The sequence below is a fragment of the Paenibacillus sp. J2L1-98 genome, assembly GCF_056269405.1.
Window position 1 is genome coordinate 57,672 of record NZ_JBWDNW010000006.1, and the last position, 115,343, is coordinate 173,014.

91 protein-coding genes and 2 pseudogenes (2 of these 93 cut by a window edge) are annotated in these 115,343 nt (G+C 47.8%); 76 read left to right on the forward strand and 17 right to left on the reverse strand.

Going from position 1 to position 115,343, the window contains the following annotated elements:
• From AC0YNZ_RS13810 to AC0YNZ_RS13835, 6 genes are all read left to right on the forward strand, one after another.
• Positions 1–662, forward strand: partial view of an ABC transporter ATP-binding protein gene (locus AC0YNZ_RS13810; RefSeq protein WP_475827149.1) — the 3' portion only. It extends 1,048 nt beyond the left edge of the window; only the last 662 of its 1,710 coding nucleotides appear in the window; its start codon lies off the left edge, out of view; it ends in the stop codon at positions 660–662.
• A gap of 658 nt (positions 663–1,320) precedes the next feature.
• The gene (locus AC0YNZ_RS13815) at positions 1,321–2,064 is read left to right on the forward strand and encodes an ABC transporter ATP-binding protein (RefSeq protein ID WP_475827150.1); all 744 of its coding nucleotides are present in this window, start codon (positions 1,321–1,323) and stop codon (positions 2,062–2,064) included.
• Positions 2,061–2,822, forward strand: a complete 762-nt coding sequence (locus tag AC0YNZ_RS13820; RefSeq protein ID WP_475827151.1) for an ABC transporter permease — start codon at positions 2,061–2,063, stop codon at positions 2,820–2,822. Before AC0YNZ_RS13815 ends, AC0YNZ_RS13820 begins: the two co-directional genes overlap by 4 nt.
• 8 nt (positions 2,823–2,830) lie before the next feature.
• A complete protein-coding gene (locus AC0YNZ_RS13825; RefSeq protein ID WP_475827152.1) occupies positions 2,831–3,673 on the forward strand; it encodes an MBL fold metallo-hydrolase in 843 nt (280 codons plus the stop codon).
• A 192-nt stretch (positions 3,674–3,865) separates the two neighbouring features.
• Complete coding sequence (locus AC0YNZ_RS13830) at positions 3,866–4,333, forward strand: divergent PAP2 family protein (RefSeq protein ID WP_475827153.1); 468 nt, start codon at positions 3,866–3,868, stop codon at positions 4,331–4,333.
• A 220-nt stretch (positions 4,334–4,553) separates the two neighbouring features.
• Positions 4,554–5,327: an alpha/beta hydrolase gene (locus AC0YNZ_RS13835; protein ID WP_475827350.1), complete on the forward strand. Its 774-nt coding sequence runs from the start codon at positions 4,554–4,556 to the stop codon at positions 5,325–5,327.
• Positions 5,328–5,340: 13 nt separating this feature from the next.
• On the opposite strand, the gene AC0YNZ_RS13840 is transcribed toward AC0YNZ_RS13835, so the two are convergent.
• From AC0YNZ_RS13840 to nirB, 4 genes are all read right to left on the reverse strand, one after another.
• Entirely contained in the window at positions 5,341–6,294 is a 954-nt protein-coding gene (locus AC0YNZ_RS13840) for a TRM11 family SAM-dependent methyltransferase (RefSeq protein WP_475827351.1), read from the reverse strand.
• A gap of 317 nt (positions 6,295–6,611) precedes the next feature.
• A complete protein-coding gene (gene cobA / locus AC0YNZ_RS13845) occupies positions 6,612–7,376 on the reverse strand; it encodes a uroporphyrinogen-III C-methyltransferase (RefSeq protein WP_475827352.1) in 765 nt (254 codons plus the stop codon).
• A 72-nt stretch (positions 7,377–7,448) separates the two neighbouring features.
• Complete coding sequence (gene nirD, locus AC0YNZ_RS13850; protein WP_475827154.1) at positions 7,449–7,766, reverse strand: nitrite reductase small subunit NirD; 318 nt, start codon at positions 7,764–7,766, stop codon at positions 7,449–7,451.
• Positions 7,767–7,823: 57 nt separating this feature from the next.
• Entirely contained in the window at positions 7,824–10,265 is a 2,442-nt protein-coding gene (nirB, locus tag AC0YNZ_RS13855) for a nitrite reductase large subunit NirB (protein WP_475827155.1), read from the reverse strand.
• A 423-nt stretch (positions 10,266–10,688) separates the two neighbouring features.
• Between nirB and AC0YNZ_RS13860 the strand changes: the two genes are divergently transcribed.
• Together AC0YNZ_RS13860 and AC0YNZ_RS13865 are read left to right on the forward strand one after the other, a co-directional pair.
• Entirely contained in the window at positions 10,689–11,306 is a 618-nt protein-coding gene (locus AC0YNZ_RS13860; protein ID WP_475827156.1) for an ANTAR domain-containing response regulator, read from the forward strand.
• Between the two features lie 16 nt (positions 11,307–11,322).
• Complete coding sequence (locus AC0YNZ_RS13865) at positions 11,323–12,369, forward strand: anthranilate phosphoribosyltransferase (RefSeq protein WP_475827353.1); 1,047 nt, start codon at positions 11,323–11,325, stop codon at positions 12,367–12,369.
• A gap of 67 nt (positions 12,370–12,436) precedes the next feature.
• Here AC0YNZ_RS13865 and AC0YNZ_RS13870 read toward each other — a convergent pair whose 3' ends face one another.
• Positions 12,437–13,510, reverse strand: coding sequence for a glycosyltransferase family 2 protein (locus tag AC0YNZ_RS13870; protein ID WP_475827157.1), 1,074 nt, complete (start codon positions 13,508–13,510; stop codon positions 12,437–12,439).
• Between the two features lie 311 nt (positions 13,511–13,821).
• Between AC0YNZ_RS13870 and AC0YNZ_RS13875 the strand changes: the two genes are divergently transcribed.
• From AC0YNZ_RS13875 to AC0YNZ_RS13890, 4 genes are all read left to right on the forward strand, one after another.
• Positions 13,822–15,564, forward strand: coding sequence for an ABC transporter ATP-binding protein (locus AC0YNZ_RS13875; RefSeq protein WP_475827158.1), 1,743 nt, complete (start codon positions 13,822–13,824; stop codon positions 15,562–15,564).
• A gap of 12 nt (positions 15,565–15,576) precedes the next feature.
• A complete protein-coding gene (locus tag AC0YNZ_RS13880) occupies positions 15,577–17,349 on the forward strand; it encodes an ABC transporter ATP-binding protein (protein WP_475827159.1) in 1,773 nt (590 codons plus the stop codon).
• Between the two features lie 153 nt (positions 17,350–17,502).
• Positions 17,503–17,781, forward strand: a complete 279-nt coding sequence (locus AC0YNZ_RS13885; RefSeq protein WP_475827160.1) for a hypothetical protein — start codon at positions 17,503–17,505, stop codon at positions 17,779–17,781.
• Positions 17,782–18,299: 518 nt separating this feature from the next.
• On the forward strand, positions 18,300–19,166 hold the full coding sequence (locus AC0YNZ_RS13890; RefSeq protein ID WP_475827161.1) for a YitT family protein: 867 nt from the start codon (positions 18,300–18,302) through the stop codon (positions 19,164–19,166).
• Positions 19,167–19,265: 99 nt separating this feature from the next.
• Here the strand turns inward: AC0YNZ_RS13890 and AC0YNZ_RS13895 are convergent, their stop codons facing one another.
• The 3 genes from AC0YNZ_RS13895 to AC0YNZ_RS13905 are packed head-to-tail and all read right to left on the reverse strand — an operon-like array spanning position 19,266 to position 21,467.
• Positions 19,266–20,468 carry an SLC45 family MFS transporter gene (locus AC0YNZ_RS13895; protein ID WP_475827162.1) on the reverse strand — a complete coding sequence of 401 codons (1,203 nt, stop codon included), beginning with the start codon at positions 20,466–20,468 and terminating at the stop codon, positions 19,266–19,268.
• Positions 20,465–21,211: a glycerophosphodiester phosphodiesterase gene (locus AC0YNZ_RS13900; protein WP_475827354.1), complete on the reverse strand. Its 747-nt coding sequence runs from the start codon at positions 21,209–21,211 to the stop codon at positions 20,465–20,467. Before AC0YNZ_RS13900 ends, AC0YNZ_RS13895 begins: the two co-directional genes overlap by 4 nt.
• Entirely contained in the window at positions 21,195–21,467 is a 273-nt protein-coding gene (locus AC0YNZ_RS13905) for a hypothetical protein (RefSeq protein ID WP_475827163.1), read from the reverse strand. The genes AC0YNZ_RS13900 and AC0YNZ_RS13905 overlap by 17 nt, the downstream gene beginning before the upstream one ends.
• 172 nt (positions 21,468–21,639) lie before the next feature.
• Between AC0YNZ_RS13905 and AC0YNZ_RS13910 the strand changes: the two genes are divergently transcribed.
• From AC0YNZ_RS13910 to AC0YNZ_RS13975, 14 genes and pseudogenes are all read left to right on the forward strand, one after another.
• The gene (locus AC0YNZ_RS13910; RefSeq protein ID WP_475827164.1) at positions 21,640–21,993 is read left to right on the forward strand and encodes a metal-sensitive transcriptional regulator; all 354 of its coding nucleotides are present in this window, start codon (positions 21,640–21,642) and stop codon (positions 21,991–21,993) included.
• A 19-nt stretch (positions 21,994–22,012) separates the two neighbouring features.
• Positions 22,013–22,213 carry a copper ion binding protein gene (locus AC0YNZ_RS13915; RefSeq protein WP_056635073.1) on the forward strand — a complete coding sequence of 67 codons (201 nt, stop codon included), beginning with the start codon at positions 22,013–22,015 and terminating at the stop codon, positions 22,211–22,213.
• A 99-nt stretch (positions 22,214–22,312) separates the two neighbouring features.
• Positions 22,313–24,520: pseudogene (locus tag AC0YNZ_RS13920) on the forward strand (heavy metal translocating P-type ATPase); the annotation flags it as partial.
• Between the two features lie 6 nt (positions 24,521–24,526).
• Positions 24,527–25,483, forward strand: coding sequence for a hypothetical protein (locus tag AC0YNZ_RS13925; protein ID WP_475827165.1), 957 nt, complete (start codon positions 24,527–24,529; stop codon positions 25,481–25,483).
• A 649-nt stretch (positions 25,484–26,132) separates the two neighbouring features.
• Positions 26,133–27,554, forward strand: coding sequence for an ABC transporter substrate-binding protein (locus AC0YNZ_RS13930; protein WP_475827166.1), 1,422 nt, complete (start codon positions 26,133–26,135; stop codon positions 27,552–27,554).
• A 172-nt stretch (positions 27,555–27,726) separates the two neighbouring features.
• Positions 27,727–30,726, forward strand: coding sequence for an extracellular solute-binding protein (locus tag AC0YNZ_RS13935; RefSeq protein WP_475827167.1), 3,000 nt, complete (start codon positions 27,727–27,729; stop codon positions 30,724–30,726).
• A gap of 2 nt (positions 30,727–30,728) precedes the next feature.
• Complete coding sequence (locus tag AC0YNZ_RS13940; RefSeq protein ID WP_475827355.1) at positions 30,729–31,688, forward strand: carbohydrate ABC transporter permease; 960 nt, start codon at positions 30,729–30,731, stop codon at positions 31,686–31,688.
• A 6-nt stretch (positions 31,689–31,694) separates the two neighbouring features.
• Positions 31,695–32,555 (forward strand): carbohydrate ABC transporter permease, encoded by an 861-nt coding sequence (locus AC0YNZ_RS13945; protein ID WP_056635090.1) that lies wholly within the window; start codon positions 31,695–31,697, stop codon positions 32,553–32,555.
• A 13-nt stretch (positions 32,556–32,568) separates the two neighbouring features.
• Entirely contained in the window at positions 32,569–34,068 is a 1,500-nt protein-coding gene (locus AC0YNZ_RS13950; RefSeq protein ID WP_475827168.1) for a hypothetical protein, read from the forward strand.
• On the forward strand, positions 34,052–34,669 hold the full coding sequence (locus AC0YNZ_RS13955) for a YIP1 family protein (protein WP_110771024.1): 618 nt from the start codon (positions 34,052–34,054) through the stop codon (positions 34,667–34,669). Before AC0YNZ_RS13950 ends, AC0YNZ_RS13955 begins: the two co-directional genes overlap by 17 nt.
• 9 nt (positions 34,670–34,678) lie before the next feature.
• Positions 34,679–37,042, forward strand: a complete 2,364-nt coding sequence (locus AC0YNZ_RS13960) for a DUF5696 domain-containing protein (RefSeq protein WP_475827169.1) — start codon at positions 34,679–34,681, stop codon at positions 37,040–37,042.
• A gap of 2 nt (positions 37,043–37,044) precedes the next feature.
• A complete protein-coding gene (locus tag AC0YNZ_RS13965) occupies positions 37,045–37,923 on the forward strand; it encodes a carbohydrate ABC transporter permease (protein WP_181426116.1) in 879 nt (292 codons plus the stop codon).
• A gap of 5 nt (positions 37,924–37,928) precedes the next feature.
• Positions 37,929–38,909, forward strand: coding sequence for a carbohydrate ABC transporter permease (locus AC0YNZ_RS13970; RefSeq protein WP_475827170.1), 981 nt, complete (start codon positions 37,929–37,931; stop codon positions 38,907–38,909).
• A gap of 156 nt (positions 38,910–39,065) precedes the next feature.
• Positions 39,066–39,239: a hypothetical protein gene (locus tag AC0YNZ_RS13975; RefSeq protein ID WP_475827171.1), complete on the forward strand. Its 174-nt coding sequence runs from the start codon at positions 39,066–39,068 to the stop codon at positions 39,237–39,239.
• A gap of 39 nt (positions 39,240–39,278) precedes the next feature.
• Here the strand turns inward: AC0YNZ_RS13975 and AC0YNZ_RS13980 are convergent, their stop codons facing one another.
• The gene (locus tag AC0YNZ_RS13980; RefSeq protein ID WP_475827172.1) at positions 39,279–40,193 is read right to left on the reverse strand and encodes an ArsR/SmtB family transcription factor; all 915 of its coding nucleotides are present in this window, start codon (positions 40,191–40,193) and stop codon (positions 39,279–39,281) included.
• 254 nt (positions 40,194–40,447) lie between these two features.
• Between AC0YNZ_RS13980 and AC0YNZ_RS13985 the strand changes: the two genes are divergently transcribed.
• Positions 40,448–41,419, forward strand: coding sequence for a glycoside hydrolase family 43 protein (locus AC0YNZ_RS13985; RefSeq protein WP_475827173.1), 972 nt, complete (start codon positions 40,448–40,450; stop codon positions 41,417–41,419).
• 528 nt (positions 41,420–41,947) lie between these two features.
• On the opposite strand, the gene AC0YNZ_RS13990 is transcribed toward AC0YNZ_RS13985, so the two are convergent.
• Complete coding sequence (locus AC0YNZ_RS13990) at positions 41,948–43,276, reverse strand: FAD-dependent oxidoreductase (RefSeq protein ID WP_475827356.1); 1,329 nt, start codon at positions 43,274–43,276, stop codon at positions 41,948–41,950.
• A gap of 349 nt (positions 43,277–43,625) precedes the next feature.
• On the opposite strand from AC0YNZ_RS13990, the gene AC0YNZ_RS13995 reads away from it, so the two are divergent.
• From AC0YNZ_RS13995 to AC0YNZ_RS14005, 3 genes are all read left to right on the forward strand, one after another.
• Complete coding sequence (locus AC0YNZ_RS13995; protein WP_475827174.1) at positions 43,626–44,378, forward strand: SDR family NAD(P)-dependent oxidoreductase; 753 nt, start codon at positions 43,626–43,628, stop codon at positions 44,376–44,378.
• 65 nt (positions 44,379–44,443) lie between these two features.
• The gene (locus AC0YNZ_RS14000; protein WP_475827175.1) at positions 44,444–45,184 is read left to right on the forward strand and encodes a GTP cyclohydrolase II; all 741 of its coding nucleotides are present in this window, start codon (positions 44,444–44,446) and stop codon (positions 45,182–45,184) included.
• 442 nt (positions 45,185–45,626) lie between these two features.
• Complete coding sequence (locus AC0YNZ_RS14005) at positions 45,627–46,472, forward strand: DUF421 domain-containing protein (protein WP_475827176.1); 846 nt, start codon at positions 45,627–45,629, stop codon at positions 46,470–46,472.
• A 25-nt stretch (positions 46,473–46,497) separates the two neighbouring features.
• Here the strand turns inward: AC0YNZ_RS14005 and AC0YNZ_RS14010 are convergent, their stop codons facing one another.
• Positions 46,498–46,830, reverse strand: coding sequence for a winged helix-turn-helix transcriptional regulator (locus tag AC0YNZ_RS14010; RefSeq protein ID WP_110771033.1), 333 nt, complete (start codon positions 46,828–46,830; stop codon positions 46,498–46,500).
• A 156-nt stretch (positions 46,831–46,986) separates the two neighbouring features.
• On the opposite strand from AC0YNZ_RS14010, the gene AC0YNZ_RS14015 reads away from it, so the two are divergent.
• A complete protein-coding gene (locus AC0YNZ_RS14015; protein WP_475827177.1) occupies positions 46,987–47,961 on the forward strand; it encodes an aldo/keto reductase family protein in 975 nt (324 codons plus the stop codon).
• Between the two features lie 76 nt (positions 47,962–48,037).
• Here the strand turns inward: AC0YNZ_RS14015 and AC0YNZ_RS14020 are convergent, their stop codons facing one another.
• Complete coding sequence (locus AC0YNZ_RS14020) at positions 48,038–48,766, reverse strand: hypothetical protein (protein WP_475827178.1); 729 nt, start codon at positions 48,764–48,766, stop codon at positions 48,038–48,040.
• Between the two features lie 369 nt (positions 48,767–49,135).
• On the opposite strand from AC0YNZ_RS14020, the gene coxB reads away from it, so the two are divergent.
• From coxB to AC0YNZ_RS14075, 11 genes are all read left to right on the forward strand, one after another.
• On the forward strand, positions 49,136–50,185 hold the full coding sequence (gene coxB, locus AC0YNZ_RS14025; RefSeq protein ID WP_475827179.1) for a cytochrome c oxidase subunit II: 1,050 nt from the start codon (positions 49,136–49,138) through the stop codon (positions 50,183–50,185).
• Between the two features lie 74 nt (positions 50,186–50,259).
• On the forward strand, positions 50,260–52,107 hold the full coding sequence (gene ctaD, locus AC0YNZ_RS14030) for a cytochrome c oxidase subunit I (RefSeq protein ID WP_475827357.1): 1,848 nt from the start codon (positions 50,260–50,262) through the stop codon (positions 52,105–52,107).
• Positions 52,104–52,721 carry a cytochrome (ubi)quinol oxidase subunit III gene (locus tag AC0YNZ_RS14035; protein ID WP_110771037.1) on the forward strand — a complete coding sequence of 206 codons (618 nt, stop codon included), beginning with the start codon at positions 52,104–52,106 and terminating at the stop codon, positions 52,719–52,721. Before ctaD ends, AC0YNZ_RS14035 begins: the two co-directional genes overlap by 4 nt.
• A 3-nt stretch (positions 52,722–52,724) precedes the next feature.
• Positions 52,725–53,042, forward strand: coding sequence for a cytochrome C oxidase subunit IV family protein (locus AC0YNZ_RS14040; protein WP_110771038.1), 318 nt, complete (start codon positions 52,725–52,727; stop codon positions 53,040–53,042).
• 94 nt (positions 53,043–53,136) lie between these two features.
• Positions 53,137–54,033: a cytochrome c oxidase assembly factor CtaG gene (gene ctaG, locus AC0YNZ_RS14045; protein ID WP_475827180.1), complete on the forward strand. Its 897-nt coding sequence runs from the start codon at positions 53,137–53,139 to the stop codon at positions 54,031–54,033.
• Positions 54,034–54,086: 53 nt separating this feature from the next.
• Positions 54,087–54,530: a DUF420 domain-containing protein gene (locus AC0YNZ_RS14050; RefSeq protein WP_475827358.1), complete on the forward strand. Its 444-nt coding sequence runs from the start codon at positions 54,087–54,089 to the stop codon at positions 54,528–54,530.
• A gap of 222 nt (positions 54,531–54,752) precedes the next feature.
• Positions 54,753–55,478, forward strand: coding sequence for a hypothetical protein (locus tag AC0YNZ_RS14055; RefSeq protein WP_475827181.1), 726 nt, complete (start codon positions 54,753–54,755; stop codon positions 55,476–55,478).
• A gap of 29 nt (positions 55,479–55,507) precedes the next feature.
• The gene (locus AC0YNZ_RS14060; RefSeq protein WP_475827182.1) at positions 55,508–55,894 is read left to right on the forward strand and encodes a GntR family transcriptional regulator; all 387 of its coding nucleotides are present in this window, start codon (positions 55,508–55,510) and stop codon (positions 55,892–55,894) included.
• 12 nt (positions 55,895–55,906) lie between these two features.
• Entirely contained in the window at positions 55,907–56,824 is a 918-nt protein-coding gene (locus AC0YNZ_RS14065) for an ABC transporter ATP-binding protein (RefSeq protein ID WP_475827183.1), read from the forward strand.
• Positions 56,825–56,842: 18 nt separating this feature from the next.
• Positions 56,843–57,748, forward strand: a complete 906-nt coding sequence (locus AC0YNZ_RS14070; RefSeq protein WP_475827184.1) for an ABC transporter ATP-binding protein — start codon at positions 56,843–56,845, stop codon at positions 57,746–57,748.
• Positions 57,741–59,048: an ABC transporter permease gene (locus AC0YNZ_RS14075; protein WP_475827185.1), complete on the forward strand. Its 1,308-nt coding sequence runs from the start codon at positions 57,741–57,743 to the stop codon at positions 59,046–59,048. The genes AC0YNZ_RS14070 and AC0YNZ_RS14075 overlap by 8 nt, the downstream gene beginning before the upstream one ends.
• A gap of 609 nt (positions 59,049–59,657) precedes the next feature.
• On the opposite strand, the pseudogene AC0YNZ_RS14080 reads toward AC0YNZ_RS14075, so the two are convergent.
• Positions 59,658–59,999, reverse strand: a pseudogene (locus AC0YNZ_RS14080) (AraC family transcriptional regulator); the annotation flags it as partial.
• A 254-nt stretch (positions 60,000–60,253) separates the two neighbouring features.
• Here AC0YNZ_RS14080 and AC0YNZ_RS14085 point away from each other — a divergent pair.
• The 15 genes from AC0YNZ_RS14085 (at position 60,254) to garD (ending at position 80,699) form a co-directional block, all read left to right on the forward strand.
• Positions 60,254–61,105, forward strand: coding sequence for an aldo/keto reductase (locus tag AC0YNZ_RS14085; RefSeq protein WP_475827186.1), 852 nt, complete (start codon positions 60,254–60,256; stop codon positions 61,103–61,105).
• A gap of 262 nt (positions 61,106–61,367) precedes the next feature.
• Positions 61,368–62,564 (forward strand): sugar efflux transporter, encoded by a 1,197-nt coding sequence (locus AC0YNZ_RS14090; RefSeq protein WP_475827187.1) that lies wholly within the window; start codon positions 61,368–61,370, stop codon positions 62,562–62,564.
• A gap of 371 nt (positions 62,565–62,935) precedes the next feature.
• Complete coding sequence (locus AC0YNZ_RS14095) at positions 62,936–64,636, forward strand: sensor histidine kinase (protein ID WP_475827188.1); 1,701 nt, start codon at positions 62,936–62,938, stop codon at positions 64,634–64,636.
• The gene (locus tag AC0YNZ_RS14100) at positions 64,636–66,042 is read left to right on the forward strand and encodes a response regulator transcription factor (RefSeq protein ID WP_475827189.1); all 1,407 of its coding nucleotides are present in this window, start codon (positions 64,636–64,638) and stop codon (positions 66,040–66,042) included. The genes AC0YNZ_RS14095 and AC0YNZ_RS14100 overlap by 1 nt, the downstream gene beginning before the upstream one ends.
• A 206-nt stretch (positions 66,043–66,248) precedes the next feature.
• The gene (locus AC0YNZ_RS14105) at positions 66,249–67,898 is read left to right on the forward strand and encodes an extracellular solute-binding protein (RefSeq protein WP_475827190.1); all 1,650 of its coding nucleotides are present in this window, start codon (positions 66,249–66,251) and stop codon (positions 67,896–67,898) included.
• 304 nt (positions 67,899–68,202) lie between these two features.
• A complete protein-coding gene (locus AC0YNZ_RS14110) occupies positions 68,203–69,093 on the forward strand; it encodes an ABC transporter permease (RefSeq protein WP_475827191.1) in 891 nt (296 codons plus the stop codon).
• A gap of 15 nt (positions 69,094–69,108) precedes the next feature.
• Complete coding sequence (locus AC0YNZ_RS14115; RefSeq protein ID WP_475827192.1) at positions 69,109–69,999, forward strand: carbohydrate ABC transporter permease; 891 nt, start codon at positions 69,109–69,111, stop codon at positions 69,997–69,999.
• Between the two features lie 277 nt (positions 70,000–70,276).
• Complete coding sequence (locus AC0YNZ_RS14120) at positions 70,277–71,239, forward strand: ABC transporter permease (protein ID WP_475827193.1); 963 nt, start codon at positions 70,277–70,279, stop codon at positions 71,237–71,239.
• Between the two features lie 20 nt (positions 71,240–71,259).
• On the forward strand, positions 71,260–72,141 hold the full coding sequence (locus AC0YNZ_RS14125; protein ID WP_475827194.1) for a carbohydrate ABC transporter permease: 882 nt from the start codon (positions 71,260–71,262) through the stop codon (positions 72,139–72,141).
• A 52-nt stretch (positions 72,142–72,193) separates the two neighbouring features.
• Complete coding sequence (locus AC0YNZ_RS14130; RefSeq protein WP_475827195.1) at positions 72,194–73,708, forward strand: extracellular solute-binding protein; 1,515 nt, start codon at positions 72,194–72,196, stop codon at positions 73,706–73,708.
• A gap of 100 nt (positions 73,709–73,808) precedes the next feature.
• Positions 73,809–76,058, forward strand: a complete 2,250-nt coding sequence (locus AC0YNZ_RS14135; RefSeq protein ID WP_475827196.1) for a helix-turn-helix domain-containing protein — start codon at positions 73,809–73,811, stop codon at positions 76,056–76,058.
• Positions 76,059–76,102: 44 nt separating this feature from the next.
• The gene (locus AC0YNZ_RS14140) at positions 76,103–77,215 is read left to right on the forward strand and encodes a glycoside hydrolase family 88/105 protein (RefSeq protein ID WP_475827197.1); all 1,113 of its coding nucleotides are present in this window, start codon (positions 76,103–76,105) and stop codon (positions 77,213–77,215) included.
• Positions 77,216–77,267: 52 nt separating this feature from the next.
• Positions 77,268–78,158, forward strand: a complete 891-nt coding sequence (dapA, locus tag AC0YNZ_RS14145) for a 4-hydroxy-tetrahydrodipicolinate synthase (RefSeq protein ID WP_475827198.1) — start codon at positions 77,268–77,270, stop codon at positions 78,156–78,158.
• A gap of 49 nt (positions 78,159–78,207) precedes the next feature.
• A complete protein-coding gene (gene garR, locus AC0YNZ_RS14150; RefSeq protein ID WP_475827359.1) occupies positions 78,208–79,095 on the forward strand; it encodes a 2-hydroxy-3-oxopropionate reductase in 888 nt (295 codons plus the stop codon).
• A 65-nt stretch (positions 79,096–79,160) separates the two neighbouring features.
• A complete protein-coding gene (gene garD / locus AC0YNZ_RS14155; protein WP_475827199.1) occupies positions 79,161–80,699 on the forward strand; it encodes a galactarate dehydratase in 1,539 nt (512 codons plus the stop codon).
• Positions 80,700–80,910: 211 nt separating this feature from the next.
• Here the strand turns inward: garD and AC0YNZ_RS14160 are convergent, their stop codons facing one another.
• The gene (locus AC0YNZ_RS14160) at positions 80,911–82,365 is read right to left on the reverse strand and encodes a GMC oxidoreductase (protein WP_475827200.1); all 1,455 of its coding nucleotides are present in this window, start codon (positions 82,363–82,365) and stop codon (positions 80,911–80,913) included.
• A 342-nt stretch (positions 82,366–82,707) separates the two neighbouring features.
• On the opposite strand from AC0YNZ_RS14160, the gene AC0YNZ_RS14165 reads away from it, so the two are divergent.
• From AC0YNZ_RS14165 to AC0YNZ_RS14205, 9 genes are all read left to right on the forward strand, one after another.
• Entirely contained in the window at positions 82,708–84,303 is a 1,596-nt protein-coding gene (locus tag AC0YNZ_RS14165) for a spore germination protein (RefSeq protein WP_475827201.1), read from the forward strand.
• Between the two features lie 51 nt (positions 84,304–84,354).
• Positions 84,355–85,566, forward strand: coding sequence for a Ger(x)C family spore germination protein (locus AC0YNZ_RS14170; protein WP_475827202.1), 1,212 nt, complete (start codon positions 84,355–84,357; stop codon positions 85,564–85,566).
• Positions 85,567–85,581: 15 nt separating this feature from the next.
• Entirely contained in the window at positions 85,582–86,667 is a 1,086-nt protein-coding gene (locus AC0YNZ_RS14175; RefSeq protein WP_475827203.1) for a GerAB/ArcD/ProY family transporter, read from the forward strand.
• A gap of 112 nt (positions 86,668–86,779) precedes the next feature.
• Positions 86,780–88,588, forward strand: coding sequence for a sensor histidine kinase (locus AC0YNZ_RS14180; RefSeq protein WP_475827204.1), 1,809 nt, complete (start codon positions 86,780–86,782; stop codon positions 88,586–88,588).
• Between the two features lie 176 nt (positions 88,589–88,764).
• Positions 88,765–90,060 (forward strand): ABC transporter substrate-binding protein, encoded by a 1,296-nt coding sequence (locus AC0YNZ_RS14185; protein WP_475827205.1) that lies wholly within the window; start codon positions 88,765–88,767, stop codon positions 90,058–90,060.
• A gap of 102 nt (positions 90,061–90,162) precedes the next feature.
• Positions 90,163–91,083, forward strand: a complete 921-nt coding sequence (locus AC0YNZ_RS14190; protein ID WP_475827206.1) for a carbohydrate ABC transporter permease — start codon at positions 90,163–90,165, stop codon at positions 91,081–91,083.
• 17 nt (positions 91,084–91,100) lie between these two features.
• A complete protein-coding gene (locus tag AC0YNZ_RS14195) occupies positions 91,101–91,931 on the forward strand; it encodes a carbohydrate ABC transporter permease (protein WP_475827207.1) in 831 nt (276 codons plus the stop codon).
• 53 nt (positions 91,932–91,984) lie between these two features.
• Positions 91,985–93,448 carry a glycoside hydrolase family 32 protein gene (locus tag AC0YNZ_RS14200; RefSeq protein ID WP_475827208.1) on the forward strand — a complete coding sequence of 488 codons (1,464 nt, stop codon included), beginning with the start codon at positions 91,985–91,987 and terminating at the stop codon, positions 93,446–93,448.
• Between the two features lie 12 nt (positions 93,449–93,460).
• A complete protein-coding gene (locus AC0YNZ_RS14205) occupies positions 93,461–95,068 on the forward strand; it encodes a response regulator (protein WP_475827209.1) in 1,608 nt (535 codons plus the stop codon).
• A gap of 61 nt (positions 95,069–95,129) precedes the next feature.
• Here the strand turns inward: AC0YNZ_RS14205 and AC0YNZ_RS14210 are convergent, their stop codons facing one another.
• Positions 95,130–95,690, reverse strand: coding sequence for a helix-turn-helix domain-containing protein (locus tag AC0YNZ_RS14210; protein ID WP_475827210.1), 561 nt, complete (start codon positions 95,688–95,690; stop codon positions 95,130–95,132).
• A gap of 182 nt (positions 95,691–95,872) precedes the next feature.
• On the opposite strand from AC0YNZ_RS14210, the gene AC0YNZ_RS14215 reads away from it, so the two are divergent.
• From AC0YNZ_RS14215 to AC0YNZ_RS14230, 4 genes are all read left to right on the forward strand, one after another.
• Positions 95,873–96,868: a Gfo/Idh/MocA family protein gene (locus tag AC0YNZ_RS14215; RefSeq protein ID WP_475827211.1), complete on the forward strand. Its 996-nt coding sequence runs from the start codon at positions 95,873–95,875 to the stop codon at positions 96,866–96,868.
• Between the two features lie 89 nt (positions 96,869–96,957).
• Positions 96,958–97,626 carry a sugar phosphate isomerase/epimerase family protein gene (locus AC0YNZ_RS14220; RefSeq protein ID WP_475827212.1) on the forward strand — a complete coding sequence of 223 codons (669 nt, stop codon included), beginning with the start codon at positions 96,958–96,960 and terminating at the stop codon, positions 97,624–97,626.
• Between the two features lie 13 nt (positions 97,627–97,639).
• Complete coding sequence (locus tag AC0YNZ_RS14225; protein ID WP_475827213.1) at positions 97,640–98,002, forward strand: cupin domain-containing protein; 363 nt, start codon at positions 97,640–97,642, stop codon at positions 98,000–98,002.
• Between the two features lie 222 nt (positions 98,003–98,224).
• The gene (locus tag AC0YNZ_RS14230) at positions 98,225–103,348 is read left to right on the forward strand and encodes an OmpL47-type beta-barrel domain-containing protein (protein WP_475827214.1); all 5,124 of its coding nucleotides are present in this window, start codon (positions 98,225–98,227) and stop codon (positions 103,346–103,348) included.
• 199 nt (positions 103,349–103,547) lie between these two features.
• Here the strand turns inward: AC0YNZ_RS14230 and AC0YNZ_RS14235 are convergent, their stop codons facing one another.
• Positions 103,548–104,942, reverse strand: coding sequence for a GMC oxidoreductase (locus AC0YNZ_RS14235; RefSeq protein ID WP_475827215.1), 1,395 nt, complete (start codon positions 104,940–104,942; stop codon positions 103,548–103,550).
• Positions 104,943–105,435: 493 nt separating this feature from the next.
• Between AC0YNZ_RS14235 and AC0YNZ_RS14240 the strand changes: the two genes are divergently transcribed.
• The 5 genes from AC0YNZ_RS14240 (at position 105,436) to AC0YNZ_RS14260 (ending at position 113,615) form a co-directional block, all read left to right on the forward strand.
• Positions 105,436–106,305 carry a sugar phosphate isomerase/epimerase family protein gene (locus AC0YNZ_RS14240; RefSeq protein WP_475827216.1) on the forward strand — a complete coding sequence of 290 codons (870 nt, stop codon included), beginning with the start codon at positions 105,436–105,438 and terminating at the stop codon, positions 106,303–106,305.
• 22 nt (positions 106,306–106,327) lie between these two features.
• Positions 106,328–107,428, forward strand: a complete 1,101-nt coding sequence (locus tag AC0YNZ_RS14245; RefSeq protein ID WP_475827217.1) for a Gfo/Idh/MocA family protein — start codon at positions 106,328–106,330, stop codon at positions 107,426–107,428.
• A 514-nt stretch (positions 107,429–107,942) separates the two neighbouring features.
• A complete protein-coding gene (locus tag AC0YNZ_RS14250; RefSeq protein ID WP_475827218.1) occupies positions 107,943–110,213 on the forward strand; it encodes a glycoside hydrolase family 3 protein in 2,271 nt (756 codons plus the stop codon).
• A 91-nt stretch (positions 110,214–110,304) separates the two neighbouring features.
• Positions 110,305–112,050 carry a sensor histidine kinase gene (locus tag AC0YNZ_RS14255; RefSeq protein ID WP_475827219.1) on the forward strand — a complete coding sequence of 582 codons (1,746 nt, stop codon included), beginning with the start codon at positions 110,305–110,307 and terminating at the stop codon, positions 112,048–112,050.
• A 5-nt stretch (positions 112,051–112,055) separates the two neighbouring features.
• A complete protein-coding gene (locus AC0YNZ_RS14260; RefSeq protein ID WP_475827220.1) occupies positions 112,056–113,615 on the forward strand; it encodes a response regulator transcription factor in 1,560 nt (519 codons plus the stop codon).
• A 71-nt stretch (positions 113,616–113,686) separates the two neighbouring features.
• Here the strand turns inward: AC0YNZ_RS14260 and AC0YNZ_RS14265 are convergent, their stop codons facing one another.
• Entirely contained in the window at positions 113,687–114,478 is a 792-nt protein-coding gene (locus AC0YNZ_RS14265; RefSeq protein ID WP_475827221.1) for a DUF2935 domain-containing protein, read from the reverse strand.
• A gap of 314 nt (positions 114,479–114,792) precedes the next feature.
• Between AC0YNZ_RS14265 and AC0YNZ_RS14270 the strand changes: the two genes are divergently transcribed.
• Positions 114,793–115,343, forward strand: the 5' portion of a protein-coding gene (locus tag AC0YNZ_RS14270) for an ABC transporter permease (RefSeq protein ID WP_475827360.1). The gene runs 385 nt beyond the window's last position; 551 of the gene's 936 nt are visible here — the first part of the coding sequence; its start codon is at positions 114,793–114,795; the stop codon falls past the right edge of the window.

Below are 115,343 nucleotides of genomic sequence, written 5' to 3' on the forward strand. Positions count from 1 at the left end.
GCGGCTTTACGGCAGACCTGCCGATTGGCCGGAAGATTGCATTCGTAGGGACGAGCGGCGGCGGCAAGTCGACAATCGCCCAACTGCTGGTCCGTTTCTATGATACGACGCTCGGGACGATTAAGCTGAACGGCATTCATGCGCAGGAGTATAACCGCGAGCAGTGGGCGAATAGGGTATCGATCGTTTTTCAAGATCCTTATATGTTCTCGGATACGATACGCGAAAATTTAATGCTCGGCAGAGACGGCGTAACGGAAGCCGGCATCGAGGAAGCTTGCCGCATTGCGCAAATCCATGATTTTATCGTGGCGCTGCCGGAGGGATACGATACGAATATCGGTGAGAGAGGGATTAAGCTGTCCGGCGGACAACGCCAGCGCATTGCAATCGCGCGGGCGATCGTCAGCGACCCGGAAATTTTGGTGCTGGATGAAGCGACGTCAGCGCTTGATCTGGAGACGGAGCGCCAGCTGCTGGCCGCGCTGGAGGCAAGAAGGGAAGGGCAGACGACGATTATGATCGCGCATCGCCTTTCCGCGATCGAGAATGCCGACATGATATTCGTTATGGACCAGGGAGCATTAGCGGAAACCGGCACGCATGAAGAGCTGCTTGCCGGCGGCAAGGTGTATCAGCAGCTGCTAATGGCGCAGCATTAGGGGTTATTATGTATTACCTTTGGATAGCGGTTCGTTGTCGGTGAGGCGAGCGCTGTCTCAACAGTAGGCATGCTCACTTCTGATACCGCTTGCTTAAAAGAAATAAAAGAGTAGGACGGTGCAGGGGATTGTAACTGCTGCGTCCTATTTCTGTTTTGCCGCCTCCCTCCAAGTTTTTTTAGAAAGCCCCGAAACAGAAAACGTCGAGGGCTTCGATTTTGGAACAGATTCCGATGGAATGGTTCCCGGATGGTGAATTGGTGGTGTGGGGGTCTGCAATAGGTATCGTTTCTAGACTTATTTCCGTGAATAGAGCAAGTTTGATGAGAATAGGTCTAGATTCTAGTTCTATTTTCGATGGAATGGTGCCCGGATGGTCAATTGGTGGTGGGAGGGTCTGCAGTAGGTATAGTTTCTAGACTTATTTCCGTGAATAGAGCAAGTTTGATGAGAATAGGTCTAGATTCTAGATCTATTTTCGACGGAATGGTGCCCGGATGGTCAATTGGCGGGGGAAGCACTGGTAGACTACCTAACGATTGGCCTCAAATGAGCTAAGTATGCCGACCAGTAACGGATCAGGAAATCAACGAGAATTCCTGTTTCGTTCGGAAGCAATAGAGCTATAATGTAAAGAAAGCAGAAGGGAGGCTAATTCTTGAAACCTATATTACAGCTGCAGCATTTGCGGAAAAATCGCAATGACTTAGAAAGCGGACCTCTGTTCGCGAATGTATCGGCAGATATTGCAGAACCGGCGATTATTGCCCTGCTCGGCGTCTCCGGTCAAGGGAAAAGCACGCTGCTCCGTATGCTTGCCGCTTTGGATAACATAGATGAGGGAGTTGTCCGATTACATAACGTTTCACTGCGCGAGACGGACCCGAGGACATGGCGAATGAAGGTTTGCTATGTCGCGCAGCAATCGGTCATGCTGCATGGCAGCATCGAACAAAATTTGAAGACGGTCAGCCAGCTGCACCGGATTCCGTACGACGTTAAGCTCGTACAGCATTTGCTGCCGCGGCTGGGACTGGATCATCTGGACGTGAACAAAAACGCAGATCAGTTATCCGGAGGGGAAAAGCAGCGGGTATCGCTGCTTCGTTCGTTGCTGCTGCACCCCGAGGTGCTTCTGCTCGATGAAATTACGGCCTCGCTCGACCGGGGCAGCAAGGAAAGGGTTGAACAAGTGCTTGAGGAATGGCATCATCAAGAAGGAACGACGATGATTTGGGTCACGCATGATATCGAACAGGCGCGGCAAATGAGTAAGACGGTATGGTTTATGGGCGAGGGGACATTGCTGGAAAACAGCGCAACCGCTTCTTTTTTTGAACAGCCGGCAACCGAGCTTGCAAGAAACTACATTCAAGCGCCCGTGCAAAAGGAGCAGACATGAGCATCTTAGCGCTTAGCTTTACGCTTTTATTCGTGATGATTACGATGCTCGTATCCGTCTGGCAAAAGCTGGGGCTGGAGCGGGATATTGCGATAGGAACGGTGCGCTCTGCGCTGCAGCTGCTGCTCGTCGGCTATGTGCTGCAGTTTATTTTCAACACGAGCAATCCGCTGTTTATTTCGCTGATTCTTGTGCTGATGATTACAGTCGCATCCTATAATGCGGGAAAGAGAGGCGAAGGGCTCCGCGGCATCTTCTGGAAAATCGCGGTGGCCATTACATCAACGGAGCTGCTCATGATGGGTCTGCTGCTCGGTTTTCGTATTATTGAAGCTACGCCCCAGTATATTATCCCGATAAGCGGCATGACGATCGGTAACGCGATGGTCGTATCGGGCTTGCTTCTGAATCAAATGAGAAGAGAGGTTGGAGCCGCGCGGGGCGAGATCGAGACGCTGCTTTCACTCGGGGCGACGGCTAGACAAGCGATTCAAGACGTCATGAAGCGGTCGGTTAAAGCGAGTATGATTCCGACGATTGACGGTATGAAGACGGTGGGACTCGTTCAGCTTCCGGGCATGATGACGGGGATGATTATCGCCGGCGCCAATCCGATTGAAGCGGTGCGGTATCAAATTTTAATTGTGTTTGCATTCGCAAGCTCGGCAGCCGTTACGAGCATTATTTTAAGCCTATTAAGCTATAGACAGTGGTTTACGAAAGATTTGCGCATTCAAAATATCGAGCAAAAAGGGTGATCGGACTCGTGAGAGTATACAAGAGCGGGACAGCATTAGTAAAGCAAATTGCCGGGACGGAGCTGCCTGAGCAGGCATTGGCGCTTTGGGCACTCGGGCAGGAGGGGTTTCTCGTCAAATGGAAAAGGAAAACGGTGCTGTTCGATCCTTACTTGACGAACTGGGTTTATGAGCTGTGCGGCCCGCCATGGTCGCGGGCGTTCGAAACGCCGCTTGCGCCGTCGGACTGTTTGGATATTGATTATGTCATATGCTCGCATCATCATGAGGACCATATGGACAAGCTGACGCTGCAGGTTATCGGACAATCCGCCAAAACGCGCTTTGTCGTGCCGAGAGCCCATCTGCCTTTAATGAAGGAATGGGGCTTCCGCGATGAACAGCTTATTGGCATCTCCCACGGGCAGACGCTCGAGTTGGAAAACGGCTTAAGGCTCGAGGCTTTTGCCGCCAAACATGAGCAATTTGAACAGGATGAAGCGGGCGAGCATAAGTTTTTGGGGTACGTGGCTAATTTCGAAGGCATTCATCTCTATCATGCCGGAGATACGGTAGGATTTCCGGAGCTGGTCACTTGGCTGCAAAGCAGGCAGATCGATATTGCTATGCTGCCTATTAACGGACGGGATTTCGTTCGCAACGAGCAGGGCATCGTAGGCAACTGTAACTATCGCGAAGCGGTCGAAATCGCGGTGCAAATGAATACCGATCTGTTGATTCCGATGCATTACGGTCTATTTCCGCATAACGATGAGAACCCGGCTTATTTTGTCGACTACATACAGCGCTATTACCCGGCACAGAAGTTCCATATGTTCGCCCCTGGCGAGCGGTTTATTTATATGAAATAAACGCAATCCGATAGGCAGGCTCTATCTCAGCTTAAATACGGCAACGCCGGCGACCATGATGCCGACGCCAATCAGCTTGTTGGCCGATATCCTTAACTGCAGGCTATATTTTTTCTCCAGCGGGGTATCCACATGAATTTGCTGACCGCAGGGCAAAATGAGAAAAGAGTGATGACTGGAGGTTGAACTGCTGTGGCAAACAGAGGACTCGTGACGGCAATTACAGCTGTTGGAGCGGCGCAGCTGCTTAAGATGCCATTGTATTATGCGAAAACGGGGGAGTGGGATGTTCGTAAAATGGCCGGATCAGGCGGCATGCCAAGCGCTCATTCGAGCGGAGTTACGGCGCTTGCTGTTTATACGGCTACTAAATACGGTGTAAAGACGCCGGAATTTGCGATTTCTGCCATGCTTGGCATCATTGTGATGTATGATGCGATGAATATTCGCAGGCATACGGGTGAAATTGCAATGCAGGTGAACGATTTGGATGAAGATGTCGAGAGATTAGCCGGCGATCAACCAGGCATTTATCATAAACGCCAGCGTCATAGGCTTAGGGAAAGCTTAGGCCATCAACCGCATGAGGTTGCGGCGGGCTCTCTGCTCGGGGCTGTGTTTGGGTTTATTGGAGCGATAACCGCATGCCGCAATAAGTGAAGCAGCAGCGAATAAATGTTTGAAAACAGGTTTAAGCGCTCTAAGGCTTAAGCCTTTTTTTATATAGAAACATGCGGCCTTAGGAGATTATGCTTTCCATCGTTTAATGAATAGATTTCAGATAGCGGGGGCATTTCGTTAGCTATATAATGGGGAAAGATGACATTTTATATGCACTAATATTAGGGGGAATTCAGGAGTGACGGAACAATTATTGTGGATGCATGGAGCGCCTTATGCGGCGGGGAATGAGGATGAGGATTGTCCAGCCATTACCCCTTATCTTGTGGAAGGCGACGATCGTCCCGCGGTTATTGTATGTCCGGGCGGAGCATACGGCGCCAGAGCCTATCATGAAGGCGAGCCGATAGCCCAGTGGCTGAATGGATTAGGAATTTCTGCTTTCGTTCTACGCTACCGGGTGGCGCCTTATACATACCCATGTGCGCTGCTGGACGTACAGCGGGCCATTCGTACCGTAAGATATAAGGCGGGACATTTCCGCATCAATCCAAATAAGATAGGCGTTCTTGGCTTTTCTGCCGGCGGCCATTTAGCTTCGAATGCAGGTACGAGCTACGACAAAGGAAATGAGGCTGCCGAGGATATTATTGAACGGGAATCCTGCCGTCCGGATCTGCTCGTATTATGTTATCCCGTCATTACGCTTAAAGAACCATTCACGCATGCCGGCTCAAGAATGAACTTGATAGGCAAGGATGCAGAGCTTGAAAAGGCAGAGCAATTAAGCAGCGAAGCGAATGTAACCGAGGATACGCCGCCGACTTTCTTATGGCATACGTCGGATGATGCGGCCGTTCCCGTTGAGAACAGCCTGATGTTCGCCGCTGCGCTAAGCAAGCACAATGTGCTTTATGATCTTCACGTGTACGCGAAGGGCCGTCATGGGCTTGGCTTGGCCGAGGATGAGGAGCATACGAAAGAGTGGACGGCTGCATGCGCATCCTGGCTTGCATACAATGGATTCAAGTAATTGCACAGCCAGCTTAGAAGCAAACGATTATTTGTCTGATGAAGCTGCCTTTCCTGGTGGTGCAGCGATCGGAAATGGTGAAGCCTGCACCAGCTATTAGCCCGTCGATTGGATCAGCTGTGATGATAACGGCTTTGCTCGCGATTCGGCGGGCATGCTGCAGCAATGACAGCTGATCCGCCGGCGTTGTGCGAGAGTAGTGATTATAAGGCATATCTAAAATCGCAGCATCGTAGTGCCCTGAGATATCGGCAATATCGCCGCATGCGACATTCGTCTTAAGCTCGAAATGCGCCAAATTTTCAAGCGCTCCGCGAATGACGAAAGGATTGATGTCTCGGCCGGCGATGTCGATTCCCATAGATAACGCTTCAACGAGCACCGTCCCGATGCCGCAGCAGGGGTCGATCGCCGTCACTCCGTCCGACCTGGGTACGGCAATATTTGCTGCTGCCCGCGCTACACGGGTGCTTAATGCGATTGAATAGCTGCGCGGTTTGTGCATATGTGTAAGCCAGACGGCATTGCTTTTGATATAATGACCGAAATACCAACGTCCGCCCCAGGTTAAAATGCCGAACAAATGATCAGGATTTCGTACATCGGCTTCCCCTTCAATATACATGCCAATTTCGCGTTCAATGACACGCTGGTCGTCGAAATCGATTTTATCTTCCGGCGCCAGGTCATTCATTTTGACGAAAATCACCTTGAACGTCGCATCGGCTAACTCGATTTGCTTCACTTGCTCCCAAATATCCTCTAGACGCTCGCCCTGATACAGCACCTCGATCCGTTCTCTCATAAACGGGCTGCGGTCGGGATGAACGGCTATCCCGCTCATCAAGAGGCCGGACTCCGCGTGCTCACCAAAAAACGAGCGCATTTCTAAATGACATAGTTCCGATTCCTCTAAACGATATCCATAGGTATAAATATATAACGGTGCTTGCTCTTTACTCTTCAGTGAAGTCGCATCCTTTACATGAACGAATTGAAACCTCTATTATACGCTAAATGGATGGCTGACGCTGCTTAATACTAATTAGCTTTACATGGAAGAGGGTGCTTGCTTATAGCGATGAAAGGATTTAAGGCAAAAGGGGAAAGCTATTCCCAAACAGCGATGGCAGATTACAATTGTGCTGAAATTGGGGTTAATTGGGTGATGTTGGGCTTAAAGCTTAATGAGGGGTTCCGTGCGGTGTTGGTATTATATCGTTGGCGGCAGCGGAGGACGCTGCCGCTTCAACGAATAGGGAATAAGTGCTGTTACCCGAGAGCTTATCCAATTAAAGTCACGGCTTGTTGTTCGGCGAGCATTAGACGCTCACGTACGCGGACGACTTCTCCAATAATAATGAGCGCCGGATTGGCAAGCTTCATCGTGACGGCAAGCGTATGAATATCTGAGAGCGTTCCGACGATTGTGCGCTGTCGCGTAGTCGTACCCCGCTCGATTAACGCTACCGGAGTTGAAGCGGCCTTGCCATGCTTTAGCAGCTCTTCCCTTATTGCGGGCAGCTCGCTTACGCCCATGTAAATGGCTAATGTGTCAACGCTGTGAGCAAGCAAATCCCAGCGAATTGGCTTCTTGTCGCCATGACAACGGCTGCCGGTTACGCAAGCGAAGGAAGCGGCATATTCGCGATGTGTAACGGGAATGCCTGCAGAAGCGGCAGCGCCGATTGCTGAAGTTATGCCGGGCACAATCTCATATGGGATTCCCCATGAAGCCAGCTCCAACGCTTCTTCAGCGCCTCTTCCGAAGACGAACGGATCGCCGCCCTTAAGACGGATGACCGTTTTGCCTTCTTGAGCGTACTTCACGAGCGCTTGATTAATAAGCTGCTGCGGCATGGCATGCGAGCCAGGAGCTTTGCCGCAGTAGACCAGTTCCGTATGGGTGCTGGCATAACCAAGCAATTCCTTGCTAATGAGCCTATCGTACAAGATAACGTCTGCCTGCTGAATAAGTCGCATCGCTTTAACTGTAATAAGCTCTGGGTCGCCTGGACCTGCTCCGACAATATAGACCTTGCCTGTCATTGATTTTCTCATAGGCTGCTGCTCCTTCTGGCGTGCATGTCCGCCTAGTGTTAGTTGCTCCGAGTATGAGCTTTAAACGGTTACGAAAATGGCTCCGCTCTCGCGGTCAACTTCGGTTTCGAAGGTGTTGATGCAGCCTTCGTCAGGCTCGTGCACTTTACCGCTGCGCAAATCGATTTTCCAATCATGAAGCGGACAGTGTACGTCTGTACCGCACACCATCCCTTCGGAAAGCAGACCGTTTTTATGCGGGCATCTATTTTCTACGGCAAGCACGCTATCGTCCGACAAGCGGAATACGGCAATTTCGATATCCTTAATTGTAATTCGGCGCGATCCTTTTACATCTATATCCGATAAGTTAGCTACAAACAGCTTTGTAGTTGTCATGGGTGTATTCCTCCTTGAACGTTTTGTGAAGCAAAACTTACTTCGTAAGCGTAAATTTTATAGTTGTTGTACCGGCTGAGGGCTGGACAATTCCACGAAATTTTTACGCAGTTCGTCTGTTTCAACAATTTGCTTCCATGGATCGGTCGTCAAGCTGAGCGTTTTCTCGATACGGGATTTAAGGGCAAGACGTTCTTCACGACTTTCCAGCGCCTTCTTAACATGATCGAGTCCGACGCGCTCAATCCATTGAGCCGTACGCTCATTCCATTGTGCATTTTCGCGGTAAAGCTGTAAAAATGCAGAGGACCATTCCATAACCTCATCCTCGGTTTTGACGATGCAGAGGAGGTCAGTCGCACGTACTTTTACGCCGCCGTTGCCGCCGATATGAAGCTCCCAGCCGCCGTCTATAGCGACTACGCCAAAGTCCTTAATCGTAGCTTCAGCACAATTTCGCGGACAACCGGAAACGGCAAGCTTAACCTTGGCTGGCGTATTGAGACGCTCGAATGCTTTCTCCAATTGGATACCCATGCTGATAGAATCCTGCGTACCGAAACGGCAGAAGGTGGAGCCGACACATGTTTTAACTGTTCTAAGCGTTTTGCCGTAGGCGTGTCCGGATGGCATATCAAGCTCTTCCCAAATTTTCGGGAGATCCTCTTTCTTAACGCCAAGCAAGTCGAGACGTTGTCCGCCTGTAAATTTAACCATCGGAACGTCGAATTTCTCAGCGACTTCCGCAATTTTCTTCAAATCAGCAGGGGAGGTTACACCGCCGTAAATACGCGGTACAACGGAGTACGTGCCATCCTTCTGAATATTTGCATGGTAGCGCTCATTGGTAATCCGGGATTCATTCTCGTCAACATATTCCTCCGGATTGATCATGCCGAGGTAGTAGTTAAGCGCTGGACGGCATTTCGAGCAGCCCTCGGGATTGTGCCAGCCGAGTACGTTCATAACCTCTTTTGTGGAATTGAGATTCATTCGTGTTATTTCTGCAACGATCTCGTCTCTGTTAAGGGTCGTACATCCGCAAATGCCTTCTTTAACCGGCTCGCCCAATGAATCGCCGGCGTAAAGTTGAAGCAATCCTTCGACTTGCGGCTTACAGCCACCGCAGGAAGCGGAAGCTTTCGTGCAGGATTTAATCGCGCTAACCGTATTACAGCCCTTGTTCGTGATGGCATCGGCAATCGTTCCTTTTGAGACGCCGTTACATCCGCAAATGATTTCATCATCGGCCATTGCCTCAAGCCTGCTGCTGCCGGAGGATTGGCCGAGCATATCGGATGAAATGCCGAGCAATATTTCCTTCTCGCGTCCTGCTATCGATTCGCCGCTCTTAATGGTAGCGAATAACTCAGCGCCGTCGGAAGTGTCGCCGAATAGTACCGCGCCGACCAGCTTGCCGTCTTGGACGACGATCTTCTTGTACGTGCCTGCCATATCGTCTTGGATCTTGAGCGATTGAGTGCCTGGCGCTTCATCGAAGCGTCCTGCCGAGAACACGTCAACGCCGGATACTTTAAGCTTTGTGGAAGTGACGGATCCGGCATAGCCTGCGGTTTCGACGCCTGCAAGATGCTTGGCCAGCACAGCGCCCTGCTCATAAAGCGGAGCAACGAGGCCGTAAGCGATGCCGCGGTGCTCAGCGCATTCGCCGACAGCATAAATGCCGGGAATGCTCGTTTGCATAAAGTCGTCAACGATAATACCGCGGTTTACTTCGATGCCAGATGCTTTGGCAAGCTCAATGTTCGGCTTAATACCGACAGCCATAACGACCAAATCTCCGTCAACCTCAGTGCCGTCAGCAAAAGTTAAGCCGGTAGCGCGGCGTTTCCCCTTAATAGAAGTTGTACTTTTTTGCAATAGAAATTGCATGCCCTGCGCTTCCAGCTCGCGCTGCAGCATTTTTGCAGCCGCTTCGTCCAACTGGCGTTCCATCAGATTGCCAAAAATATGAACGACGTTTACTTCCATGCCGAGGTGAAGAAGTCCTCTGGCCGCTTCCAGACCGAGCAAGCCGCCGCCGATTACGACTGCTTTTTTATATTTTTGGGAGGCGTCGATCATAACCTCGCAATCATGGATGTCACGGAATGCAATAACGCCTTCTTTGTCCGCGCCGGGAAGAGGAAGCATGAACGGATTGGAACCGGTTGCAATAATGATAGCATCGTATTCGACCTCAAGGCCGAGATGGGAGGTGACTTTTTTAAGCTCCGTATCAATTTTTGTTACCTTATGGCCCGTGTGCAATGTAATATTATTTTCTTTATACCAATTCCAGTCGTTGATGATGATTTCTTGCATATCCGCGCCGCCTGCCAGAACGGAGGAAAGCATGATCCGGTTGTAGTTCGGATGAGGTTCGGCGCCGAAAATCGTAATGTCATAACTCTCAGGAGAAAGCTTAAGAAGATGCTCGATTGCCCGAACTCCTGCCATGCCGTTACCGATGAGTACTAATTTTTTCGTTTTCGTCATTGTGTTGATCTCCTCTCAATCTGTTTGAGCGAAATAAATAAAAGCCTGCTTCAATTCCAAAGTGAACGCACGTCCCCTAGGAAATTGAAAGCAGGCTTCTTTGCCGCTTCAAACGAATACACCGTTGTACCCGTGAATAATATGAATTTGATAACGTAAATATACACTGATTTTCGAGTTCATGTCAATATACTTAACATCGATAATGGGTGAAAAAACTTGGATAGTGACAATTTCATGTTTTCTATGTTATATATAATCACAAAGGGTATCGACTAGCGCTTCATTTTAAAATATAAGAAGCTATGAGTATCACAAGTATAACCTTGCTTATATTTCACTGCGAGACGAACTATTGCGGTCAACGTATGGCGTTGGCCGTTTACACTTGCAATAAAGTCGAATAGGAGGGGGCGCTTCTAAATGCGTTCTTTGTTAGTAGTCGATCATCGTGCGGCAAACGAGGGAGCAATGGCGGACCCTCAATCGGATCAGCTTTCCAAGAAACAAACGCCAAAATATTTACTTGAGACATACGGGTACCACGTTCTTCGCGCAGGTGACGAGAAGAAGGCTGAGTTGCAAATGAGCAGCGCAGACGCAGTCATTCTTCATTTACCTCTTAGCGAAGTCAAGCAATGGGGAACGAAGCTGCTAAAGCAAAAGACCGTCCCGATGCTATGGTGGTGCAGCGCAGCTTCAGCTTCCTTATCCGCCGCATATTGCGAGGACGACGCGCCAATAGACGGTATTCTCACGCCTTCGATGAGCGAACAAGAGATGCACTGGGCCCTTCATTTCGGATCTAAGCAATGCTTCGAGAGGCTGCAGTGGAAGAACGAGCGCAAGCAGCTGGAAGGGCGGCTTGAAGAGCGGAAGTGGATCGATATGGCAAAGGGTATTTTATGCAAAATTAAAAATATTTCTGAAGCGGAAGCTTACGACGTTTTGCGCAAACAGGCCATGAATGAACGCAAACGCATGGTTGATGTTGCAACATCGATCGTTAAGGTATATCAAATACTTCAGGATCAAAAATAAAGGGGGCTTTGCGATGATGATCAACCTATTGAAGGAAGTCGGCCGGGGCAAAAGGGGAGCGCGGGACCTCGGGTATGACGATGCGTTGCTTGCGGCAAATGCGATCCTTGAATTAAAGGCGACCCCGGCGCAAATAGGCGCCTTTTTCATTGCTGAACGTATAAAAATGGAAAGCGTCGAAGAGCTTGAAGCTTTCGTAACGGTATGCCGCCAGCATGCGCACCGCACCCCCATTCAGCAGGGAATCGACTGCTCCGGCCCATATGACGGCAGGAAAAAATCGTTTTTCGCCACGTTTCCTACGGCATTTATACTCGCGGCCGCCGGGCTTCCGGTTACGCTGCACGGATCGGCATCCTTGCCTCCAAAATGGGGCATAACGCTGCATGATCTGCTGAAGGAAGCCGGTATTGATGCGGATTCGTTAGCCCGGGACCGGATTGTTCAAACGGCAGCGGATACAGGCGTGCTGTACGTGCCTGCCGAGGAATGGTGTCCGCCCCTTAAGGCGCTGCGTTCCATTCGTATTGAGCTGGGCATGCGAACGGTGCTCAATACGGCTGAGAAGCTGATAGACTACTCAAATTCCCCTTATTTAATTTTTGGGGTTTATCATAATACCGTATTTGAGCGCATGGCGAAGTTAGCAGACAATTTGCAATACAAAAAAGCGCTCATCGTGCAGGGAATGGAAGGTTCCGAGGACTTGTTCATCGAGAGGCCAACCCGCACTTATTTCGTAGAAGACGGACAATCGCAGCTACATATTATTGATCCGGACACCTACGGCTTAGAGACGCCTGTTCCGGAAATCGATTGGACGCCAGCCGAGCAATTGCGCGTTTCGGAATCCGTCCTGCAAGGACGCGGACATATCGCCTTCGCGAATCAAGTGATGCTTAACGCAGCCGTAAGGCTGAAGCTGGCGGAGAAGGTTGAATCGATTGAGGAAGGGCTGTATACGTGCAACGATTTGCTCGATAATGGCGCTCCTTGGGAGATTTATCGCAAATGGCAAAATTCACTGCGAAGTGAAAGTGCTTTGCCTTGCCGCACCAAATAGCAACGAAAGAAAGGAAGGCTGCCGGGCATAGGTGCTCGGCAGCCTTCCTTTCTTTCGTTCTAATCCTTTAGCGGATGGTCCGATTGCCCACACGTTTGCTCTTTCCGGCTATTCTGAAGGGAAGACAGGAAGCGGCGAACGGTGAACCGAATTCCCAGCTGAAGAGAATAGCGGCCAGCTTAAATTTGAGCGCCAAATAATAGATGTACTCTTTCACGCTGCCGCATTTGCACAAGAAGCCTAGTTCCTTGGTGCTGTCTGTAACCAACTCAAGAGTAACAATTCTTGCGACATCCTCTTTTGCGGGGACAGTAGGACTATTCTTGAAATTTCTGATCAGCATGCCATAGATGGAACGTATATGGTAGGCTGCCATGTCTCTTCTATAATGATCGTGGGCGAGCAAGCCGAAGTGTTCGGAAAGCTGCTTCCTTAGCTGATATTGCAAGACCATGTTTCGCTCCAGATAAGGTTTATAGGGCGTGCTCATTAGACTGTCCAAATTGTTAACGGTGTAGAAATATAACGGGTCCGGGATCGCGTAGACGCGCTCGGAGGTCAGCAGCGCTTCCAGATTAAAGACCGTATCCTCTCCGATCGTCAGCCCCTCATGGAATTGAATGCCCCGGCTTACAAGCGGCGTCCGGAGGAACAGGCTCCGCCAAGCAAAGCATAAATCGTTGCCGGAATGAACGGAGACTGCGCTTAGTACAAAATCCTTCCCGTTCATAAGTGTATGGAGTCTGAAGCGGGGGGAGAAGCTGAGCTTGGTCGGGACGGTCTCGTAGCCGCTGATGACGATATCGCAAGCATGCTGCTCCGCAGTGGCATAAAGCTTAACGAAAAATAACTCGTCGATTTCATCATCAGCATCGAGGAAGGCGACATATTTGCCGGTTGCGGCGTTGAGGCCGACGTTTTTGGTGCTGCTCGTTCCGCCGTTTGGCTTGTGAAGCAATTTGATTCTGACATCCCTGGCGGCGAACTCCTCGCAAATGGCTCCGCTGCGATCCGTAGAGCCGTCATTAACCAGCAGCAGCTCAATTTGGCGGAAGGGCTGTTGAAGGATACGATTTATGCATCGGCCTAACCATTTCTCCGCATTAAAAATAGGCACAATTACACTAATGGCGCAGTCCATACGCTTCACCTCGGGAATGATCAATATTTCATGGCGCGGCCAGGATAGGTTTTAAAATCATCATATCACATTCGTTATAAAGAACAAAACGTTATTTTCTGTACGTTGAACTTTCGGTTGGTTAGCGGTTTTTTATGTTTGTTTGTTGGGAAATTTATTATTTTCGCAGATACTGCTATACTGAAAAATGGAAAACATATCTAACAAAAGGTGAGCCTGAGTGAGAATATGGAGCTTGAAGCAACTTGGGTAAACCCATGCAAGAAAAGCAGCATGCTGCGGATGATCGGTAAGAGGAAAAGGAGGATATCATGTCATTTGTAAATCGGTTGCGATGGTTTTTTAAGGATAGATGGGGAAGCTACGCGGTCGCCATCGGCATCATGGCATTAGTTAGTTTGCTCTCCACGATACCGCCCAATCTCATCGGGAGAACGGTCGATCATATCCGTGAAGGACAGCTTACCTCGGCCGGCTTGACGCAGACGGTGCTGCTGCTTATCGGACTTTCGCTGACGCTCTACGTCATGGTCTACATATGGATTACGACGCTGTTTGGCAATTCGGCGCTAATTGAGAAGGTGCTGAGGGGCCGGCTGCTTGCGAATTTGACGAGGATGACCCCTGCTTTTTTTCAGCGTAACAGCACGGGGCAATTAATGGCGCTCGCTACAAATGACATTTTGGCTATTGGACAAACGGCAGGCTACGGCGTTATGACATTGGTTAATACGCTCGTTGGCGCTTCTGTAGTCGTCATAATGATGGTTTCGCTCGTAAGCTATAAATTAATGCTTGCGGCCCTCATTCCGCTGCCGCTGCTGGCGGCCGTTATCAGCAAGCTTGGCAAAAAAGTGAGAACCCGGTTTCTGGATGCGCAGGCCTCCTTCGGCAAAATGAACGACCATGCGCTGGAGTCGATTTCCGGCATACGCGTTATCCGCTCCTATGTGCAGGAAAACGATGACCTCGCTGCATTCGATAAAGTGACCTCTGAAGTTATGCTCAAAAACAAGCGGGTATCCCTATTAAATGCTCTTTTTCAGCCTATTATTTCATTGATTGTCGGCGTCAGCTATTCCATCGGCATAGGTTATGGCTCTTATCTTGTTTTTCAAGGCGAAATATCGCTCGGCCAGCTCATTTCGTTCAATATTTATTTGGGTATGCTCATTTGGCCGATGATCTCCTTTGGCGAATTTATTAATGTGCTGCAGCGCGGAAGCGCTTCGGCCGACCGGCTCGATACGGCGCTTACGCAAAAGCCGGATCTGTCGGATACAGACAAGCCGGTTGGGATAACAGTGCCAACGAGCATTGAAATGAAGCAGCTGACATTCACTTATCCTGCGGCCAGCCACCCGAGTCTGGACAACGTATCCTTGCAGCTTGAGCGCGGCCAGACGCTTGGTATCGTAGGCAAAACGGGAAGCGGAAAGAGTACGCTGCTGAAGCAGCTGCTGCGCCAATATCCGCTGGAGCATGAGCGGTTGATGATAGCGGGCGTGCCTGTGGAGCGGATAGCGATCGACCAGATGAGACGCTGGATTGCCTATGTGCCGCAGGAGCATTTGCTGCTGTCTAAATCGATCAGAGACAATATTGCGCTTGGCAAGCCGGACGCGTCTCCTGAAGAAATCGCCCGCGCGGTAGAAATGGCTTCCTTTACAGAGGATATTGCGCTGATGCCCGAGGGGCTTGAAACCATCGTCGGTGAAAATGGCGTTATGCTCTCAGGCGGGCAGAAGCAGCGTCTGGCGATTGCGCGGGCTTTGCTCATTGATTCCGAAATATTGCTGCTGGATGATTCGCTGTCGGCGGTCGATGCGCGGACTGAGAGCCGGATTCTTCATCATATCCGCTTGGAACGCGAGGGAAAGACGACGTTTATTACGACGCACCGCCTTTCCGCAGTCAGTCATGCGGATTGGATTATCGTATTGAATGAAGGACGGATCATAGAAGAAGGCACGCATGATGAGCTCATGCTGTTCGGAGGCTGGTACAAGGAACAGTGGGAACGTCAGCAAATGGAAGCGAGCTTGGAAGAATGAGGAGGCTAAAGCATGCCAAAGCAATCGACGGCGAGAAGACTATTCGGATACGCTCTCGTTTATAAGTTTAGAATTATCGGCGCGCTGCTTATTCTTTGCTGCGCGGTAGGCGCTGAGCTTGGTGGTCCCTTTATTATCAAAACGATTATCGATAAGCACTTGTCGGCCGGCGGGGGGGATTTGCTGCCTGTTCTCGGGCTGCTTGCGCTTTATATGGGGCTGCTGCTCGTCGCCAGTATCGGCAATTTCTCGCAAGCCTACATGCTGCAGTCGACAGCGCTGCAAATTATTAAGAACATGCGTATGGATTTAATGGGCCATATTCACCGGATTCCGCTGCGCTATTTCGACAATACGCCAATCGGGCAAATCGTATCGAGAATAGCGAACGACACAGAGGCTGTGCGGGATTTGTTCATGAGCTTCATGGCAACCTTTGTCGTCAGTTTCGTCCAGCTGATCGGCATTTTTACGGCGCTGTTCATATTGGACATGCGGCTCGCGCTGTTCTGCCTGCTCCTGCCTCCGCTTTTTGCGCTTATCATGGCCGTACATTTGAAATATTCGAAGAGGTACATTACGATTATGCGCGCCCGGCTCAGCGACATGAATGCGATGATTAATGAATCGATTGTGGTCATGCAGATCATTCAAGCGTTTCGCCGCGAGAAGGTGACGCTGGATGAGTTCGAGGTGCTGAATGAGGATCGGTACGTCAATCAAATTAAACAGTTCAGAGTGTTTTCTTTATCCTCGCGAAACATTGTGGGCACGATCGGCAGCCTGTTAACGGCGATGGTCATTTGGTATTTTGGCCGCGCGTCGCTCGAGACCGCTATTTTATTCGGCGTGTTTTATGCCTTCATCGACTATTTGGGCCGCATCTTTCAACCGATCATCGGTATTTTCGATCAGCTGACGAATGCGCAGCGGGCGTTCGTATCCGCGGAGAAGGTGTTTGCGATCCTTGATATGGAAGGTATGAATGTCGAATCGATCGAGCATGTGAAGCGGCCGGACGGGGTCGTGAAATTCGATAACGTCACCTTTGCGTATAAAGCAGGCGAAGATGTGTTGAAGCAAATTTCGTTTGAGGCTCGAAGGGGAGAAACAGTCGCTTTAGTCGGTCATACCGGCTCGGGCAAAAGCTCAATAATGAACCTTCTGCTTGGCTTTTATGAGCCGGATAAAGGGGCTATTACGATTGACGGCCGGGATATCTCAACGTTCTCTAAGCAAGCGCTGCGCAAGCATATGGGGATCGTGCTGCAGGATCCGTATTTATTTGCCGGGGACATTAAGTTCAACGTCAGCCTTTATAATAAAGACATTACAATTGAACGGGTGAAAAGCGTGCTGAAGGATGTCGGCGCGGCACCGTTCATCGAGCAGCTGCCCGGCGGCTATGATGAGCTGGTAGTCGAGCGGGGCAGTACGCTTTCCTCCGGTCAGCGGCAGCTTATTTCCTTCGCCAGGGCGCTAGCCTTCGATCCGTCGATACTTATTTTGGACGAGGCGACGGCGAGCATAGACAGCGAGACCGAAGGGCTAATTCAGCAAGCGCTGCGGGTGGTCAGCGAGGGCCGGACGACGCTCGTTATTGCACATAGGCTGTCCACGATCCGCGATGCCGATCAAATTCTCGTTCTGCATCGCGGCGAAATCGTCGAGCGCGGCAATCATGATTCGCTGATGGCGCTGGGCGGCAGATATTACAAAATGTATCAGCTGCAAAAGGGCGAGAAAGCCTCGGCGGAAATGACAGCCGTAACGAAAGAAGCATAGACGCATTGGTATAGAGTAGGGAGTGCCATGTATGTGACATTTGGTGATAGTGCTGGTTGTAGGCAGAGAGTGTTGCAATTATATCGCTCTTAGCGACAATGAGGCTTGATATGATACAATGGCGGTACGTAAACGATTAGGAGATGACAAACGATGACGGATCAAATCAATGAGCAGGAGCTTGTGCAATACATAGCAGCCGAAACGAACCTCGATGCGGCCAGCATCTTGCTTGTGTTGAAGCATGAGCAGGCCTTTATCAATAATGCGAACGAAGATGCCAAAGGCGAGGTGGACATCGACAGCGACGAGCTGGTGGATTATATTCTCAGCCGCAAAGACGTTAAGCTGGACGAGCTGAAGGTAGAGTCGATTTTGGACGCTGAAATGGACTATCTGATGGACAAAGGACTTGCAGGCTACGTGGACTAACGTGTTGAAGAAAAGACTCACGCCCGCATGTAATGCGGCATGAGTCTTTTTTTTATGTACAGGATGAGGCTTGGAGAAGCATACGCGGCATTTAGATTCATATCGTGAATCTAATTCAGCTGTGTGCGAGGAAAGTTGCGGATTAGTTTCCGTTTACGATGCTAAATGCCCGGTTTCAGATGGGTGGTGCTAATAATGTGATTTTAGTTTCGTAAACTGAAACTAATGGGCGATAAAAAATAGAACCTTCGAATTAGTTTTATAAAATGAATCTAATGGGTGGAAAAAATAGAACCTTCGAATTAGTTGCGTAAAGTGACACTAAACATCGCTGCGGCTTGCACCTTGGATACGGGGAATTGAATCGGATGTTGAAGGGTGCGCCCGAGAGGATTGTCAGTGTTTGTAAAGCGGGAGGATACGGCAAAGCTTCTATCGAGTGTGCCTGCATTTTTGAAAGAATGCCGTTATTGTGCTACAGTTAGTGGATACAATCGGAAAAAATGGAGGTTGAGCTGTTGGCGAAGGTACATAAGGGGTTATCATCAATAGAAATTTTCAAACGGTTTATATTCATAACGATCGGTTCGGTTCTAATGGGCGTCGCCTTGGAATTATTTCTTGTTCCAAATGATGTTATCGACGGAGGCATAGCTGGTATTTCGATTATGCTGGCGCATTTAACACCGCTTCCTCTAGGCCTGTACTTGTTCCTTGTGAACGTACCGTTTCTTATTCTCGGATATAAACAAATTGGGAAAACGTTCGCTATCTCGACGCTTTACGGGATTATCGTCATGTCGGTCACGACGTCATTGCTTCATCATGTCGATGCGTTTACAGAGGAGAAGCTGCTGGCGGTTTTGTTCGGCGGTCTTATTCTGGGAGCGGGCGTCGGTCTTGCGATTCGTTTTGGCGGTTCGCTTGACGGCGTAGAGATCGTGTCGATCCTCATTTCGAAGAAGCTGCGCATGCCTGTCGGACAAATCATTATGATATTCAACGTCGTCATCTTTGTCGTTGCGGGCTTCGTATTTGAATGGGATTCGGCGATGTATTCGATGTTTACTTATTATATTGCGATAAAATTGATCGATATCGTCGTGGAAGGTCTCGACGAGTCGAAATCGGTGACGATTATTTCGAGTGAATTCGAGGAAATTTCCCAGGCAATTATCGATCGTTTAGGACGCACAACGACATTGATCCAAGCGCGCGGAGGCTACTCGAAGGATGAGACGCAAATGATTTATTGCGTCGTATCCCGTCTTGAGCTGGCGAAGCTGAAAGCAATCGTGCAATCTATTGATCAAAATGCGTTTATTGCCATTGAGCATGTGTCCGACGTTATGGGCGGCGGATTTAGCAAAGGCAGCATACACTAACGGAACTAACAAAGGTGAACAATCGTTAATCCATAAACTGACATTCAAACGGATAACCGTCTGAATGTCAGTTTTCTTTTTATGGGAATCAAATGCGTTTTAAATGTTTGTTGATCCCTTTTGCGCAGCGATTGCTTTCGGCAGTCCCTTGTCCCGGATCCCGAGCAGGAAGAGCAGGGCGATAACCATGCCGCCTGATGAAAAGTAGAAAAGCACCGAATAACCGAGCAGATCAATCAAACCGCCCATTAGCGGAGGCGATGAAATGGCGGCCAGCGAGGAGATCAAATAATAGATGCCCGTACGGGTACCGATGCTTTGCTCGTCTCCGAGGGTGACGATGAAGGGGTAGGAGTTAATGTTGATCATTGCCCAGCATATGCCCCCCAATAATAGCAGTGCGCGAAGCGGCAGCAATGCATCAACAAACGAGATGGCGGCGAAAATCGCGATTAGGCCAACGACGCCAATGGCGATGATCCGTTTTTTGCCGAAGCGATTGCCGAGCAGTCCGCTCGGAATGGCGGCGAGGACGAAGGCCAGCGAGAAGAAGGCAAGCGAGAACGCCGATTGACCTTCCGTGAGATGCAAATGGTTTGTGCCGTACAAGGTGAAGAAAGCTTCGACGCCTTGATAGGACAGAAACCAGAAAAAAATAGCGCCCAGCAGGAAGAGCGTAGGCCGGTTCCATTGTCCCCTGAACGATATTTTTGACTTCACCTCTACCGGCGCGTAGGCGATAGCATCCCGTTTTTCCTTGATCGTACTCAAGAGAACGACCAGACAGATTAGCGTCAAAACGGATGCTGTCAGAAATGGGAGCGAGACATGCTTCTCATATAGTAACGAGCCTCCCGAGAAGGCGATAATGGAGCCGATGCCGCCCATGAAGTTGATAATCCCGTTCGCCTGCGTCCGCTTGCTGTCTTTTGTAATATCGGGCATAAGCGCAATGGTCGGCGAACGGTATAAGCTCATCGAAAGATTCATGAGCACCATAAACAAAACGAGCGTTAACAAGCTGGTATGCCAAGGGATAAGTGCTCCAAACAAAGCGGCGAGCGGCATGCCGATGAGCAGGTAAGGCATTCTTTTGCCCAGTCGGCTGTTCGTGCGGTCGCTGCGGCTGCCGATCCAAGGCTGCAAAAACAAAGCGAAATAATTGTCGATCGTCATCATAAAGCCGATAAGCGCAGTGCTCGTCAAAAATTTGGCGAGGAAAAAAGGAACGAATGCGTTGTACAGCGCCCATGTGATGCTAATGCTGAAAAAACCGAACCCGAGCAGCCATGTTTTTTTCATTCCGCCTGCACTCCTCTCCTTGTGAGCACTTCTGCCAGACGATCCGGAAAATCGGTAATGATGCCGGCCGCTCCTGCATCGAGCAGCTGCTCCATCTCGGCCGCGTCATTAACGGTGAACGGATGATAGCCGATGCCGTGTGCGGACGCCTCTGCTATCCATTCGGGCGTTACCGCATATTTGTAGGCATGCAGCGCGTCTGCCTGGACGGCCGCCGCATAATCCCAAGGACGATAAAGCCCTTCCATGTACAACAGGCCGGTACGGATTTCGGGCGCCAATTGCTTGCACAGCACGAGTGAGTAATGATTGAAGCTGGATAGGATGACGCGATCCGTCATTTGATAAGCGCGAACCATTTCGATCACCTTATGCTCTATCTCCGGATAGAGGATGACGCCGTTTTTGAGCTCGATATTGAGGATGATGCCGGTAGGCTGCAGAAGCTCGAGCAGCTGCTCGAGCGTTGGAATCCGTTCGGCGTGGAAGGCTGGAGCGTACCAGCTCCCCGCGTCGAGTGAGGCAAGCTCCTTGTAATCGGTATCCTTTACAAGCTTGTTGAGACCAGTCGTTCGCGCTAAGGACTCATCATGAATGACAATGATTCGGCCGTCCTTGGTCAGCTGTACATCGGTTTCGATGCCCGTAGCGCCAAGCTCGAGCGCTTTTTTGAATGCCGCAAGCGTATTTTCGGGACAGCAGCCGCTTGCTCCGCGATGGGCGAAATTAATGGGCGTTTTGATAACGGTTCATCCTCTCGGTTTGAAGGGTATCTAAGCAACTAAGCGTAGCGGTAATAGATGTGGACGCCGATAATAGCAAGGTAAAGCCGTAATCAAGCATATGGAACAGCCCGGCTTCGATGCTTGTATCGCTAAATACGACCAGCATCGCAAGCGTGCCGATCTTTGTCGTATAGTGCTGCGGAATGAGCAGGAATTGTCCAGGGCGGCGTCTGTGAACCATTTGACATGTGCATAATAATCTATAAGCTGTCATTCCTCTGGCTAGGTATGTTTTACTATTGTTTACGAGGATCGTAGCATATTGCCCTCCATAATAAAAGTGGCTGGACAGGGCTGCTAAAACAAAATAAAAAAGACCATTTACATACCCTATGGGGGTATGTTAGTATAAATTCAGAAGCTTATACCCCCTGGAGGTATGTGGGATGGATAACCGTACGATAAACAATGGGGCTCATGAGCAATCGCATGATTCAGCTGACTGCTGTGATTCGATTGGTCCGCGAAAGAGTCATCATTCGGAGCAAATGAAGGACAATTTAACGAAGCGTCTCAACCGGATTGAAGGGCAAATTAGAGGCGTGAAGGCGATGATCGAGAAGGATACGTATTGCGATGACGTGCTTAATCAGATCGCTGCGGCACAATCCGCTCTGAACAGCGTCGGCAAGCTGCTGCTGGAGGGCCATTTGAAGAGCTGTGTTATCGAACGCATTCAAGCGGGAGAAAGCGAAGTTATTGACGAATTGCTGGTTACCGTTAACAAACTAATGAAGTAGTGGAGAGGGGAATTTTACGATGGCAAATACAGTATTGAAGGTTGAGGGCATGACATGCGGACATTGCGTCAGTGCAGTTGAGAAAGCAGTCGGCAGCGCGGGTGCAGTGGGCAAGGTGGATTTGGCGGGCAAGAAAGTATCGGTCGAGTTTGACGAGACGAAGGTAACGATCGAGGCTGTCAAAGCGGCAATCGAAGATCAAGGCTATGACGTCGTCTAAACAAGAGGCATGAGGCTGAAGAGGCTGTGTAAGCCTCTCTTTTTTTCAAAAAAACATACCCCATGAGGGTATGTAGGCGGTAGGTGAGCAAGTATGGGCAAAGCGCAGACGACCATTCAAATTACAGGAATGACATGCGCAGCTTGCGCGAATCGGATTGAGAAGGGTCTCAATCGGATGGAAAGCGTGGAGGCGAATGTGAATCTGGCGTTGGAGCGGGCATCCGTCAGTTACGACCCGCTCGTGATGGATGACGCCAAGCTGGAGCAAAAAATTATAGATCTCGGCTACGGCACAATTAAACTGACCGGGGATCCGGGCGATGGCGCCGGCGATTACAAGCAACAAGAAATTAGAAAACAGCAGCTGCGCCTTGCCGTTGCGATTGTGCTTTCTCTACCGCTGCTGTGGGCGATGGCGGGACATTTCTCCCTCACAGCCTTCGTGCCCGTACCGGCGCTGTTCATGAACGCCTGGTTCCAGCTTGCGCTGGCCGCCCCCGTGCAGTTTATTATTGGCCGGCCGTTTTACGTCGGCGCGTACAAAGCCCTGCGGAACGGCAGTGCCAATATGGATGTGCTTGTGGCGCTCGGAACGTCAGCAGCCTTCTTCTACAGTCTATATGTAACGGTACAAACCTTGAACGCATCTGGTCATGGTGCGCATGAGGCGGAGCTTTATTACGAAACGAGCGCCGTGCTGATTACTTTGATCGTGCTTGGCAAGCTGCTTGAAGCGTTAGCGAAGGGAAGATCATCTGAGGCGATCAAGACGTTAATGGGGCTGCAGGCTCAAACGGCGGTCGTCATTCGGGACGGCTCTGAGCAGCGCGTGAGCATAGAGGACGTTGTCGTTGGCGATGTGCTGATCGTGAAGCCGGGTGAAAAGATTCCAGCAGACGGTTTCGTGCTGGACGGCGCTTCAACGGTCGATGAATCGATGCTGACCGGCGAGAGCATGCCGATTGAGAAACGTCAAGGCGATAACTTGATTGGCGCAACGATAAATAAAAACGGCGCACTGCGCATGCAAGCGGAAAAAGTCGGCAAGCAAACGGCGCTCGCGCAAATTATTAGAGTGGTGGAGGAAGCGCAGAGCTCGAAAGCGCCTATTCAGCGGGTTGCTGATCGTATATCGGGCATATTCGTGCCGATTGTAACGGCTTTGGCTGTTATCGCATTCGTGGTCTGGTATTTGTTTATTGAGCCGGGAGATATAGGGAATGCCTTAGAGAAGGCGATTGCGGTGCTTGTTATCGCTTGTCCATGCGCACTCGGACTCGCTACTCCTACCTCGATTATGGCCGGCTCGGGCCGTGCTGCCGAGCTGGGCGTGCTGTTCAAGGGCGGGGAGCATCTGGAGAGCACGCATCATATTGACACGGTTGTGCTGGATAAGACAGGTACCGTAACGAAAGGAAAGCCCGAGTTAACGGATATTCGGGTATCGACCGGCTTCGAGGAAGCGAAGCTGCTCAGCTGGGTAGGCGCGGCAGAGAGAAGCTCGGAGCATCCGGTTGCAGAAGCGCTCGTCGCAGGCATTGCGGCAAGCGGGATCATAATGCCCGCTGCCAGTCAGTTCCAGGCGGTGCCGGGCTTTGGAATTGAGGCGCAGGTTGACGGGCAGCAATTGCTGGTAGGCACCCGGAAGCTGATGGAGAAGCATGGCGTGAGCATTCAACCGGTATTAACCGAGCAGCAGGAGCTGGAAGCGGAGGGCAAGACAGTCATGCTAATTGCCGTTAACCGGGAATATGCAGGCCTCGTTGCCGTTGCCGACACAGTGAAAGAAACGTCTGCGGAAGCCGTTGCCCGCTTGAAGGCTATGGGGATAGACGTTATGATGCTGACCGGCGACAATGAGCGGACCGCGAAGGCAATCGCCCGCCTCGCCGGTATTGAGCGCGTGCTTGCCGAGGTGCTTCCTGAGCAGAAAGCGAAGGCGGTTCAGGAACTGCAGGCGGAGGGAAGAAAGGTCGCCATGGTGGGCGACGGCATGAACGATGCGCCGGCACTCGCTGCAGCCGATATCGGGATGGCGATCGGCGGTGGCACCGACGTCGCGATTGAAGCCGCGGATATTACGCTGATGCGCGGCGATTTGAACAGCATCGCTGACGCCATTCGGATGAGCCGCGTTACGATGGCTAATATCAAACAAAATTTGTTCTGGGCGCTCGCGTACAATGTGATTGGCATACCGATTGCCGCTGCCGGCTTCCTTGCCCCTTGGCTGGCGGGAGCTGCGATGGCGTTAAGCTCGGTGTCCGTTGTACTGAATGCGCTTAGACTGCAAAGGATGAGATGAATTTATATGTTGAAGGTAAAGGGAAATCAAACAAAGTATCGCAAGCGCTCTGCCGCAGCATCATTAATCGTACTGAGCTTGCTGGCCGCTGGCTGCGGCAGCGCCGCAAAGGACGAGCATGCGCAGCATGCTGCGCCTCGTGAAACGGAGGCGGCTTCTAATGAGCACAGCGGGCATTCCACGGATGCGGCGGCAAATGCTGCCGGTAATGAAGAAGCTCCAGAAAACCACAGCGGGCATGGCGGTCAGGCTGACTCCGAGGATATGTCTCAGGCGAATGTGAAGCTGGACTGGCGATATTCGCCGGAGAGCCCAAAGTCGGGCGAAAAGACGAATATCGAGCTCTTCCTTTATGATGCGGCCGGTAAGCCGATCGAGAAATACGATGTCAATCATGAGAAGCTGATGCATCTAATCGTCGTAAGCGAGGATATGTCGGAATTCAGCCATATTCATCCGGAGTATGCGGGAAAAGGGAAGTTTGAGGTGGAAACCTCCTTCGTTAAAAGCGGAGCGTACAAGCTGTTCGCGGATTTTATTCCGGCAGGCTCTACGCAGATGACGGTAACGTCCAGCTTGAAAGTATCCGGCGCGAAGCAAGCGGCAGAACCGCTGAAGAAGGATGCAGCGCTCATGAAAGCCGTTGACGGCGTCGCTGCTTCGTTAAAGGTATCCTCTCTTAAGGCAGGGGAGGAAACGGATTTAACCTTTACGTTTAGCGATGATAAGACGAAAAAGCCGATTACCGATCTGCAGCCTTACTTAGGAGCTATCGGACATGTCGTTATTTTGAACGAGGATTTGAGCCGTTACCTGCATGTTCACCCGAAGGAAGGCAACGAAAGCGGGCCAACCGCCGAGTTCTCGACAAGTTTTCCAGAGCCGGGCTTATATAAAATATGGGGTCAATTTCAACGCGAAGAGAAGACGTTCATCGTTCCGTTTACGATCGGGGTCGAGTAACGGGGGACCAGAAAGCAGCATACTTTAAACGTTTATAAAAATATTAATCACCCTCTACAGGGTGATTTTTTTTATGGGAAGAAGCATCTAAAATACGCGCTGTTATGCGGTTTTTCAGCAGGCATGCTTCTAAAACGAGAAAACGCTTTCCAGAAATATTGCAATAAACCGATTTTAGGACTTGAAAACCTGAAAATACGTGTTAAACTAATCATGTAATAAATTTATTAATCAATTAACATAATAGTTACTTCTCATGGGGGTGAAGCATAAACCGAATAAGTATGCGGGTATCTGAAGGATCAGATGCCATTCCGCACTTAACGGTTAACAAATTTATTAAAATATAAGTATGCAAAGTTGCTGTTTTTCTAGGCTGCTTATATTTTGGGCAAAACGGGCGCTTTGCGGGCAAGGCAGTGCGTGAACCGTTTTCACTTGATGATGCTGCTTACTAAAGGGAGTCATAACAGCATGATAGACAAGAAGAATGAGTCATTGCTTCGTTTAAGCAGTTTGTACTGATTAACAATTGTATTAAACATAGTTGTTATAGCCGTCACCAGAAATAGAGTGAGGTACTAATGACTATATCGTTTAAGGGATGAAATGTAAACGCTTTATTTGAAAAACGAGGGAGGATTTTCAGATGAAAAAGATGGCAAGCACTTTCATTTTTATGTTGGCTCTCATTATGCTTATTACCGCATGCTCCAGCGGTGCGGGTACGAATACCGTCAATAACGCCCAAGGAAACACGCCGGCGAACGCGGAAGGTAACAAGGATGCGGCGGCAAACGAGCCGGCAGCGGAAAATGCAGAACCGGATGGCGGAGTTGCCAAGTCGACCGTTGATCCATCGATTACCGGTGAAGTCACGTTCTGGACATTCCTTGACAATAAAGAGAAGGATGCCGCTTTGCAAAAAGCATTTAACGAAGCGTATCCGAACATTAAGCTGAAAACGATCTTCGTACCGTTCGGCGATTTGCATGATAAGCTGCAAACGACTTTGGCAGCAGGCAAAGGCGCGCCGGATGTGGCGCTCGTCGAGCAGGGTCAATTCCCGCGCTACAGCACAGGAAACGTGCTGGAAGATTTGCTTCAACCGCAATACGACGCCGGCAAATATCAAAGCCTGGTATCTGAATACAACTGGAACCGTTGGTCGTCTATCGACGGCAGTAAATTGCTCGGTATGCCGTGGGACGTTACGCCGGCCGTAACCTACTACCGCGCAGACATTTTTGAAGAGCTGGGCCTGCCTTCCGATCCGGCTGAGCTTGGCGAATACATTCAAGATCCGGAAAACTTCTTCACGCTTGCCCAAACGTTGAAAGCAAACGGCAAGTACGCGATGGAATGGCGAGATTCACCGGTTCACTGGCTAGGCGATTCGCTAGGATACTATGACAGCGAAATGAACTGGGTCCGTAATACGGACGAGTTCGTGAAATTCCTCGATATTTCGAAGCAGGTTAACCAATTGAAAATTGCTCCGCATGATGGCATTTACAGCGACAAAGGCAAGCAGCGCGTGAAAAAAGGCGAGTCTCCGATGTACGTAGCGGGAACTTACGGCGCACGTGATCTGGAAATCAACTTCCCGGATCAAAAAGGCAAATGGCGAGCGACGACGATGCCTTTCGGTCTTAACGTAGGTATGGGCGGATCGACATTTGTTATTCCTTCGCAAAGCGGCAACAAAGACGCGGCATGGGCATTCGTAGAGTTTATTACGACTTCCGAAGCAGCATGGAAGCTGTGGATCGAACAATCCGTTCAACCGGATTACAAGCATATTACGAGCCAAGAATGGTACCTGGCTCATACAAATCCATATCTCGGCGATCAAGAGGATTACAAGTTCTACAATGAGCTTGCCGGCCTGATTCCGGTAAGACGTTACACGCGTCTTGACGGCATGGCTTGGCCGCTGTGGGTTGAAGGTGTGCTCAAAGCGCTTGATAAAAACATCGATTCGAAAACGGCTATTCAACAAACGCAAGAAAACATTGAGAACAAGCTGAAGGCCGAAAAGGAAAAATTGATCAAAGAGCTTCAGCAGTAAGCTATAGCTTCTGTAGTATTGACCGCTTCTGATTGCCCGGATCATCCTTCCCGCGAAGGATGATTCGGCATGTTAACTCAACCAAAATTTAACTTTCATCGCGGAACGAAGCTTTCGCCTCCTGAGGATGACGTTAGCCGTTTACGCTAGTATGGCAAGGGGGTGCTCCTTGGTGATTCGTTGGCTAAACAAGTATAAGGTAACAGTGGCTGTTATTGCCGCATTGGTCTGTTTCTTTTTGTGGTGGAATAATTCAAGAGGCTACAACGATGATGCAATGGCTGGAATTGCGCTGGATGCGGCAATCGATGAATCGTCCATTTTGGAAGGCGAAGACGCCAGCAGCAAGCTGGAGCCGTCTTTTAATAAATATGTAGACAGCTGGAACGAGCAGGGCGCGGCGGATGCGGCCGATTTCAGCGTCACCCTTTCCTCCACTGATTATTTGGCGGTCAGTGAGTCGGGGACAAGCATACAATCCGGCCTCGGCGGTCAAGCGGGCCAAGCGCTGGCGCTTATCGGTGAGGATAGCTGGGTCGAATATGCCTTTGAGGTGCCGCAGGATGGCTATTATCAAATGGGCATGAGCTATTACGCAATGGAGGGCAAACGTTCATCCATCGTTCGTAGCGTGCAAATTGACGGGAAATATCCGTTTTACCAGGCGAAAAAGCTGGAATTCCAGAGGATGTGGAAGGAAGCCGGCGAGCCTTGGTTCGACAACCAAGGCAATGAATTCAATCCGCGCAGGGAAGAGACGGCAGACTGGCAATACCGGGAGTTCCGCGATTCGGAAGGCAAGGCCTACGAGCCGTTTCGCTTCTATGTGACGAAGGGCAAGCATACGCTGCGCCTTCAAGTGGTGCGCGAGCCGGCAGCGATCGGGCAAATCGATATTTACTCGCCGAAGCAGGTGCAGACTTATGCGGAGGTCGCCAGCACCTACGAGCAGAAGGGCTATAAGAAAACGGAAGGTCAGCTCATTAAGGTGCAGGCCGAGCTGTCGACCTTGAAGTCCGATCCGACATTGAAGCGTATCGAGGATCGCGAGCCGGCAACGGAGCCGTTTAATAAGGATTCGATCGTGCTTAATACGTTTGGCGGCGCAAGCTGGCGGACTGGCGGGCAGTGGGCCGAGTGGGAAGCCACGGTGCCTGAAAGCGGCTTGTATGAAATCGGAGCCCGTTATGGACAATGGTTTCTGAACGGCATGCCGACGCAGCGTACGGTAACGATCGACGGCAAGCTGCCTTTTAAAGAAATGAATGAAATCTCATTCCCTTATAAGTCCGAGTTCCAAATTTCGAAATTCGGCGGCGACAGCGAGAGTAAAGAGCCGTATCTCTATTATTTGGAGAAGGGCAAGCATACGATCCGAATGGAAGTGCAGGTCGGAGCGCTCGGGCGGATGCTTGAGACGATTACCGATACGACTCGCAAAATGTCTCTGCTTGGCCGGGAAGTTATTCAAGTAACAGGAACAAATCCCGATCCGAACGGCGACTGGCGCTTGGAGCAAAATATTGCAAACCTCGTGCCGCGCCTGCAGCTTATGGCGAAGAGCTTCGATGATGCGATCAAGGGATTGTATGCGCTCGGCGTTGACGAAGGCAGCTCGGAGGTAAGCACGCTTTACGAGGCGCGCGATGTGATCCTCAGCCTGTCTAAAGACACGACCTCCATTCCGGGACGCATGGCGCAATTCAACGATTTGCAGGCATCGCTCGGGACGTGGGTGAACGGGCTGAGCAAGCAGAGCTTGCTGCTCGACTATCTGATTATTAAATCGCCGGACACCGCCTGGCCGGCTCCGGCTGCGGGCTGGTTAGCCAGAACGGGCACGATGCTTTACGACTTTACGAGCTCCTTCACGAAAAATTACGGCGGCATCGGCAACGTTTATGAGGACGAGAAGGTGCTGGACGTATGGGTAGCGAGGGGCCGTGACTGGGTCGATATTATTAAGCAAATGATTGACGAGGATTTCACGACAGAAACGGGCATTAAGGTGAACATTAACGTCATTCCGGCGCAGCAAATGCAGGTGCTGCTGCTTGCGAGCACGGCCGGTGTCGCACCGGATGTCGCACTCGGTGTGGAGGGCGAAATTCCGATTGATTACGCAGTCCGGAACGGGCTTGTCAACTTGGAGGAGTACAAGGATTACGACGAGGTAGCCGCACGCTTCAGACCGGGCGCGCTCATTCCTTACAAGTACGACGGCGGCAGCTACGCTCTCCCGGAAAATCAAAACTTCAACATGCTGTTCTACCGCAAGGATATTATGCAGCAGCTGGGCGTAACGGAGGATCAAATTCCGGATACGTGGCAGGAAGTAATGGATCTTATTCCGATATTGCAGCAAAACGGGATGGATTTCTTCTACCCGCATGCTCCGAATAACCCGGCGCAGGCAATCAATGAATTCGCACCGTTTCTGTTCCAGCAAAACAGCGAGTTCTACCGTGAAAACGGCAAATACTCGAACCTCGATGCGCCGGAGGCGATGCAGGCGTTCAAGCTGTGGACGGGTCTGTTCACGAACTTTAAAATTTCGAAGCAGGCCGATTTCTACAACCGGTTCCGTTCCGGCGAAATGCCGATCGGAGTGGCGGATTACTCCACTTACGTGCTGCTGTCGACAGCGACGCCGGAGCTTACCGGCTGGTGGGGCATGAAGCCGATGCCGGGCATTCAGCAGGAGGACGGGCAAATTAACCGTTCAACCGGAGGCATTGCGCAAACGGGCATGATTTTCAAAGACACCGATATGAAGGAAGAGTCCTGGGCGTTTCTGAAATGGTGGACGAGCGCCGATACGCAGGAAAGATTCGGCTCCGAGCTTGAAGCGCTGCTTGGCGTTGAGGCGCGTTGGAATACGGCTAATATTGAGGCGCTTAAGCGCATGCCGTGGCAATCCTCCGATATTGAAGCCATTCTCGAGCAGTGGGAATGGTTCAAGGAGCGCGAGGTCGTTATCGGCGGTTACTACACGACAAGGCATATCGCGAATATATGGAACCAAATTGTATTGAACGGCAAAATACCGCGTGAAGCGGTGGAGGAAGGCGTTAAGGAAATCGATAAGGAACTGCGCAAGAAGCGCGAGGAATTTGGCTTAAACGACGAATCTACCGGTCAGGCAGCTTCAAAAGGAGGCGACAGTCCGTGAAAATGAACGCAGATCAGGCGGTAACTGCAGCCGCGCCGGCAGCGGAACGCCTCCGTGAACCGGGAAAATTGTCCTTGCTTTGGCAGGAAATGAAGAGAAACAGGGTTTCGTACCTGTTTCTCGCCCCTTTTCTCATCCTGTTCACGCTGTTTACGATCATACCGGTCGTTACATCGGTTGTACTAAGCTTCACGTATTACAACATCTTGGAGGCGCCGAAATTTATCGGCCTGTCCAATTACAGGCTCTTGTTCGTCGATGACGACATCTTCCTAAAGGCGATCGGCATAACGTTGAAATTCGCGTTCATTACGGGGCCTGTCGGCTATGTAATGGCGTTTCTGCTGGCGTGGCTCATTAGCCAAATCCCGCAAAAATACCGCTTTTTCTATACGCTTTGCTACTATACGCCTTCGATAACGAGCGCGACGGCGATGTCGGTTGTATGGCTCTACCTGTTCGCGGGCGACCGCAAGGGCCTGCTAAACTACTTTGCGGCTAAGCTTGGCATTATCGATGAGCCTTATTTATTTTTGCAAAATATTCATTCGATCGTACCCGTCATCATTATCGTCTCGCTTTGGATGTCCATGGGGGTAGGCTTTCTGGCCTTTCTCGCCGGTCTTCAAAACGTACCAAAGGATCTGTATGAAGCAGGAGAAATTGACGGAATCAAATATAGATGGCAGCAGCTCATTTATATTACGGTTCCATCGGTTAAGCCGCAGTTGCTGTTCGGTGCGGTGCTCCAGGTCGTCAGCTCACTGACCGTATTCGATGTCAGCGTGCAGCTCGTCGGTTTGCCGAGTCCGCTTTATGCGGGCCATACGATTTTGACGCATTTATTCGATTACGCCTTTATCAAGTTTGAGATGGGGTATGCCGCGGCAATCGCGGTTGTGCTGTTCGTCATGATGATCGGACTGAACCGTCTCATATTCAATTGGCTAGGAAAGGACTGAACCGATATGACTGGCGCAGTGAAAGGCAGAAAGGATTGGGGAGGCTATTTCCTTTATCTATTTCTAACGTTGTTCGGTCTTTTGATGCTTGCACCTCTCGTTTATATGGTGTCCACCGCCTTTAAACCGACAAGCGAGCTGTTCCTGTTTCCGCCGCGATTTTTCGTGAACAATCCGACGTTGATTAATTTTCGCGATCTATTGCTCATAACGGGAACGACGAGCGTGCCGTTTTCACGCTTTATTTTTAACAGCTTGCTTGTCAGCTCCTGCATCGTCGTGTTCGGAATCATTGTGTCGGCCATGGCGGCTTATCCGCTTGCGAAGCACAATATGCCCTTCCGCAGCGCGATTTTCAATATGGTCGTGCTTGCGATCATGTTCTCGCCGATGGTCGTGCAAATTCCGCAGTATTTGCTCATCAGCAAGATCGGCCTTATCAATACGTACTGGGCGATGATACTGCCTTATTTGGCCGCTCCGGTCGGCATGTTCCTGATGACGCAGTTTTTGCGTCAAATTCCGGACGCTTTGCTCGAGGCGGCGCGTATGGACGGCGCTTCGGAATGGAAGGTGTTCTGGGTCGTCGTCATGCCGATGCTGAAGCCGGCCCTTGCAACCTTTGCCTTATTCAGCTTTATATCCGCTTGGAACGATCCGTATCCGGCCATGGTGTATACGACCGATCAGGATATGAAATCGCTGCCGCTGGCGATCCAGACGTTAAGCGGCGGATATGGCGTCGTTGCGCGTGTCGGCACACTCGCCGCCGCCAGCTTATTGATGATTGTGCCGACGATTATCGTCTTTATCGTAACGCAGCGCCTGGTGCTGCAAACGATGGCGCATTCAGGTCTGAAAGAGTAGGAGGACTGCCGGGATGAAGCAGGTTACGATATTCCGATTCGTTGTCAGTACGGCTATCGCATTACTGATGCTAGTTACAGCTCTGCCGGTTCAAACGTTCGCGGCTTCTCCTTACGAGGGGTATACGAGAAATAAGCTGGGCGAAGACGTGCACTCGATTAACGGGTACATGTACGTGAGCTCGATTGACGGCTACAATCTGTCCTCGGGGCCGTTCAACGCGCCTGAAGATATTTTTCTGGCTGATGACGGAACGATTTACGTCGTCGACACCGGAAATAGCCGGATCGTGCATTTGGATACGGATCATAAGGTGCTGAACATCATCGGGGACGCGGAAGGCGACGGCATGCTGAACGAGCCGAAGGGCGTTTATGTGAAGCAGGACGGAACCGTCTTTGTCGCCGATACTAAAAATCAACGAATCGCTATTTTTAATAAAAAGGGCAAATTCGTCAAGCAGTACGGCAAGCCAGAAAGCCCGCTGCTTGGCGCGACCTTCTCGTATTCCCCGTCGAAGCTGCTCGTCGACAAGCGCAATTACATGTTTGTCGTGAGCGACGGCAATACGCAGGGCCTCATTCAAATTGATCCGAACGGTCAATTCAAAGGTTTCTACGGCGCGAACCACGTCGGCTTCAGCTGGAGCAGATTGTTCGTAAAGCTCGTAGCGACCGATGAGCAGAAGGCAAAGCTGTCCGTTGTGAAGCCGCTCGAGTTTTCCAATGCGGTGCAGGACGCGGAAGGCTTCATCTACACGACGACGCTCGGAACGGAAATGGATCAGTTAAAGCGGTTGTCGCCCGTAGGCGTCGATACGCTCAATATTGTTCCGAAGAGATACGGAGGACGCTTCGATGCCGGACCGTTCGAGGTGCCGTCGTTTCTTGATTTGGCCGTAGACAAGGACGGCGTTATTACAGCGCTGGATTTGCAATCGAGCAAGGTTTATCAATACGACAAGCTCGGTAATTTCTTGTTTGTGTTCGGAGGACTCGGGGATCAGAACGGTTTGTTCGTCACGCCTTCCAGCCTGGCGCAGTCGCAGGACGGCACGGTATATGTGGTGGACAAAGGGCGCAACCGCATCGATCTGTTCCGTACGACGCCGTTTGCCGATCTGGTGCATGACGCATCGCGGTTATTCGTTGACGGACGTTATAAGGAAGCGGAGGGGATGTGGAACGAGGTGCTGCATTTGAATGCCAACTTCGATCTGGCCTATCTCGCTATCGGCAAATCGCTCTATAAAGCGGAGAACTATAAGGATGCGATGACTTATTTCGAGCTGGCAAGATCGCGCTTAGATTATTCGGTTGCGTTCAAGGAGTATCGGAAGGAATATTTCAGGGAGCATTTTGCCCCAATATGTCTAGGCATCATTGCGCTGATTATCGCTTTGCGCTACGTCATTCCTTTCCTGTGGCGAAGGATGAGCGCGATGCTGGCAGACCGTCATACGTCTAATGCGGCTCGAATGAAGGGAGGGGTGCCCCATGATCGCCACGTTTAAAATGATGCGGCAAGTGCTTGTGCACCCGATTGATTTTTACCACGATATCCAGGAGCCGGGACGCATTAAATGGGGGCAAGCGCTGTTTATAGTCGTACTTGCTTATATCGCTAGAATGATTGCGATTTTAATTACGGGTTATGCCTTCGAGACGAGAGAAATCTATGAGATTTCGTTCGTGCATGAGTTGATTTGGATCGTTGTGCCTTGGTTGACCTGGACGGTGTCCAATTGGGGCGTAAGCGCGATTCTTGAGGGAGAAGGGAAGTTCAAGGAAGTGTTCGTCGGCAGCGCGTTTGCGCTGGTGCCGTATGCCATCTTCATTATTCCAATCACGCTGCTAACGAATATTTTGGCGCTGGATGAAAGCTCGATTTATTCGTTCCTTATCAATTTCACCCTCTATTGGGTCGGTTGGCTGCTTCTGCTGAAGGTAAAAATCGTTCACGATTTCGAGCTGGTGAAGATGGTTTGGATTACGGTGCTGAGCATCGTTGGCATATTGATCATCTGGTTTATAGGCATTCTGATGTTTGGCTTAGTCAATCAACTCATTAACTTTGTGGTAGACATGTTCAAAGAAATAAACTTCCGAAGGTAGGCGGACGAGATGAGGAAACAACGAAAATGGCTTATTATCGCGGCATTGCTGCTCGTTGTCAGCATATTCCCTCACTTCGGGACCGCGGAAGGCGATATCCAGGTTCAAGCGGAGGAAGACGCAGGCAAGAGCACTGAGGATGCGGCTGCAGTCAACGCGGAATCGGATTCCGCAGCAGCTGCGGATACGTCTGCTGTTGAAGAAGCACCGCAGGATGCGGCTGCGACGGAAACAGTGGTACCCGCCGCCGAGGACGAAGTGAAGCGGTATCCCGTATCTGCTACGAAGCAGATTGCGGAGAACAGCGGCTACAAAATGTATATCGATGAGAAAACAGGCAATATTCGCCTCGTAGATAAGCGGACCGGTACGGAATGGCTCGGTACGCCGCAGCTGCCCCGAACGACGATGCCGAATAACAAGAAGTTTATGGACGCGGCCGTTCATGTGAAATATACGGAGGGCTCGGATACCGTTCAAACGTATTTGACGAAGGAGAAGACAAATAAGCTGAAGATCGAGACGATCGACAGCGGAGCGAAGGTGACCTTCCAATTCGTGAAGGAAGAGCTAGAGTTTGCGATTGAATACCGATTGGTAGAGGACGGCTTCGAACTAACGATTCCGGAGGCTTCTATTAAAGAATCCGGCAAAGCAAAGTTCGTGAGCATTGAGCCGCTTCCCTTCTGGAATGCCGCTGCGGATACGGAGGAAGGCGCGATTTTCCTGCCGGACGGCTCGGGCGCGCTTATGAAGTACAGCGCAAAGCATCCGCAATTTTTTGCCGGCTATTCGGAAATGATTTACGGCGCAGATCCCGCTTACGTCACACAGTCGCATGCGAATATCGACCAAATGTGGAGACAGAAGCTAGCGCCGAAAGAGAAGGTCGCGCTGCCTGTATTCGGCAATTACCGGGACGGGATCGCTTCGCTCGGGATCGTAACGAAGGGGCAATACGATGCGAAGATCAACGGAACGCCATCCGGCATTCGCGCGATCCCGTATTACCGGACGTCCGCGGAATTTGTATATCGCTGGAGTGATGTTATTTTTATCGGAACATCGGGCGAAATACCATTTTTCCAGGGCAATTGGATCAAAGGAGACAGGCAGGCGCGTTATGTGCTGCTGCAGGATAAGCAAGCCGGTTACGTCGGCATGGCGCAGGCGTACGGCAAATATTTGCAAGATGAGCAGGACGTTAAGCCGGTGGAACAAACGGCGGTACCTGTGAAAGTGAAGCTGCTCGGCGGCATTTTGCGCGATGAGGTGCTTGGCAGTACGTTTATTTCGATGACAACGTTCGAGCAGGCGCGTGAAATCATCGATGCTTTCCAGCAGAAAGGGATCGCGAATTTGGAGCTTACGTTTTCCGGATGGTCGGATGACGGCTTGTACGGCGACCAGCCCGATCACTTCCCAGTCGAGAAGAAGCTGGGCGGGGCGAAGGAGCTGAAGGAGCTGGCCGCGTATGCCGCCAATAAAGGCGTATCGCTTTATTTGGAAGCGAATTATGCCCGCGCGTTCTCGGAGAGCGGCGGCATGAAGAAGAATAAAGACGCTATTCGAGGCATGGACCGCGAAGTCGCTCCGAGCACGGATTATTTCGTCGGCAGCAGATGGAATGACGACAGCCGGCTCTATTATTGGATGAAGCCGGAGCGGGTTATTAGCAAGCATCTGAACAAAGAGCTGAAGGACTATGCGAAGCTGGGGATTTCCGGCGTTCATCTCGCTTATTGGGGCGATACGCTCTACTCCGATATCGATCCGAAGTCGCTTACTGCGCGCGGCGACACGGCAGCGGCTTGGGTGAAGGCCGCCGATGCGATTCGGGAGGCTGCCGGAGGAGCGTCTGTCGATTACGGCTTTGCTTATATGCTCGGACATATAGACGGCATCAGCGGAGCGCCGCTGGATTCCAGCCATTTTATTTACAATGACGAGACCGTTCCTTTCTATCAGATCGCGGTGCGCGGACTAGTGCCTTACGCGGCTAAACCTATTAATTTGCGAAATGATGCGCAGAACGAGCTGCTTCGGATGGTGGAGTACGGCGCGCTGCCAAGCCTTGAGCTGACGTATGAGCCGACGGCGAAGCTTCAGCGGACGATGGAGGACCGGCTCTGGAGCTCGCAATATACGACGTGGATCGATGAAGCCGCTGAGCAATACAAGGAGCTTGAGCAAATCTATCAGGCGATTTCGAATCAAGCGATTGCCGATCATGAGAAGCTGGACAGCAGCGTATACCGGACGACTTATGCGAACGGAACGAAGGTTATCGTCAATTACGGCGCGCTGCCGGTGACGGTTGACGGCGTTTCTATTCCAGCAGCAGGCTATCTCATGCAGAACGGAGGGCAATGAGCATGGGCAAAAAATTAGGACTCTCGATGAGAGGCCGTCACATCTTTGAAGGCTATTCGTTCATTTCCATTTGGATCGTCGGCTTCTTGCTGTTCATGGTCATTCCGCTCGGCAAGTCCCTTTATTATTCGCTCAACAATTTGGAGGTTACGAAGGAAGGCTTAAAGGCGTCGTATACGGGGTTAACCCATTACCGCGCAGCCTTTACGACAGACATTGATTTCGTTCCGCTGCTGCAAAGCACGGTAACGACGATGCTGTCGCAGGTGCCGCTCATTCTTATATTTGCGATGTTCAGCGCCCTGCTGCTTAACCGTCAGTTTCGCGGCCGCACGCTGTTCCGCGGGATTTTCTTCCTGCCGGTCATAATCGCGTCCGGCGCGATTTTAAGGGAATTGCTGGAGCAGGGCGCCGCCCAGCTCCCGATCTTCTATCAATACGACCTGTTCAGCAAGCTGAACGCATTCATACCGGAGAGCATTTTGGAGCCGCTGCTACAGTATGCGGATTCGCTTACGCTCGTCATGTGGGATTCGGGCGTGCAAATCTTGATTTTTATTGCCGGCTTGCAGACGATTTCCCCTGCGCTTTACGAAGCGGCCAAATGCGACGGGGCGACGAAATGGGAAAGCTTCTGGAAAATTACGTTCCCGATGATTATGCCGATGATGTTCGTTAATACGCTTTATAGCGTCGTGAACTCGTTCACCAAAACGGATAATCAAATTATGAATCACATTATGAACAACGTATTTAAAACGAATAATTACGCTTACGGCTCGGCAATGGGCTGGATTTACTTTATTGTGATTTCGGTCGTGCTGGCGGTCGTGTTCTTCATTTTCCGCAAAAGCTTATCAGCGACTGAAGGTAGGGGGTAGAGGGCATGAGTTCACCAAGTATGACCGGAAAATATGCGGGTCTTCAAGGCAAAGCGGAAACGGTCTGGAAGATTACGTGGATGAAGCGCGGCCGCGGCATAGTCGGAACGTTCTTCTACTATTTAGTCATTCTCAGCTTGGCGTTCGTATTCGTCTATCCGCTGCTGTATATGGTATCGAAATCGCTTATGCGGCCGGAGGATGTGGCGGATGCAACGATTCAATGGATTCCGAAGCGGTTCAGCTTAACGAATTACTCGATCGCGCTTGAGGAGATCAACTTCTGGCCGGGACTGCTGAACAGCTCGATCATTTCATTCGGCAGCGCAATCCTGCAGGTAATAAGCTGTTCGATTGTCGGCTACGGCTTCGCGCGTTACCGCTTTCCCGGACAAGCGCTGTTTTTGGCAATGGTCGTGTTTACGTTTCTTGTGCCCCCGCAGACGATTGTCGTGCCGCTCTTTACCTTTTTCCTCGATTTGGGCTGGGTAAATACGCATTTGCCGTTTGTCGTGCCGGCGCTGCTCGGTCATGGACTAAAGGGCTCCTTGTTCGTGCTCATCTTTATTCAATTTTACCGCACGCTCCCGAACGTGCTGGAGGAAGCGGCGAGAATCGACGGCGCGGGCGCATTCCGGACATACTGGATGATTATGTTCCCGTTAGCCAAGCCTGCCATGCTGGTCGTCTTCTTGTTCTCGGTCGTCTGGCACTGGAATGACTTGTTTGAGCCCAATATGTATTTGCTCGTTCCGGAGTATTTCAACCTGGCGCAAAATATGGCTTTCTTCAACGGCAACGCGAATCTGGATCTTCAGCAGGCGTCCAGCTCGGTATCTTCAGGCACGCTCGGCATGGCGCCAACGCTGCAAAATCAAGTTATGGCCGGCGTCATGCTCACGATTCTGCCCGTGCTCATCCTGTACATGTTCACGCAGCGCTACTTCGTAGAAAGCGTAGAGCGTTCCGGTATCGCGGGTGAATAGCAGAGACGTATGAAGCGGGACACGGCGGCTTACAAGGCGAAGGACGCTTCTATTTCATTGCGGGCAGAGACGGGAAGATGGATGAGATCATTCTGAAAATCGTAAATGCTGAGGCCTATGATGTGAAGACATCTATTAAAATCGGGGCAGTCCGTATTGCCGCAAGGAACGAAGCTGTCGCTCCAAGCGGATCTGAATGCAGAAAATACGTTTGCGGAGCCTGCGGCCGTGCTGCCGAAAGAGCAACAAGTCGAAGGGCTATCGAATGCGTTTACGCTTGAGCTTCCGAAGCATTCGGTTACGATCTACAGGCTGAGGATCGCGCAGTAATAAGAGTGAGGGAGCGTCAGCGGCTTGCGCCGCCGGCTCCTACTCGTTCCTTTCATAGTAAAGCTTGAAGACGATGTCTTGGTTATAGTTGCCGAAGCCGGAGCCGAATAAGGTGACGCCGCCTACATTTTCCGCGTCTTCCTCTACCGCTATTCGGAATTTCCATTGCTTGCTTAATATGTTGACATCATCAAGGGTCACGCTGGATATTTGCTGACCGTCGATAAACGTCCCGTTCGGCGTAATTTTCAGCACCTTAAGCAGGCCGTATTGATTGATTTCGTCCCACCACCAATCAGGCGTATACTTCCCGCGTTTACCGCCGAAGTCGCCGGGGCTGGTCCATATGCCGATTTTGATGCCATTTAAGTAAAAGGAAATGTCGGACGGCCAATTCTCATTGGCAAAAGGGGCCTCTGACGATATTTCGAATGAAATTTCGAGCTCGGTAGGATTCTCGCTTCTCAAGAGGAAGTTGGCAATTTTGTATTCAATGAAGCCGCTGCTGAACCATAATATTTTGGCGTTGATACGTTCCGCATCTAAGAAAAAACGCGGCTCGTCGAACATCCCGATCACCTTCACGGTTGTTGCGAGGCCGCAGGTTGGTTCCACTTCAAAGTCGGTGTAATGACCGACGGAAACGATCGATTCGTGATAGGAACGCAGCGCCGGGCGTCTTCTGGAAGGGAAATCGATTTCGATGCTGTCGGTGATGAGCTTGCACATTTTTTTGGTTCCGCCGCTGCTGGAAACCATCTCGGAGCTGATCAATCCGGCCTTCTCCAGCTTCTTTACATGCATCGTCATGATGGGGCTGCTCAACTCGAGCGCTTGCGCGAGATCCTTGATGTTCATTTCCTGCTGGGCAAGCAGTTGAATAATTTTCAGCCTTACATCGCTGGCTAATGCCTCATAGATAGGTAAATGCGTATCTGATATATCGATCTTCATGCTTTCACTCCGCTCAACTTATTTAACGATGCTGGATGGTTATCTGGATAACTTTATTGAAACAACGGCTCGTCGGATGCTGCATACGTTTTCGTCATGTACGAGGTAAACAAAAGAATATGATGCATTTATTTTATATGTAAATAGTTGGCTTTACAAATAATATTTCAAGAGTTTCCTTAGTCGAAAATATAGTAATGCACGCATTTGAATCGTCTCAAGTATATAGAATCTTGACTGGAGGATTGAGAGAAATGATGAGAACAGAACCATCCGGGCAGTCGCAGAAGCAGCTGCGTAACCCGTTAATAGAGCAGCGGGCTGATCCTTGGGTATTAAAGCATACGGACGGATATTATTATTTTACAGGCTCCGTGCCCGAGTACGACAGAATCGAGCTGCGGAGAGCGTCTACGCTTGAAGGACTTACCGACGCCGATCAGATCGTCGTATGGAAGAAGCATGATTCGGGCCCTATGAGTAAAAACATTTGGGCACCGGAGCTGCATTTTATCGCTGGCAAATGGTATGTATATTTCGCTGCGGCTAGGGAGGACGCGCCATTCAGACACCGTATATATGTGCTCGAGAATGAGTCGGCAAATCCGCTTGAAGGCGGCTGGACGGAGAAAGGGCAAATCATCACGGATTGGGACTCCTTCTCTTTGGATGCTACCAGTTTTGAGCATAACGGCGAACAATATTTAGTATGGGCGCAGCAGGACCCGGCCATTCAAGGCAATACGAATTTGTATATTGCTGCGATGAGCAGCCCATGGACGCTTAAGAGCAAGGTGCTGATCACGAAGCCGGAGCTCGATTGGGAGGTTATCGGTTTCATGGTTAATGAGGGAGCGGCTGTGCTGAAGCGGGGCGGCAGCATCTTTTTGACCTATTCCGGCAGCGCCACGAATCATAATTACGCGATGGGGCTGCTGACGGCGGCGGAATCCAGCAACTTGCTCGATCCTGCTTCTTGGGTGAAGTCGCAGGTACCGGTGTTTGCGAGCTGCATTGAAACGAGCCAATATGGGCCTGGGCATAACAGCTTCACGGTATCGGAGGACGGCAAACAGGATATTTTAATCTATCACGCCCGCAGCTACAAAGAAATTGAAGGTGATCCGCTATTTGATCCAGGCCGTCACGCACGCGCAAAAGTGTTTACGTGGAACGACGACGGCACCCCGGATTTTGGCAAACCGCCTGCTGATACACCGATATAACGCAAGAGCCGCCTTTCGATATGGCGGCTCTTGTTTTTTGTGCAGATAAGCGGGATAAAGGTAACGTAATAGGTCTAGTTTTTAGATCTATTTATACTATTTTGGTAGGTTTGGTGGATATAGATCTATTTTTTAGATCTATTTTTGCGATAACAGCGTTATTGAAGCGGATTGGCGTGATGTTGGCGTAATAGGTCTAGTTTTTAGATCTATTTATACTATTTTGGTTAGTTTGGTGAATATAGCTCTATTTTCTAGATCTATTTTTGCGAAAACAGCGTTATTGAAGCGGATTGTCGTGATATGCGGCGTAATAGCTCTATTTTCCAGATCTATTTTTGAGATGGATGCTCTCTTGAGGCAAATGAGTGTTTCAACATATTGTGCAGTATTTGAGTATACGGAAGCAGGCTGTAAAAAAGCAAGGAGAATCAGAGAAGCATTCGCCGCCTTACAGGGATGAGGGACAATTGTAGAAGGAGCAGCAGCAGGTGATAACGCCTATCGCTGCCCCTTTATTGGTTTTAACTATACAGCCTGCAAACCGGCTTGATTAAGCAGATTCCACGGCTTGTTGTAATGCGGCTGAAAGAAGAAGTCGATATAGCTTAATTCGTCCATCGTCATATTGTTCTGTATGCACACCGACAGCGTATTTATCGATTGTGTCAGATCGACCTTCGACAGCACCTGCGCGCCGACAATTCTGCCGCTATCCGCTTCATAAACGACCTTTAACGTAACCTGCTCGTAGGTGGGCATAAACTCGGGACGGTAGTTATCGATGATTGTGACATTTTTCACATTCATGCCCGCAGCAAGCGCTGCTGTTTCCGTTAAGCCGGTCGATGCGATATTGTAATCGTAAATTTTGATTCCCGAAGTCCCTTGCGTTCCGAGATACCGGACGGTTGGCTCCATAAGATTTTTGGCAACGAGCGTTCCCATGCGAACGGCGTTTGTTGCGAGCGGGATGTAAGCATTTTGACCAGTTGGATTGTAGTGGACAGCACAGCTGTCGCCTGCGGCAAATATATCCGGTTTGCTCGTTCTCATATAATCATCGACGATGATTGCTCCGTTAGGCAGCATATCGACTTGGCCCTTCAAAAGCTCAGTGTTAGGACGGAAGCCGATGCAGAGCACGACGAGATCTGCTTCATATTGTCCAGCAGTCGTAATGACAGTCGTTACGCGGCCCCCGCTTCCTTTGAACGCAGTAACGGTTTGACCGGTAGCAATCGTAATCCCTTTCTGAAGCAGCGCCTGCTCGGTTACATCCGTAAACTCATGATCTAAATATTTGTATAAAATACGCTCCATATTGTCGATCAAGGTGACATCCTTGCCAAGCTGTTCAAAGGCTTCAACTAGCTCGATACCGATATAGCCAGCTCCGATGACGGCAATCCGGTTCGCTTTCCTGGCTTTCTCAATAATGGCCTGCGAATGGTTGTAATTTTTACATAGCACGATATCTTCCAGTTCAATTCCATCCATTTGCGGAATGATCGGCCACGAGCCGGTCGTTACAACAAGCTTATCGAAGGTGTCTGTGAATTCGTCGCCGGTTATGAGGTTGCGGACTTGAATTTTTTTGGCATCCGTATCTACCGCCAGCACGTCATGACGCATATTCGTCGTAACGCCGAGTTTAGCAAGCTGCTCGGGCGAAGCATAAAATAGCTGCTCGGCATCCTTTACCACACCGCCAACATGAAGAGCGATTCCGCACGATAGAAACGAGATGTTGTCGTTCCGTTCATACACGGTGATACGAGCCTCGGGGTAAAGCTTAGCCATTTGCGTAATAGCAGCAGTTCCTGCATGTGTACAGCCAATAACAGCAATGTTCATCGTCATATTAAACGCCTCCTATTGTAAGTGCAAAGCGCGCAAGGTGCAGCAGCCTCACAACGTGAATTATTTCACAACCTATTATATTATGTGAAAACATTCACAACCTTTTCTTACTATTATCATATGCGCTCTGGGGATGAATGACAAGGGCTGTTAAGGCATTTGCAGTAATATAAATTAAATTTTCAGATTATTTGACACGAGTTAGCCACAAATAGAAAGGCCAAAATGTTCTGGTGATGAAGATATTTTGGAAGTATGATTGGAGATATTAGAGGCGAGCATAGGGAAAAGCTTACCTTACAAGGTGATCATTGCTGGAGCAACCATTGGAGGAGGAATTTAAATGCAAGCGGATTACAATGATAAAATCGTTCTCATAACGGGCGCCGGGGCAGGAATAGGCCGAGCACTTTCGATTGCGTATGCCGGGCAAGGAGCGCTGCCCGTTCTAGTCGACAAAAATGAAGCCGGACTAGAGCAGACAGAGGAGCTGCTGCAGGAAGCAGGCTATGATTCCTTATCCTTTGTTATCGATATGAGCAAGCCGGAAGAGATCATCCGTCTGTTTCACGATGTCGAAACGATTTTGGGGAGATTGGACATCGTTATTAATAATGCGGGCTTTGGCATATGGAAGTCACCGTATGAGCTGTCGATCGATGAGTGGGACAGCGTCGTGAATACGAATCTGCGCGGTACGTTCGTCTGCTCGCGCGAGGCGGCCAAGCTGATGCGGGCTGGCGGCGGCGGAGCAATCGTGAACATTTCCTCCACGCGTGCAGTAATGTCAGAGCCGAACTCGGAAGCCTATGCCGCCTCCAAAGGCGGAATCCTCTCGCTAACGCATGCGCTTGCCGTCTCGCTTGGTCCGGATCGGATTACCGTTAACGCCATTTGTCCGGGCTGGATTGAGACAGGCGATTACGATAAGCTTCGGCCGGAGGATCATGTTCAGCATCCTTCGCAGCGTGTCGGCAAGCCGGCGGATATTGCGCGCGCATGTCTTTACTTGACGGACCCTGGCAATGATTTTGTAACCGGCACCCATATTACGGTAGATGGCGGAATGACGAGAAAAATGATTTATGAGGAATAGTCTGGTTTGCTTCAAGCTCATAATAGTGCAAACGGCTATTATGAACAGGTCAGGAGCATACGCTTATGATTTCTACAGACGCAGTTTCCATTGTCGATCACAACATTAGAGTTATGGAGAGCGCCAGGGGCGTTATTTATTTGGTTGGCCCGATTCAGCTTCCCGTAAAGCTGGATGAAGGAGAGACGATATTTCAATGGTATTGCTGGCTGCTCTGCAAAGAGAAGCTGGATGATGCGGAACAAATTATTAAGAAGCTGTCCGCCATTGATTTGGCAGAGATGCAGCAGTCAAGCGTTCTTGTTTACGGTGAATTCGAGCAAGCGGAGGAGGCTTGGATTCGCATGCACAGCATTTGTCATACCGGCGATATATTCGGGAGCAAGCGGTGCGATTGCGGGTATCAGCTGCATGAATCGATGCGCATGATTGTTGCGAAGGGGACCGGCGCCTTATTTTATTTGGCGAATCATGAAGGAAGAGGCATCGGGCTGTTCAGTAAAGCGATGGCTTATTTGCTGCAAGAGCAGGGCTACGATACAGTGGAGGCAAACGTGGAGCTTGGATTTGTGGACGACGCGCGCAATTATGGCGACGCCATACGCGTATTGAAGTCTCTTAGGGCAAAGCCGGTTACACTCATTACGAATAATCCGAAGAAGCTTGATGCGCTTCAGGCGGCTGGTCTTGATGTGACGGCACGCATTCCGCTGTGGGGAGACCGCTCGGAGCATAATGAACGGTACTTGGATACCAAAATAAATCGTTCCGGTCATTTTGCCGCAGCAGCTTGTCCTAACGAATAAGAGGCCTGAGAAATGGATAGGGCTGTCCAGTCAGCGCATAAATGCGCTGGCCGGACAGCCCTTGTTTGTATCGTATATTTAACCGGACCTCTTCAAAACGAAAGGCCGTATGGAATCCCCTTGTTAACAGCAAACAGCATGTGTACCAAGTTGTCTAAAACTCGCATCCTAAAACAACGAAAGCCCTACCTCTCTTCCGTCCTCGCGGCTCCGATGACCGCGCCAGTGTGAATCAGAAATACATCACGAAACAGGTTTGGGAATTAACAGCCAAGAAATCAAAATCTGAGGAAAACATTGAATCTTACTGGGGATTTGCTGGGGTTAAATATAATACATTTAAATTATATTACCATACTTCCAGGTGGAATGCAACAGTTGAATGGAAAACGAATGACTTTGGCTTTTCTGGACACTATAGGAATGGAAAGGGGGAATAGAATTGCCAAGCTGGTTTGAAATCATACTTCGCACTTTAGCAGCAATCGTGATCTTATTCGCGCTGACGAAAGTGCTGGGCAAACGTCAAATTTCTCAGCTGTCTCTATTCGAGTACATAACGGGCATATCGATCGGTAACATTGCCGCCTATGTGTCGCTTGATCTCGATAATTTATGGTACTTGGGGATAGTTTCATTAGCGGTGTGGGTCAGCGTATCAGTCGCTATGGAATTTATGACGATGAAAAGTAAAAAGATTCGTGATTTCGTTGATGGAAAAGGTACAGTGCTGATTAAAGATGGACAATTAATCAAAAAGAATTTGCATAAGGAGCGGTTGACATTAGACGAAATGCTGGAGCAATTGCGGAAAAAAGATGTATACCGCGTTGCAGACGTAGAGTTTGCCGTCATGGAGTCCAGCGGTGAAGTTAACGTATTGCTGAAGAAGGAATATTTACCCGTAACGCCTGATCTTCTTGGCTGGAGAGTCAGTCAAGAGCAGGAGGCAAAGACCGTATTAATGGACGGGGATATTCAAGATGAGGTGCTTCAAGAAGTCGGATACGACAGAAATTGGTTAAAGCATGAGCTGAAGAAAAAAAATTTAAAAGAAGAAGATGTTTTTTTGGCGCAAGTCGACAGCGATGGGCAGTTATCAATCCAAACAGGCGATGAGCATAAACAGCTTCAAAGCACGCAATCAAAGCCGAGTGAGCGGGTCGCGATGCTAATGGAGCAGTTTGAGGCAGAGCTGCACCGCCTTGAACGTCTGGCACGCAATGAGAACGATCGCCGTATCTATCAGACAGCATTAGACCGGTTTCAAGCGGGCATTAAGCCCTAGTCTGACCAAACGAGCAAACGTTCTTTTATGTCCATCTGGCCGACCATAGCTTCATTTCTTTTAAAATATGATGAAGATCCTCGCCCTTAGGCGTCAGCGTATATTCGACCGTTACCGGTACAGTTGGAAACACCGTGCGTTCAAGCACGCCCTTCTCTTCTAGATGACGGAGCGTGCTTGTTAACGCGCGCGGACTAACCGCAGGAATAAGCTTCTGTATTTCCCCGAATCTTTTGGTGCCGCAAAATAGTTCTCTCAGAACAAGAAATGCCCATTTGCCGCCGATGACGTCTAACGTCTTCTCGATATTGCAATCGATAATCACGGGCTCCTTCGGGATGTAATTATGTGCGCTCAATTGGTCATACCCCTTTCTGAATGTTACTATCAACAAGTATAGTATATATATTAATGATAATAAAGTGAAAAAACATTCACTACTTTTATAATAGAACGATGTGCTATACACTACTACTTGATAGCAGAGGTTAATGTTAAAGAGGAGTGTATGCAGATGAAATATAGAAAACTTGGCAAGAGCGGCCTTAAGGTAAGTGAAATCGGACTCGGAAGCTGGTTAACGTACGGAACGGCAACAGAAGCGGAAACGGCACAGGCATGCATCCATAAGGCGTATGATCTGGGCATCAATTTCTTTGATACTGCCAACGCATATAATAACGGTGAAGCTGAGAAAGTAATGGGAGATGCTTTGAAAGCGTATACGCGCAGCAGCTACGTGCTTGCAACAAAGGTGTTTTTTCCAATGGGCAAAGGGCCTAATGACCGCGGATTATCGAGAAAGCATATAGTGGAGCAGTGCGAGGCGAGCTTAAAGCGTCTAGGCACCGACTACATTGACCTTTATCAATGCCACCGCTTTGATTCGGATACACCGGTTGAAGAAACGCTGCGGGCGCTTGACGATTTGACTGCGCAGGGGAAAGTGCTGTATGCCGGCATCAGCGAATGGACGGCAGATCAAATTAAGGATGCCGCTGAAACGGGAAAACGACTGGGACTGCGTCCGCTCGTCTCCAATCAGCCGATATACAATATGTTTGAGCGGTATATTGAGCGGGATGTCATTCAGGCCTGCGAGCAGGGAGGAATGGGGCAGGTCGTATTTTCGCCTCTCGCTCAGGGCGTTCTGACGGGTAAATACAAGCCGGGCCAAGCAGTGCCGTCTGGCAGCCGCGCAGCGAACGATAAGACGAACGGCGTCATTAACAGCTATCTGCGTGACGATGTGCTGCAGGTTGCCGAGAAGCTGGAGCGTCTTGCAGGAAGCATTGGCGCTTCTTTATCCCAATTTGCATTAGCATGGGTGCTGCGCCAGCCAAACGTTAGCTCGGCTATTATCGGGTCAAGCCGTCCTGCGCAAATTGAAGAAAATGTGAAGGCCGCCGAGATCGCGCTAACGGATGAGCTGCTTGCTCAAACGGAGGCTATTTTGGCAGAAGTAACCGAATTTTCTCCTTTGCGCTAAAAAAATAACAGCACGAATTAGCAAAAAGGCTCTTCACGCGAAGAGCCTTTTTACTATATATAATAGAAGCGATTTTTTATCGGTTCATTTGAGCCTCTGAAGGGCTGTAGGTTCCCGGCTGCGTGATGGGTGGTGGCATTTCCTTCCCGCCGGCAAAGTGATATTTCACGACTGTGTTGAATTGGTCAATCCACGGCATGAGCGATCGTCCGCCCCAAGCCTCCTTGGCGAAATGATTGAAATAGTTCATGAGTTCCATATTGGCGGAGATATGAACCTCTTGCACCGCTGGCGCCAGCTCGCGCACTTTAAGCGCAACGGTCTGCTTCAGCTCATCCGATAAATCGTTAATATCGTTGACTGAGAAATAGGAATTGTAAGGCGATACAAGAACCCGGCTGTTGCCGTAAGGACTGCCTGTGTCATGGTTATAGACGCCTTCAGTCGTACCGCTATTGTCTTGTTCGCTTTTGCCGCCGGAATTGCGCGTGCCGACAGCCGTCCAATCAAGCATTAAGCCGACGTATGCGTTTTTGTCCGTAAGCATGACGATAGCGGAAGCTACGCCATTTAGAGCGGATACCTTTCGGGAGAGGACGGAGCTGTATTCGAAAAAGGAATTTTCATGCTGATGCGGGTTATTCGACATCGGACCGTAAGACTTGCTCTTAAGCATCTTTGGATCGTTGGCTTGACGGCTGCCATAATCGGAATCACTCCGCTGGACGAGCTCTTCGTAATTACAGCCGGCTGCAGCTATTATGACAACAGCGGATAGCAGCAATGCGGCCATTCGTTTAACCATAAAGAACGGACCCCCATTCATACGATAATGGCTTTAGTTTTTGCCTTGCGATCGTAAATATACGTTTATGTGCGCATACATAATTGACCATGGGTTTGGTGCACAATGTAGGATAGAGAGAAAGCCGCTTCCGGCTGGCTGAACATCGTGATCAAACCTGTAAAAAACGTTGCAATGATGCGTTTTTGACAGCTTTGAGAACAATTTGTGAACTCTCTGTGGAACATTGACAAATAGGGTCTTCAACTTTATATTTAATAAAGTGATTTAAGTTGCAGGAGTTGTAATAACATCTGTGAAACTACGCAGCCCGCCGCATGCCACGTGAAAATTAGGCAGCTGCGAAAACGTCAAAAGTGGGGTTGATTAATGATGAAACGGTGGCGATTTGTAAAACGGCTTGCGCCGCTAATGGCCATGATGGTACTGGTGCTGGCGGCTTGCGGGCGGAGTGATTTGTCGACGCTGAATCCTCAGGGACCTGTAGCGGAAGAGCAATTCGGACTGATGAAGCTGGCAATTGGAATCATGTTAGTCGTGATTGTTGCCGTATTTGCGATTTCTTTGTATGTAATTATTCGTTTTCGCAGACGTCCGGGAGACAAAACGATTCCTAAGCAAGTGGAAGGAAATCATAAGCTGGAGATCATATGGACAGTTATTCCGATCATCATGCTTATCATTTTAGGTATTCCGACTGTTCAATCCGTCTTTAACTTAGCGAAAGACTATAGTAAAGATCCGGAAGCGGTTCAGGTAATCGTTACTTCGCACCAATACTGGTGGGAATTTGAATACCCGGATTACGGAGTAAAAACAGCGCAGGAACTTATTATTCCAAAAGGCAAGACAATTTCTATCAAAGCGAAATCCGCTGACGTGCTTCACTCCTTCTGGATTCCATCGCTTGCAGGTAAAATCGATACAAACCCAGGCGCTAACGAAAACGCCATGTACTTCTCGGCTCCAAAAGAAGGCGTTTACCTTGGTAAATGCGCCGAGCTTTGCGGACCTTCGCACGGTTTGATGGATTTCAAAGTCAAATCAGTGGACGAGTCCTCATTTGATCGTTGGGTAGCAGCGCTTCAAGAGCCTGTAGCTCTTCCGAGCGATCCGGCAATTGCAAAAGCATTCGAAAGCAAATGTCTGTCTTGCCACGCAGTAGGCGACCTAGGCGGACCAGCTTATCCTAACTTGACTGGTATCGGAAGCCGTGAGACTGTCGGAGGTATACTTGTTAACACCGATGATCCGCAATATTCCAATGAAGGTTCAGTGTACGATAACTTACACCGTTGGATCAGCAATCCGGATGAAGTTAAACCGGGCAACCAAATGGGTAAAATCGATTTGACTGAGCAAGAAATTGAAGGTATTGCTAAATATTTATCTGATTTGAAGCTTAACTACGAACAATAATTTATCGGTGATTGAAGGAGGTACCTACTTTGGCTCATGCGCATACGCATACGGTCAAACGTTACAGCGGTCTGATGGACTGGCTGACAACGGTTGACCATAAGAAAATTGGAATATTGTATATGATCGCAGGCGGATTTTTCTTCCTTGTCGGCGGTTTGGAAGCCATTTTGATTCGGGTTCAATTATGGAAGCCCCTTAACGACTTTGTTAGCGCGGATACATATAACGAGCTGCTAACTATGCACGGAACGACGATGATCTTCTTAGCGGCCATGCCGCTCATATTCGCTCTGATGAATGCGGTTGTACCGCTTCAAATTGGCGCGCGCGACGTTGCTTTCCCTTTCGTTAACTCATTAGGCTTCTGGACATTCTTGTTCGGCGGCGTTTTGCTTAACGTCAGCTGGTTTGCTGGCGGCGCTCCGGATGCGGGCTGGACAGCATATGCTCCACTGGCGGGTACAACGTACAACGGTGACCACGGTATTGATTATTACGTGTTAGGTTTGCAGATCGCCGGTATCGGTACGCTTATCGGGGGGATCAACTTCCTCGTAACGATCATTAACATGCGTGCACCAGGCATGACCTTCATGCGGATGCCGATGTTTACATGGACGGCGTTCATAACGTCGGCGCTTATCTTGTTCGCATTCCCTGCTTTGGCAGTAGGTCTTGCTGCACTCATGTTCGACAGATTGTTTGATGCTAATTTCTTTGATCCTTCAGGCGGCGGTAATTCGGTCCTGTGGGAGCATATCTTCTGGATATTCGGGCATCCTGAGGTTTATATCCTCATCCTGCCGTCCTTCGGCGTTATTTCCGAGGTAATAAGCACATTCTCGCGCAAGCGGCTGTTCGGTTACAGCTCGATGGTATTCGCTACAATCCTGATCGGCTTCTTGGGCTTCATGGTTTGGGCGCATCACATGTTCACGGTTGGTCTTGGACCGGTTGCGAACGCACTGTTCTCGATTGCAACGATGCTTATTGCAATTCCGACAGGTATCAAAATCTTCAACTGGCTGTTCACGTTATGGGGCGGTTCGATCAAATTCACTGCGGCGAACTTGTTCGCAGTAGGGTTTGTACCAACCTTCGTAATGGGCGGCGTAACCGGCGTCATGCTGGCAGCAGCGCCTGCTGACTTTCAGTATCATGACTCCTACTTCGTCGTAGCGCATTTCCACTACGTTATCGTCGGCGGGTTGATTCTAGGTATTTTCTCAGGACTTCACTACTGGTGGCCAAAAATGTTCGGACGCGTACTGAACGAAACGCTTGGTAAGCTGACGTTCTGGACATTCTTTATTGGTTTCCACTTAACATTCTTCATCCAGCATTTCCTTGGTTTGCTCGGGATGCCGCGTCGTATTTGGACGTATCTCGACGGTCTTGGCTTTAATGAAATGAATATGATTAGTACGGTAGGCGCGTTCTTGATGGGCTTCGGTACAATCTTCTTCTTACTGAATGTTGTCGTAACGTCTTTCAAACCGAAAAACGCGCCGGCAGATCCTTGGGAAGACGGCCGTACGCTGGAGTGGACGATTCCATCCCCGCCGCCAGAGTACAACTTTGCTCAAACGCCGCTTGTGCGCGGATATGATGCTTACTGGAAAGAAAAAGAGGACGGACATAGCGGCATGACGCCTGCTGAGCCAATTGGTCCGATTCATATGCCTTCACCATCGATCTTGCCGTTCTTTATGGGTCTCGGCTTGTTCATCGCAGGTTTAGGATTTATGTATGCTCCGGATTGGGGCAAACTGTTCGGAACGTTGAATGCGGGTTATGCAGTGGGTATCGCAGGCTTGCTCATCTTGTTCGTATGTATGTTCTTACGTTCAGTAATCGATGATCACGGCTTCCACATTGAAGAAGAAGAAATCCTTAGAGATTTGGGGGGGAAAGCATGAGCGCGCATTCGCATGTAGAAGGTCAATTGCCTCATGAGCCCGAGAAGGCGACCCTCGAGGGACGCAATAAAGTATTAGGCTTCTGGTTATTTCTAGGCGGCGAGACCGTATTGTTCGGAACGTTATTCTCAGCGTTCCTTGCGCTTCGCCACCAAGTGCTTGACGGTCCGCACGCAGATGAACTGTTCAAGCTTCCGATCGTAGCTCTCGCGACTGCTCTCTTGTTAACGTCAAGCTTGACCAGTGTATTCGCTATCCATGCGATGCACGTAAACAAGGTGAAGGCGTTAATTAGTTGGTTAATCGTAACCGTAATTCTTGGCGCAGGCTTCCTTGGCCTCGAGATTTACGAGTTCTACCATTATGTACATGAAGGCCATGGCTTTACGACGAGCGCATTCAGTTCTTCGTTCTACACGCTCGTTGGGTTCCACGGCGCACACGTTGCTTTCGGTATTACGTGGATCACATTGCTTATCCTTCAACTCGCAAGAAAAGGTTTGACTGTTGTTACCGCACCGAAGGTTTATGTTGCCGGCATGTACTGGCACTTTATCGACGTGGTATGGGTATTCATTTTCACCGTCGTTTACTTGATGGGAAAGGTGGTTTAATCCATGGCAAGCAATCATTCAGCCACAGAGAAAAGCCCCAAACGCCATAAGGTCGAAGGACCGAAGAAGCATATTATCGCATTTATTTTCTCCGTATTGCTGACGTTCATCGCGTTTGCGACCGTTATCAGCGGAGAAATAAATAAAGATTTCATTTACATTATTTTAATGGGCTTAGCGGTTTTGCAGGTGTTCGTTCAAATGGCATTCTGGATGCATATGAAGGATCGTGGTCACACGTTTGCTATTATGGGAATTTTGACTGGCGTATTCATCGTATTCACTTGTGTTATTATGGCCGAATATTGGGCTTGGTGGTAATACACCGTTTTAATTGGAGGAGAGGAGGGTCCCGCGGCTTGGGTCCCTCCTCTTTTGTAAAAAAAGGCTAGCGTTATTGAAAGGAGCTTCCACGATGCTTGGCTTACAATATTTTCGCTTCGAAGAATTGTGGACCCCAATGTTTCTGTTCGGAATGGCTGCTATTGTCATTCTATATTTCTACTTGATCGGTCCATGGCGGGAGAAGAACGATCCTAAGGCGCCAGCGGCAACAACGATGCAGAAGGTGATGTTCGTTTCAGCGGCCATTATGTTTTATTTCGTGCATGGAGGGCCTCTTAACCTATTAGGCCATCTTATGTTTACGTTTCATATGGTCAATATGTCAGTGTCGTACTTGATAGTACCGCCGCTTGTCCTTCTAGGAGTGCCTAGCTTCTTGTGGCGCAAAATGTTCTCGGCTCCCTTCTGGAGAAAGCTGAGTCTATTCATGCACCCGGTTGCTTGTCTAGTGCTGTTTAATATGCTGTTTTCTATTTATCATATCCCTCTTGTCCATGACTATGTGATGACGCACTTCTCGGTGCATCGTCTTTATTATTTTGTACTGCTCATTACGTCCTTTATGATGTGGTGGCAAATTGCCGATCCTGTACCGGAGTGGAGAAGACTAAGCGATTTGAAGCGGATGGCGTACGTGTTCGCGAACGGCATGCTTCTATCGCCGGCTTGTGCGCTCATTATTTTCGCCAAAACGTCGTTGTATGCTATATATAGCGATCCTAACGTATGGGTTACGGCGATGGGATACTGCGTATCCGGCGACCCAACCCGGTTGCTGGACAGCTTCAGCGGTCCGCAGTTTTTTAACTTGATGGATGTCGTAGAGGATCAGCAGCTTGGCGGCATCGTGATGAAGCTTATTCAGGAGCTAATGTACGGTATCATTTTGGCGTATATATTCAAGCAATGGTTTAAACGCGAGCATTCGGAAGATGATTTGCCAAATACGAATACCGGCACGGCTTAGTACTAATTATTTTGACAACAATAGGTGGGATAACGTTGAACAGTTATAATATTATGCCGACAATTAGCACCTTTTTCATCGTGCTTAGCGCTGTGCTGGTAGCCGTGGGCTGGAGACTGGCGATTAAGCGCAGGCTTGAGGAGCATCAGAAAGTGATGTTCTATGCTGCGGTAGCTGCGACCATTTTCTTTATCGTATACGTATCGCGGACGATATTCGTAGGCAACACTTCATGGGGCGGGCCGGATGGATTGAAGCCGTATTATCTCGTCTTCTTATTGTTTCATATCGTGCTTGCGACGGTTGCGGCCGTTTTTGGCATTACGACGCTTACGCTCGGCTACAATAAGAAATTTGCTAAGCATCGTAAATGGGGTAAGGTTACATCGGTTATTTGGTTTGTAACTGCAATTACCGGTACGCTGGTATATATTTTGCTATATTTGATGTATCCAGGCGGACATACGAAGCCAGTAATAGATGCTATTTTCGGATAAAGTAACGGACGGCATGCAAAGGGAAAGCCATGTTTGCGAAAGAGATCGCTCTTTCGTAAGCATGGTTTTTTTATTGAGGAAATGCAGTAATGCTAAAGATAGTGGATAAGCTGGTTGAAAATAAAGGTTATGGAAGAGGTTGACAATTGCTTGCGTGGTGAATATACTGTGTATAAAGATATATACAGTATATTCACCGTTTAATTGAAAGGAGCGGCTGCTGTGAGTTTATGGAAGGGCGCTTGGTATTTAGCGAAGCATGAGCTGGCTAAGGATCGCTGGAAAAGTCTCTTCACCTTGTTGTTTGTCGGCTATTTATTGTTATTCACCGTTCCGTTATTAAATGATGTGGTTGATGGTGAGAACGGAAGAATGCTAAGTTGGGCAACGGACTTTATTTATTTGACCATACTTCCTTGTTTAGGCTTTGTTCTTAATCAAACGATGATGGGTTATTGGAAAAACAATTCCTATACGAAAAAAATGGCGCATTGGAGAACATTGCCCATCTCCTCTAAGCAAATTGCGCTCGGGCGCATTATACAGCTGGCGATTGTGTTGTTTTCGGCTCAGCTCATCTTTTTCAGCTTGCAATTTCTATTCGTACGAAATATGGGAGCGGACATATCGGCCGGATATTTTATGCTGTATGGTTTATTCTGGTTCGGCTATTCTTTGACGGTATCGATCGCGTACGCTTACTGGGAGGTCGGTTATTCCGGCAAAATGTATTTCTTATTTAATATGATCTATATACTCGTTTTGCTCGTTATTTCGATTGCCTTATCGTTGTTCAAAGTCGGAAATATTGTTGTTACAACGTTGGACGCAATCGAGGCTGGAGACTGGTGGATCGTACTGGCCGCTATCGCTTTAAGCGCCGCAGCCGTAGTCATAGGCGTTAACCGGATTGAAAACCGGCTGGAGTATCGCACCTATAGAGCATAGTCAACTGTGAATGGAAGAAGGTGAAGGCCATGCGGCTGCCGATACAAATTAACGAGCAAAGCGCCGAGCCGCTCTATCATCAGATCGAAGTGCAGCTGCGTGCTTTGATCGTCAGCGGCCAGCTAACGGAAGGGACGCTGCTGCCATCGATACGCGAGCTTGCTCAGACGGTAAAATGCAGTGTCATTACGATAAAGAGAGTGTATAACGACCTGGAGGCGGAGGGCCTGCTGCGAACGCGGCAAGGAACCGGCACCTATGTAGCGCAGGTTGGGGAGCAGGAGCGTGATCGGCACCGGCTCGCTGCCGTAATTGAAGCTTTGGAGCAGGCGGTAATTGCCGGCAAGCGGGTGCAATGTACAGAGGGTGAGCTGAAGACGATGTTTAAAGAAGCGATGAATAAACATTTTGACTAAAGGATGGGACGCATGATGGAGGAGACGATTGCAATTCAACTGGACGGCGTTGTGCAGAATCGTTCGAAATTCAAGTTGGGACCACTCCATATGAGCATTCCGAGCGGCTACATTACGGCGATTGTTGGTCCGAATGGCTGCGGCAAGAGCTCGACGTTCCGCTTGATGCTTGATCTGGATAAGGCGGACGGGGGCAGGATCCAGCTGCTTGGCCATCATGTGGGGCAGGGGATTGATACAGAGCTGAAGAAACGAATCGGTTATTTGCATGATCAGTCCTCTTCGCATGAGGATAGTATGAAGGGGACGGAAAAGGCTGACTTTCACCGCTTCTGGTATGACAGCTGGGATGTGAACCGGTATCGCGAGCTGCTGCATATTCTTGAGGTCGACGATAACCAAACGCTTGGCAAAATGTCGAAGGGGATGCGCCGCAAATTCGAATTTGCATTAGCGCTGGCGCATGGGCCGGAGCTTCTCCTGCTTGACGAACCATCCTCCGGACTTGATCCGCTGGCATGGAAAACGATGATTGAGGTGCTGCACCGGTATATGGACCGGGGAGATCGTACCATCGTGATGACCTCCCATATTATTGAAGAAGTGAAACGACTTGCTGATTTTATCGTATTTATGGCTCAGGGCAGGGTGCTCGGCATGTACGAGAAGGATGAGCTGTTCAGCAGCTGGTTTACGTTATTTATTAGCGGCGCCGAACTTACGCCGAAGAAGGCTTCCGTTATGCCGGGCCAATGCGGTGTGGATCATGCGGGCGGAACGACATATCGCGTCACAACGAACAAAGCGGCGGAGGCTGAGCAATGGTGCGCTGCGGAAGGCTGCCAGATCGTCAGCAGGCAGGCGCTGGAGCTGGATGAAATTATGAGTGTGCTACTTATACAGGACCGGTTGAGCATCAGATCGAACTAAGCGAGGGGGAGCAGTAAGATGAATCCGTTAAAAGTTGAACAGGTCGTTAAGCAATACGGAGATAAAACAGCCGTCAACGGCATTAGCCTTGAGGTGAGCGAGGGCGAGATTTACGGCTTGCTCGGCGCCAATGGCGCAGGAAAGACGACGACAATGCGCATGGTGCTTGGCCTCATTTACCCGGATGAGGGCCGGATTTTGTACAACGGGAAAGGCTACAGCAGCGATCAGCTCCGCAATCTTGGGTATTTGCCGGAGGAAAGGGGCTTGTATCCGAAAGTGCGCGTCAGCGACCAGCTGATTTATCTCGCTCAGCTGCGCGGCATGTCGAAGAAGGACGCGGAGCTGAACCTGAAGAAGTGGCTGGAGCGGTTCGAAGTACCGGAGTATTACAATAAGAAGGTCGAAGAGCTGTCCAAAGGGAACCAGCAAAAAATTCAATTTATCGCAGGCGTTATCCACTCGCCCAAAATCGTTATCCTCGATGAAGCGTTCAGCGGCCTCGACCCGGTTAATGTCGAGCTGTTGAAATCAACGGTAAAGGAGCTGCGCGACTCAGGCACGAGCATCCTATTTTCTACCCACCGCATGGAGCATGTAGAGGAGCTGTGCCGGAACATTACTATTTTGCATCGCTCGAACGTCGTGTTGAAGGGTAATTTGAAGGAGATAAAAAAGCAGTTTCCGAAGGAACGCGTCATTCTTAGCACGGAGCAGGAGATAACCGGACTCGAGCGGATTACCGGGGTTACGAACGTGAACCGTCATGAATACGGCTATGAAGTAGGCATTGCGAACGAGGCTGTAGGCGGCGAGATTTTGCGTCATGCGCTGGAGCAGACGGCGATTACGAGATTCGAGATCAAGGAACCGACCTTGAATGAAATATTTATTAAGACGGTAGGTGGTGATAGCCATGAATAACTTTTGGACGGTCGTCAGCTTTACGTTGAAAAATAAATTCAGAGGCAAAGCATTCCTTATTACGACGCTTATTATTGCCGCTATTATGACCATCGCTATTAATCTCCCATATATTTTCTCGCAATTCAGCAGCGGCGACAAAGTGACCAGCATTGGCTATATTCAATCGAAGCAGGCGAAAGGCTCGGAGACGGGCGATCAGCTTAAAGCCTATTTCGAGATGCAGGAGAAGCCGGGCGTGAAGCTGGTTCCATATGCGGATAAAGGCTCGGAGGCAGAGAACGAGAGGCAGCTGAAGCAGGCTATTACAGATAAAGATATTAAAGGCTACCTGGCATTTGGCAAAATGACGGAGAGCGGCTTTCCAGAGATGACATATAAATCGGAGAAGCTGCTCGCGTTCGAGCTGACCAGCTCGATCCAAAGCGGACTTCAGGCTATTCGCCAGGCTTCCGTTTTGCAGAATGCCGGTTTGACGGAAGCGCAGCTGGCTTTGCTTAATGCGCCAATTAATATCGCAACCGTTCAAATTTCCGCAACGGAAGACGCAGGCCATGTCGACCAAGGCAAGACGCCGGAGGAGCAAGGCGTTAATATGGGTCTCGTCTATTTTATCGTCGTCCTTCTGTTTATGGCGATCATGATTACGGGACAACTAATCGCATCGGAAATTACGGCAGAGAAGAGCTCCCGCGTGATGGAGCTGCTCATTACGAGCGTGTCGCCGCTGAAGCAAATGTTCGGTAAAATCGTAGGCATGTTTTTGGTAGGACTCATCCAAATATCCATTTATGTGATCGTCATTATCGTAAACGTGAATTTGCCGCATAACGATAAAATGCTGGGCCAGTTCAATATCGATTTAACGAAAATCGACCCTGAGCTGCTGATGTACGCGGCCTTGTTCTACTTAACCGGCTACTTCTTGTTCGCCACATTATTCGCAGCGGTAGGCTCAATCGTCAGCCGTACGGAGGACCTAGGCCAGGCTGTGCTGCCCATAACGATGACCGCGATGGCAGGCTTCTATATTTCCATATTCAGCATTTCAAGTCCGGACAGCATCCTAGTGAAAGTATCATCGTTCGTTCCCTTCTTCTCGCCATTCGTTATGCTGCTGAGATTAGGCTTGACCGATCCGCCGCTATGGGAAGTGTGGGCATCCATCGGTATCCTTCTCGTTACGATCTATGCAGCTGTCTGGCTATCCGCGAAAATCTACCGCACAGGCGTATTGATGTACGGTAAGCGTCCGAGCTTTAAGGAGCTTCGCAAGGCGATGAAGGCTTATAAGATTTAGGTAAATATTCTGGAGATATGAGTAATGTTTATAAATGAGACAGTTTTTATTAATACTTGAGATTTTTATAACTTCTATTTGAGATAATTATAATGCACCAGTAGGATCAAAACCCTTGATCTTACTGGTTTTTTTTCTATTCTGATCAAATAATAATGGTTTAAACATGAAGTGGAGCGGTGTGTTATCGGTAATTAATGTGACTGTATAAGTCCTGATGTGATCAAGAACCTTGATCCGTCAGGGCTTTTTGATAACCATCTCAATATGATGAGTACTTTAGCCTTTAGAATATAAGAATTTGAATTCCGAATGCATTCGAAAAAATCGAACCAAGATCATAGAAAATCGGAATACCTTAAGGAGGAGCATTCACCTAGACTTGATATGAACGGGAACTGAACGGTTCTTGTATGGTGACAGATTAGGAGGGATGATCAAAATTGTAAGCGTTTACGGTTTGTGGATGCTGCGGGGGCTTCATTGAAGGGTTTATTAACACTTTTGAAAGAGAAGAGGAGAGCGTTAATGAAACGAATAATTGGTTTGATTACTGGAATGCTTGCCTGTTTTATTTTCTTAGTCATTTTGCTTCCCAAGGCTTCCGCTAACCTCTAGGATTTGACTCGGTGAAAATTCAAGTCTGAAACCCAAATATGGTACATCGGGAGCGGCTTCAGTGACTTGAGCGGTAACGGGTAAGTGAACGGATGCAACAAGGTAATCGGCAGGACTGTACCTAAAGCGCTCCTGAGCTAGCCCTACCTCCTTCGCCCCTTGTACGACCATACAAAAGGAAGGCTTGTAAACTCCGTGGTTTGGTCCGGTCACATTCGACTGACGCATGAAAAATAAGGACGAAATAGCGGTTCGGTGAACTCCGTCCTTATCTGAATAATGCTCAATGATTTTGGCGAGCTCATTCTGCTGTTTAGTGATTATTCCAGACATTTGGTCCTCCTTGTTCCTTCATTCTTTATAGTTCGATTATAGTCCTCTCCGTCTGTTACATAAGTGATCTTGAGAGGATTAGGCAAACATTTGAGACGAATGGGATAACGGTCGCTTTGTCATCTGGTGCATAATAAGGATGTGGCTTACCCGTATGTTTTCGAAACGCGCGGAGACGGAGTGAGTCTGTTATGGATGTAACGGATAAGATCAAATCGATTTACAAATAATTTTAAAATACTGGAGGATTTTATATGCAAAAAGTAATTTTGAACAATGGTGTTAAGATGCCAATACTCGGTTTTGGTGTTTTTCAGATTGCAGATCAAAATGAGTGTGAACAAAGCGTTTATGAAGCTATTATGGCAGGCTATCGCCTGATTGATACGGCTGCCTCTTATCTAAATGAAGAAGCAGTTGGCAGAGCGATCAAACGCAGTGGCGTGGCAAGAGACGAGTTATTTATCACTACGAAACTTTGGGTTCAGGATACTGGTTATGAGCGCACAAAAAAAGCATTTGAAAAATCACTGGACAGATTGCAATTGGATTATTTGGATTTGTATTTAATTCATCAGCCATATGGAGATGTGTCTGGCTCTTGGTGCGCTATGGAGGAATTGTATCGTGAAGGAAAGGTCCGTGCGATTGGCGTTAGTAACTTTCATGAGGATCGTTTGATCGATTTGATTATTCATAATGAAGTAGTTCCTGCCGTAAACCAGGTTGAAACGCACCCTTTCAACCAACAAATCGAAAATGCAAAATTCATGAGAGAGAATAATGTTCAGATCGAATCCTGGGCGCCTTTTGCTGAAGGGAAAAATAACTTGTTCCAGAATGAGGTATTGGTATCCATAGCTGAAAGATATAATAAATCCGTTGCTCAGGTGGTTTTACGTTGGTTGACACAAAGAGAAGTCGTTGTGATTCCAAAGTCTGTTCGTAAAGAAAGAATTATCGAAAACTTCAACATCTTTGATTTTGAATTAAATCAAGAGGATATGGAGTCGATAGCTACGTTAGATACGAAACAGAGTTTGTTCTTTTCACATCGCGATCCTGAAATGGTGAAATGGATCGGTACCCGTAAACTTGATATCTAATGTTCTTATAGAACGAAATGAAGTAAGAAGAACATTATGTCCTATACATGAGTTGAAGGCGCTGGAATATCTGTCGGATCCTACGCTTACGTGTATGGTTCCTGGCGCGCCATGGAGGAATTGAAGGCAAGCCAAATAGGCTTGCCTTTTTGAATAAGCAACAATATCTGTCGATTAAGTTGCGGTGAGGGGATTAGGCAATGATTCGAGACTAATGGGATAACGATCGCTTTTTCATTTGCTGTTTTAAGGAGGCTAAAGGTTGTACACACGACTAAAAAAATTGTTTGCAATCAAGGGATATAGTTTATTTGTCATTTGTGTACTATTGGTCGGCACCGGGATTTCGATTACACTGCCGTACTTAGCTCTCTATTTTACAGAGGATTTGGGAATGAGTGCGGGAGCCTTCGGCGTTTTCACGGCTGTGAGTTCATTAAGTGGCGTGGTGGCGAACTCGTTCATTGGTAAACATTCGGATCGCAGGCTGGACCGGAAATTAATTATTATTTTAGCCGCGGTTTCATCTGCATTGGGCTATACTTCATATTTAGTGTTTGATAATTTCTTAATTTTACTTATTATCGTTAGTTTTTTTAGTGGTTTAGGGGCTGCCGCCATGCCGCAAATTTATGCCTACGCTCAGGAATCAGCAAATGAAAGCAACTCCGACGACAAGACGTTTGCGATGTCTACTTTACGTTCACTTGTATCTCTCGGATTCCTGGTAGGACCTTTAGTCGGAACAATAATTTTAGGAGCTGTTGGATACAAGGGACTCTTTCTTGGGACTTCCGCCATTTTTCTTACAATCGCATCTCTTGTGTTTCTATTTCTGCCTAAAAAAAGAGCAGTTCAAAATAAGAGATCAGGTAGTACAGGCGCAACTTCACTAAACCGCAGGCAGATCTGGTATCCGTTGATTTCCTTCATCTTTCTATTTGCGGTCAATGCCATAAACGGGATCGTTACGCCATTGTTTATTGTAAACGAGCTTCATGGTACGCTTACAGATGTCGGATTGGTTGTTAGTATTTGTGCTGGTTTGGAGATTCCCATTATGTTTGCGCTAGGCGCCCTGGGCAGAAAGGTATCGAACCATTCTTTGATGATCAGCGCCTGCTTTATTGCAATTATTTACAACATTATATTAAGTGTTTCTACCGATTCCTGGCAGCTGATCGCAGCACAGCTTTTGCAGGCAGTGTTTGTGGCTATTGTTATGGGCAATGGACTAAGCTATTTCACGGAGCTGCTTCCAAATTCACCGGGGATGTCCACAACGATCTATTACAACGGGTCCATTATTGGAAGGTTAGTGGGAAATTTAGGCGGCGGTATCATTGCTCAGTTTGCAGGGGTTCGTGACGTTTATTGGGTATGTCTAGCAATTGTAATTGTCTCGCTCTTTATCTTATGGAGTATAAGACCCCAAAAGGATATTGAAGTAGCCACTTGAACGAATCAATATGGAGCAATGAAATTATGGAGAAAACCAGTTTGTTCAAAGACTTGAACAGACTGGTTTTTTGTTATTCGTCATAATTGTTTTCATTTCTCTACCTGAACTTCTTGTTGCTATCTATCGACGACTTACATCCCCCTGACCAATACAGAGCTCGTTATTAAACACAAATAAAAGATTAAGGCTCCACGAATGGCTATGAAATTCTTTTGTGCAAACGTTTCCCTAAATTATTATGCGTGCTAAAATGATTAGAAAAAAGCGACCCCTAAGGTTACCAGGTAACGAATACATCTTCATTTCTGTAATTTATCGGCTTGAAGTTGGGAGGAATCGTATTTTAGTATGAAAGGTTGTAGAAGAAAATGACGTTGAAGAGAAGAATTTTTTTAATATTTCTAGTCAGTTCTTTGGTGCCCTTTTTAAGTATTTTTATCATTTCGAACTATACGATCGACAAGATTTTTGACAATAAAATTGAGAGCGGAATTAACAGTAACCTGAGACAAGTCGAGCTTTCATTAGGGAATTCCATAAGTAATCTAAATCATATTTCACAACAATTAGCCTATGGCGGCAATATCGTAAAACAAATAGACGATGTTTTGTTCCGATCGATGGATCCCTATCAAAGACTAGAAACGAAAAATCAGTTGAAAAGTGAACTGAATTTGATAACTTTTACCAACCCCAATATTGGACTAGCTTTTTACTATATCCAAAAAGAAAATGCCATTCAATTTGAAAATTTCCCTGTAAAAGAAAAATTCTCATTAGATTCTTTGCCTTTGCTTGCTAAGTATTATGATATTACGTATTTCGGTCCCCATAAAAGTATGAACGAGTCTGATAATCAAATCGTGCTGTCAGCGTTAAGAAAGGTAGGATTGCCGGACCGTGATGATGTGTATGTTTATATTGAAACCGGGTTTTCTTTGACCCAAAACATTCTGGAAAACAATGAATATGGAGGAGGCTTATCTCATCTTATTTTAGACGGGAATGGTCGAATCGCTTATAGCGAGGTTCCGGAAATTTTTGCGAGCGGCGCACAATTTCCCGATTTTTCGAAGGAGGAGGGGAACGGTTTATATAAGGATCATTACTGGTTTAAGCAGACCTCTAATCAAAATTGGAGTGTTGTTTCCGTTATATCACAAACTGACTATAACAAAGAAAAAAACCAATGGATGCTTCAAATATTGCTGGTTTCGCTGTTTTTTATTTGCCTGACCCTTTTGCTCGCTTGGGTGCTTTGGAAGATGGTATATAAGCCGTTAAACCTTTTTCATTCCGAGATTAAATGGATGTCTCAAAATCGGTTAAAACCGCAGCTTAAAAAAACGAAAATTCCCGAATTTGATTACTTATTAAGACAATTTTCCGAAATGAAAGAACAGATCTGGAATTTATTCGAAGAAGTAGAGCAAAAGGAAAAAAAACGTGTAGATCTTGAAGTGGAAAAACTGCTCTATCAGATCAACCCCCACTTCTTGATGAATACTCTTGATACCGTGCATTGGCTGGCTATGATCAACGGGCAAAAGGAGATTGACCGGCTCGTAAAGTCGCTGAACAAGCTGCTGTATTACAACTTGGGTAAAATGGGACAAGTATCAACCATTGAGGAAGAGATCGACGCGTTAAGACAGTATCTTGTTTTACAGCAAATCAGGTACGATTTTCAGTTTGATGTTCGGATAGAAGTGGACGAGAGTGTCCTAAAACAGCCCGTGCCGCGTTTTATTCTTCAACCACTGGTTGAAAACTCTTTATATCACGGTTTAAGTGACGATGGATATATCGAGGTTAGTGTCGTGTTGGATAATAATGTTCACATATCCATTCATGATAATGGAGCAGGGATGAAGGAAGAAACGATCCAAGAGATTCTGAATAATCGCACGGTTGAACATAAGAAAGTCGGGATGGGAATTGGCATGAATTATGTTAAACGAATGCTGGATGCACGTTATGGAGATAATGCGAGTCTGGAAATAAAGAGTGAAGTCGGCAAGGGGACAAGCGTATTGTTGACTTTGCCTCTGAGCGGGGAGGATACGTGATGTCGATAAAAGTTCTTGTGGTAGATGATGATAAACTAGTTCGCAGAGGACTGATTTCTTTTATGCCTTGGAAAGATTTCGGCATGGAGGTAGTCGGGGAAGCGAGTAATGGTGAAAAGGCATTAGAGTTTTTGGAATCGCATTCCGTCGATTTGCTGCTTACAGATCTCTCCATGCCGGTCATGTCCGGCATTGAACTTATGAGGTTCGCGCGAATGCGCTTTCCGCATCTGCATATGGTTGTATTGACGCTGCACCAGGATTTCGAATATATCCAGGAAGCACTAAGGCTTGGCGCAATCGATTATATTGCCAAGGTGCAGATGGAAGAGGAACAGTTTGAAGAAATTCTTGGCCGAATTGCAACACGTATTAACGAACAAAGAAGCCAAAGTCCAAAATCGTTAAATCCGAACCAAGTTATGGTCGAAAATAAGTATGGCTATGCGCTGTTATCCTTGAATCATGGAATTGAACATAATTGGCCTCATGAACTGCAGCTTACAGCAGATGCTTGCATGATGGAAGCGGATCGAAACTGCTCGGTGTGGTTCGTTAAAGAAGAACAACAAAATGAAGTGTTTGAAACATTGTCGGAGAAGGTGCGTCAGGAACCGGAGAGCGTGCTGCTTATTTTATCTGACAAGGACGGGTACAGCTGGAAGGATATGCAGCGTTGGTTAAGGGTTTATAAAGAGAAAGTTTTATTTTATGAATATCATCCTGATCACAAAATCATTAACGTTTCCCTGAGTGAGGATGTAAATGCCCACACTGAAACAAATGAATCAGCTTTGGAAAAAGTAAAAGAAGGCTGGCTGTTCTCTACCTGGTTCCATAACGATACTACGTTCAATAGACTCATTCACGAAATGAAGTCGCTCAGGCTGGAAGAAAAACAATTAATAGGACTTCTGCATTCTCTTGTAATCGAATGGAACCGTCTACTTGCTCAGACAAAACTAAGCAAAATTCAAATGATCAACAATGTTCATTCTTGGTTTCAAGTAGAACAATGGTTAAGCAAGATCCGAACGGGCATTCAGGAATCTATTGGAAATCCTGTTTACTCACATGAAATCATGGATTGCATCACTAAGGCTGTGTTAATGGTGCAAGATGAATTAAGCGAGCAGCTTACAGCAGCCGAATTGGCCCAACGATTAAATTTAAGCCGGGGCTATTTTAGTCAATGCTTTAAAGATATTATCGGAAAAACGTTCAACGAGTATTCCCGTTCCATCCGAATAGAAAAGGCAAAAGAGTATCTGTTGAATACGAACAATACTATTGTTTGGATCGCGGAACAAACCGGCTACTCGGATGAAAAATACTTCAGCAGGATTTTTCGAGAATTGACAGGCGTACTGCCAAGCGAATATCGGCAAACTCATCGAATGAATTAGTATAGGAGACCCGAATTCAGGAAGGTAGATAAATGTATGATAATAGGGAGGGAAATGTTCGGAGCAAATTGCCGTTTTGCGTTCCTGCTCGCATGAATTGCCTTCATTTCTCTAACTGAACCTCCTCTCGCTATCTATCTCGGAGTGCTGACTTTCAGGTATATACTGAACACGAGGCAAAAACTTAGCGAAAGAAGGGGACATCCATGTTTAAAAAGATCACCATGGTGCTGCTTGCAGCATCAATGGTAGCGGTATCAGCGTGTTCGAATGGATCAAATGAATCAACAGCGGAAAAGTTTCAGGCAAGTGCTAAACCATCCGCACCTTCCGATCCGTTCGGTAAATACGCAGAGCCGGTAACCATCAAAACCGCTTACTCCGTAGACCCGGCCTTCAAGTCCACTAAAGGGGAAACACTTGAGAAAAATGCCTGGAAAATGGCGATGAAAGAAGAACTTAATATCGAAATCGATATTGCGTGGCAGGTATCCAAAGAAAATTTTGATCAGAAAATGAATTTGTCCATTGCCAGCAATGATTTGCCTGATGCAATGGTTGTCAGCCAAGTACAGCTGAATCAAATGGTGAAAGCAGGGGAATTGGAAGATCTCACGGAGGCTTACAATAACTATGCGTCTCCTTCTGTAAAAAAAATTATTGAAAGTACAAATGGGCTTGCTGAGAAGCAAGTTACCTTTGACGGCAAGATGATGGCTATTCCGCATGTAGGTGCAGAAGACTTTAATATGCTGTGGATCCGTCAAGACTGGCTTGATAAGCTCGGCCTCCAGCCTCCAAAAACGGTGGAGGATCTGGAAAACGTGGCGAAAGCCTTCGTGGAGCAGGATCCTGATGGAAACGGTAAAGCGGACACTATTGGTATCGCTGCGGGTACGGGATTATACAATGATTTTACTGCCGGCCCAGGCGCCTTCGATGTAACGCCGATTTTTGGAGCCTTTAATGCGTTTCCGGGATTTTGGGTTGAAGGCGGCGACGGCAAGCCAGCGTATGGATCCATTCTGCCAGAGACCAAAAATGCGCTTGCTAAGCTGCGGGACATGTATGCGGCCGGTTTGATCGATAAAGAAATAGGCATTCGCAAAGCTGCCGAAGAGACGGTCATTAGCGGTAAGGCGGGCATGTTTTTCGAAGGCTTCTATGGAGGATACTGGCCGCTTCCGAGCGCATGGCAGAACGATCCCAAAGCCAACTGGCAAGCTTATGCGGCGCCGCTGGATGCGGAAGGCAAATATAATGTCAAGGTAGCTAACCCATCGAACGGTTACCTGGTTGTCCGGAAAGGATATGAGCATCCGGAGGCTCTAATTAAGCTGAATAATCTTTATTTGAGAGACGAAGCGATACACGGGCCTGATTTCATGCTCATCCGTAACTTCTTTGCCCCGCTAGACGAAATCGGTTTTGAATATAAGGCTATGAAAGAAGTATTGGCGGGGACCAAGACGCCGGAAGATTATGCAGACATGCCGGAATATAAATTGCTGAAAAATTCGTTGGAAACCATTAAAAAATCCAAATTAGAACCTTATGACAAACTGGATATCCAATATTGGAATCAGAGCGACAAAGATTTCATGCGTGCCTACTCCATCATGGTTGGGGCTAGAAACCATTCCGATCCAAATCTCAATAAAATCAAAAGTCTGTCCTACACACGTACCGAAACCGTCGAGAAAAGATGGACGAACTTAACCAAACTGGAAAAAGAAACGTTCTTGAAGATTATTATGGGTTCAGCACCGCTTGATACCTTTGATCAGTTCGTTAAGGACTGGAAAAAACAAGGCGGCGATGATGTGACAGAGGAAATTGTGAAAACAATTAAATAAAAACAATGTTACCAGGAAGGACGCCGGCATGAAGACGGCGTCCTTTCCCGTTCACGGACGCATATTTTCCCTATGGCATTCAGGTGGACAAATGTAGGATGGACAGGCGTATAAATGTTAGAAATGATTGATCAAACGGCTCTCGTGCTTGCATGATTTCCCTTCATTTCTCTACCTGAATGCCCTCTCGCTATCTATCACGGAGAGCCGTACATCGCGTTTATACTGAAATAGAAGCATCTACTTGAGAGGACTTGCAATAATCACGCATCTCTCTATATCGAAAACAAGGAGTGACAGCAACGTGAAAAACAATGGATTTGCAAAACATTACTACCTCATGCTTCTCCCCGGGTATGTATGGTTGATCATGTTTAGTATCGTACCGATGTTCGGGGTACTTATTGCTTTCCAGGATTATCAGCCTGTACGCGGCGTGTTTGGCTCGGAATGGATCGGCTTAGAAAACTTCGAATATATGTTTGCGCTTAATGACAGTAAAATTATCTTTTTTAATACCATTTTTATCGCACTAATGAAGATGGCGGCGCATCTTATTGTACCGGTTATTTTTGCTCTCATGCTTAATGAATTACGGGTCGCCATCTTCAAAAGATGGGTGCAGACTCTAGTCTATTTACCGCATTTTCTATCCTGGGTCATTCTCAGCGGGATTATCATGGATGTCTTCTCCTTCACGGGCCCGGTTAACAATATGTTGTCTACATTCCATATTGATCCGATTCTATTTATGGGAAAACCAGAGTTGTTCCCGTATCTCGTTGTCGGGAGTGATGTATGGAAGGAGTTTGGCTTTAATACCATTATTTATTTGGCAGCTTTAACAGGAATCAATCCCTCTTTATATGAAGCGGCGGCATTGGATGGAGCGAATCGCTGGCATCGGCTCAGGCATATTACGATTCCGGGCATCGCGCCAACCGCTTTGCTGCTTCTCATCTTAAGCCTGGGAAATGTACTGAATGCCGGATTCGATCAAATCTTTAACTTGTATAATCCGCTTGTGTATTCCACCGGCGATATTATCGATACATGGGTATACCGCGAAGGTCTCTTGAAACTGCAATATGGTTTGGCTACAGCCGTCGGTTTGCTGAAATCCGTAGTCGGCTTTATCTTAATTACATTATCCTATTACCTTGCCAATCGATTTACAAATTACCGGATCTTTTAACGAAGGAGCATGGAAATGATTAGAGAAACGAGTGCCGCCTCCAAAATCTTCGATTTAGTCCTTATTGTCGTATTAGTTGCCATTTCACTTCTTTGTATCCTTCCTATCTGGTATACATTGATGGTTTCCTTTAGCCAAAAATCTGCAGCTGCAGCCGGTATCGTCAGCGTATGGCCGATAGGGTTCAATCTGAATTCATACATGCAGATTATGAAGGATGCTGTTTTTTTCAACTCATTCTGGGTATCTATTCAACGTGTTGTATTGGGGGCTTCCCTCAGTTTTGTAGTTACGGTGTTTATGGCGTACCCGTTATCCAAGAGCACCAAAGAGTTTCGTTTAAGAAACGTCCTTATGTGGGTACTGGTATTTATGATGCTGTTTAGCGGAGGGCTTATCCCGCTCTATCAAACGGTGAAGGCATATGGACTAATCGACAGTGTTTGGGTATTGGTGCTGTCAGGCGGCTTACCGATGTTTAATGTCATTCTGGTCATGAATTTCTTCCGGAACTTGCCTAAAGAGCTGGAAGAATCCGCTTTTGTGGATGGGGCAGGACCATGGTATACCCTGATTAAGCTGATTATCCCTTTATCCGTACCGGTTTTAGCCACCGTTACACTGTTCAGCATAGTCAGTCACTGGAATGAGTTTTTCAGCGGTTTGGTTTTTATGACGAAGCCTGACAATTATCCGCTGCAAACGTATATTCAGCAGATGGTCGTTCAGATGGATTTGACCACGATTAACAATGATCCTGAGGCGTTGAAACGCTTAAATGAACTGTCCAATCAGACCCTGAATGCGGCAAAAATCTTTATTGCCATGATTCCAATTCTAGTGATCTATCCGTTCTTGCAACGATTCTTTGTTCATGGGATTACGCTTGGATCGGTCAAGGAGTAGAGGTATCGCCCGAAAATGTCTTACCTGATGTGATCAAGTTTCTTGATCTATCAGGTTTTTTTGTTTTTTTAACTAGTTAAGATAGTACGATGCAGCTGAAAAGAATGATAATTCACGGGTCCAATAGCTCTTAAATGCTGCCATATACATTCATTTTCTACGAATTTCACTGGGAATTTAGATGGTTCGATCAGTACTATTGCCAGTCATAACCCCGAAACCTATGATTTGAATTGTGATCGATACACATATGAATTTAAGTTGAGGGGGACGGCGGATGAAGGGGCAACATGCAGCCCGGTTACAATCAAGACACAAGTACCTTTTCTTTAAAGAGTCTTTGTTCGTAAGGGATATTGTCAGAGATCGATGGTTGTATTTCATCTTATTTCCAGGTATTTTGTATTTCATCATTTTTAAATATGTGCCTATGTTTGGCTTGATCATGGCATTTGAGGACTATCAACCGCATCTCGGTTTTATGAACAGTTCCTGGGTAGGACTGAAGCATTTTGAACGTTTTTTTACAGAGCCGCAGTTTTGGATGCTGTTCCGAAATACGATTTTGTTAGCGATATATAATTTAGTGTTTTTCTTTCCGCTTCCTATTGTACTAGCGCTTATGTTAAATGAAGTCCGTCATAAAATATTCAAAAGCTTCGCTCAGACGTTATTGTACTTGCCTCACTTTGTATCATGGGTAGTAGCGGTTGGCATTTTCTATGTACTGTTTACTACCGAAGGCGGGATTGTAAACGAATTGATCCAAAGAATCGGAATAGAGAAAATTCCGTTTCTGCTTAGTGAGGATTGGTTCAGAACGATGATCGTCAGCCAGTCGATCTGGAAAGAAGCGGGATGGGGAACGATTATTTTCCTGGCGGCGTTATCCGGAGTCGACCTTCAGCTCTACGAAGCGTCCCGTATAGATGGAGCAGGACGTTGGCGACAGCTCTGGCACATTACACTGCCTGCTATTCGCAGCACGATCGTTATTTTGTTTATTCTACGCTTGGGCAGTTTTCTGGATACGGGTTTCGAGCACATCTTCCTCATGCTTAACTCTATGAACCGGGAAGTAGGGGAAGTGTTTGATACTTATGTGTATATGAAAGGCTTGACCCAAGGACAATACAGCTATAGTGCCGCTGTCGGGCTGTTTAAATCTATGGTAGGGCTTGTCCTTGTTCTCGGCTCCAATTGGATGGCGAAAAAACTCGGTGAAGAAGGCATTTATTAGAAGCGTCAGGAGGTTTCAATATGCTAGCGGAAGATAAGCATTGGAGTGACCGGCTGTTTAATACGGTAAACTATTCGTTGTTGATCCTGATATCGCTCATTACAATCATACCCTTCGTGTATATCGTTTCCGTGTCCTTTGCTACCCCGGAGGAAGTAGCTAAAGGCGGCTTGCTCTTATTTCCTTCGAAGTTTACATTAGGGGCGTATAAATATATCTTCTCAACCGATACGATGGTTCGAAGCATACTGATCTCGATTTATGTGACCGTGCTCGGAACGTTCATTAACCTCATATTGACCTCATTTACCGCGTACCCTTTGGCGAAAGCCACTTTACGGGGGCGCCGGACTATTCTTCTTTTGGTTCTGGTTACGATGCTCTTCAGCGGGGGATTAATTCCGACCTATTTTGTTGTCAAGGCCTTCGGCATGATCAATACGTATTGGTCCTTGATGATTCCGACCGCTATCAGCGCGTTTAATTTGATCGTGCTCAAGAACTTTTTTCAGCAAATTCCAGACAGCTTGGAGGATTCGGCCAAGATCGACGGCTGCAATGACTTAGGGGTATTGTTCCGTATCGTTCTGCCGTTATCCATGCCGGCAATGGCTACCTTCGGACTTTTCTATGCGGTAGGACATTGGAATTCATTCTTTAATGCGGTGATGTATATGAACGATGCCGAGAAATTTCCGGTTCAGGTTATTTTGAGACAAATTGTATTGTTATCGCAAGATCAAATCGGAGATACTACGTCGCAGCAGGATCCAACCGATTATTTGCCGCAGACGATCCGAATGGCTTCCATTGTAGTCGCGACTGTCCCGATCGTGCTCGTCTACCCGTTTTTACAAAAGCATTTTGCCAAGGGTGTGCTATTAGGATCGGTAAAAGGTTAACTCTATTTCGAGGGGTATCATTGTGTATAATAAAATTCAGGGGGGTTATCTCATGAAAAGAAAGCGCTTTATTATTGTTATGGTTTCATTGCTGACGATTGCGGGCGGTTTATCGGGGTGTGCAGGCGGGAAAGATTCGCAAACCGCGAAGCAGGAGGGAAATACGCCGTTTGAAGTTACGATCGCTACGCCTCAAATTGGAGAGGCCCCGAAAAAAGACAGTGAAGTGGAGCTGGCCATTGAGAAATATACGAATTCAAAAATCGATATGCAATGGATTCCTTCCGCTGCTTTTGAAGATAAGAAAAATATCATGATCGCCTCCAGCGAAATGCCCAAAGCGTTTAAAATAACGTCGAATGCCACAACGCTTAGCGCGATCCAATCCGGCTTGTTTTGGGAGATCGGCCCCATGCTTAAGGATTATAAAAACTTATCGGCTGTCAACGCGCTCCATTACGAAAATATAAAGGTAGACGGAAAGGTTTATGGATTGCCCTTGTACCGGGACTTCGGCCGCGCAGGGATCACTTACCGGAAGGATTGGTTTGACGAGCTTGGCCTGAAGCCTCCGGTAACCCTGGATGACTGGTATAACATCATGAAGACTGTCGCAGAGAAGGATCCTGAAAAGAATGGTCAGAATGATACGTACGGCATGTTTCTTGACAAATCCTACAACGATCCGGTTGCCAGCAGCTCTTTTCTGACCCGGCTGGCGGTTTCTCAGGGGGCGCCGAATAAATGGGGCGTAGAAGACGGTAAGCTGGTAGCTGAATTTATGACCAAGCCGTACCTGGATTCCATGAAGCTGCTTCGCAGGTTGTATCAGGAAAATTTAATCAATCAGGACTTTTCCGTTGTTCAGACTGCTGATGCCGATAATAAATGGAATGCAGGCAAGGTTGGGATTCGGATTAATACGGTGGCCTCGGCAGCTGCGACTTCTCAAACCAACCTAAACAAGGCTGTACCAAATGGTGTAGTTGATATTGTGCCTTATATGGGACCATCGGGCAATCGTGTACCGGCTGAACCCGGCAATAATGGCTTTTTCGTCTTCCCGAAATCGAGTGTAAAGTCAGAAGCGGAACTAAAGCAGCTGCTCGGCTTCTTCGATAAACTGCTGGACCCGGAGATGTCGACACTTTTAACTAGAGGGATTGAAGGCAAGCACTTCAATAAGACATCTGACGGAAAAGCGCAGTTTAAAGATTTGTCCCTATTTAATCTTGAGGTTAAGCCTTATCGTGACAGTCTGCCTGCGTTTGAGGTAACCGGTACGGGTCTGCCTCTGGCATTATCTGATTTGCAGGCGAAGGGCTGGAAGGTCGTTGCCGATAACCTGGAAAATGCGGTGCCTAATGCAGCGTTAACGTTGAACTCCAAAACTTATTTGGAAAAGGGCGGGGAGCTGGACACGTTAATTCGTGATGCCCAAACCAAGTTTATTATGGGGAAAATGGATGAGGCAGGGTGGCAAGCGGAAGTGGATAAATGGAAAAAAGCCGGCGGCGGCAAGGTGATTGAAGAATATACGGCCGAATATGCAAAGCAGAAGAAGTAAGCCGTTCCAACTGGAGCATGCTTAAGCAATCGGTATCGTAGATTTCTCTGATATAATGGTAATGCCGAAGCCTTGTAAGCGAAGGAAGGAGAGGTTTCCATTGCCAAAATACTTATATCGATTGCTCGTCTTCTCTCTTCTGCTCAGTGTAGTATCTGTTGCTTCCATTGGAGTCATTTCCTACTATATTGCCTCAAAGGATATTAGGAAGAAGGTCAATGAGGGAAACGTACAGATTCTGCTGCAAAACCAGATGAGAATAGAACAAATTTTAAAGAATGTGGAAATGGCAGCTGTGCAGTACATCAATTCATCGTTGGTAAGCGACTTTCTGTACGATGATTTACACAATGATGATTTCCAAACGATCAACAATCTCTCCAAAGGCTTGTATAATCTTTATTCTATTGAAGGTGTGGCCGATACGCGGCTAATAAACCTGGAGCACGATTGGATGATCAGCAATCTCGGCTTTACGACTACAGAAGATTTTGCGAATCGAGATTTATTGAGCCAATATGCCAAGCGTCCGCAAAATTTATTTTGGTTAGCTAATACCGACAGTGTCTCACAAGAAAATAACATTCGGTTGGTCATTAATCTCCCGATGATTTCCTCAACGTCCGCAGTTAAAGCGCTGCTGATTGTTGATATGTCGCAAGATGCGTTACTGAGCAATTTGGCGCAAAACACCCAATTAGGGAGCATTTATGTACTCAATCGAGATCGGGAGCCGTTCTTATCCAGCTCCAGCACGGTTCAGGTTCAGCCTTCCATCCTGCAAAAGATGAAGGCAGCGACGGATAAAACGGGATCTTTTGAAACAGACGCTAGGGCTGTCAACTATAGAGTTTCCTCCTATAACGGCTGGTCCTATGTTTCCGTCGTATCTATGGAAGCGATTACAAAGGATTCCAAGAAAATTGCTTTCATTACTTTAAACGCTTGTGTCATTATTTTAGTTCTTATCGCATTCGCCGCCTTCTACGGAACCTTACGCATGTATAGGCCAATCCGCCGGTTGTTTACGATGTTGGAACAGTTCGGTGGAGAGTCCATCGGGTTCAAAAAGCGGGATGAATTCGCGCTGATCGAGGAACGATTTTCTTCCTTGTTTAGTACGGGAAAGGATCTGCAGCAGCAGCTTCAGGCTCAGCGCGGACAGGTCAAAGAATTTTTCCTGTTGAAGTTAATTATGGGACAGGTGACAGAAAGCGAATTCTCCTATAAGTATGAGACCTATGGCTTCGGAGAAAAGGGGAAGGCGATAGGCGTGCTCGCTCTACAGATCGATTCTCTAGAGGACACAAGGTACTTGGACAGCGAAAAGGAGTTACTGTTATTCGCGATCAATAATGTCGTAGGGGAGCTAATTCCTGCCGATTGTATTCTGGGTACGCTGCTGCTGGATCAGTCTCAGGTCACGCTGCTGCTGGGGGATTCAGAGGATCCGGATGAGCTTAAGGGCTACTTCTATCAAATGGCGGAGCTAATTGCGTCGAAGGTGCATGAGCTGCTTCAGCTAAAAATCAGTATTGGCATCAGTCGGCCGTTTCACAGATACACGGACGCTATGGATGCTTACTCAGAGGCATTAGAGGCGCTTAAACGCAGAATTAGCCTTGGCAATGAACTCATCTTAAACTATGAAGATATCGAAACGGTCAACCGAAATAGCGTTCAGCCCGCCGCTTCTTGGAGTCACTTCGAAGAAAACATGGTGAGTGGGCTCAAAACAGGCGATGCCACCTCGGCTTATGAATATTTTAACCAGTATACGGCGGCGATTTTGGTAAAAAATGTGTCGTTTAATGATTTTCAAACCCTTATGCTCCAATTAATTACCAAAATCTATCGGCTTGTTCAGCAGCAAGGCGGAACACTGGACGGGCTGACCGGCACCAAATCGGTTATGATTCGATTCATGAAATTGAATACGGCTGAGGAGATAATGGCTTGGTTCAAGACGGAGTTGATTCCGCCTACCCTTGCCTTCCTGCAGGGGCGCATCGATTCGCAATATATCAATATCGCACATCAGATGGTGGAGCTGATTCAAGACAAATACGATCAGGATATTACGCTGGAAATGTGTGCTGAACAATTCCGGTTCCATCCTGTCTACTTAAGCCGGGTGTTCAAGAAAGAAATCGGAATAACGTTTATCGAATATTTGACGAACTATCGAATGAATATGGCCAAACTTTGGCTAAGGGACAGTAATATGAAGATTACGGAAATCGCGGAGCGTCTAAACTATACGAACTCCACCGGGTTTATCCGGACGTTCCGCAAAGCTGCAGGCATGACACCGGGCCAGTATAGAGAATCCCATTCGAGATCGTTATAACTGCATTCTGGCGGCGGATCATAATTGCATGACCTAACGCGGAGGTGCCTCTTTTGACTTATGAATTGGTAGATAGACTGAAAGAACAATATATGTCGGGCGGGAAATGCTTTTCGGTTAGGTGGCATTATATCGAGGGTTGTATATTAAAGGCGTATATGGACAGCTATGAGCAAACCGGTTGCGAAACGGAGTACAATTTTGTGAAAAGCTTTATGGATCAGCTAATTGATCCGAGCGGCGATATCCATGAAATTCGAATGAACAGCTATAATATCGATCAAATAAGGATGGCTGTTATTTTGTTTCCTCTATTTCAAAGAGAGCAGGAACCCAAATACAAAAGAGTAATGGATTTGCTGTATCAACAGCTGGCATCTTATCCGAGAACGAAGTCCGGTTCGTTCTGGCATAAAGAAAACTATCCCTATCAAGTTTGGCTCGATGGATTGTATATGGGGCAGCCGTTCTATGTCCAGTACGTGAAGCAGTTCGCAGAACGAAAGGATTATTCCGATACGATTCAACAGTTTCAAAATGTCCGTCAATATATCTATAACGAACAAAAGCGGTTGTACAGCCACGCTTATGATGAGAGCCGCCATATTTTCTGGTGCGATAAAACGACAGGACAATCACCGAATGTATGGGGGCGCGCGGTCGGCTGGTTTGCGATGGCGCTGGTGGATGTACTGGAGCTGCTGGAAGGAGAACCGGCAGATACCGGTATCCTCAAAGCCTATTTGAAGGAGCTTATAGATGACATGCTGCCGTACAGGCATAATGAGGGCATGTGGTATCAGGTCGTGGATAGGGCGGACTATCCGGGCAATTATCTCGAAGCCAGCGGGACGCTGATGTTAGCATATGCCATTTTGAAAGGGACGAGATTGGGCTATGTGCCAGAGGAGTATGTCGTTTACGGTATACAGGCGTTTAACGGGACAGTCGCTCGTTATTTGCGGGAAGAAGCAGGTGAAGTATTACTAGGCGGGATTTGCCGAAGCGCCGGTCTTGGGAAAAAGCCGGAAACCGGAGAAATTCGCGACGGCAGTCTAGAGTATTATATCTTCTCAGAAGAAGTAGTCGACAATAATGGTCATGGTGTGGCGCCGCTAATCATGGCCTACAATGAAATCAAACGGCGCGGCTTATGAGTATTCAGTTTAAACCAAACTATGAAACGTATAGAGGAGAAGGAGAATCCATATGGATACAAGCTGGATTGGCGGTGTAATCCCGCCGATTGTTACACCGGTAGATTCAGAGGAATGTGTGGAAGAGCAGGGGCTTCGCAATGTGATTGAACATGTAATTGCCGGCGGCGTTCACGGGATACTGTCTTTAGGCAGCAATGGAGAATTTTATGGATTGGATCATGAACAGCAAGAGCGCGCCGTCTCCATTACAATTAATCAGATAGCAGGGCGCGTACCGCTCTATATGGGGATTGGGGCCATAACGACCAAAGAATGCGTGAAGCTTGCCAAAATGGGTGAAAGGCTTGGAGCGCAGGCGATAACGATTTTGCCGCCTATGTTTCTAACACCTTCGGAAGAAGAGCTTTATCGTCATTTTGACACGATAGCCGCTTCGACGTCACTGCCGGTACTGCTCTACAACAATCCGGATCGTGTCGGCAATAATATTTCCGCCAATCTGATCGAAAGACTTGCCGATACTCCGAACATCGTCGGGGTTAAGGACAGCAGCGGAGATTTGACCTTAACCGCGGAGTATATTCGGAGAACCAGACATAAAGGCTTCCGGGTAATGGCCGGTCGGGATGTCATGATATTGGGCTCATTCGTATACGGCGCAGTGGGTTGTGTGGCATCAACCGCGAATATCGTGCCTTCACTCGTCGTTGAGATTTACGATAAATATGCGGCTGGAGATTTGCCGGGAGCATTGGAGGCTCAATTTAAGCTGGCTCCGCTTCGAATGGCATTTAATCTTGCAAGCTTCCCGGTTATTACGAAAGAGGCGATGAATCTCATAGGGGTTCCTGTAGGCGGCTCGATTCTTCCAAATACCGCTTGCTCCGATACAAACCGTGATAAGCTGAGGGATATTTTACAGCAAATGGGTGCTATTTAAGGGCTGGTCAGGAATCTTCGGTCATAACGAGTAGGGGGCAGCGAAATTGATGAAAGTTGGATTCATTGGACTGGGCATTATGGGAAAGCCGATGAGCAAAAATTTACTAAAAGCGGGCTATGAGCTTGTCGTTTTGGCAAAGAACAAGGGCGCTGCCGAGCTGGCAGCGGCTGGCGCTACGCTGGCTGACACGCCCAAAGCGGTGGCAGAGAAAGCGGACATCATCATTACGATGCTGCCTAACTCCCCGCAGGTGAAGGAAGTTGTACTGGGATCAGATGGAGTAATAGAAGGAGCTAAACCCGGCTGTGTTGTGGTGGATATGAGCTCCATTGCGCCTCTTGCAAGTCAGGAGATCGCCGGCAGGCTGGCGGAGAAGGGGATTCACATGCTCGATGCCCCCGTAAGCGGAGGTGAACCGAAGGCAATTGAAGGGACGCTTTCCGTCATGGTCGGGGGAAGCAAAGAGGTGTTTGATAAGTGCTACGATGTGATGAAGGCCATGGCAGCCTCCGTTGTAAGGACAGGAGACATCGGCGCTGGAAATGTAGCCAAACTCGCCAATCAGATTATTGTGGCGATTAACATTGCAGCTATGTCGGAAGCACTGGTTTTGGCTGCTAAGGCTGGCGTTGAGCCGGAATTAGTGTATCAGGCGATCCGAGGCGGATTGGCAGGAAGCACCGTGCTGGATGCGAAGGCTCCCCTTGTTATGGACCGCCATTTCGAACCTGGCTTCCGAATCAACCTGCATATGAAGGATCTCAGCAATGTGCTGGAAACGTCGGCAGAGGTCGGAGTGCCGCTCCCGTTAACCTCATCGGTCATGAAGATGATGCAGGAGCTGCAGGCCGATGATATGGGGGATTGCGATCATAGCAGCTTAATACGCTACTATGAAAAATTGGCGGAAATTGAAGTGAGCAGGCAGCGGTAACTTCGGTCATTCGTAGCCTGATGATAACGATGAGACCAGAAGCTTGATACAAGGAGGATGCAGGTATGCCTGAGCAAGCAAAAATCCAGAATGAAGCGCCTCTTTATATAAAGGTTAGCGCCAAGGATAATGTTGCGATTATCGTTAATTCCGGTGGTTTGGCTAAAGGATGCATCTTTGCTTGCGGCCTTGAACTTAGAGACGGCATTCCTCAGGGTCATAAAGTAGCCCTGACGGATTTGGAGCAGGATGAGCCTATTATTCGTTACGGGGAAGTGATCGGATATGCGGCAGACCCGATTCCAAAAGGCAGCTGGGTGAAAGAAGAGTTGGTAAGACTCCCTTTGCCTCCCCAATTAGACGAGCTGCCGATTGCTAATCAAGTACCATTACCGCTGCCGCCTCTTGAAGGATATACTTTTGAAGGATATCGCAACGAAGATGGAAGCGTCGGCACAAAAAATATACTAGGAATCACAACAAGCGTGCAATGTGTTGCAGGGGTGCTTGACTATGCCGTAAAAATGATTAAAGAACAATTGCTTCCCCGTTATCAAAATGTAGAGGATGTAGTGGCTTTAAGTCATAATTATGGCTGCGGAGTTGCCATTAATGCTCCTGATGCTGTCATTCCGATTCGCACCATACAAAATATCGCGACCAATCCCAATTTTGGCGGCGAGGTACTTGTAGTGGGGTTAGGCTGCGAGAAGCTAATACCGGAAAGATTGCTCACGGACGGAGACTCGGCCAACATCGTTTCTTTGCAAGATCATCATGGTTTTATGAGTATGATACAGTCCATTATGAGCTTGGCGGAACAAAAGTTGATAAAGTTGAATCGCCGGCACCGCGTAACTTGTCCCGTGTCCGATCTGGTGGTTGGCTTGCAATGCGGAGGAAGCGATGCTTTTTCCGGGGTAACGGCGAACCCGGCAGTAGGATTTGCCGCTGATTTGTTGGTTCAAGCGGGAGCAACGGTTCTATTTTCGGAGGTCACCGAGGTTCGTGATGCCGTTCACCTGTTAACGCCGCGGGCGATCAATCAAGAAGTGGGCCAAGCCTTAATTCAAGAAATGAAATGGTACGATAATTATTTGGAGAAGGGCCAAGCGGACCGGAGTGCGAATCCGTCGCCAGGAAATAAAAGAGGCGGATTGGTGAACGTGGTAGAGAAGTCGCTTGGATCCATTATCAAGTCGGGCAGCAGTCCCATTGTGGGAGTATTATCCCCGGGGGAAAAAGCAACCCAAAAAGGACTCGTTTTTGCGGCAACACCTGCGAGCGATTTTGTTTGCGGCACGTTACAACTTGCCTCTGGCGTAAATATGCAAGTGTTTACAACCGGAAGAGGCACACCTTACGGATTGGCGATGGCACCTGTTATTAAAGTAGCTACCCGAAATTCTTTAAATGAGCAGTGGCATGATTTAATCGACGTGAATGCCGGAACGATAGCAACGGGCGAAGCAACGATAGAAGAAGTCGGTTGGGGAATTTTTCGCATGATATTGGATGTAGCAAGCGGGAAAAAGAAGACTTGGGCAGACCGCTGGGGATTGCACAATGATTTGTGCCTGTTTAACCCGGCTCCGGTAACCTGATGTAATCCGTCAGGATGGATTGAATCCTGCAGCTGCTGAAATCGTCGATAAGCTTATCCGGAGGCATGTTTCTATCGTAGGATTACGATAGAAACATGCCTCTTGGGGCTCCCATAGAGCTGGCGTGATTCCGGGTGGACGGATGCAAGGAATTTCGCATTTTCGAACAAATTGCGTTGCCTGTCATTACTCCGGCGATCTCCATTGCAATTTATACAGTAGTCCGAACGATATAGTCCGCTGTTCGAATAGCAAGAGCAACTGTGGTCAATGTGGGATTTGCGGCCATCAGAGACGGGAGAACACTGTTATCTGCGACGAATAGCCCGGACACTCCGTGAATTTGTCCAAACCGATTGGTTGCAGAGGTTGCGGGGTCTTCGCCCATACGGCATGTACACGATTCATGGTCGCCGGCGAGGATGTCCCGGCGCCCAAAATGGGCGGTTCCGAGACCGAGCGCAGCTGCAGCTCTATTCAACGCATGTTCTGCCATATCGAGATTGTTGATGTCCTCCGCAGTATATGAAACATGGAACTCCGCCTGGGGAATCCCGAAATAATCACGTTCGTACGGATTCAGCGTTATACGGTTTTCATAACGCGTTTGAACGACCCCGACCCCGTTAAAATAGATTTCCTCTTCGCTCCGGAATGGGATCTCTTTATTGTGGTAGAACTGAGTGCGCGTTGGACCCTCGATTTGGACTTGAAACGGTATTCCCGCGATTTGGGGCAGCAGGATACCAATCGTGCCGAGAACATAGGGATACAGTACGCGGTTTATTTTTAGAGGACCTCCAACTAGGGAATGATCGGTTAAATAATGTCCGATCGAGTGGCCTGGGATGCCGGAATAGAGCAGGAGACGGGGCGTTTCAATCGTGCTTGTGCACATAATAACCTTCTTTGCTTTCAGGACATAGGATTTTTTGTCGGGTGTCATAACCTCAACGCCTTCGACTTTCCCTTTACCGGCCAGCACGCGAACTGCACGGGAAAATACAGCTAAATCGTACGATCGCCGATTCAAAGCCCGGGCAAGAAATGAAATGGAGCTGAAGTAGACGTTGCTATGCAGTTCGCCATATTTGGTAGGCTGCAGATCTATAGCCGTAGGCATATTCATCGCATGGGTAAAACCGTTGTTCCATAGACGGTTCAGGAAGATTTGATTAGTCGGCGAGCCGTTTACATAGCTGTCGGAGACATTCATAGCTTGCTCGGCGATTTTGTAATACAACTCCATTTCCCGGATCGGAACGGGCCAATCCTGTGCCGTCAAGTACATTCGCGGCGTCAAGGCATTCCATGCAAGCGTCCTTCCGCCCAGAGCGATTATTTGGCGGGTTTTCGTACCTGATACGGGAATGAAAAGACCCGGCGTAGTGTATGCGAGGTCATTCGCGCGAGATGGATTCATGGTTTCGATATTGCGAAGGTTGGTAGGCAGCACAAGGCCTCCGGCTTCGATAACGCCGATTTTCTTTCCGTTATTCCTCCATTGCTCGCATAGCCGCCAGAGAACTGCTCCTCCGCCTGCCCCCGTGCCGACGATAAGGACGTCATATTCGGTCTGACTCATGGTTTTGAGCGGTGTTGTCGGTATCCAGTTCGGCCTGGAGATTTCAATATCGCTGGTTCTATTCACATTCAATCGCAGCATAACCACATCCTCGCCATAGGAGACTTTGTGAAAAGGCCAACGCATTATATATATTCAAGAATGATTTCTCTGAACACTAAATAAACTCTACGGAATGCGGTCTGGCTATCCGTACAGCTGATTACATTGCCAATCGGAATTTTTAACGGCCCTTGCATTGACGGAACGGTAAAAAGAATATACTAAGGTGCAAATAAAGCAGGCCAACCTCAACCGAGGATGGGCTGCTTTTGCTCTTTTGCCTCTCCATTCGTTTACGGTACAAACTGTTTTCAAGTATGGTTTATGAAAACCAAGCCGATAATGGTTGTGATTACATTTGACTTCTAGGTGGATGCAGAGATGAACAAATGGTTGCAGAAGTTTTATGCACAAATACATAAAGATGATCAGAAACAAGATACAGATCTAAGCACCGAACAGACCGAAACGCTTTCAGGCGACCTCCAGCAAAATATTAATTACATCTTAGCGATAACCGGAAACAGCTCGGACTTTAACATTCGTAAGTTTCAAGGAGCCTATGGTTTGCCCATGGCTATTGTTTATATAAATGGTCTAACCGATACCGAAGTGATTAACGATAACATTATGAATCCGATCCTGTCCGATGCAGAAGCAAACACCGACCAAAAAAGAACATTATCTGAGTTTTTTGCAGTCATTAAAGATAAAGTGCTTACCGTTAATGCCACAAATACGGTGAGTAAAATAGATGACTTAATATTGGCTCTGTACAAAGGAGATACCGTTATTCTCGCAGACGGCTGGGATCAAGCTATTTCTGCAAGTTCTGCCAAATGGATTCAAAGAGGCGTACAGGAGCCTTCTTCTCAATCGGTTATTCGCGGTCCCAAAGATGGATTCACCGAGGATATAAGCACGAATGTAGCGTTACTCCGGCGCAGAATCAAAAGCCCGAATCTATGGAAAATCGACCGGAAAATCGGAGTGGTAACACAAACTGACGTTAGTGTTATGTATCTCAAAGGAACCGCTGATGATTTAGTCGTGAAGGAAGTGCTTCAAAGGCTTGATCGCATTGAAATAGACGGCATACTGGAAAGCGGCTATATAGAAGAATTTATACAGGATCAGACCATTACCCCTTTTCCAACAATCATAAACACAGAACGTCCAGACACGGTCTCGGCTTCCATCTTGGAAGGGCAGGTTGCCGTCTTGGTGGATGGAACACCATTTGTTCTTGTGATGCCTATTACCTTTGTCAAGTTCTTCATTGCCAGCGAGGACTATTACCAGAGATTCGATATTTCCTCGTTCTTGCGGCTTTTGCGCTTTTTTGCGTTTACCATTTCGATGGTTCTTCCTTCTCTCTATATTGCAATTACGACTTTTCATCAAGAAATGATACCGACGACTCTCTTGGTCAGTCTTGCAGCACAAAGGGAAGGGATTCCTTTTCCGGCATTCTTTGAAGCATTGATGATGGAAATCACATTTGAGGTATTAAGGGAAGCTGGGGTTCGAATGCCTAGGGCAATCGGTTCGGCCATTTCCATCGTAGGTGCGCTTGTTTTGGGACAGGCTGCAGTTGAAGCTGGTCTTGTTTCAGCTGCTATGGTGATCGTGGTAGCCTTTACGGCGATCTCCAGCTTCGTCGTTCCGGCGTTTAATATCTCAATTGCCGCAAGGTTGATTCGTTTCATTCTGATGATTCTTGCCGCAGTATTAGGATTGTTCGGGATTATGTCGGGGCTCTTTTTCCTAATCATCCACTTATTATCTCTTCGCTCTTTCGGTGTTCCTTACATGGCACCAATAGCACCTTTCATACCTAGCAACCTTAAAGATTCCTTCGTAAGGGTGCCTTGGCGGTTGTTGGTTACCAGACCGCGTCTTTTTGCTAAGAACAATTATGTGCGCCAAAACGTAAAAGTAAGTCCGGAACCTTCCGACAAGGAGAAGGAAAAGTAATTGTCTGAAATTTTTACATCAGGGAAACGGACATCAAAAGGGGATTAGGAAATGAAGCGAGGGATAATCCTGCTGTTGATCATCATCATGTTATTAGTTAATAGCGGTTGTTCAAACCATATTGAACTAAACAAGCTCGGGATCATCAGCGCAATAGCCTTTGATTTAGATGAACGTAATCAATGGGTATTGACCTTTCAAATTATTATACCGAAGTCAACCTCGGCTAAAACCGGTGGCGGTTCCCAATCTCCGGTTACCGTCTTTTCAACGAAAGGAAAGACCGTACTTGAAGCCATTCAAAAGAGTGATTTAGAGGCCCCCCGCCATCTCTTTTTTTCTCATACTCAAGTTATTATTATCAGTGAGCGTGTTGCTAAATTTGGAATCAGCCAAATATTAGATGCTTACTTGAGAAGTTATGAATCAAGGGAGACTGCAAATGTTCTTATTTCGGATGGAGACGCAAAGAATGTGCTCACGATCCTTGCCCCTTTAGAAAACAATCCAGGAACCGCGATTTCCAATTTGTTAAGTGGACAAGGAGGCAAACAAACCAACATCATTCAGTCCAAGTTACATGATTTGATTTCTACTATGACAAATCCTTCAGCTAGTGCTACTTTGCCGGAAATCAAAATCGCGGGTAAAACAGAGGGACAAAATTCTTTAGACGCACTTAAACAAACTCAGAATTACGCCTCCTTGACACTGGACAGAGTGGGGGTGTTTAAGAGGGATAAATTTGCAGGTTGGCTAAGCCGGAAAGAAAGTCTCGGCATCCCCTGGATAACGGATCAGTTAAAAAGAACGACCATCGTCTTTTCTTGTAAAGAGGAGAACGGCAGCGAACAGCTATCCTCCTTTTTAGTTGAAAAATCTCACACAAAATTAAAACCGATCATTTCGAATGGTAATTTGTTCATGAACGTAGAAATCGAAGCGAAAGGAAACCTGATTGAGACGGCATGCAATCTGGACCTAAAGCAGTCTAAAACCTTAAAGAAACTGGAAAAACATATCCAAAAGCAAATAAAAAATGATGTAGATTATTCCTTTCCAGCTCTGAAAAAAATGAAAGCAGACGCATTGGGCTTCGGAGACGCATTCCACAAATCTTACCCGCAGGAATGGAAAAAGCTAAGCATGAACTGGGAGAATGAGTTCAAAGAAATAAAAATGGACGTAAAAGTTCATGTCACAATAAGGCGGACCGGAATGATTGATGATTCCTTCTCCAAGATTTCTGGTAAAAAAGAATGAGAAATGAGGCTTCCTATGGAACGGATCAGCAAATATCAGTTGGGCTCGATGATTATCTTATTTCAAATTGGAAGCACGCCTTTATTTGAATTAGGAATCAAAGCCAATCAAGATGCATGGTTAGTTGTCGTTACCAGCATGCTGCTGGGATTAATGCTGCTTTTTCTATTTTTGGCGATCCAGCGAAGGGAGCCGGAAAAAAATTTAAGTCAGTTATTAACCCAATATTTCGGTTCCTTTGTGGGAAAATCTCTCTTATTGCTCTATGCCGTGATATTTACTTACGAAGCCATGCGAAATGTACGCGATTTTGGGGATCTTTCCCTCTTTACCATTCTTCCGCATGGCCCCATTTCCGTTATTATGATCATTATGATGACGTTGTCGATTTATTCGGTTTATAAAGGAATTGAAGTATTTTTTCGGTTTGCCGAATTTATCGTGATAGGCGTGCTGTTATTTTATCTGATCTTAATTATCATGCCGTTTATTTCGGGTATTGTGCATTTGAATCGTCTTCTTCCGATTATGGAAAATGGAATTCAGCCCGTATTAAAAAATAGTCTACTTCATGACATATGGATGCCATTTGGCCAAATGGTCGTTTTTCTTATGTTCTGGAGTTATTTAAACGAAAAGAAAGAGAGGACTAAAACGTCGATTCAAGCTTTTTTTGTTTCGGGCATGGTTATCCTTCTATCTAACATCATAAATCTGATCGTTCTGGGTCCGGAATTAATTAAAATTAGCACGGTACCTTTATTACAATCCGTACAGCTCATTGAGCTCGCTGAAATATTCGAGCGTTTTGACGCGCTTGTTATCCTGCTTTTTTATGCGGGGATCTTTATTAAAGCGACTTTATGGTATTTGGCAGCCTTGCTTGGTCTGTCTCAGTTGTTTTGCATGGATTATAGACGTTTTGCCATTCCAGTCGGAGCAATTATTTATATCACTTCACTTCTCCCTTCTAGCTGGCAATCGCATCTGGAGTTTGGACATTTCATCGCGGATCAATTACATATTAATAAGGTTTTCATAGCCGTTATACCTGCCATTCTTTATATGGCGATGTTGATTAAACCATATAAGAGAAAATGACATAGTGAACACTAAGGGATCGCCCTTCGTAAACGAGTGTCTTTTTGTCGACAATTTTAACAGACCATGAAATAATAGATCCACATTTCTTACATAGGGTGGTGCTGGATTTGTGAGAGCGTTTCTGCCTTCTTTGCCTGCCATTAGCTTAAGGGCACGGCTGACGTTTTATTTCATCACGTTGATTATTATTTCGCTTACGGTCATGGGAATAGGCTACTTTGTTAAGAGCTCCGACGTTATTCTGGCAAACGCAAGCGAAACGTCGCTGGGTCTGGTTAGAATGAGCAATCGATCCATTGACGCTACATTAGCCCAGGTTGAGAAAAGCGCGATTAATATGCACCTGGATGAAGAGCTTTTTACTTTTTTTAATAACACCAGCCTCGAAGACAGAAGCGATGCCGACCGTAGGATTACGCGCGTTCTCAATAAATATTTTCCTTCTACGGAGGATGTGTTTTCGGTCAATCTGGTGACGAAGGAATACACGTTCGGTGAAACCCCGAGCTTCTGGATTCCCAAAAAGGATTATGCCTTATCCAATATTTATCAGATTGGCCAGCGATCCACCGCGAATACGAGCTGGATTCCTACCTACAACCTGCTTAAACAGTTTTATTCGACCAACCTCACCTTTACGGAGAAGGACCAATACGTTTTTACCGCCACCAGGCGGATGAACTTTGCTGCAGTACGGAACAATTTGCTTAGGGAAATGGGACAAAACGTGGAGCGCCCCATTCTCATCCTGAACTTTCAAGAGACGATGATTAAAAAGGCATTTAAGGAGAGTCTGACGGTTGCAGGCTCTTTTTATCAGATGTTCACCCCAGACGGCATGATTGTGTCCGCCTCTGGTTCGCTTGACGATCAGGCTGCGGTAAGCCAGGATTGGATCCGTTATGCGGCTGCGAAGAGGAGCGGTACGGAATATATCGAGATCAATGGCCGGAAGATGGTCGTATGCTTTGACACCGTTAACGTTACAGGCTGGTTATCCGCTGTATTTATTCCTTACGACAACCTAAAGAAAACCGTTCCGAACATGTCTGCCTATATGTTTTATTCGACGATCTTTATCATTCTGATCTCGGTCGTCCTGGCTTCCGTTATTTCGGGGAGAATCACCCTGCCGTTAAAAAGGCTTCTTCGGGCAATCCACCGCATTGGGGAAGGCAATTTTGACAGCAAAATCGAACCAACAGGCACGCTGGAGCTGAACGTCATCATTCACAAATTCAATCAGATGAACGATAAAATTCATATTCTGATCGAGGAAAACTATAAGACGCAGCTGAAAGAAATGGAAGCGGAATTGAAGGCGCTCAATTTTCAGTTCAATCCGCATTTTCTTTATAACACGCTCAATATCATTAATTATTTGGCGATTGAGAATAAGCAAAAGCTGATCAGCAATATGCTGGTCGATCTATCGGAGATGCTTGAATATACCGCCAAAAATCCGGGCAGGGTAAGCTTCAAGGAGGACTTCTCCTACTTACAGAACTATGTTTTCATCATGAACCAAAGGTTTGAGGGGAAATTTACGATATCGTATGAGATGGATCCCCAGTTATTTAATTATTCCGTACCGAAATTTTTCCTGCAGCCGTTTATAGAGAATTCGCTGATACACGCTCTTGATGAGATGGAGGAGGGCGGAGTAATTAAAGTATCGGGACGAATCGAAGGGCAACTTAGGGTTTTCACCATTGCGGATAACGGAAAGGGTATGGACCCGGACACGATCCGCCGCGTGCTGGAGCTTAAGGATGGTCCGAGAGATAAATTCCAATCCATAGGGATTACGAACGTGAACGGGCGGATTAAATTGCTTTACGGGCATGACTATGGCATGCATATTGAATCGCAGAAAAATCAGGGGACGACTGTTACGATACGGCTTCCTCTCAGTTAGCCGGATCAGGCGAGAATGGCTATTAACGCCGCCTTGCCTGATTTTTTTTATAAAAATATGCTTTTGAAAGTGTTTTCAGTGTTATTGTCCACTAATTTACGTTTTTTAGAGTAGGTTAAATCCATTAATCCTATTATGATGAAAGCGTAATCAAAAAACGTTTAGGATGGTGTTATATGAAAAAGGGGATTATTACTGCAGTACTAGCCACAATGCTTATGACCGGCTGTTCCTCCGGAGGCCAGACGAACGAAGCTGATTCGAGCGGCGGCAAGGCGGGCAATGAAGTCATTGAGCTGAACTTCTGGCGTCCGCAATCAAAAGAGGCGGAGGACAATGTTTATGTGAAGAGGATAGAGGAGTTCAACAAAGCTTATGAAGGAAAGATAAAATTGAAGATGGAGTCCATTACGAGGGGCAATTCTTTCGCTTATGAAGATAAAATCAATGCGGCTGTAGCTTCCAATACGCTTCCGGACGTCATTGCGTTGGACGGGCCGAATATCGCCAATTACGCGGCTTCGGATATTATTATCCCGCTGGATGAATATTTCACCGAAGAGGACATGAATGATTTCGTACCGTCCATTGTTCAGCAAGGCATGTATAAGGATAAATTTTATGCGCCGGGATTGAACGAGTCTTCCGTTGTGTTGTTTTACAATAAGAAGATTATGGATGAAAACGGGATCACGCCGCCTGACAAAATAGAAGACGCATGGACATGGGACGAGTGGTATGACGTCATGAAGAAAACCTCCAAGGACGGCGTTTTCGGAACGAATATGATTAACGATAAGGGCGAATGGATGACATATGCCTTCGAGCAATTGTGGATGTCGGGCGGAACGGACCTCGTGAACGACGAAGGAACAAAGGCTGACGGATTCGTTAATAGCGAGCAAGGCATTGAAGCGGCCGCTTTCCTGCAGAAGCTCGCCAATGAGAAACTGTTCAACATCGACCCGAAACCGACAGAATTCGAAGAAGGAAAAGCGGCAACCAAGCTTGGCGGTCCTTGGAACATCCCGGGATTCAAAAACTATCCGGACCTGGAATGGGGCATTACCTATTTCCCTAAGAAACCGGGTGGCACCTCAACCGCACCTTCAGGCAGCTGGGCTGTAGGCGTCTCGGCGGACAGCAAGCATCCGAAGGAAGCTGCGGAAGCGGTGAAGTGGCTCACGAACAAAGACAGCTCAACTGAGCTGGCGAAAGCGACGAGCATGCCGGCCAGCCGTAAATCTGCTTTCGAGGGCATGGCGGAATACAACGATCTGCCGCTCCGAATCATCAAGGAGCAAGTGACGACGGTCTCGAACGCAAGGCCGGTAACCCCTGCATATCCCGTGCTGACGCAAAAGTTCGCTGAAGCATTGATCGATATTATGTTGGGTGCCGATGTGAAGAAGTCGCTTGATAATGTGGCAACCATTTATGATGAAGAATTTAAGAGAAACTTTGCCGAATAGGCGTTAAGAAGAGAATGAATGAATGGTTGCGGCAGCGGAAATAGCCATAAATGCTCCTGCGCCGCACCTTTCATTATAATTGGAGAGAGGGAGATTAACGATATGCAAACTGCATGGGGTGCAGGTGAACATAAGAACAAGCAGGCGTCACTCGGCCGGCAGAAGAGAAGGGAAAGTGTCGTTGGTTATTCTTTCATTGCGCCTTCGGTTATATTGCTTCTAGTATTTCTGGTGCTGCCTTTTCTGCTTGCGGTCCTATTCAGCTTCACCAAGTTCAACTTGCTCCGGCCGGATAAGATCCAGTTCAACGGATTAGATAATTATATTCTTCTTTTTCAGGACAGCCTGTTCTATAAGTCACTGTTCAACACGTTATATTTTACCGTCATCGTCGTACCTGTCCAATCCGCTTTGGCGTTTATGCTTGCCCTCTTGGTCAATCATCAGTTAAAGCTGCGGAATGTGTTTCGAATCGCCTACTTCAGTCCGGTCGTGACCTCGATGACCGTTATCGCTATTTTGTGGATTTCTCTCTATAATCCGAATGATGGCTTGATCAATTCAGCCCTGAATTTTTTCGGAATCCCGAAACAACCGTTCCTGAGAAGCGCTGATCAGGCGATGTATTCGATTATATTTATGTCGGTATGGCAGGCGGCCGGCTATCAAATGATGATTTTTCTCGCAGGCCTTCAGGGGATCTCCAAGGATATCTATGAAGCTTCATCCATAGACGGCGCGAACAGGTTCCAGCAGCTGCGTTTCATTACCATTCCAAGTTTGTATAACGTGACTGTATTTGTACTGACGATTACGACGATTCAAGCGGTGAAGTTGTTCGTGCAGCCGTACATTATGACAAACGGCGGTCCCGAAAATACGACGAGGACGCTGGCCTTGTTCATTTACCAACAAGGCTTCCAGTTTAGGAACGCTGGATATGCTTCGGCCATATCCGTCATTTTCTTCCTTATTGTTGTCGTCATCTCTTTTTCCATGAAAAAATTTTTCAGAGATAAATAGCGGGAGGATCGTTACGTATGACAGATCGAACAGCAAAACTGTTTCTCAATATAGCTAACATTATCATGTCGCTTTTGTTCATAACCCCATTACTTTGGATGGTCGTCTCATCGTTTAAGCCTGAAACTCAGATTTTCGCGGACTTAAGTTCCTTGAAGGCATTGCTTCCGCTAAATTTTACATTTGATAATTATATAGCCGCTTTCGACCGGATTCCGATGATGAAGTTTATGTTTAATAGTTTATTTTATGTTACGGTCACTTGCGTAAGCGGATTGGCTGTCAATTCCATCTGCGGTTATGCACTTGCCAAGCTCCAATTCAAAGGAAGGGAATTCGTTCTTATGGCTGTCATTGCGCTTATGATTGTGCCATTCGAGAGCATCCTGATGCCGATGTATTTCATCGTGAACAGTTTGAAGTGGGTGGACACCTGGTATGCCTTGATCGTTCCTTTCGTAGCGAATTGCTTCAGCATCTTCATGTTCCGCCAATTTTTCATGGACGTTCCCAATGAAATACTGGAATCGGCCGCTATTGACGGCTCATCGCCAATGAAGACATTTATATCCATTGTCGTTCCATTATCTGGGCCTGTCTTCGCCACCGTTTTTATCCTTGATTATATTCATCGCTGGGGCGATTTCATGTGGCCAATCCTGGTCACAACGGGAGAATCGCTGCGCAATATACAACTAGGGATTCAAACCTTTTTCACCCTGCCGCCTATCTATTACGGGCAGATAATGGCAACTCTTACGTTTACTACTGTTCCAATCATTATTCTTTTTCTTTTGCTGCAAAAATATTACGTACAGGGAATTACAAGCGCGGGCATAAAAGGGTAAATGAATGACCTTATTATAAAATGAAACCAACAGATGTAGCGGAGGCGTATGACATGAAGCTTGAAAAATATAGGCCGTATTATCATTTTACTCCAGAGTTGAACTGGATGAACGATCCTAACGGCATGGTTTATTTTAACGGGGAATACCATCTGTTCTATCAATATCATCCGCATGGGACAACATGGGGGCCGATGCACTGGGGACATGCGATAAGCTCTGATATGGTCCACTGGAGACATTACCCAATTGCGCTGGCTCCGGATGAGCATGGCGAGATTTTCTCGGGAAGTGCAGTCGTGGATTGGAAGGATACGTCCGGATTGTTTGGCGGAAAACCGGGATTGGTCGCGATTTTTACCCATCATGATAAACAACCGGGCAGTGACCGGCAAAGACAGTGCCAAAGTCTGGCATACAGTGATGATAAAGGTAGAACATGGACAAAATATAGCGGAAATCCGGTACTCGAAGATGAGCGTTTTCCTGACTATCGGGATCCCAAAGTATTTTGGCATGAACGGACGAATCAATGGGTCATGATTCTGGCAACCGGCCAGACGGTGTGCATATACAACTCCCCGAACTTGATCGATTGGATGCTCGCGAGCGAATTCGGCGAAGGCCATGGAAGCCATGACGGCGTATGGGAATGTCCGGATTTGTTTGAACTTTCTATTGATGGGGATGCTGCTAGAACGAAGTGGGTCATGCTTGTCAGTATCGGAAACGTTCCCGAATTAGCTGAAGGCTCCAGGACGCAGGTTTTCATTGGTGAATTTGATGGCGGTACCTTTATCAATGGGCAGACTCCAGGTACGGTATGCTGGCTGGATTATGGCAGAGACAATTACGCCGGAGTCAGCTGGTCGGATATTCCAGTGGAGGATGGCCGGCGTATCTACATCGGATGGATGAGCAATTGGAAATATGCGCAGGTTACGCCAACAGAATCATGGAGGAGCGCGATGACGGTCCCTCGTGTTTTGTCGTTAATAACTCGAAACGGTGAGCTGAAGCTGGTTCAGCAGCCGGTTATCGAATTGGCGAAGCTGCGGACCGAGTCCGAGACCTGGAGTTCTATTGTCATTGAAGAAGGCGATAATCCGTTATCACACCTCTCGCTGGACTGCTGCGAGATCATCGCGGAGTTTGAGCTCGGCACAGCCGAGGAGTTTGGGCTTAAAGTCCGTACCTCGGAGAACCATTCTACGGTTGTGGGATATCAGGTCAGCAATCAGGAACTGTTTGTTGACAGGAGCTCTTCAGGCGATATCTCCTTCCATGAGGATTTTAAGGGGCGGCACGCCGTCAAGCTTGATGCCTTGAATGGGCGCGTCATCATACACGTATGGGTGGACAGCTCTTCAGTTGAAGTGTTTGCGGGTAACGGGGAAGCCGTCATTACGGATTTGATTTTTCCGGATCCGGAAGATCAAGGACTGGCAGTGTATACGCGAGGAGGGAATGTTCATTTGATCTCCTTGGAGGTTGCCCCTTTACAATCGATAGGGTAGGTGAGAATCATCTTGAACAAGATAATGGTCGTCGACGACGAGGCTATCCAGCGAAGGGTGCTCGGGAAAATGATTCGTGAAGTCCTGCCTGATTGCGAGGTTATTGAGGCAAGCAATGGCAAGACTGCCCTGGATTTGCTTAAGTCGCATTCAATTGATGTCGTTATCACGGATATTAAGATGCCGATCATGGATGGCTTTGCATTCATTGAGCATGTGAATGAAACGGATGCCCATACGAAAATTATCATTCTTAGCGGATACCGCTACTTTGAATATGCACAAAGAGCCGTCCAGCTCGGTGCATTCGATTATTTGCTGAAGCCGGTGAAGGAAGAAAGTATAGAGCAGCTGTTGAATAAAGTAGCGGAAACCATCCGAAAAGAAAAAATGCAGTTCGTAGAACAAGAGACGATCAAGAACCAATTAAACAGCAGCTTAAGCGTCTATTATGATCACCTGCTGTATGAGTGGATAAACAACGGGTTATCGGAGCACAAGTTAAAAGAACTTCAAACCAAATTTAAATTGGACAATAAAGGGTTCAGCTTCGTTACAAGGATTTACGATACCGGTCCTGAACATTTATCCGAAGGCCGATTAGACGAAATTAGAAACGCCATGCCGGACATGTTGGAGAAGCTTATTGGTTTGGACGGCAGGGTTGTTTCCTTTTTTTCGCCGGAGGATAAACGAAACATGATTACCGTGATGACAGCGGAATATGACACGGATGCCGAAGTGGAAAAGATATTGGTTTCCTTAAAGGATTTCAGTCACCGGCTGTCGGAGCAATACAACTGCTTGTTCCTCATTGGAGTGGGGGGAGTACGTTCGCATTTTTTGCAAGGCGCGCTGGAGTCTTATAAGGAAGCGCAAGCAGCTGCCTGCTTCCGTTATTTTCTCAGCACAGAGCGTGTAATCCACTATAAAGATATTTCGGGTAAGATTAAGCCAATGCTTTATGATTTTATGAAGGATGAGGAGCTGCTCAAAGAGTATATCCGGACAATGAAGAGCGAATCCATGATCAACCATGCCGAAGGGTTGTTCAAGCGGGTTACCGACAACGGTTTCCCGTACCCTGACCAGTGGATCAAGTCGGTTGTTCATATGGTTTATCATATAGCGCCGGTCATTTCGGATTTCGTTAGTGCTGATGAATATCAACAAACGTTGGCGGAGATCGAGAGACTGCTCACGACGGCTGCAGATTATTGCGATTGTCAAAAAAAGTTTTTAGAAATTCTCTTTCATTTCATGTCGATCATCAAAAGCAATCGCACGAATAAGCATGAAATGGTCATAGAGAAATGCAAAGCCTATATCGACACCCATTACATGGAGGATTTGTCCTTAGAAGCGGTATCCAGCCAGTTATTTTTTAGCCCCAATTATTTGAGCATCATATTGAAAAATCATTTGGGCGTAACCTATTCGAAATATTTAACAGATGTTCGATTAAGGAAGGCCGTTGAAATGTTGGAGAACCGGGATAACAAGGTGTATGAGATCGCCGTCAAAGTCGGATTTAAGGACGAAAAATATTTTTATCGCGTATTTAAGAACAGATTTGGCGTTACGCCGGACGAATACCGCAAGAGTCATCACTGTTTTTAATTATCGCCAGAACTAACCCTGATGCTATCAGGGTTTTTTAGTTGCTTCACTGCATTTTAAATTATTTGTCCTCAGAAGATTTATCTTCTGTAAATATGGCCAAATATTTCACCTGCGGCGATAACGGGATCACGAGGTGCTCCTCCAAGGAATTAAAGTATACGCCGTCCCCGGCATTCATTTCATATTCCTGGCTGCCGACCTTGTATTTCATTTTGCCGGAGAGCACAAAGATGAACTCTTCCCCTTCATGGGAAAAAACGTGGCTCTTAACCTCGCCTTTCTCTGCGACAAATAGATACGGCTGCATGGTCTTGTCCCTTCGTCCCGATGCAAACGCATAGAAGGAATAACCATTGCTCGTCTTGATCCATTTATCCGCATCTTTATATTCCGCTGCGCTTGTAAATACAGTTCCGTTGCTGGCATCGGGTTCAAGCAGGTCCGAAACCTTTACGCCAAGCGCTCCGGCGATTTTCATGAGTGTCGCAACGGCGGGCATGGTGCTGCCGCTTTCGATCTTGGACAGCATGCTCTTCGTGAACCCGCATGCGCCCGCAATCTCATCTTGCGTACGCTTCTGCTCCTTGCGAATCAACCGGATTCTCTTTCCTAATTCCATATCCATACCTCACAACGTAAAAGTTTATCGTCATTCAACTTTACCTATGTTAGCGTAAAAAAGCTAGTCCATGAACAAATACCAAGAAGAAAACGATTGCTGAAATGCCCATCCTATGCTATATTTACGCTAATTCAACTTAGTTGAATATAAGTTAATTAAATTGAATGAGGTGAACGGAAGTGAAGAAGTTTAAAGTCGGTCTGATCGGGGCAGGCGGCGTAACCGAGCTGCATTTGGAGGGGTACAAGGGCGATCCGGAACGTATTGCATTTACCGCAATCTGCGATCCGAACGAAGAAATACTTAAACATCGGGCAGATAAATATGGCATTCCCCAGCGATATACGAAGCTGGATGACTTCATCCGGGAAAGCGGCGTCGATGTTGCAGTCGTCTGTACGCCTACCTCGATCCGCAAGCAAATTGTTCTGCCGCTGCTGGAAGCGGGATTTCCGTTATTTGTGGAGAAACCTTTCTCCGACACGTTAAGCGATGCCGTAGAAATTACGGAAAAAGCGAAGCAGCTTGGCATTCCGGTCGCCGTGAATCAGAATTTCAGACGCCATTATACATTCGATACCGTGAAGAAAATCGTTGCCGGGAATACGATTGGAAAAGTAACCATGATTACCTTCAATAATATGCTTTTCCGCCAAGACACCGGTTGGCGGCTTGATTGTGAACGGCATGCGTTATCGGTAATGGGGATTCACTGGTTCGACGGGTTCAGGCAGGTTCTCGGGTGCGAAGCCGAATCGATCGTAAGCATGATGAGCTCTTCTGCGTCAATCGATTGCAAGGGAGAAACAGAGGCAACCGTGCAGATTAAATTCGAGAACGGCGCCATAGTTACATATACACAAAGCTTCTCTTCCATGATAGGCAGGACAGAGATGGTCGTGATCGGTGAAACGGGTACGCTTCGCTGCGACCACGGCTTTGTTGAGCTTTTCCGTAAAGGAGACAGAGAACCATCTCAAAGATGGGAAAATAACTGTTCCAGAGAAGAGAACAGTCTGGAAAATATTAAACAGCTGTTAACCTGGATCGAAACGGGCGTAGAGCCGGCTAACAGCGCGGAGGACAACCTGAAGATCGTGGCTATGCTCGAAGCAGCTTATATTTCAGCGAAGGAGAACCGGATCGTCCAGTTGAGAAACGGCGTATTGCTATGACGGTGAAGCTTGCTTTTTCAAGGCCTACCGCGACAGACGGGGAACGGAATCGGCTATTTACTAGGTATGGACCAGCAGGATATGAGGGCTTGCAGCTAAAGTCCGGCCAATATGCGCCATATTTGAAGGAGCCTGAGCGTTTTCTGGAAGAGTGGGGACATCTGGATGGCATCGGATCCGCTTTGATTACCGGAGGAAATCTGGATGAGCTAGGAATAGATGAGCTTCGGGAGCGATTTCGTTTCGGCCGGAAGATCGGTTCGGAATTAATCGTATTTTGCCACGGCGTATCCAGAAGCCAGGTGACGGCAGCGGATATTCGAAAGTTTGCGGATGTGCTATCAGGGCTTGGGCAGGAAGCGCAGCAGCACGGTCTAAAACTTTCGCTGCATCATCATTATGATCAGCCCGTCATGTACCGGGAGGACTTTGATATTTTCTTCGATCGCGTGCGGGAGGGAACTGTCGGGTTAACGATCGATACCGCTCATTTGGTTAAGTCGGGACTCACAGATTGCACGGATCTCATTAGAAGCTTTAAGTCTGTCATCGACAACTACCATATGAAGGACATCGCGGATGGGGAATGGCAAATTCTCGGGCGGGGGAAGATCGCGTTCCCGCAAATTTTCGAGGCGATCAAGGACAGCGGCTACAGCGGATGGGTATCGGCGGACGAGGAAAGTGGCGGGGGTATCGATGAAGGATTGGCTGAATGCGTATCCTTTCTGAAGAACGGATTTGGGATGCAAACGTAGGAGGGGAAACGATATGGCTACTATCAAGGATTTGCGTGAGCAGGAAGAAGGCCGGGTATTGCCGATGGACTGGGGAAAGATCCAGTGGCTGTGCGGCAAGGAGATTGATCCGGAGTCGGAAATGACGTTCGGCATGGTTTATATCGATGCCGGCAAAGCAAACACGAGGCACATTCATCCCAATTGCGAGGAAATTATATTCGTTTTAAGCGGCGAATGCGACCACTCGCTAGGGGATGAGGTGTTCCATTTGGAGCCGGGGATGATGCTGCGGATTCCACGAGGCGTTCCGCATCATGCTAAAGTGACAAGCTGGGAGCCTTGCCGTATGATTATTGCGTATTCCGCACCTGACCGGCAAACGATTGGAGAATAGTGTTTAGCGGCGTTCCTTTCCATTTGGAAAGAAACGCCGCTTTTTTTTATTCTTAAGAAAATGGAAATTCGTCATAGTTCTTAAAAAACCAGCAGTGAATACAAAAGAAACTTCATTTCATAAGCTGAAAGGATCATCCATAATTAAAAAAAGGATGACTTTTTTGTGCTGTACAAAGATCATCCTTAAAAATCTATTTATATCTTATTTAGGAGGAGCCGAATGAAACGTAGAGCTGTATTTCATTTCAGAGATCAATGGAGGCGTCTGCTGGCAGTAGTTGTAGCAGTGACCATGTTTTCAACGCTTGCGCCGATTGGAGCGGTTTCAGCGGAGGAATCGGGTGCCGGGGAAACGGCGGGATCAGGTTATACCGTCGAAATTAATGAAACCGTTACCAATGGTTTTACTCATCCGGGTGTCGGAGTAACCAAAGCGATTCTAGAAAACATGAGAACACAGGTGTTAGCTCAAAAAGAACCTTGGTATTCCTATTACAAGGCCATGACTGTATCTTCATCCGCTTCAAAAACGGTTACGTCCAGCAACGAGAGCTCTACGGATCCGACGAAACCTGCCGTCACTGCTTTCGACAGTCAGGGTTTTAATCAGAGATTTATAACCGATGGATTGAAAGCGTATACACAAGCGCTTATGTACTATATAACCGGCGAAGAGGTTTATCGGGCAAATGCGATGCATATTATCCGCATATGGTCCCAGATGGATCCCGCGAAATATCAATATTTTACTGATGCGCATATTCATACGGGCATTCCGCTCAACCGGATGGTCACTGCTGCTGAAATCTTAAGGTATTCCAGTTATCAAGCCGAAGAGCTGAAGTGGACGGACAAAGATACGGCCGATTTTACGAATAACCTGATTACGCCGGCAATCGAAACCTTTATGCATGATAACAACCATTTTATGAATCAGCATAATTATCCTTTGCTCGGAGCGATGGCCGGTTATATCTTTACCGAAAACAGAGAGAGATATAATGAGGCTGTCGAATGGGCCACCGTTAATAAGACGGCAGTAAATCAGGGTTTCAACGGATCGATCAAGCAGCTGTTCCGGCTGATCGACACCAATGCAGCGACAGGCGAGAAATTGGACAAGCCGGTCGTACAGCATGTGGAGATGGGACGAGACCAGGCGCATGGCGCCGGTGACTTAACGAATTCGGCAATCCTGTCGCGTATGTTTATCGCCCAAGGAACCAAAGTCGACCCGGTGGAAGGAACCGTATCCACCAATGACGATGCTGTAGGCTATTATGAGTTTCTGGATGATCGATTTTTAGCCGCTGCCGACTTTTTTTGGAAGTACATGCTCGGATATGACACGCCTTGGGTACCCGTTCCGTTCTCCACTCATCCGGATGGGACGATATGGGGCATCTATCAGAAGTTCTCGGACTCTTACAAAGGAAGAACGAATACGGCATTGTTTTGGGATATGTACTATTACTATACGTATGTAAAAGGGGTCAATCTAGCGGAGAAAGCTCCATACTTATATGAAGCATTTACCAAGCGAAGCCCTTCTAATTATTACTATAAAGGGGCCTTTTCTCAGGCTTGGGATAGTGTCGATGGAGGCGGAGACTTCTGGATTTACATTCCGCAGGAGGCTGAGACCGAGGGGGCAAAGTATCTTCCCAAGGAGCAGCCAAATGCAGCGTTGGTAGAGCCAGAAGAGCGGTACACGAAATTTGACGGCAATACCGCTGCCATGCAAGAAGGAGATACCTCCTATGTGGAGTTTACGGCAACGCCGGAAGGAAGCAAGATTGCCGTACAGAATCTGTCGTATGCTGATCGCACGAATTCGCGTCTCATCGGATTAAAGTTCCGGACAGACGGCACAGCTAAATTAGAGTTGAGCAAAGAAATAGGTTCGACGCCTTACCATTCGTTGACGCTGCCGGATACGCAGGGCCAGTGGAAATATATAACCTATGACATGGGAATCAGTCAAGTGTCCTATGGGCAGCTTGACGGCGATTACAGCCTTGTTTTTATGAATGTAAAAGGAAACGGTACGAAAGTCGACATTGACCACTTCAATGTCAAAGCAGGCGAACAACTGACACCTCCGGTATTTAAAACAGGAAAGCCGGATTTGAATATCATTGCTTTTGCCGGGGCGCCTGTGACTTTGGATTTTTCCGCTACCGATTCGGGCACGGCGGATGTCATTGCTTATGAGCTTTCGAATAAGCCGGAAGGCGTTGCGTTCAATACGGGTACAGGAGCATTTTCCTGGGAGCCGACGCAAGCCGGAACGTATTCTTTTATCGCCCAGGCTTCTGACGGCACTACGCTTACAACCAAGAATGTCAATATTATCGTCGCCGGTGACCGGGTTTCGGCAGCAGCAGCCGCAACGGCGCTTTACAATCCAAACACCAGCTACGTAACCGTATCGCTGAATCATTATCAAGCCAAGTATAATGAAACGATGAGTCAGATTGAGACTGCGTCGGATGCAGCTTTCTATCAGCAATTGGCAATCTTGAGGAGCGCGGCCGAAAGTCTTCAGTTGTTGACCCCTTCATTAAAAGACGGAAGCATAGATTATACCAATATTGTAACATCCACCTTTGGCAACGCGATTTCGCTGCTCGTGGATGGCAATGATAACACGTTTCCGGGCTATACGCTGGCTCCGTATCCGAATTTGTACCATATCCTGGATTTCGGTCCGGATTATAAAGTTTCGGCCGATGCTTTTGCTTTCGAAGGCAGGATGAATTTTACGGACCGCATGGCGGGTATGACAGTATTCGGGTCCAACGACGGGGACAATTGGACGCGGATCACCTCCGGGCAAACGCCGTTTGTCGATGACATGACAACACTTCAAGTGGATGATGCATACAAAAATGTGAAATTCCGATTAATCAAAATGGAAATGATTGATCCTCAGCCGGATGTTCTTCGCGGTAATATTCTGAATTTGCTTGAACTCGGCGAATTCAGAATCTATGGAGAGCGCCACGAGACGAATAACAAGCTGGAGTCGGTTTCGATTGGCTCCGATCAGAGCATCAACGGCAGAATTGTGCTGGGCAATACGGCAAAATTAACGATCAAAGCAAAAGAAACGATCAATAACGTAACTGTAAAGATTCAAGGCCAAGATGCAGCGATCAGCACGCAGGACAATATCAACTGGACGGCTGTGGCGACCTTGAATGGAAGTGTACAAACAGGCCCGGTTAAATTCTCCATCGACTACAAAAAGAATGACGGGACAATTGGAGAAACAACGTATTTTACAACCGACAACTCCAAGCTGTATCTAGCCGATGAGTCGGATCTGATTCAAAATGTGGTTGGCATTACCAAATTAATTGACTCCACTACAAGTTCAGGAAGAACAGCAGCAGAAACATTGAAACAGACAAATTATTTATTTGACAACAATACCAGCACGTCTTCCGACTACCGCTTAAACGGCGGCGGATCGGGAAGCTACATTATCTTTGACTTTAAAGAAGGTAATCAAGCCGCGCTTTCCGGTGTGGAGGTGCTTGCAAGACAAGATAATAATTTATATTCCAGAATCAGGGGGGCAATTGTCCAGGGGTCCAATGATAATGTGACGTGGACGACTCTTTCGAAAGCAGCGTCCTCTACAGCGGTTTGGCAAACGTTGGCGGTTAGCGCCCCCGCATCGTACCGTTATATCCGCATGTACAATCCGAATGGATGGTTTGGCAATATGGCTGAACTGAGATTGCACGGGGTAGTGAAAGCGGCAGACCTGACGCCTCCGGTGACAACAGATGATGCGCCGCAGGGATGGGTAAATACGGATACGAAGGTAAGCTTTAATGCTGCTGATGCAGATTCCGGCGTTGCGTCAACCTATTACACCGTAGACGGCGGCGCGCAGCAAACCGGGAATGCGGTTACGTTGACCGCAGAGGGAACGCACACGTTAGTCTATTGGAGTGTAGACTTTGCAGGCAACGTTGAAGCCGCGCACACCGTTGTCGTTAACATCGATAAGACTGTAATTGAGGCATCCGTGGATCCCGCTGCGCCAAATGGTTTGAACGGATGGTATACAGTGCCTGTTGCGATGACATTGTCGCCATCAGATAAGGCGGGATACAGTCTGGATGGCGGGAACAATTGGACGGTCTACGACGCGCCAGTTGTCTTGAATCAAGAGGGAACGCATCGGATATTGTATCGTATCGTAAACAGACCATTTGAAGCGAAAGCACTGGATGTCAAAATCGATCTTACAGCTCCTATCGTGGAAATAGCTGGCGCGTCATCATACACGATCGATCAGCAAATAGCCATTTCCTGCAGCGCAACCGATGTCATTTCGAGCGTATACCGTTCATCATGCGGCAATCCATTGGTTCAAACTAAGGCCTATACCTTGGAGCCTGGGGTTCATACTGTAACGGCGGAAGCGGAGGACATGGCGGGACAGCATCAGTCAATCGACTTCTCCTATTCCGTATATGCGACATTCGATAGCTTGGCCGCACTAACCGGATCGTTCGCGGCCGAGACGGGTGCACCGGGTTCGGAAAGCATCGCGGCATCGCTGAAGCTGAAGCTGGAAAGCGCCAAAGCGAAAGCCGCGCAAAGAAAAGGCGCGGAAGCGCGTAATCTGCTGCAAGCTTATATTCAAGATGTGAATAAGCAAAGCGGGAAAGTGTTCTCGGCGCAACAGGCAGCCGTGCTGGTCCGCTGGGCCAACTGGCTGCACGATGTGACGCCGCTTGCGGGCGGCGTTCCCGGGAAACCCGTGTTATCCGACAACAATGGGCAGGAAACGGGACTGAAGGACGGCAGCTACACCGTCACCATGAATATGTGGTGGGGGAATAATGGCACAACGTTCAAGCTGTACGAGAACGGCAAGCTGATCGCAACGAAGAGCCTGACCGATAAATCGCCGGCTGCACAGACCGTCGCAACAAATATAACAGGCAAAAAGAACGGAACTTACACGTATACCTGTGAACTGATCAACACCTACGGAACAACGGCATGCGCCGCGCTTGTCGTCAAAGTAACGGATGCTGCTCCCGGCAAACCGGTATTGTCCCACGACAATTGGGATAACAACGGCAGCTACAAGGTGACGATGAATATGTGGTGGGGAACGAACGGTTCCGAATATCGCTTGTATGAGGATGGGAAATTGATCGATACGTTGACGCTGGTTGAGTCTGGGACGAATGCCCAACATGCCGTAACAAATATTTCGGGCAGGGCACCTGGCGTTTACGAGTACCGTGGCGTGTTGGTGAACGCGGCGGGTGAAACCTCCAGCGAGACGATCACGATTACGGTCTCACAATAAAATGAGGGCAGCAATGGACAACATAACGGTTGCAACTGTAACCGTCACAGTACCTCATGAACAATCCGGTAATCACTAAGAAGAATCATGATACGTTACGGGAGAAGGGCCTAAGCGCCCTCCTCCTTATAATAGGGGGCAATTATTCATTTTTGTATTTGAATATCAAAGTGGAGGGATGGATTATGAAGAAAAATGGTTACTTCATTTGCCCCGCGATATAATCTGCCGTGCGAATCGCCAGAGCCACGGTCGTTAGAGTGGGATTGGCGCCTCCAGAGGAAGGCAAAACGCTGTTATCAGCTACATAGAGGCCGGATATGCCGTGGATTTGACCATAACGGTTCGTTGCGGAGGTCAATGGATTGTCGCCCATCCGGCACGTCCCCGTATCATGGAAAGGTCTTCCCGGCGGGCGCATACAGATGTCGGGCACGCCGTTTTTGGTTACCAACTGCGTTCCCATAGCTTCGGATGCACGTATGAGGCCATTCGCCATTTGGCGAATGACGAATTGATCTTTCTCGCTATAGGAGAAGTTGACCCGGATCAGCGTTACGCCATATTCGTCTCTTCGCTCGGGATCGAGGCTCACTTTGTTTTCAAACCGCGGCTCGACCTTGCCGAAACCGAGCAGGCCAACTTCCAGTTTATCGCTGACAAGTTTTTCCTCATATTGAGACCAGAAATTCGAGCCGATTTGGATTTGATAGGGCCGCAGATTGGAGTACGGAACCAGGATACCCAGATTTCCTATAATCTCCGGAAACTGCTCGCGTCCGATAAGGGAGGGAGTAAACACACTGGAATGGTTCGTTAAGTAATGGCCAATTGCATTCCCCGGAATTCCGGAGTACAGCAAGAGGCAGGGAGTTTCCAGCGTACTCGCCGAAACGACGACTGTTTTCGCTTTGAGGAAATAAGGTTTTTTATCCTTCGACATGACCCATACTCCCGATACGCCTCCGTGCTCCGTCACAATTTGGACGGCTCTTGCTCTGACCGCCAAATCAAATGAAAGCTCATTTAAAGCTCTTCCGAGGAACACGATCGAGCTGAAAATAACATTGGAATGAATTTGTCCATAGCTTGTTGCTTCCATGTCGGCGGCTACCGGAGTGCGTATCGCTTCCGGAAAGCCGTTTTTTCTCATGCGGTTAAGCAGCGTTTCCGTAAAGGAGCCTTGCGCGTAAAATGGCGTTACATTCATTACTTCTTCGGCAATGTTATAGTATGAATCCATCTCTTGGGGAGAGATTGGCCAGTCCTTCAGATCGGAAGCATGCATCCGCGGGCATACCGCACCCCAAAATATCGTTCTTCCGCCAAGCAGCGAAATGAGCAGCGCACCTGGAAATTCCGGAAGGAAATCGCCAATGGGCTTTGAAATGAGGGGATTGGCTAAATAACTGTTCGCCCGGCTGCCGTTCATTGTAGCGATGTTTTGTACATGGGTAGGCATTGGGGCTTCACCGGATTCTACCATTCCGATCTTTTTTCCTTGTTTTTTCCACTGCTCGCAAAGCCTCAACAGAACTGCACCTCCCCCGGCGCCGCTACCTATAATGACCACATCGTAATCCGTTTGCGCCATCTTCTCCAAAGGAGTGGTCGGAATCCATTCCGGCATAAATTGTGAAGGAATATCAGGAGGGCAAATGGGGAGAGCGGGACCGTTTATGGTGGGCCGGTTTGACCGGGGGAGGGTCACTTTTCTGCCGGGGATATTCATGTCGGGATTTTTAATTTGCGGATTAAGGAAAAGGAGAGCCCGTAGGTCGACATTTTGCCCACCCGTTCATCACAATGAGATGAAACATCAATCTCTGCATATTAATGGAAATAGTATTACCAGTAAGAAACCATTATAATCGAAGCCCAATCTGAAATGACCTCTGGATGGAATAGTTTCTATGCGGACGTGAATCGGAATGTATTTCTTCTATTGGTAGGCAATAGTGCGGAAATTCAATAGGGAAATGACGGATACGTGAAAGATAGAAAGGCTGCGGTGTTCTATCATAATAGATAAGAACAACCATTCAAGTAATGAAGCTCATCCAATCGAGACGGGGGTATGTGATCAAATGACGATTGCGGCAGGTATTAATATTTTTTCCGTTTACAGGGAACTAGGCGAAGATTATTTTGGGACGCTGGAGAAGGTCGCCGAAGCAGGGTATGAAAATATTGAGCTTATCGGATTCAATATGAAGACTTTTAAACGTTATATCGATGAGATTCCTGTGGAATCGGTTAGAGATAAATTGCGGGAGCTTGGACTTAAGGCGGTCTCCGTTCATGAGGGCACTGCACCGGGTCAAGAACTGATTTCGCATGATTGGGACAGTGTGATGAAGTACTATGCGGGCCTTGAATGTGAAGGCATCGTACTTCCGTCCGTGTGGATAAAAGACCGTGAGGACACGCTGAGAGCAGCTGAACAGATGAACAGCATCGGCAAGAAAATGAAAGAGGGCGGCTTTCAGTTCTATCTGCACAATCATGCCCATGAGTTTAAGACGATCGGCGATCAAACGCTGTTCGACCTGCTTTTGCAAAATACCGATCCATCCTATGTGAAATTTGAAATTGATCTGGCATGGGTGATGCGTGCGGGTATAGATCCGGTTGCCGTTCTGGAGAAGCTTGGAGACCGCTGCGATATGATCCATCAGAAGGATTTAAGCAAAAACCTTGCGACCCAGCTTAATATTATGGAGGCTATGCGGCAGGGCGGCGACGAATCGCTTGAATCATTTGAAGTCTACCGGAAATATGTAGGCCCTGGCGATTTCGTTGATCTCGGCACCGGTATTTTCGATTTTGCCGCCGTGTACGAGCAAATCCGGTCAATGGGACATGTCCGTTATGCGCTCGTTGAGAACGAGGGCGAGTCGGAGGACAAGTTTGGCAGCATCCGCAAAGATCTAACCTTACTGCAAAAATTTGTGTAGACCATAAGGAGGAGATAATAACATGAACAATAAAAAATTGAAGATCGGAATCATCGGATGCGGCGGTATTGCCAACCAAAAACATATGCCATCGTTAGCCAAACTTCCGCAATTGGGCGAAATGGTAGCATTCTGCGATGTCATTGAAGAGAGCGCCCGGAAAGCGGCCAAAAATTTCGGCAGCGAAGATGCTAAGGTTTACGTTGATTATAAGGAATTGCTAAAGGATGAATCCATCGATGTTGTCCATGTCCTGACCCCTAACCTGCAGCATTCCTATATAACGGTAGATGCGCTGGAAGCAGGCAAGCATGTGATGTGTGAAAAACCGATGGCCATCAATTCTATTGAAGCCAAAAAAATGGTGGATGCCGCGAAGCGGACAGGGAAGAAGCTGACGATAGGTTACCAGAACAGGTTTAGAAATGATTCTCAGATCTTGTATACAGCATGCCGCGAGGGTGAGCTTGGAGATATTTATCTATCCAAAGCGCATGCCGTTCGCAGACGGGGAGTGCCTACTTGGGGCGTATTCCTTGACAAAGAGCAGCAGGGCGGCGGGCCGTTGATCGATTTGGGAACCCATGCGCTGGATTTAGCATTATGGTTCATGGACAACTATAAGCCGAAATCGGTATCCGGTTCCGTTTTTCATAAAATGGCGGACAAGTATGAAGGCAATATGATGGGCCCATGGGATCCGCAAAAATATGATGTAGAAGACTCCGCATTCGGATTCATCAAGATGGAGAACGGAGCTACGATTTTCTTAGAAGCGGCATGGGCGCTAAATACAATTGATGCCAGAGAAGCGATGACTACGCTTTGCGGAACGGAGGGCGGAGCAGAAATGAGAGCCAGCTCTGTTCTAGGCAAAAACGATGTGATTTTTAACAGCACGAAGTACGGTCAGCTTGTAGAAACGAAACCGTCCTTCAGCGGCGGCATCGCCTATTTCGGCCCGGGTGCCGAGGAGGAGGGCGTGAAAGAGGCGAGACAATGGCTTGAAAGCATTATTAACGATACAGAGCCTCTCGTCAAACCGGAGCAGGCCTACGTTGTCACGCAAATATTAGAAGCTATTTATACTTCAGCCGAAACGGGCGAAGTCGTACATTTTTAATAGATATCTCCATTGAACCGCTTTAATTCGATTTTCTGAACCTATTCGCAGATCGTTATCCGATAACGGCGATTTAGTTTGATTTTGCCTAATTAATCAGCATATTGGGAGAGCAGCTTCTAAAAATGACCGATTACGTTTGCAAAATAGAGCTAATCCGCCATTCTCGCATTTCGAGTGCATTTTAGTTTTGTGAAATCGAATTAATAAACGAAATGTTGTCACTGAAAGCAGCAATCGATCGAAATAAAGAATTGGCGGTTCAGGACTAACCCCCTGTACCGCCATTTAACTTTTCGCGCCATTGTTGATCAAAGCAAGCTGTTTTCCAAGCTGGCTTACCACTTTTTCGCGGATTCCCCCTCTCTGCACGTGAGCGGGAATTCGCAAACAGGTCTGAATATTGAAAGTGAAAAGTCGGTAATTTGGTAGTTGGCCGCTTCAAATCGAACTACAATGAGGAAGACGGAGGAAGTGCCGAGTTTAAACCATTGGTCAAGGAGGCTGTACGGCAATGAATAAAGAATGGGCGAAAGAAAAAACGGAAGCGGTTTCATATATAACGAATGAAGGTGGTCCTACTTTAGGGTATTCGGACGATTCAGGCGTAAAGATTATTTTTGACGGAGGATTTGCGTTTAAAGACCTTAACAAAGACGGGAAGCTGGATAAGTATGAGGACTGGCGCTTGCCGGCCGACGTGCGGGCAAAGGATTTGGCTTCTAAAATGTCCATCCAGCAAATCGCCGGTCTGATGCTGTACAGCGCGCACCAGGCTGTACCGGCTTCGGGCGGATTTTTCCCCGCTGCTTATAACGGGAAGACATATGCGGAGAGCGGAGCGAAGCCGCATGATCTATCGGATGAACAAATTGAGTTTCTTACGAAAGATCATCTGCGGCATGTGCTGATTACTTCTGTTGAAAGCCCTGAAATTGCAGCCCGCTGGAATAATAAAGTCCAAGCCTTAGCGGAAGGCATCGGTCTCGGCATCCCGGCCAATAACAGCAGTGATCCGCGCCATGGCTCCGATGCCAGCAAAGAATATAATGCAGGGGTGGGAGGCGCGATTTCCATGTGGCCGGAAACGCTCGGACTTGCAGCGGCGTTTGATCCCGGGCTTGTGCAGCGGTTTGGCGAGATTGCCGCTAAGGAATACAGGGCGCTCGGCATTGCAACGGCTCTTTCCCCCCAGATCGATATCGCGACCGATCCGCGCTGGTCACGCTTTGACGGCACGTTCGGAGAAGATTCGAGACTATCGGCGGATTTGGCGAGAGCCTATATCGACGGCTTTCAGACTTCAACTTACGAGCAGCCGGCTTCGGACGGTTGGGGGCCAGGCAGCGTGAATGCGATGGTCAAGCACTGGCCGGGCGGCGGTTCCGGCGAAGGCGGCAGGGATGCTCATTTCGGATACGGCAAATATGCGGTATACCCGGGCAACAACTTCGAAGAGCATCTGGTTCCTTTCCTTGAAGGGGCCTTTCAATTGAAGGGAGGAACGGAGAAGGCTTCTGCCATCATGCCGTATTATACGATTTCGTATAATCAAGATCAGGCGAATGGAGAGAATGTCGGCAATTCCTACAACGCTCACATTATTGGCGATCTTCTTCGCAATAAATACGGCTACGACGGTGTCGTGTGCACCGACTGGGGCATAACGGACGACGAAGGCTCCGACATTAGCCGCTTGTTTCCGGGCGGTCGTTCATGGGGCGTTGAGCAGGGCTATTCCGTTGCGGAACGCCATTACAAGGCGCTTATGGCCGGAGTCGACCAATTCGGCGGAAATAATGATGCGGCTCCAATCCTTGAGGCGTACCTCATAGGCGTCGCCGAGCACGGCGAAGCCTACATGCGCCGGCGATTCGAGCAATCGGCCGAACGTCTTTTGAAAAATATGTTCCGGGTCGGCTTATTCGAAAACCCGTATTGCGTTACGGAAGAGACAGCACGAATTGTCGGCAATGCCGAATATATGACAGCCGGCTATGAAGCGCAGCTCAAATCAATTGTGCTGCTGAAGAACAAAGATCAGCTTCTTCCTCTGCAGAAAAGGAAGACAGCTTACATTCCTAAACGATACAGGCCGGCCGGCACGAACTGGATCGGCTTCCCTACTGCTGAGTTTGACGGCTATCCCGTTAATTTGGAAGTGATCCAGAAATACTTCAACGTGACGGATGACCCTGAGGCAGCAGATTTCGCAATCGTGTTCATAACAGGGGCTGATTCCGGCAGCGGATACAGTAAGGCCGATGCGGAAGCCGGCGGAAACGGCTACGTTCCGATCAGTCTGCAATATGCTCCCTATACGGCAGAGCACGCTAGAGAGCAGAGTATTGCCGGCGATGAAAGGGATGTGCTGAACCGCTCCTATAAAGGCAAAACGATAGCAGCAACGAATGGTTCGGACTTGGAAGCGGTGTTGAAAGCGAAGGAAGCGATGAACGGCAAGCCGGTAATTGTATCCCTTCAATTGTCGAAGCCTACGATCGTTGCGGAATTTGAAGCGGAAGTCGATGCAATTGTTGCTGCCTTCGGGGTACAGGATCAGGCGGTTCTGGACATTCTCACCGGTGAAGCGGAGCCTTCAGGACTGCTGCCGATGCAGATGCCGGCTAATATGAAGACCGTCGAAGAGCAATTGGAAGATGTTCCGCATGATATGGAGGTACATGTCGACTCCGAGGGGAATGCCTACGATTTTGCTTACGGTTTAAACTGGAGCGGCGTCATTAGCGATGAGAGGACGGGGCGCTACGCCAGGAGAAAATAGTCTGAAAAAAGCAAGGCCGGGGAGCAGTCCCCGGCTATTCGTGGTAAAATGCTCTTTACTCAATTGTCAGGCATAGGGGGCATGACAGAGCTTGAAATTATACAACAATCGATCGCTCTTTAATTCGCTGCGCTTTAAGCTCGTAACAGGACTTATGCTCATCATGCTGCCGATGGTTTCTTTTCTGATATATAACAACTTTTATTCGATTGACGTCGTCCGCAACCAAGTGGCGCAATCCAACAGCAACATGCTTAATCTCTACATGGGATTAATCGACGTCACGCTGGAGGACATCGACAATTACCTGCTCAAATTCGCCGCGGAAGAATCCGGCTTATATATTCTCGACCGTCCATCCGAGGTCGATAGTGATCTGTACAATCTGGAACGAATCTGGCTTTTTACGGAGCTGAGAGATAATGCTATTTACTATAAGGCACTCGATTATTTCTTCGTTTATTCGCCCGTGAACAAGGACTTTATGTTCGCTCCTAAGCTGACAGGCTCCGCTTATGAGAATAATGATTCCGTCAAGGCTGCTATTACCGGGCTGCTGCAGGATGAGCAAACGATGGAACACTACCGGTCCGATCAGTGGACTGTCCTGCAGATGAAAGAGCAGGATTACCTGCTCCATATTATTAAAGCCGGCAATCTGTACATTGGAGCGGGAGTGAATGCGGAGGATGTCATGGGACCGCTGGATCTTCTCGATCTGGGTACGGAAGGCAGATCGCTGCTGGTGGATGAAGGCAATGCGCCTCTCCAGGATGAAACTTTTTTTAAAGAACATGAAATCGATCTTACATACACGTCGGGCACGTACCGGCTTACCGGCGCCGATGACAAATACCTGATCATTGGCGAGAAGTCAGGCATGGGCGAATTCGGATTGGTAGCCGTGGTTCCCGACCAGAACATACTCGAGAAGCTGCCGTATTTGCAAAGAATTATTTTGCTCATTGCGACAGGCTCCATTCTGATCCTGCTGATTTCCGTTTATTTTCTGCGTAAAGTCGTCCTGCTGCCGATCAACCGGATCGTTGTGGCGATGCGCAAAATCAAAGAAGGCTATCTGGAGGCACGAATACCGGACAAACCGGCCTCCAATGAATTCGAGATGATGAACGAGACGTTTAACAGCATGGTTTGCGACATTCAGCAATTGAAAATTGACGTTTACGAGGAACAATTAAATAACCAGAAAGCGGAGCTTAAACAGCTGCAGCTGCAGATCAACCCGCATTTCTTTCTGAACAGCTTGAACATTGTTTATTACTTGGCTCAAGAGAAGAAGTACGGATTGATACAGGAGCTTTCCTTCTCCTTGATCCGCTATTTCCGGTTTACGTTTCGCAGCCAGACGGATTACGTTCTACTGCAGGATGAGCTCAATCATACCGAAAATTATTTGAAAATCCAGAAGTTCCGGTTTCCCGGGAGCTTGACGTACGCCATCTCCGCTCAGGACGAGCTGCGAGAATGTTATATTCCGCCGTTAATCATCCAGAGCTTCGCCGAAAATACGATCAAGCACGCGATTAATACGGATGAGCCCACCCATATTGAAATAACGATCGTGAAAGCCGAATGGCTGCCTGAAGAAAGGCTGCACATCCGAATTCATGACACAGGCTGCGGCTTCGCCGAGGAAGTGCTGCTTAAGCTTCGTCAGGAAATGAATTTAATGAATGAAGATGGCGAGCATATCGGAATTTGGAATGTGCGGCGCAGATTGCGTTTGTTATATGGAGACAAGGCGGGCATTACATTTTCTAACGAAAACGGTGCCGTAGTCGAACTAATCTTGCCTTTATCGAGAGAAATGAGGTAGAGAAGATGTACCGGTTATTAATCGTTGATGATGAGGCGTTTATCGCGAATGGCATTAAATCGAGTGTGGACTGGCAAAAGCTAGGCATCGTGAGCGTGTCCATTGCGAGCAACCTCCGGCAGGCGAAGGAAGAATTTCGTAACCAGCCGTTTGATATGATGATTTGCGATATCGAGATGCCGCAGGGCAGCGGGTTGGAGCTCTATGAATGGGTAAGGGAGGAGTATCCTCAAACCGAGTGCATCTTTCTAACCTGCCACGCCGACTTTCAGTATGCCAAGAAAGCGCTTTCGCTGGGAAGCTTCGAGTATTTGCTAAAACCGGTTCCGCATGATGAGCTGAAGCTGGTCATGACGAAGCTAATCGAGAAGATCAGGAAGGAGCGGGAATCAGCTACGATGGTGGCCGAGCGGTTTTGGCAGGATGTGCTCAGCCAAGCGATTCCGTCTAATTTGAATAAAATGATGGAGGTCATCGACAAGCAGAAGCTTCCATATGCCAGATCTATGAGATTTATGCCGGTCGTCATCAGCATCCAGCATTGGGAGAAGTCATTAACCGCACGAGATGCGCAAATTATGGAGTATGCGCTGCGCAACGCATTGGAAGAGGTCGTTATTCAGCGTGCAGCGAGCGCACAAATCGTCCGGATTAATCCAGACTACCTGTTGCTCGTATTCACGCAGGACCTGCCGCCGGCGGAAGGCTGCGACCCTTTCCTCACTGAGATCAAAAGCCGCTGCAGAGCTTTTATCGAGGTATGCAATCAGTATTTGTATTGCCACTTATCCTGTATGATCGGCAAGACGGTGCAAGCGCATGAAGTGCGGGATATGGTCGAAGCTTTGATGGCGTTCAAAAAGAACCAAGTCAATATCGTTGACCGTGTCATCTATATTGACGAGCGATTGAAGAAAGAATCTCAAATCCCGCTGCCTCCCATGCATGTATGGTCAGAGCTCATTAAGCAGGGGAATAAGAAAAAACTGATCGATGAGTCGCAGCAGTTTCTCGATTCCTGGAAACGAATCGAGTGCTTGGGCGCCAGAGGGCTGCAGCAATTTTATCAAAACTTTCTGCAGATGGTTCTGCATACGCTGCAGCAGCAAGGGCTGCGCGCGGATGAAATTTTCTCGGATCATTTATCGCCCGAACGTATTTTGTCGGCAACACGCAGCGTGAAGGATTTGCAGGATTGGGTAAGGGATGTGCTTGAGAAAGCGCTTTTTCATATTGGGGGGCTGGATTCGAGCGAGACGGTGGTGGAGAGGATCAAGCGGTATATTGCGCTTCACATCGATCAGGAGCTGTCCAGGCAGTACATCGCAGATTATATCGGGCTAAGTCCGGATTATATCGTTAAGTTGTTTAAGAAAGAAACAGGCTGCTCGATATCCGATTACATTCTGAAGGAGAGAATCAATCTGGCGAAGGAACTGCTGTCCATGACGGATACGACGATCAGCAACGTCGCGCTGGCAGTAGGATTTTCTAACTTCTCCTATTTTTCCACGCTGTTTAAAAAAGAAGTCACGATGACGCCTCAGGAGTATCGCAAAGGCTGACGGCAGTCCGGAACGGGAACATAAAGCTCCAGACTGCCGCGCATAATTGGCCCATTCCGTTACCAGCCTGGTTATTTCTGTTCGAGGTTTTTTTCAAACATGTCGATAATGAACAGGAACCTTTCCGCTTCGCGGAACACATGATCAGCCAGCAGAGGATGGATGATGCTTTTGATGCGGCAGGCTTCGATCAAATCCTTTGCCGTCTTTTTGAAATCCCGAAGCGATTGCACGGATACCCGATTCTGGTCTAGAAATTGGTCAAGAAGCGGAAGGGTTTGGGATTGAGGCCGCATGGATTCTAAATCTCTTGCTTGAAATAACAATTGATCAAAGTCATGACTGAAATTACGCGCCTGATCGACTAATTGCCTTTCAGAAGGGTCAAGCAGATGCCCGATAAATTTGGCATGGTCAGCCATAATTCGAAGGAAAAAAACATTTTCGTCAATAATGGCATCCGGGAGCGGTTCCAATCTTCCTGTATTCAGTTCTTCCAGACGGTTTCTAAAATAAAATGCTTCTCTGCTTGTATGGTCAATCAGCAAAGGAAAATTGTTCGCTCCCGGCATTTGGCAGGTTAACACGAGACCTAACACTTTTCTTTTAAATGCCCAAATGTGTGAGACCGCGTTATGAACTTCTGTATTAAACCGTTTAATTTGTTCAGGATCCGCCGCGGTAGTGTATGCATGCGATCTTCTTTCAATGTCTTCAAACACAGCATAAAACTGATTGGCTTCCGCAATTAATTGGGTATCCTCGCACCGGAAGCCTAATTTAAGAAAAAGCGAGTGCTCCTTCATGATACGCGCCCAAAAGCGAATTTCATCCAGCGAGCGCATAACAAACGCATTAGACAATTTTATCACCCCTCCTGAATTCGGTATTCTATAATACTTATTGGGCGGGGTAATCACGTATGTGAATTTTATTTTTAATATTCATTAAATAAGCGTTGCCGTAAGAGGTGTAGGGCCCGCCTTTAACGGCATTTTTTTGCTTTCGATTCATGTCGGAAACTCAAAAGCCGGATGTCGGATTATTAGTAGTTGGGGTATTTGCTTTGCGATAGTATTAGACCAAGCAAGCAAATAAATGAAACCAAAGGTGGTCGAGACCCGTGCAAGCAAATTCTGAGACGGTAACCCCAAATATGAAGCAGGTCTCATTGAAGATGAAGAAGAATGCAACATTCGCATTGGAGATGAGAAAAGTAAAGAAATACCGCGCTTTGGTACTGATGGCGCTTCCCGGCCTTTTGTACCTGCTTATTAACAACTATTTGCCGATGTTCGGTATCGTCATCGCGTTTAAGGACATCAATTTTGCGAAAGGGATTATGGGCAGTGATTGGATTGGGCTTAAAAATTTCGAGTATTTGTTTAAAACGACGGATGCTTATATCATTACAAGAAATACGCTGCTTTATAATGTATCCTTTATTCTGCTCAACACGGCAATTGCATTAGCGCTTGCGATTATGCTGAATGAAATCCGCAAACGCTTTTTCTCCAGGCTTTACCAGACGCTGATCTTGCTTCCTTTCTTGATATCCATGGTTATTGTCGGCTACCTGGTACTGGGTTTCCTTGATGTTGAAAACGGATTCATGAACAAAACCTTGCTGCCGATGATGGGTTTAGAGCCAATCTCTTGGTACAGTGAGACGAAGTACTGGCCATGGATTCTGACGATCGTGAGCGTGTGGAAGGGCGTAGGAAATTT

Coding starts and splice junctions, on each gene's coding strand:
- AC0YNZ_RS14170 (WP_475827202.1), top strand. CDS start 84,355: ATGAAGCGAGGGATAATCCTGCTGTTGATCATCATCATGTTATTAGTT.
- AC0YNZ_RS14235 (WP_475827215.1), bottom strand. CDS start 104,942: ATGGCGCAAACGGATTACGATGTGGTCATTATAGGTAGCGGCGCCGGG.
- AC0YNZ_RS14115 (WP_475827192.1), top strand. CDS start 69,109: ATGATTAGAGAAACGAGTGCCGCCTCCAAAATCTTCGATTTAGTCCTT.
- AC0YNZ_RS14240 (WP_475827216.1), top strand. CDS start 105,436: ATGACGATTGCGGCAGGTATTAATATTTTTTCCGTTTACAGGGAACTA.
- AC0YNZ_RS13985 (WP_475827173.1), top strand. CDS start 40,448: ATGATGAGAACAGAACCATCCGGGCAGTCGCAGAAGCAGCTGCGTAAC.
- AC0YNZ_RS13870 (WP_475827157.1), bottom strand. CDS start 13,510: ATGGACTGCGCCATTAGTGTAATTGTGCCTATTTTTAATGCGGAGAAA.
- AC0YNZ_RS14165 (WP_475827201.1), top strand. CDS start 82,708: ATGAACAAATGGTTGCAGAAGTTTTATGCACAAATACATAAAGATGAT.
- AC0YNZ_RS14020 (WP_475827178.1), bottom strand. CDS start 48,766: ATGGTTAAACGAATGGCCGCATTGCTGCTATCCGCTGTTGTCATAATA.
- AC0YNZ_RS13885 (WP_475827160.1), top strand. CDS start 17,503: ATGACGGATCAAATCAATGAGCAGGAGCTTGTGCAATACATAGCAGCC.
- nirD (WP_475827154.1), bottom strand. CDS start 7,766: ATGACAACTACAAAGCTGTTTGTAGCTAACTTATCGGATATAGATGTA.
- AC0YNZ_RS14100 (WP_475827189.1), top strand. CDS start 64,636: ATGTCGATAAAAGTTCTTGTGGTAGATGATGATAAACTAGTTCGCAGA.
- AC0YNZ_RS14105 (WP_475827190.1), top strand. CDS start 66,249: ATGTTTAAAAAGATCACCATGGTGCTGCTTGCAGCATCAATGGTAGCG.
- AC0YNZ_RS13980 (WP_475827172.1), bottom strand. CDS start 40,193: ATGAAGATCGATATATCAGATACGCATTTACCTATCTATGAGGCATTA.
- AC0YNZ_RS14195 (WP_475827207.1), top strand. CDS start 91,101: ATGACAGATCGAACAGCAAAACTGTTTCTCAATATAGCTAACATTATC.
- AC0YNZ_RS13965 (WP_181426116.1), top strand. CDS start 37,045: ATGGGCAAAAAATTAGGACTCTCGATGAGAGGCCGTCACATCTTTGAA.
- AC0YNZ_RS13880 (WP_475827159.1), top strand. CDS start 15,577: ATGCCAAAGCAATCGACGGCGAGAAGACTATTCGGATACGCTCTCGTT.
- AC0YNZ_RS14225 (WP_475827213.1), top strand. CDS start 97,640: ATGGCTACTATCAAGGATTTGCGTGAGCAGGAAGAAGGCCGGGTATTG.
- AC0YNZ_RS13950 (WP_475827168.1), top strand. CDS start 32,569: ATGAAGCAGGTTACGATATTCCGATTCGTTGTCAGTACGGCTATCGCA.
- AC0YNZ_RS14245 (WP_475827217.1), top strand. CDS start 106,328: ATGAACAATAAAAAATTGAAGATCGGAATCATCGGATGCGGCGGTATT.
- AC0YNZ_RS13970 (WP_475827170.1), top strand. CDS start 37,929: ATGAGTTCACCAAGTATGACCGGAAAATATGCGGGTCTTCAAGGCAAA.
- AC0YNZ_RS13940 (WP_475827355.1), top strand. CDS start 30,729: ATGAACGCAGATCAGGCGGTAACTGCAGCCGCGCCGGCAGCGGAACGC.
- garD (WP_475827199.1), top strand. CDS start 79,161: ATGCCTGAGCAAGCAAAAATCCAGAATGAAGCGCCTCTTTATATAAAG.
- AC0YNZ_RS14050 (WP_475827358.1), top strand. CDS start 54,087: ATGCCGACAATTAGCACCTTTTTCATCGTGCTTAGCGCTGTGCTGGTA.
- AC0YNZ_RS13955 (WP_110771024.1), top strand. CDS start 34,052: ATGATCGCCACGTTTAAAATGATGCGGCAAGTGCTTGTGCACCCGATT.
- AC0YNZ_RS13865 (WP_475827353.1), top strand. CDS start 11,323: ATGATCAACCTATTGAAGGAAGTCGGCCGGGGCAAAAGGGGAGCGCGG.
- AC0YNZ_RS14260 (WP_475827220.1), top strand. CDS start 112,056: ATGTACCGGTTATTAATCGTTGATGATGAGGCGTTTATCGCGAATGGC.
- AC0YNZ_RS13945 (WP_056635090.1), top strand. CDS start 31,695: ATGACTGGCGCAGTGAAAGGCAGAAAGGATTGGGGAGGCTATTTCCTT.
- AC0YNZ_RS14130 (WP_475827195.1), top strand. CDS start 72,194: ATGAAAAGAAAGCGCTTTATTATTGTTATGGTTTCATTGCTGACGATT.
- AC0YNZ_RS13960 (WP_475827169.1), top strand. CDS start 34,679: ATGAGGAAACAACGAAAATGGCTTATTATCGCGGCATTGCTGCTCGTT.
- ctaG (WP_475827180.1), top strand. CDS start 53,137: ATGCTTGGCTTACAATATTTTCGCTTCGAAGAATTGTGGACCCCAATG.
- AC0YNZ_RS13860 (WP_475827156.1), top strand. CDS start 10,689: ATGCGTTCTTTGTTAGTAGTCGATCATCGTGCGGCAAACGAGGGAGCA.
- AC0YNZ_RS14230 (WP_475827214.1), top strand. CDS start 98,225: ATGAAACGTAGAGCTGTATTTCATTTCAGAGATCAATGGAGGCGTCTG.
- coxB (WP_475827179.1), top strand. CDS start 49,136: ATGATGAAACGGTGGCGATTTGTAAAACGGCTTGCGCCGCTAATGGCC.
- AC0YNZ_RS13875 (WP_475827158.1), top strand. CDS start 13,822: ATGTCATTTGTAAATCGGTTGCGATGGTTTTTTAAGGATAGATGGGGA.
- AC0YNZ_RS14000 (WP_475827175.1), top strand. CDS start 44,444: ATGATTTCTACAGACGCAGTTTCCATTGTCGATCACAACATTAGAGTT.
- AC0YNZ_RS13905 (WP_475827163.1), bottom strand. CDS start 21,467: ATGACAGCTTATAGATTATTATGCACATGTCAAATGGTTCACAGACGC.
- AC0YNZ_RS13990 (WP_475827356.1), bottom strand. CDS start 43,276: ATGAACATTGCTGTTATTGGCTGTACACATGCAGGAACTGCTGCTATT.
- AC0YNZ_RS14015 (WP_475827177.1), top strand. CDS start 46,987: ATGAAATATAGAAAACTTGGCAAGAGCGGCCTTAAGGTAAGTGAAATC.
- dapA (WP_475827198.1), top strand. CDS start 77,268: ATGGATACAAGCTGGATTGGCGGTGTAATCCCGCCGATTGTTACACCG.
- AC0YNZ_RS14060 (WP_475827182.1), top strand. CDS start 55,508: ATGCGGCTGCCGATACAAATTAACGAGCAAAGCGCCGAGCCGCTCTAT.
- ctaD (WP_475827357.1), top strand. CDS start 50,260: ATGGACTGGCTGACAACGGTTGACCATAAGAAAATTGGAATATTGTAT.
- AC0YNZ_RS13910 (WP_475827164.1), top strand. CDS start 21,640: ATGGATAACCGTACGATAAACAATGGGGCTCATGAGCAATCGCATGAT.
- AC0YNZ_RS14120 (WP_475827193.1), top strand. CDS start 70,277: ATGAAGGGGCAACATGCAGCCCGGTTACAATCAAGACACAAGTACCTT.
- AC0YNZ_RS14070 (WP_475827184.1), top strand. CDS start 56,843: ATGAATCCGTTAAAAGTTGAACAGGTCGTTAAGCAATACGGAGATAAA.
- AC0YNZ_RS14250 (WP_475827218.1), top strand. CDS start 107,943: ATGAATAAAGAATGGGCGAAAGAAAAAACGGAAGCGGTTTCATATATA.
- AC0YNZ_RS14125 (WP_475827194.1), top strand. CDS start 71,260: ATGCTAGCGGAAGATAAGCATTGGAGTGACCGGCTGTTTAATACGGTA.
- AC0YNZ_RS13915 (WP_056635073.1), top strand. CDS start 22,013: ATGGCAAATACAGTATTGAAGGTTGAGGGCATGACATGCGGACATTGC.
- AC0YNZ_RS14065 (WP_475827183.1), top strand. CDS start 55,907: ATGATGGAGGAGACGATTGCAATTCAACTGGACGGCGTTGTGCAGAAT.
- AC0YNZ_RS14095 (WP_475827188.1), top strand. CDS start 62,936: ATGACGTTGAAGAGAAGAATTTTTTTAATATTTCTAGTCAGTTCTTTG.
- AC0YNZ_RS14085 (WP_475827186.1), top strand. CDS start 60,254: ATGCAAAAAGTAATTTTGAACAATGGTGTTAAGATGCCAATACTCGGT.
- garR (WP_475827359.1), top strand. CDS start 78,208: ATGAAAGTTGGATTCATTGGACTGGGCATTATGGGAAAGCCGATGAGC.
- AC0YNZ_RS13820 (WP_475827151.1), top strand. CDS start 2,061: ATGAGCATCTTAGCGCTTAGCTTTACGCTTTTATTCGTGATGATTACG.
- AC0YNZ_RS13930 (WP_475827166.1), top strand. CDS start 26,133: ATGAAAAAGATGGCAAGCACTTTCATTTTTATGTTGGCTCTCATTATG.
- AC0YNZ_RS14185 (WP_475827205.1), top strand. CDS start 88,765: ATGAAAAAGGGGATTATTACTGCAGTACTAGCCACAATGCTTATGACC.
- cobA (WP_475827352.1), bottom strand. CDS start 7,376: ATGACAGGCAAGGTCTATATTGTCGGAGCAGGTCCAGGCGACCCAGAG.
- AC0YNZ_RS14075 (WP_475827185.1), top strand. CDS start 57,741: ATGAATAACTTTTGGACGGTCGTCAGCTTTACGTTGAAAAATAAATTC.
- AC0YNZ_RS13925 (WP_475827165.1), top strand. CDS start 24,527: ATGTTGAAGGTAAAGGGAAATCAAACAAAGTATCGCAAGCGCTCTGCC.
- AC0YNZ_RS14160 (WP_475827200.1), bottom strand. CDS start 82,365: ATGCTGCGATTGAATGTGAATAGAACCAGCGATATTGAAATCTCCAGG.
- AC0YNZ_RS14040 (WP_110771038.1), top strand. CDS start 52,725: ATGGCAAGCAATCATTCAGCCACAGAGAAAAGCCCCAAACGCCATAAG.
- AC0YNZ_RS14035 (WP_110771037.1), top strand. CDS start 52,104: ATGAGCGCGCATTCGCATGTAGAAGGTCAATTGCCTCATGAGCCCGAG.
- AC0YNZ_RS14190 (WP_475827206.1), top strand. CDS start 90,163: ATGCAAACTGCATGGGGTGCAGGTGAACATAAGAACAAGCAGGCGTCA.
- AC0YNZ_RS13835 (WP_475827350.1), top strand. CDS start 4,554: ATGCATGGAGCGCCTTATGCGGCGGGGAATGAGGATGAGGATTGTCCA.
- AC0YNZ_RS14200 (WP_475827208.1), top strand. CDS start 91,985: ATGAAGCTTGAAAAATATAGGCCGTATTATCATTTTACTCCAGAGTTG.
- nirB (WP_475827155.1), bottom strand. CDS start 10,265: ATGACGAAAACGAAAAAATTAGTACTCATCGGTAACGGCATGGCAGGA.
- AC0YNZ_RS14175 (WP_475827203.1), top strand. CDS start 85,582: ATGGAACGGATCAGCAAATATCAGTTGGGCTCGATGATTATCTTATTT.
- AC0YNZ_RS13895 (WP_475827162.1), bottom strand. CDS start 20,468: ATGAAAAAAACATGGCTGCTCGGGTTCGGTTTTTTCAGCATTAGCATC.
- AC0YNZ_RS14210 (WP_475827210.1), bottom strand. CDS start 95,690: ATGGAATTAGGAAAGAGAATCCGGTTGATTCGCAAGGAGCAGAAGCGT.
- AC0YNZ_RS13995 (WP_475827174.1), top strand. CDS start 43,626: ATGCAAGCGGATTACAATGATAAAATCGTTCTCATAACGGGCGCCGGG.